Annotated in this window: 101 protein-coding genes, 6 tRNA genes, 1 other RNA gene and 2 pseudogenes (1 of these 110 only partly in view); 49 read left to right on the plus strand and 61 right to left on the minus strand. The window is 37.7% G+C overall.

Annotated elements, in window-relative coordinates; translation table 11 throughout:
* Positions 1 to 121: 121 nt before the first annotated feature.
* The 5 genes from J3U42_RS03735 to J3U42_RS03755 all read right to left on the minus strand — a co-directional run bounded on the left by J3U42_RS03735 (position 122) and on the right by J3U42_RS03755 (position 3,506).
* The gene (locus J3U42_RS03735; protein WP_267335583.1) at positions 122 to 283 is read right to left on the minus strand and encodes a hypothetical protein; all 162 of its coding nucleotides are present in this window, start codon (positions 281 to 283) and stop codon (positions 122 to 124) included.
* A gap of 43 nt (positions 284 to 326) precedes the next feature.
* On the minus strand, positions 327 to 1,181 hold the full coding sequence (locus J3U42_RS03740) for a hypothetical protein (protein ID WP_267335584.1): 855 nt from the start codon (positions 1,179 to 1,181) through the stop codon (positions 327 to 329).
* Positions 1,182 to 1,336: 155 nt separating this feature from the next.
* Positions 1,337 to 1,918, minus strand: a complete 582-nt coding sequence (locus J3U42_RS03745; RefSeq protein WP_267335585.1) for a hypothetical protein — start codon at positions 1,916 to 1,918, stop codon at positions 1,337 to 1,339.
* Positions 1,919 to 2,085: 167 nt separating this feature from the next.
* The gene (locus J3U42_RS03750; RefSeq protein ID WP_267335586.1) at positions 2,086 to 2,799 is read right to left on the minus strand and encodes a HEAT repeat domain-containing protein; all 714 of its coding nucleotides are present in this window, start codon (positions 2,797 to 2,799) and stop codon (positions 2,086 to 2,088) included.
* A gap of 146 nt (positions 2,800 to 2,945) precedes the next feature.
* On the minus strand, positions 2,946 to 3,506 hold the full coding sequence (locus J3U42_RS03755; protein WP_267335588.1) for a hypothetical protein: 561 nt from the start codon (positions 3,504 to 3,506) through the stop codon (positions 2,946 to 2,948).
* Between the two features lie 234 nt (positions 3,507 to 3,740).
* On the opposite strand from J3U42_RS03755, the gene J3U42_RS03760 reads away from it, so the two are divergent.
* The 8 genes from J3U42_RS03760 to J3U42_RS03795 all read left to right on the plus strand — a co-directional run bounded on the left by J3U42_RS03760 (position 3,741) and on the right by J3U42_RS03795 (position 10,233).
* Positions 3,741 to 4,124, plus strand: a complete 384-nt coding sequence (locus J3U42_RS03760; protein WP_267335590.1) for a hypothetical protein — start codon at positions 3,741 to 3,743, stop codon at positions 4,122 to 4,124.
* A gap of 109 nt (positions 4,125 to 4,233) precedes the next feature.
* Positions 4,234 to 4,956 (plus strand): hypothetical protein, encoded by a 723-nt coding sequence (locus J3U42_RS03765; protein WP_267335591.1) that lies wholly within the window; start codon positions 4,234 to 4,236, stop codon positions 4,954 to 4,956.
* 109 nt (positions 4,957 to 5,065) lie between these two features.
* On the plus strand, positions 5,066 to 6,040 hold the full coding sequence (locus tag J3U42_RS03770) for a hypothetical protein (protein ID WP_267335593.1): 975 nt from the start codon (positions 5,066 to 5,068) through the stop codon (positions 6,038 to 6,040).
* Between the two features lie 278 nt (positions 6,041 to 6,318).
* Complete coding sequence (locus J3U42_RS03775; protein ID WP_267335595.1) at positions 6,319 to 6,693, plus strand: hypothetical protein; 375 nt, start codon at positions 6,319 to 6,321, stop codon at positions 6,691 to 6,693.
* A gap of 795 nt (positions 6,694 to 7,488) precedes the next feature.
* A complete protein-coding gene (locus J3U42_RS03780; RefSeq protein WP_267335597.1) occupies positions 7,489 to 8,034 on the plus strand; it encodes a hypothetical protein in 546 nt (181 codons plus the stop codon).
* A gap of 357 nt (positions 8,035 to 8,391) precedes the next feature.
* Positions 8,392 to 8,850 (plus strand): N-acetylmuramoyl-L-alanine amidase, encoded by a 459-nt coding sequence (locus J3U42_RS03785; protein ID WP_220218895.1) that lies wholly within the window; start codon positions 8,392 to 8,394, stop codon positions 8,848 to 8,850.
* A 75-nt stretch (positions 8,851 to 8,925) separates the two neighbouring features.
* Positions 8,926 to 9,609: a toxin-antitoxin system YwqK family antitoxin gene (locus tag J3U42_RS03790; protein ID WP_220218894.1), complete on the plus strand. Its 684-nt coding sequence runs from the start codon at positions 8,926 to 8,928 to the stop codon at positions 9,607 to 9,609.
* Between the two features lie 273 nt (positions 9,610 to 9,882).
* On the plus strand, positions 9,883 to 10,233 hold the full coding sequence (locus J3U42_RS03795) for a hypothetical protein (protein ID WP_267335600.1): 351 nt from the start codon (positions 9,883 to 9,885) through the stop codon (positions 10,231 to 10,233).
* A gap of 96 nt (positions 10,234 to 10,329) precedes the next feature.
* On the opposite strand, the gene J3U42_RS03800 is transcribed toward J3U42_RS03795, so the two are convergent.
* The 4 genes from J3U42_RS03800 to J3U42_RS03815 form a co-directional block, all read right to left on the minus strand.
* On the minus strand, positions 10,330 to 10,503 hold the full coding sequence (locus J3U42_RS03800; RefSeq protein WP_255556190.1) for an AlpA family phage regulatory protein: 174 nt from the start codon (positions 10,501 to 10,503) through the stop codon (positions 10,330 to 10,332).
* An 81-nt stretch (positions 10,504 to 10,584) separates the two neighbouring features.
* On the minus strand, positions 10,585 to 11,436 hold the full coding sequence (locus J3U42_RS03805; RefSeq protein ID WP_267335604.1) for a tyrosine-type recombinase/integrase: 852 nt from the start codon (positions 11,434 to 11,436) through the stop codon (positions 10,585 to 10,587).
* Positions 11,433 to 11,912 (minus strand): tyrosine-type recombinase/integrase, encoded by a 480-nt coding sequence (locus tag J3U42_RS03810; RefSeq protein ID WP_267335606.1) that lies wholly within the window; start codon positions 11,910 to 11,912, stop codon positions 11,433 to 11,435. The genes J3U42_RS03805 and J3U42_RS03810 overlap by 4 nt, the downstream gene beginning before the upstream one ends.
* Positions 11,913 to 12,092: 180 nt before the next feature.
* Positions 12,093 to 12,168 (minus strand) — tRNA-Asn (locus J3U42_RS03815).
* A gap of 147 nt (positions 12,169 to 12,315) precedes the next feature.
* Here J3U42_RS03815 and J3U42_RS03820 point away from each other — a divergent pair.
* Positions 12,316 to 12,891, plus strand: a complete 576-nt coding sequence (locus J3U42_RS03820) for a TIGR00730 family Rossman fold protein (RefSeq protein WP_267335608.1) — start codon at positions 12,316 to 12,318, stop codon at positions 12,889 to 12,891.
* A gap of 62 nt (positions 12,892 to 12,953) precedes the next feature.
* Here the strand turns inward: J3U42_RS03820 and fruA are convergent, their stop codons facing one another.
* The 11 genes from fruA to glnA form a co-directional block, all read right to left on the minus strand.
* On the minus strand, positions 12,954 to 14,702 hold the full coding sequence (gene fruA, locus J3U42_RS03825) for a PTS fructose transporter subunit IIBC (RefSeq protein ID WP_267335610.1): 1,749 nt from the start codon (positions 14,700 to 14,702) through the stop codon (positions 12,954 to 12,956).
* Between the two features lie 8 nt (positions 14,703 to 14,710).
* Positions 14,711 to 15,646: a 1-phosphofructokinase gene (gene fruK, locus J3U42_RS03830; RefSeq protein WP_267329422.1), complete on the minus strand. Its 936-nt coding sequence runs from the start codon at positions 15,644 to 15,646 to the stop codon at positions 14,711 to 14,713.
* Between the two features lie 2 nt (positions 15,647 to 15,648).
* Positions 15,649 to 16,854: a fused PTS fructose transporter subunit IIA/HPr protein gene (gene fruB / locus J3U42_RS03835; RefSeq protein ID WP_267335612.1), complete on the minus strand. Its 1,206-nt coding sequence runs from the start codon at positions 16,852 to 16,854 to the stop codon at positions 15,649 to 15,651.
* Between the two features lie 189 nt (positions 16,855 to 17,043).
* Positions 17,044 to 18,066 (minus strand): catabolite repressor/activator, encoded by a 1,023-nt coding sequence (cra, locus tag J3U42_RS03840; protein WP_267335614.1) that lies wholly within the window; start codon positions 18,064 to 18,066, stop codon positions 17,044 to 17,046.
* A gap of 168 nt (positions 18,067 to 18,234) precedes the next feature.
* Complete coding sequence (locus tag J3U42_RS03845; RefSeq protein WP_267329419.1) at positions 18,235 to 18,990, minus strand: ABC transporter ATP-binding protein; 756 nt, start codon at positions 18,988 to 18,990, stop codon at positions 18,235 to 18,237.
* Positions 18,987 to 19,958 (minus strand): iron chelate uptake ABC transporter family permease subunit, encoded by a 972-nt coding sequence (locus tag J3U42_RS03850; protein WP_267329418.1) that lies wholly within the window; start codon positions 19,956 to 19,958, stop codon positions 18,987 to 18,989. The genes J3U42_RS03845 and J3U42_RS03850 overlap by 4 nt, the downstream gene beginning before the upstream one ends.
* Positions 19,948 to 20,904: an ABC transporter permease gene (locus J3U42_RS03855; RefSeq protein WP_366518707.1), complete on the minus strand. Its 957-nt coding sequence runs from the start codon at positions 20,902 to 20,904 to the stop codon at positions 19,948 to 19,950. The genes J3U42_RS03850 and J3U42_RS03855 overlap by 11 nt, the downstream gene beginning before the upstream one ends.
* A 6-nt stretch (positions 20,905 to 20,910) precedes the next feature.
* Complete coding sequence (locus J3U42_RS03860; RefSeq protein ID WP_267335616.1) at positions 20,911 to 21,891, minus strand: siderophore ABC transporter substrate-binding protein; 981 nt, start codon at positions 21,889 to 21,891, stop codon at positions 20,911 to 20,913.
* A gap of 182 nt (positions 21,892 to 22,073) precedes the next feature.
* Positions 22,074 to 23,522 (minus strand): nitrogen regulation protein NR(I), encoded by a 1,449-nt coding sequence (gene glnG / locus J3U42_RS03865; protein WP_267335618.1) that lies wholly within the window; start codon positions 23,520 to 23,522, stop codon positions 22,074 to 22,076.
* A gap of 11 nt (positions 23,523 to 23,533) precedes the next feature.
* Positions 23,534 to 24,583 carry a nitrogen regulation protein NR(II) gene (gene glnL, locus J3U42_RS03870; protein WP_220218880.1) on the minus strand — a complete coding sequence of 350 codons (1,050 nt, stop codon included), beginning with the start codon at positions 24,581 to 24,583 and terminating at the stop codon, positions 23,534 to 23,536.
* A gap of 96 nt (positions 24,584 to 24,679) precedes the next feature.
* Positions 24,680 to 26,089: a glutamate--ammonia ligase gene (gene glnA / locus J3U42_RS03875; protein ID WP_220218879.1), complete on the minus strand. Its 1,410-nt coding sequence runs from the start codon at positions 26,087 to 26,089 to the stop codon at positions 24,680 to 24,682.
* Positions 26,090 to 26,543: 454 nt separating this feature from the next.
* Here glnA and J3U42_RS03880 point away from each other — a divergent pair, with 454 nt between their 5' ends.
* Genes J3U42_RS03880 through gpsA form a run of 3 tightly spaced genes read left to right on the plus strand, consistent with a single transcriptional unit; the run spans position 26,544 to position 28,555 of the window.
* Entirely contained in the window at positions 26,544 to 26,984 is a 441-nt protein-coding gene (locus J3U42_RS03880) for a rhodanese-like domain-containing protein (protein WP_220218878.1), read from the plus strand.
* A 30-nt stretch (positions 26,985 to 27,014) separates the two neighbouring features.
* Positions 27,015 to 27,500: a protein-export chaperone SecB gene (gene secB, locus J3U42_RS03885; protein WP_267335620.1), complete on the plus strand. Its 486-nt coding sequence runs from the start codon at positions 27,015 to 27,017 to the stop codon at positions 27,498 to 27,500.
* A 41-nt stretch (positions 27,501 to 27,541) separates the two neighbouring features.
* Positions 27,542 to 28,555 (plus strand): NAD(P)H-dependent glycerol-3-phosphate dehydrogenase, encoded by a 1,014-nt coding sequence (gpsA, locus tag J3U42_RS03890; protein ID WP_267329414.1) that lies wholly within the window; start codon positions 27,542 to 27,544, stop codon positions 28,553 to 28,555.
* A 72-nt stretch (positions 28,556 to 28,627) separates the two neighbouring features.
* On the opposite strand, the gene J3U42_RS03895 is transcribed toward gpsA, so the two are convergent.
* Complete coding sequence (locus tag J3U42_RS03895) at positions 28,628 to 29,602, minus strand: hypothetical protein (RefSeq protein WP_267335622.1); 975 nt, start codon at positions 29,600 to 29,602, stop codon at positions 28,628 to 28,630.
* Between the two features lie 200 nt (positions 29,603 to 29,802).
* Here J3U42_RS03895 and aas point away from each other — a divergent pair, with 200 nt between their 5' ends.
* From aas to J3U42_RS03960, 14 genes and pseudogenes are all read left to right on the plus strand, one after another.
* Positions 29,803 to 31,944 (plus strand): bifunctional acyl-ACP--phospholipid O-acyltransferase/long-chain-fatty-acid--ACP ligase, encoded by a 2,142-nt coding sequence (aas, locus tag J3U42_RS03900; protein WP_220218874.1) that lies wholly within the window; start codon positions 29,803 to 29,805, stop codon positions 31,942 to 31,944.
* 15 nt (positions 31,945 to 31,959) lie between these two features.
* On the plus strand, positions 31,960 to 33,147 hold the full coding sequence (gene lplT / locus J3U42_RS03905; RefSeq protein ID WP_267335624.1) for a lysophospholipid transporter LplT: 1,188 nt from the start codon (positions 31,960 to 31,962) through the stop codon (positions 33,145 to 33,147).
* Positions 33,134 to 34,045, plus strand: coding sequence for an N-acetylmuramic acid 6-phosphate etherase (gene murQ / locus J3U42_RS03910; RefSeq protein WP_267335625.1), 912 nt, complete (start codon positions 33,134 to 33,136; stop codon positions 34,043 to 34,045). Before lplT ends, murQ begins: the two co-directional genes overlap by 14 nt.
* A 293-nt stretch (positions 34,046 to 34,338) precedes the next feature.
* Positions 34,339 to 36,072 (plus strand): carboxylesterase family protein, encoded by a 1,734-nt coding sequence (locus J3U42_RS03915; RefSeq protein WP_267335627.1) that lies wholly within the window; start codon positions 34,339 to 34,341, stop codon positions 36,070 to 36,072.
* Positions 36,073 to 36,400: 328 nt separating this feature from the next.
* Positions 36,401 to 36,776 (plus strand): annotated as a pseudogene (locus J3U42_RS12395) (PTS sugar transporter subunit IIA); the annotation flags it as partial.
* Positions 36,777 to 36,832: 56 nt separating this feature from the next.
* Positions 36,833 to 37,381: pseudogene (locus tag J3U42_RS12400) on the plus strand (PTS system mannose/fructose/N-acetylgalactosamine-transporter subunit IIB); the annotation flags it as partial.
* A 15-nt stretch (positions 37,382 to 37,396) separates the two neighbouring features.
* The gene (locus J3U42_RS03925) at positions 37,397 to 38,197 is read left to right on the plus strand and encodes a PTS mannose/fructose/sorbose transporter subunit IIC (protein ID WP_220218869.1); all 801 of its coding nucleotides are present in this window, start codon (positions 37,397 to 37,399) and stop codon (positions 38,195 to 38,197) included.
* A 16-nt stretch (positions 38,198 to 38,213) separates the two neighbouring features.
* Positions 38,214 to 39,125, plus strand: coding sequence for a PTS system mannose/fructose/sorbose family transporter subunit IID (locus J3U42_RS03930; RefSeq protein WP_220218868.1), 912 nt, complete (start codon positions 38,214 to 38,216; stop codon positions 39,123 to 39,125).
* Between the two features lie 180 nt (positions 39,126 to 39,305).
* The gene (locus J3U42_RS03935) at positions 39,306 to 39,680 is read left to right on the plus strand and encodes a DUF956 family protein (protein ID WP_220218867.1); all 375 of its coding nucleotides are present in this window, start codon (positions 39,306 to 39,308) and stop codon (positions 39,678 to 39,680) included.
* A 487-nt stretch (positions 39,681 to 40,167) separates the two neighbouring features.
* A complete protein-coding gene (gene rpsP / locus J3U42_RS03940) occupies positions 40,168 to 40,416 on the plus strand; it encodes a 30S ribosomal protein S16 (protein WP_220218866.1) in 249 nt (82 codons plus the stop codon).
* Positions 40,417 to 40,445: 29 nt separating this feature from the next.
* Positions 40,446 to 40,973, plus strand: coding sequence for a ribosome maturation factor RimM (gene rimM / locus J3U42_RS03945; protein ID WP_267335629.1), 528 nt, complete (start codon positions 40,446 to 40,448; stop codon positions 40,971 to 40,973).
* 16 nt (positions 40,974 to 40,989) lie between these two features.
* Positions 40,990 to 41,742 carry a tRNA (guanosine(37)-N1)-methyltransferase TrmD gene (gene trmD / locus J3U42_RS03950; protein ID WP_220218864.1) on the plus strand — a complete coding sequence of 251 codons (753 nt, stop codon included), beginning with the start codon at positions 40,990 to 40,992 and terminating at the stop codon, positions 41,740 to 41,742.
* A 31-nt stretch (positions 41,743 to 41,773) separates the two neighbouring features.
* Positions 41,774 to 42,124, plus strand: a complete 351-nt coding sequence (gene rplS, locus J3U42_RS03955) for a 50S ribosomal protein L19 (RefSeq protein WP_034900792.1) — start codon at positions 41,774 to 41,776, stop codon at positions 42,122 to 42,124.
* 159 nt (positions 42,125 to 42,283) lie between these two features.
* The gene (locus J3U42_RS03960) at positions 42,284 to 42,886 is read left to right on the plus strand and encodes a MarC family protein (RefSeq protein WP_220218863.1); all 603 of its coding nucleotides are present in this window, start codon (positions 42,284 to 42,286) and stop codon (positions 42,884 to 42,886) included.
* A gap of 123 nt (positions 42,887 to 43,009) precedes the next feature.
* On the opposite strand, the gene J3U42_RS03965 is transcribed toward J3U42_RS03960, so the two are convergent.
* From J3U42_RS03965 to lysA, 4 genes are read right to left on the minus strand one after another with little or no spacing between them, the layout of a single operon-like run.
* On the minus strand, positions 43,010 to 44,413 hold the full coding sequence (locus J3U42_RS03965; RefSeq protein ID WP_220218862.1) for an amino acid permease: 1,404 nt from the start codon (positions 44,411 to 44,413) through the stop codon (positions 43,010 to 43,012).
* A 54-nt stretch (positions 44,414 to 44,467) separates the two neighbouring features.
* Entirely contained in the window at positions 44,468 to 45,574 is a 1,107-nt protein-coding gene (locus J3U42_RS03970; RefSeq protein ID WP_220218861.1) for an alanine/ornithine racemase family PLP-dependent enzyme, read from the minus strand.
* A gap of 18 nt (positions 45,575 to 45,592) precedes the next feature.
* Positions 45,593 to 47,005, minus strand: coding sequence for an APC family permease (locus J3U42_RS03975; protein ID WP_220218860.1), 1,413 nt, complete (start codon positions 47,003 to 47,005; stop codon positions 45,593 to 45,595).
* A 53-nt stretch (positions 47,006 to 47,058) separates the two neighbouring features.
* Positions 47,059 to 48,456, minus strand: coding sequence for a diaminopimelate decarboxylase (gene lysA, locus J3U42_RS03980; protein ID WP_220218859.1), 1,398 nt, complete (start codon positions 48,454 to 48,456; stop codon positions 47,059 to 47,061).
* Positions 48,457 to 48,718: 262 nt separating this feature from the next.
* Here lysA and J3U42_RS03985 point away from each other — a divergent pair, with 262 nt between their 5' ends.
* Positions 48,719 to 50,158, plus strand: a complete 1,440-nt coding sequence (locus J3U42_RS03985) for a sigma-54 interaction domain-containing protein (RefSeq protein ID WP_416380438.1) — start codon at positions 48,719 to 48,721, stop codon at positions 50,156 to 50,158.
* Between the two features lie 19 nt (positions 50,159 to 50,177).
* Here the strand turns inward: J3U42_RS03985 and J3U42_RS03990 are convergent, their stop codons facing one another.
* The gene (locus J3U42_RS03990) at positions 50,178 to 51,359 is read right to left on the minus strand and encodes an NAD(P)/FAD-dependent oxidoreductase (RefSeq protein ID WP_267335633.1); all 1,182 of its coding nucleotides are present in this window, start codon (positions 51,357 to 51,359) and stop codon (positions 50,178 to 50,180) included.
* A 1,259-nt stretch (positions 51,360 to 52,618) separates the two neighbouring features.
* Here J3U42_RS03990 and gltB point away from each other — a divergent pair.
* Positions 52,619 to 57,076, plus strand: coding sequence for a glutamate synthase large subunit (gene gltB, locus J3U42_RS03995; RefSeq protein ID WP_267335635.1), 4,458 nt, complete (start codon positions 52,619 to 52,621; stop codon positions 57,074 to 57,076).
* Positions 57,077 to 57,089: 13 nt separating this feature from the next.
* Complete coding sequence (locus tag J3U42_RS04000; RefSeq protein WP_220218855.1) at positions 57,090 to 58,502, plus strand: FAD-dependent oxidoreductase; 1,413 nt, start codon at positions 57,090 to 57,092, stop codon at positions 58,500 to 58,502.
* Positions 58,503 to 58,580: 78 nt separating this feature from the next.
* Here J3U42_RS04000 and J3U42_RS04005 read toward each other — a convergent pair whose 3' ends face one another.
* The 3 genes from J3U42_RS04005 to mazG all read right to left on the minus strand — a co-directional run bounded on the left by J3U42_RS04005 (position 58,581) and on the right by mazG (position 60,192).
* On the minus strand, positions 58,581 to 58,790 hold the full coding sequence (locus tag J3U42_RS04005) for a hypothetical protein (RefSeq protein WP_267335637.1): 210 nt from the start codon (positions 58,788 to 58,790) through the stop codon (positions 58,581 to 58,583).
* 174 nt (positions 58,791 to 58,964) lie between these two features.
* Positions 58,965 to 59,402, minus strand: a complete 438-nt coding sequence (locus tag J3U42_RS04010) for a hypothetical protein (protein ID WP_267335639.1) — start codon at positions 59,400 to 59,402, stop codon at positions 58,965 to 58,967.
* Positions 59,395 to 60,192, minus strand: a complete 798-nt coding sequence (gene mazG, locus J3U42_RS04015) for a nucleoside triphosphate pyrophosphohydrolase (protein ID WP_267335640.1) — start codon at positions 60,190 to 60,192, stop codon at positions 59,395 to 59,397. The genes J3U42_RS04010 and mazG overlap by 8 nt, the downstream gene beginning before the upstream one ends.
* 229 nt (positions 60,193 to 60,421) lie before the next feature.
* Between mazG and J3U42_RS04020 the strand changes: the two genes are divergently transcribed.
* Complete coding sequence (locus J3U42_RS04020; protein ID WP_267335642.1) at positions 60,422 to 62,428, plus strand: OPT family oligopeptide transporter; 2,007 nt, start codon at positions 60,422 to 60,424, stop codon at positions 62,426 to 62,428.
* Positions 62,429 to 62,476: 48 nt separating this feature from the next.
* On the opposite strand, the gene J3U42_RS04025 is transcribed toward J3U42_RS04020, so the two are convergent.
* The 6 genes from J3U42_RS04025 to J3U42_RS04050 all read right to left on the minus strand — a co-directional run bounded on the left by J3U42_RS04025 (position 62,477) and on the right by J3U42_RS04050 (position 69,508).
* Positions 62,477 to 63,625, minus strand: coding sequence for a glycerate kinase (locus J3U42_RS04025; RefSeq protein WP_267335644.1), 1,149 nt, complete (start codon positions 63,623 to 63,625; stop codon positions 62,477 to 62,479).
* A gap of 63 nt (positions 63,626 to 63,688) precedes the next feature.
* On the minus strand, positions 63,689 to 64,570 hold the full coding sequence (gene garR / locus J3U42_RS04030; protein WP_220218850.1) for a 2-hydroxy-3-oxopropionate reductase: 882 nt from the start codon (positions 64,568 to 64,570) through the stop codon (positions 63,689 to 63,691).
* 35 nt (positions 64,571 to 64,605) lie between these two features.
* Entirely contained in the window at positions 64,606 to 65,376 is a 771-nt protein-coding gene (gene garL / locus J3U42_RS04035) for a 2-dehydro-3-deoxyglucarate aldolase (RefSeq protein WP_220218849.1), read from the minus strand.
* A gap of 43 nt (positions 65,377 to 65,419) precedes the next feature.
* On the minus strand, positions 65,420 to 66,754 hold the full coding sequence (gudD, locus tag J3U42_RS04040; protein ID WP_267329398.1) for a glucarate dehydratase: 1,335 nt from the start codon (positions 66,752 to 66,754) through the stop codon (positions 65,420 to 65,422).
* A gap of 41 nt (positions 66,755 to 66,795) precedes the next feature.
* Positions 66,796 to 68,133: an enolase C-terminal domain-like protein gene (locus tag J3U42_RS04045; RefSeq protein ID WP_267335646.1), complete on the minus strand. Its 1,338-nt coding sequence runs from the start codon at positions 68,131 to 68,133 to the stop codon at positions 66,796 to 66,798.
* Positions 68,134 to 68,176: 43 nt separating this feature from the next.
* The gene (locus tag J3U42_RS04050; protein WP_220218846.1) at positions 68,177 to 69,508 is read right to left on the minus strand and encodes an MFS transporter; all 1,332 of its coding nucleotides are present in this window, start codon (positions 69,506 to 69,508) and stop codon (positions 68,177 to 68,179) included.
* 422 nt (positions 69,509 to 69,930) lie between these two features.
* Between J3U42_RS04050 and garD the strand changes: the two genes are divergently transcribed.
* On the plus strand, positions 69,931 to 71,481 hold the full coding sequence (gene garD, locus J3U42_RS04055; RefSeq protein WP_267335648.1) for a galactarate dehydratase: 1,551 nt from the start codon (positions 69,931 to 69,933) through the stop codon (positions 71,479 to 71,481).
* 79 nt (positions 71,482 to 71,560) lie between these two features.
* Here garD and J3U42_RS04060 read toward each other — a convergent pair whose 3' ends face one another.
* Entirely contained in the window at positions 71,561 to 72,721 is a 1,161-nt protein-coding gene (locus J3U42_RS04060) for a sugar diacid recognition domain-containing protein (protein ID WP_267329425.1), read from the minus strand.
* A gap of 90 nt (positions 72,722 to 72,811) precedes the next feature.
* On the opposite strand from J3U42_RS04060, the gene J3U42_RS04065 reads away from it, so the two are divergent.
* Positions 72,812 to 74,731: an ABC transporter ATP-binding protein gene (locus tag J3U42_RS04065; protein WP_220218844.1), complete on the plus strand. Its 1,920-nt coding sequence runs from the start codon at positions 72,812 to 72,814 to the stop codon at positions 74,729 to 74,731.
* A 144-nt stretch (positions 74,732 to 74,875) separates the two neighbouring features.
* On the opposite strand, the gene nusG is transcribed toward J3U42_RS04065, so the two are convergent.
* From nusG to tcdA, 9 genes are all read right to left on the minus strand, one after another.
* Positions 74,876 to 75,421 (minus strand): transcription termination/antitermination protein NusG, encoded by a 546-nt coding sequence (nusG, locus tag J3U42_RS04070; RefSeq protein ID WP_220218843.1) that lies wholly within the window; start codon positions 75,419 to 75,421, stop codon positions 74,876 to 74,878.
* A 1-nt stretch (position 75,422) separates the two neighbouring features.
* Positions 75,423 to 75,824, minus strand: a complete 402-nt coding sequence (gene secE / locus J3U42_RS04075) for a preprotein translocase subunit SecE (RefSeq protein WP_220218842.1) — start codon at positions 75,822 to 75,824, stop codon at positions 75,423 to 75,425.
* 133 nt (positions 75,825 to 75,957) lie between these two features.
* The gene (gene tuf, locus J3U42_RS04080; protein WP_267335649.1) at positions 75,958 to 77,142 is read right to left on the minus strand and encodes an elongation factor Tu; all 1,185 of its coding nucleotides are present in this window, start codon (positions 77,140 to 77,142) and stop codon (positions 75,958 to 75,960) included.
* 183 nt (positions 77,143 to 77,325) lie between these two features.
* A tRNA-Thr gene (locus tag J3U42_RS04085) sits at positions 77,326 to 77,401 on the minus strand.
* Between the two features lie 3 nt (positions 77,402 to 77,404).
* Positions 77,405 to 77,479 (minus strand) — tRNA-Gly (locus J3U42_RS04090).
* A gap of 55 nt (positions 77,480 to 77,534) precedes the next feature.
* Positions 77,535 to 77,619, minus strand: a tRNA-Tyr gene (locus J3U42_RS04095).
* A 34-nt stretch (positions 77,620 to 77,653) separates the two neighbouring features.
* Positions 77,654 to 77,729: transfer RNA gene (locus tag J3U42_RS04100), tRNA-Thr, on the minus strand.
* A 153-nt stretch (positions 77,730 to 77,882) separates the two neighbouring features.
* The gene (adhE, locus tag J3U42_RS04105) at positions 77,883 to 80,579 is read right to left on the minus strand and encodes a bifunctional acetaldehyde-CoA/alcohol dehydrogenase (protein ID WP_220218840.1); all 2,697 of its coding nucleotides are present in this window, start codon (positions 80,577 to 80,579) and stop codon (positions 77,883 to 77,885) included.
* A 315-nt stretch (positions 80,580 to 80,894) separates the two neighbouring features.
* The gene (gene tcdA, locus J3U42_RS04110) at positions 80,895 to 81,698 is read right to left on the minus strand and encodes a tRNA cyclic N6-threonylcarbamoyladenosine(37) synthase TcdA (RefSeq protein ID WP_267335651.1); all 804 of its coding nucleotides are present in this window, start codon (positions 81,696 to 81,698) and stop codon (positions 80,895 to 80,897) included.
* A gap of 285 nt (positions 81,699 to 81,983) precedes the next feature.
* Here tcdA and J3U42_RS04115 point away from each other — a divergent pair, with 285 nt between their 5' ends.
* Both J3U42_RS04115 and dhaL read left to right on the plus strand, forming a co-directional pair.
* Positions 81,984 to 82,988: a dihydroxyacetone kinase subunit DhaK gene (locus J3U42_RS04115; RefSeq protein WP_267335653.1), complete on the plus strand. Its 1,005-nt coding sequence runs from the start codon at positions 81,984 to 81,986 to the stop codon at positions 82,986 to 82,988.
* A 1-nt stretch (position 82,989) separates the two neighbouring features.
* Positions 82,990 to 83,619, plus strand: coding sequence for a dihydroxyacetone kinase subunit DhaL (gene dhaL, locus J3U42_RS04120; protein WP_267330979.1), 630 nt, complete (start codon positions 82,990 to 82,992; stop codon positions 83,617 to 83,619).
* A gap of 95 nt (positions 83,620 to 83,714) precedes the next feature.
* On the opposite strand, the gene J3U42_RS04125 is transcribed toward dhaL, so the two are convergent.
* From J3U42_RS04125 to J3U42_RS04155, 7 genes are all read right to left on the minus strand, one after another.
* A complete protein-coding gene (locus tag J3U42_RS04125; protein WP_065562056.1) occupies positions 83,715 to 84,377 on the minus strand; it encodes a class II aldolase/adducin family protein in 663 nt (220 codons plus the stop codon).
* Between the two features lie 27 nt (positions 84,378 to 84,404).
* Complete coding sequence (locus J3U42_RS04130; protein ID WP_065562055.1) at positions 84,405 to 86,468, minus strand: BglG family transcription antiterminator; 2,064 nt, start codon at positions 86,466 to 86,468, stop codon at positions 84,405 to 84,407.
* A gap of 87 nt (positions 86,469 to 86,555) precedes the next feature.
* Positions 86,556 to 87,944, minus strand: a complete 1,389-nt coding sequence (locus J3U42_RS04135; protein WP_220218835.1) for a PTS galactitol transporter subunit IIC — start codon at positions 87,942 to 87,944, stop codon at positions 86,556 to 86,558.
* A 10-nt stretch (positions 87,945 to 87,954) separates the two neighbouring features.
* A complete protein-coding gene (locus tag J3U42_RS04140) occupies positions 87,955 to 88,233 on the minus strand; it encodes a PTS sugar transporter subunit IIB (protein WP_220218834.1) in 279 nt (92 codons plus the stop codon).
* A 9-nt stretch (positions 88,234 to 88,242) separates the two neighbouring features.
* Complete coding sequence (locus tag J3U42_RS04145) at positions 88,243 to 88,719, minus strand: PTS sugar transporter subunit IIA (protein WP_065562052.1); 477 nt, start codon at positions 88,717 to 88,719, stop codon at positions 88,243 to 88,245.
* Between the two features lie 322 nt (positions 88,720 to 89,041).
* Complete coding sequence (locus tag J3U42_RS04150; RefSeq protein WP_220218833.1) at positions 89,042 to 90,397, minus strand: PFL family protein; 1,356 nt, start codon at positions 90,395 to 90,397, stop codon at positions 89,042 to 89,044.
* Between the two features lie 42 nt (positions 90,398 to 90,439).
* Positions 90,440 to 90,709, minus strand: coding sequence for an ACT domain-containing protein (locus J3U42_RS04155; protein WP_267335656.1), 270 nt, complete (start codon positions 90,707 to 90,709; stop codon positions 90,440 to 90,442).
* Positions 90,710 to 90,855: 146 nt separating this feature from the next.
* On the opposite strand from J3U42_RS04155, the gene J3U42_RS04160 reads away from it, so the two are divergent.
* Positions 90,856 to 92,070, plus strand: a complete 1,215-nt coding sequence (locus tag J3U42_RS04160; RefSeq protein ID WP_220218832.1) for a pyridoxal phosphate-dependent aminotransferase — start codon at positions 90,856 to 90,858, stop codon at positions 92,068 to 92,070.
* A gap of 135 nt (positions 92,071 to 92,205) precedes the next feature.
* On the opposite strand, the gene J3U42_RS04165 is transcribed toward J3U42_RS04160, so the two are convergent.
* Positions 92,206 to 92,964, minus strand: a complete 759-nt coding sequence (locus tag J3U42_RS04165; protein ID WP_220218831.1) for a M48 family metallopeptidase — start codon at positions 92,962 to 92,964, stop codon at positions 92,206 to 92,208.
* 154 nt (positions 92,965 to 93,118) lie between these two features.
* Between J3U42_RS04165 and queA the strand changes: the two genes are divergently transcribed.
* A complete protein-coding gene (gene queA, locus J3U42_RS04170) occupies positions 93,119 to 94,159 on the plus strand; it encodes a tRNA preQ1(34) S-adenosylmethionine ribosyltransferase-isomerase QueA (protein WP_267335659.1) in 1,041 nt (346 codons plus the stop codon).
* Positions 94,160 to 94,237: 78 nt separating this feature from the next.
* Here queA and J3U42_RS04175 read toward each other — a convergent pair whose 3' ends face one another.
* A complete protein-coding gene (locus tag J3U42_RS04175; RefSeq protein WP_267335661.1) occupies positions 94,238 to 94,918 on the minus strand; it encodes a M48 family metalloprotease in 681 nt (226 codons plus the stop codon).
* A gap of 138 nt (positions 94,919 to 95,056) precedes the next feature.
* Between J3U42_RS04175 and tgt the strand changes: the two genes are divergently transcribed.
* The 3 genes from tgt to J3U42_RS04190 all read left to right on the plus strand — a co-directional run bounded on the left by tgt (position 95,057) and on the right by J3U42_RS04190 (position 96,508).
* A complete protein-coding gene (tgt, locus tag J3U42_RS04180; RefSeq protein ID WP_267335663.1) occupies positions 95,057 to 96,193 on the plus strand; it encodes a tRNA guanosine(34) transglycosylase Tgt in 1,137 nt (378 codons plus the stop codon).
* A gap of 72 nt (positions 96,194 to 96,265) precedes the next feature.
* Positions 96,266 to 96,342: transfer RNA gene (locus tag J3U42_RS04185), tRNA-Pro, on the plus strand.
* 41 nt (positions 96,343 to 96,383) lie between these two features.
* Positions 96,384 to 96,508, plus strand: a non-coding RNA gene (locus tag J3U42_RS04190) — RtT sRNA.
* A gap of 747 nt (positions 96,509 to 97,255) precedes the next feature.
* On the opposite strand, the gene J3U42_RS04195 is transcribed toward J3U42_RS04190, so the two are convergent.
* The 4 genes from J3U42_RS04195 to J3U42_RS04210 form a co-directional block, all read right to left on the minus strand.
* Positions 97,256 to 97,579 carry a hypothetical protein gene (locus tag J3U42_RS04195; protein WP_267335665.1) on the minus strand — a complete coding sequence of 108 codons (324 nt, stop codon included), beginning with the start codon at positions 97,577 to 97,579 and terminating at the stop codon, positions 97,256 to 97,258.
* A gap of 562 nt (positions 97,580 to 98,141) precedes the next feature.
* Positions 98,142 to 98,462 carry a hypothetical protein gene (locus tag J3U42_RS04200; RefSeq protein WP_267335667.1) on the minus strand — a complete coding sequence of 107 codons (321 nt, stop codon included), beginning with the start codon at positions 98,460 to 98,462 and terminating at the stop codon, positions 98,142 to 98,144.
* A gap of 14 nt (positions 98,463 to 98,476) precedes the next feature.
* Positions 98,477 to 99,778 (minus strand): PAAR domain-containing protein, encoded by a 1,302-nt coding sequence (locus tag J3U42_RS04205; RefSeq protein WP_267335668.1) that lies wholly within the window; start codon positions 99,776 to 99,778, stop codon positions 98,477 to 98,479.
* Between the two features lie 861 nt (positions 99,779 to 100,639).
* Complete coding sequence (locus J3U42_RS04210) at positions 100,640 to 101,668, minus strand: LacI family DNA-binding transcriptional regulator (RefSeq protein WP_267335670.1); 1,029 nt, start codon at positions 101,666 to 101,668, stop codon at positions 100,640 to 100,642.
* Positions 101,669 to 102,001: 333 nt separating this feature from the next.
* Here J3U42_RS04210 and J3U42_RS04215 point away from each other — a divergent pair, with 333 nt between their 5' ends.
* The 4 genes from J3U42_RS04215 (at position 102,002) to rimL (ending at position 104,907) form a co-directional block, all read left to right on the plus strand.
* Positions 102,002 to 102,445, plus strand: a complete 444-nt coding sequence (locus tag J3U42_RS04215) for a PTS sugar transporter subunit IIA (RefSeq protein ID WP_267335672.1) — start codon at positions 102,002 to 102,004, stop codon at positions 102,443 to 102,445.
* A gap of 31 nt (positions 102,446 to 102,476) precedes the next feature.
* A complete protein-coding gene (locus J3U42_RS04220) occupies positions 102,477 to 102,749 on the plus strand; it encodes a PTS sugar transporter subunit IIB (RefSeq protein ID WP_220218824.1) in 273 nt (90 codons plus the stop codon).
* Between the two features lie 20 nt (positions 102,750 to 102,769).
* On the plus strand, positions 102,770 to 104,137 hold the full coding sequence (locus tag J3U42_RS04225; RefSeq protein ID WP_220218823.1) for a PTS ascorbate transporter subunit IIC: 1,368 nt from the start codon (positions 102,770 to 102,772) through the stop codon (positions 104,135 to 104,137).
* 218 nt (positions 104,138 to 104,355) lie between these two features.
* Positions 104,356 to 104,907, plus strand: a complete 552-nt coding sequence (rimL, locus tag J3U42_RS04230; protein WP_267329297.1) for a 50S ribosomal protein L7/L12-serine acetyltransferase — start codon at positions 104,356 to 104,358, stop codon at positions 104,905 to 104,907.
* 139 nt (positions 104,908 to 105,046) lie between these two features.
* Here rimL and J3U42_RS04235 read toward each other — a convergent pair whose 3' ends face one another.
* Together J3U42_RS04235 and adhP are read right to left on the minus strand one after the other, a co-directional pair.
* On the minus strand, positions 105,047 to 106,495 hold the full coding sequence (locus tag J3U42_RS04235) for an APC family permease (RefSeq protein WP_267335674.1): 1,449 nt from the start codon (positions 106,493 to 106,495) through the stop codon (positions 105,047 to 105,049).
* 200 nt (positions 106,496 to 106,695) lie between these two features.
* The gene (adhP, locus tag J3U42_RS04240; protein ID WP_220218820.1) at positions 106,696 to 107,730 is read right to left on the minus strand and encodes an alcohol dehydrogenase AdhP; all 1,035 of its coding nucleotides are present in this window, start codon (positions 107,728 to 107,730) and stop codon (positions 106,696 to 106,698) included.
* 335 nt (positions 107,731 to 108,065) lie between these two features.
* On the opposite strand from adhP, the gene J3U42_RS04245 reads away from it, so the two are divergent.
* Genes J3U42_RS04245 through J3U42_RS04270 form a run of 6 tightly spaced genes read left to right on the plus strand, consistent with a single transcriptional unit; the run spans position 108,066 to position 114,806 of the window.
* Entirely contained in the window at positions 108,066 to 109,661 is a 1,596-nt protein-coding gene (locus J3U42_RS04245) for an ABC transporter substrate-binding protein (protein WP_267335676.1), read from the plus strand.
* 14 nt (positions 109,662 to 109,675) lie between these two features.
* Entirely contained in the window at positions 109,676 to 110,653 is a 978-nt protein-coding gene (locus J3U42_RS04250; protein ID WP_267329299.1) for an ABC transporter permease, read from the plus strand.
* Positions 110,654 to 110,655: 2 nt separating this feature from the next.
* A complete protein-coding gene (locus J3U42_RS04255) occupies positions 110,656 to 111,486 on the plus strand; it encodes an ABC transporter permease (protein WP_267335678.1) in 831 nt (276 codons plus the stop codon).
* Positions 111,483 to 113,123: an ABC transporter ATP-binding protein gene (locus J3U42_RS04260; RefSeq protein ID WP_267335680.1), complete on the plus strand. Its 1,641-nt coding sequence runs from the start codon at positions 111,483 to 111,485 to the stop codon at positions 113,121 to 113,123. The genes J3U42_RS04255 and J3U42_RS04260 overlap by 4 nt, the downstream gene beginning before the upstream one ends.
* Before the next feature lie 12 nt (positions 113,124 to 113,135).
* On the plus strand, positions 113,136 to 113,987 hold the full coding sequence (locus J3U42_RS04265; RefSeq protein ID WP_267335682.1) for a VOC family protein: 852 nt from the start codon (positions 113,136 to 113,138) through the stop codon (positions 113,985 to 113,987).
* Positions 113,988 to 114,002: 15 nt separating this feature from the next.
* The gene (locus tag J3U42_RS04270) at positions 114,003 to 114,806 is read left to right on the plus strand and encodes a pyrroline-5-carboxylate reductase family protein (protein WP_267335684.1); all 804 of its coding nucleotides are present in this window, start codon (positions 114,003 to 114,005) and stop codon (positions 114,804 to 114,806) included.
* Positions 114,807 to 114,868: 62 nt separating this feature from the next.
* On the opposite strand, the gene J3U42_RS04275 is transcribed toward J3U42_RS04270, so the two are convergent.
* Positions 114,869 to 115,343 carry the end of an MFS transporter gene (locus tag J3U42_RS04275; RefSeq protein WP_267335686.1) on the minus strand. 845 nt of this gene lie beyond the right edge of the window, so the window shows 475 of its 1,320 coding nt (coding positions 846-1,320); the start codon falls outside the window, past its right edge; the stop codon is at positions 114,869 to 114,871.

The raw sequence follows: 115,343 nt of genomic DNA on the forward strand, positions 1-115,343 counted from the left end.
AAAACAATAAGTTAAAAGAGAAACATATCCTCTAAACAACCACAAGAATGTTGACTGGATAATGTTGTTCTTATTCATTGCTATGCTTTTAAGTCTGAAAATATTTTACTTAAAAGCTGAACTAGCAAAAAATAATAGTCACGTTTTTCTTTTTGGCATAGTCTAATACTTTTTGGAAAACTCCTTTCATATTTTGAACTTGAAGTAAAATTTCTTCTGAAATTTCTGCTCCGTTTAGTTTTGCGTTGGAATATTTTGCAGTATTATCAATATAATTTTTCACGGTTTTCTCCATTACTTTCCCTAACGGTGGAATTTTCGGTTTATTACTTCTTTATTGGGTAATAATCTAGTCCTTTTATATTATTATTTTTTAAAAGTTGATATAGCTTTTGCGATACAAAGACTTCTTTATAATTGGCATGACCGGAACCAAAATTTTCTTGAGATACAAAAAAATCAAAATTTCCAGGATGATTTTCAAAAGACGGAAAAAATCCTTTATTGTTTAAATGAAACCTAGTAATTTCCCACTCTGGGATATGTGTTTTCTTATCTATATTATTATCATTTATATTTAATTTAGATGAGGATATTCCTTGTGGTAACAATTGAACTACTGTAACTAGAGGTTTTTGATTACCATACCCAATTACACTTTTGCTTTGTATATTTAGTGGTTTAAATATATTTTCATAAATTGAAGGTGTAGTAAAAAATGTATCTTCAAGCCAATATATTGTTCCTATACCTTTTTTATTCCATTTAGGTTCGCTTAATAATGAGATACTTCCAATTTGCTTTCCTCTAATAATTCCAAAATTTTCACTTTTTTTTGTTATTTCAAATACGTTCTTTAAATAAGGAAAAACATTAAAAGGAAATTTTTCCAATTCATCATTTCCATCTAAGACTTCTGGTTGAGGATATCCCAATATTTTACTAGATTTAATTGATAAATAATCGGCATTAATTCTTTCGTTTTCTGAAAATTCTGTTTTGGCAACAGTAACATAGTTTTTATAATTGCTTCCGAATATGGATTGAAGTTGCTCGTTCATTTCGTCATTTTCATAGAATGTAAAAGCATCACATCCCACATCGACATAAATATTTATATTTTTTAATTTACGAACTTCTTTTAAGGAAAAATTTTTAAAAAATCGATATTTTATTTTCATATTGATTAAATCCATGTATCAATTTTTTTAAACTTTTTCTATTATCCTTTCATAGGATAATAATTTAAACCTTAATATTGTTAATTTTTAATATGTTATAAAGTTTTTTTTAAGTTATTGTATTTCTTTCAGTTAATCCTCCTGTACCAAAATACTCAAAAATCAAATTCACCGGGTGAAGAATCAAAAGATGGATAATAAGAATCATCACTTAATACATATTTATCAATATCCCAATTTACAATATGTGTTTTTTCTTTGATTTGAGTTTTATTAATCATTAAATGAGATTTACTAATCCCTTGTTGAACTATTTGTACAACATTTTCTAATTTTGTTTGAGTTTTATAATTGATAACTGGCAAAGATTTAATATTTAAAGGTCTAAATATTTTTTCAAAAACTTCCGGTTTTACAAAAAAAGCATCTTCAATGTTATTTGCCGATGCAATTTCATTTCCTATCCAATTAGGTTCATCTTCTAAAGAATAATAGCCGTTTTGATTTCCTCTTAATATTCCAAATTGTTTGTCAGTATTAATTATTTCAAAGACACCTTTGTAATAAGGGTATATATCAAATGGATATTCGTATTCATCTACAATAGATTCGTCATCTGGTTTTGCATATCCCAACATTTTATTTGCATATATATTTAAATACGGGGCTAATGCTCTATCTTTTCCTGAAAAATAACCTTTCTTTTGAGCAACATTATCCCAATCCTTATACAACATATTTTTTATTGGTTCAAAATTTTGATTATTTTCCTCAATTTCAAATGAATCCCACCCTTCTCCTACATTAATTCCTAATTTTTCTAATTTACTTTGTTCTTCTTTATTAAAATTTTTAACAATTCTATATTTTATCTTTATGGTTCTAAACTTTTTAATATTTCTAGTTAATTTTTATCTAATTCTTTAATGCATTTTTCTTTTGCTTTGTTAACATCTCCCGATATATCACCATAATGACTTTCTTTAATTCCTAATTTCTTTCCATATAAATCTTGAATCGTGATAATCATTCCGCTTAAGGCATATGGATTGGTTTCATGTCTGATCGCTCCATTAATATACTGGGTAATTTTTAATTTCGTTGATTTATGTCGAAACCAAATTTGTCTCATTGCCGCAGCGCCACATTGACGTAATGTACCTTCCGGATCATTTAACATTCGTTCATTTAAATAGACTAAGTCTTTTGCAGTGCCAACCCAGCCCAATACAATGATACAGGCAAAGCGTAATTCATATTCAGGCGATTTTATTTCTTGGATGGCGAGTTTTTTGACTTTAGAATATCTTAAATGTCCTAATATTTTAATCAATTCAGCTTGCTTTTGAGGTGTTTTTTCTTGTTCAAATTTTTTTAATAGAAACTCCCCGACTTTAGTTTTATCTCTTTCATTAACGACTTCTGAGTAAAAGAAAGATTTTATTAAGTCTCTTTCACCACTATCCAAATTCTTATTATTCATTAATAAGTAATGATACTCTAAAAAATCATTGGAATCTGATGATAACAAATCTTTTTTTAATTCAAAAATATGATCCATAAACTCATCTGTTCCAATGTATTTTTCATATTTTGCTTTTAATTCTTCTATATTCATATTACTGGTGTCCTAAAAGGATTAAGAAAGTTAAAATTTGTCTTATCATTATTTATTATTATTGAAAGGTGATGATCTTTCTTCTCCAGAATTTTTCCGGCATTACGTTTGGTATTTTTAATAACTAAAAGAATGCACAATAAATATTATGGTAAATCTAAATATTCGGGCTTTAAAATATTCTGATAATCTAATAAATATTCATAATCTTTGTAATTCTGAGGTTTTCTTATCCAGTTATGGGATAAGTTTACTTTTGTCTCTTTTTCTTCATAATTCATACTAAATTCCGGCCTTTTTGTTTCTGTAATGGTCTCAACATTCATAATGCCATTATCTCTAAAAAGAACTTTGTTGGTTATTCTTTTATCTGCATCTTCATCATATAACTCAAACTGGCGTAAAAATATCCTACCATCAACGTCTTTATTATACGCCCCCTTTTCTTTATTATAAATCATATAAAGATAGACAAATAGTTCTCCATTATTATAAGTTAAAAAAGTTACACTTAGCTTTCTAAAATAATTATTTACGCATGCTATAGGTTCACCATCTTTAAAAAAAGTAACATAGTATTCTTTATCATTATCAAAAGCATATTTAGCCCAATCCTCAGCATTATTGAGATGTTTTTTGTCTTCTGCTGTGGGTTTATTCTCAAGACTAAGGGTTAATATATTGTCTAAAGTGCCTTCTTCAGACATAACCTCTTTCATAAGGTCATTGTGTTCTAAGAATTTTAATGTATACATATTGTTTAATTTTTATAAATTTTATAATCCCAGTAATTTAGAAATGTCATCTATTATAGTAACTTTTTTTCCATGTAATTCTCTCAAAGCACTATTCATTACCATATTAAAACTTCTCCCTCTCATGATATTTTGAAAGCATGTTTGGGATTCCCTTATCATTGTAGAAAAACAAGGCAGCGCATTATGCACCAGCCAAGCGAGTTTGCCGACAAAGTAGGTGTGCCAGCCTTCAACTTCAAAATTCTAAACTTCTTTCTTAGTATAAAGATAGTTTTACCCTTTTACACGATACCATTTTTTATTTTTGGTTTGTATGTGGTATTATTCGGTGAAGTCGGCGGCATCTTTCCAGCCTTCTTTGGTGTAAAAAGGGTGTTCGGCGGTAGTTTCAATGGTTTGGCCTTCCAGCTCTATTTGTACGGTAGTGTCTGTCTCTTAGCGGATAATGACGTTACTTTTTTAGGCTTATTTTGCCACTGGTTTGGTTTTGAGACAATCAGAGATCGCTTTCTCGTATTTGTTCTATTTTTTTTATGCCTTACTGCGTGTGAACAAGCGTTCCGATAGGTTTGGCAGAGTTTTCCGGTGTAAACTCAGGTGTTCAAAATCATTATGAGCATGAACATTGGGGATTTAATATAGATTTTATACATACTACTATTTAATTAGGAAAATAATGAAAACGATAGCTATACTTTTACTCATTAGCTTTTTGACTTCTTGTGCTTATGCGCATAAAGAGGAAAAAATAAGCATAAACTCTAGCAAAGTCATTATGTTAGACCATGATCCTGTTTTAATTCAGTTAGGCAGTAAAAAATTAGCATTAAAAGGATTAAACCCAGAAGACTTTTCACTGGTACAAAAAGGTAAGACGCTTTTTATCATTAAAAAGCTGTATCTGGGTATAGATGATCTCCAAATTGAATTTATAGATAACAAGGATCAAGATTTCCTATTAACTGGTGAAATAGAATATGCGGTTTCTCAAGACTTAATTGATAATATTGATAGGGGAAATGTATTTTTACCATTTTCTTTTAAAGAAGATATACTGCTACATAACAATAAAGGTAAATTTATTTTATCAACAGCGATTAAAACTACACCACAGCTAGAAGCCATTTGCCAAGAAAGATATTTTAATGAGATCAGGAAAGAGTCTTATTTGGTTCAAAAACAGTTCTATCAGAATGAAATAATCGATAACCCAGAAAAATATAAGGATTGTTGCCCTGAGTATATTGAATATGCAAAGAAGTTTTTATCTAAAAAAGAGCGTGATTTTCACTCATTACAAAGCCTGTTTGTTGAATTTACCTATAAAAAAATAACGTTAAACATGGGTGATGGTTATCATATCGTCTTTAATAATATTAGTGATTTTGTTCCTGAATAAAAATGAGTGATTATGCGGATTGTATTAGTTTAACTAAATAGAAATAAAATACATACCGTATATAATATTCATTTATCTATTTATAACTTTCGAGAAATCCCTAATATCTATGCATAAAATAATTATTTTACTTACATTGACTCTATGGTTGGGTTGTTCGTATGGGCAACCGATAATAACTTATACACCTGCCACTCCCGACACAGCAAAAGATTTGTCAGGTGCACTTATATCACCACCATTAGGGCAGCGGGCAATACTCCATAAAGCAAAAAACGAAGATTCAATTGCAGAGTTGTACAATAATTTTGTTCATAGATATGGAAGTAGGGATAGCTTTTGTTCCTTACTTGGTTGTGAGGAAACCGTAAATTATAATCCTAAACTTTTTAAAATAGAATATTCAGATTATGATGAGGTTTTTAGCAGATATAATTTATATAAAGAAGAAGCGATACCTTTTATTATTTCATTCAAATACCTCAAAAAAGGCGATAAAATCTTAAAATTAGCAATACAAAAATCAGAACCTAACAGTTATCTAAATCTATCTATATATCTGTTATCCTTAAAAAATGGAGAACAGGTTGATTCTAAAAAAATTTACTATAATCACTCGGGAGAAATGGGTTTTACAGATGGTAAAATTTTTTATATAGATGAAAACCTGATCATTTCCACCCGAGACTATTCCTTTACTGAGGACGGAATAACACAAACACCGTTTTATCAATATCAACTAAATGACGAAGGCAAATTTATCCGTTACTATCCTCAAAATGGTAAGTATAAAGATAATGAAGAGCAGGGGTTAGTCGAAAATCATACCCGTGAAGGTTTGTGGATTGAGAAGAAGCTGAATGGTTATTATACTTACCGTTATACTTACCTTGAAGCAAATTACCAAAAAGGGTTACCGATTGGAATTTGGAAGTTTTATGAATTAGATTACCAAGAGAAGCCAGATGGAAATGCTGATCTATCTTCCGCTGAAAAAGGCAAACTTTTGTACACAGAAACCTATAAAGACGGTGAGCTTGTCGAACGCAAATTTGTGGATAAAGAAATTGATGAATTGAAGTAACGATAGTATATTAAACACACAATTATTTTGCTTATCACCCTCATAATTATGAACGGTGATAAGTAAACCGATATAAATGAGTAAATTAAAAAGAATAATCATTCAAAACTAATCCTTATAATGGCTGTTGGTTTTATTTGAAACTTAATAACAAGAGTCCGTTAACAAAGGATATGTAACTAGAGTATTTTTTATGATGATATCTCTAAATAATAAATTCATTATCACTACCCTATTAAACCTTTTTTATTCAGCTGTAACCCCGTTAAAAAGGAAATATGAAATGGATAGCCAAATACGATTTTAATCAACTATACCAATTAACCGACCAAGCAACTGCCTTAGACCCAATGTCTGCTTTTCGTTTTGAACGTTTTAAAGCACCTAACGAGAACACCATTATTTTAATCGGAAATAAAGATCTTAACTCCTTTGATTCAAGCCAAATAGGAGATCAAACCGTAATACTTATATCGAAAGATCGGGGCAAAAGTTATCAAGAGTTAACGCTTCCCGAACAAGAGATGAGATGGATTGACACCAGCAATGATTATTCATTAGTAGAAGCTCAAAATAGATTACCCGATAACAGTAAAAAAATTTCCCAATATCTTTTAGATAATAATAATTTAAAATTGGTAAAAAATAGATGAATATGCTTCTGATGCTAAAATCAATTATGAAAATTTTAATGGTAAATATGTCATATATTCCAATCGAGGCAATTTAAAACTGATTAATTTATTGAATCGAGAAGAAGAATACCCCTTGCCAGAAGATTTAAACAATCAGCCATTTTATTTAACCTCGCAGGATAACATTCTAACTTTACACAAAAAATCAGATCATTAGTTATGACCCTAAAACCTAAAACCAACAAATCATCAAAAGTTTTAAAAACAACTACGATATCTTACTATATCAAGATGACACTTTTATTTTGGGTAAAGCTAACCTGTTAAAAACGTCTGCAACTTTTTATAATGAAGAGGAAAAAGAGTTATATACACTTGATTCAAAAAATGTGAACTTTTACCGATATAAAAATTTTGTATGCGACTATAAACCCTTATCATCTATTTATCCGTCGAACCGATACTCATATGACTATGGACAAACTTGCTATAAGTATGAGTTAAAAGGCATGTTTACTGCCTCTAGACCTGTCGGATTTTATAAGGATAAGTTTATCATTTTAGATGCCACATTTTATGATAAAATGAGACAGATGCAGAGGTGGAAGGCTTTTAATCGGTGAGTTTGAAAAATAGGACGATGTTAAACACGCTTAGTATAATATAATTTTTTTTGATTTAATTTATCTATTAATCATATATATTTTATTGGTATCATGAGCAATTAATGGAAATGTAAAAGTCCCCAATGGTTTCGAAGAAAGAAGTTTACAGAAATATTAAAAGGTATAATGAAATATAATGAGTGTATTAATGAAAAATAAAGGAATCTTTTTTATTCTAATAATGATATTAATTTTTCCTTGTCAAGGACAAGTTAAAAATGTTTATAGTAAACAAAAGATTCAAAATGAGAGCGAAGCTAATATTATTAAAAATAATATTGTTCATATTCAATTTGATAATGCAGGGGAAGTCCATAAAAATTTAGTATCGGATCAACCGTATGATCATTTTATAATTCAAATAGAACAAGGAAATATAAAATTTAAAGAAAACTATAAATTATTAATTAGTAACTATGGTGATAGAAATGATTTAACATTTACTTTGACAAAAGTAAGTAAAAAAGAATATACCTTAGAAATTATACAAGAAACCAGACATTTAACGGTTGATAAATTCATCTTTGAAAAGGATAAAAACAACTTATTAGAATTAATATCCATGGAACAAATCCAATCGGGAAATACTATTCAAATCTGTAAATATAGTATGTCAAGAAAGAAAGGAAATGAAATTAATTTAATCATAGATTCAATTAATGATCCTCAATGTTTCAACGTTAAAAATAAATAATATTAAAAGTTAGATACATAAACAAAAAATAAGTCTACAGCCCAAAATGAAAAAAGAAGCAACCTTGCCGGACAATAAACAATCACAACCAATCAACCCGGCAACAAGTTATTACAACCTCAAACCGATTCCTATTCAGCCAAGCCTAATCAAATTGTCTATGATTTGTTACATCAATCTGATTTTCAGATTAATGTAGCGGATACCATTTTGCAAAAAAAGTAAATGTCGCGAATAAACCTAATGAATATACCTATTTAAAATTAAATCAAGCCTCTTTGGATGACAAAATTTATCTGGTTGCCAAATGTTACGGTACTCCCCGAAAAGGTAAATTAGTGCTCAGTCTTAGGGAAATTGAAAATACCGATACTACCCAAAACCTGTATTCAAATAACCCAGTTCCTTTTTAGTCAATGGAGAAGAAAAAACAGAAATGGAATACACGGTAGAGGGCTCCATTACCTATACCAAGGAAATAGTAAAAACGCTGTTAAAGTTGACAATAATAAAGAAGCGATCTATTTTCGCTGTGATATAGCTAATAATAACAAAGCGGATTATTTTATTTCTATTCATGCAGATGGCTTAACCAATTTTACTTCCGGCGCGCATGTTATCTATTATGAAGGAGATAAAAAAGGGCTAGAATTAGCTAATGATATTTTTAGTTGTTATACTGTTGTCAATATAGGAAAGAAACACCCTGATGCTAGAAATAATGTAGGAGTTCTTGAGGTAAAAAATCAAACGAAATATAAAGTTTTAATTGAGTTTGGTTATATTACACCCCCAAAAGATGCAAAAAGTATTTAGGACAATATGGACTTAATAGCAGAGCAACTTGCTCAAGGGTTAGAAATCAACATTAAATAACGTTTTAGGAATAAAATGAAAAAATTACTAATGGTGTCTATTTTTTTTGGTGGCATTTTGGCATGTGTTCAACACATTGAAGCAAAAAAGATTTCGGAAGCTACCCCTTCACATTCAGTACAAATTAAAGAATCCAATACTCCGGAGGGTTTTCTACGGTATGAATATTATATCAATGGCAATAAAGCAGCGGATTATATAAAAACTTACTATACTAAAGGCGGTCAATTAGAATCTGTGTATTATATGTCATCATATAAACCAGACGGCATTTCTGCTCAAGGATTTTACCCAAATGGAAAACTAAAATTCATCCGCTATGTAAGAGATGAAGTCAAAAAAGGAGATGTATTATATGTTATTTATTATCCTAATGGACAAATAAATCTTATAGAAACAATAGTTACTGACTCTTTAGAATTACCCAAACTCACTACTATTTACTTTGAAAATGGCGTTAAGAAATATGAAGGGTTTATGGATATGTATAATGCTACCACAATACCTGTAGGATTATGGAAAACATACGATGAAAAAGGCGATTTAATCGAAACCACCTATTATCATCCTGATGAATTAGGCAAAGACTATAAAATCATAACTCAATATAAGAATGGAAAAGTTGTTTCAAAGAAAATTTACAATTTTGATGATTTATATGAGACTGAATTAAAAGAGCTTTCAACTATACCTAAATAATAATTCAATGCATGGATATTAGTCCAATCAATAGGTTAATCTTAATATAAAATGATAAAAAAATAACAATGTAGATTGGAAATAATGAATAAATTTTTAATACTTTTAATTAGGTTTCGTAACTTCTCCAAAAGAACTAATGGAAGTTATTTATTCCGTTTCCATATCCCCGAAGGCTCTGACGAGTTAGAAGTCATAAGATAGGTTAGTGATGAAAAAATTTTTAAACTAATTAATGTTACTATTAAAACTAAAACATAAAAATAAATTGTTATGAAAGATATATTTAGCTATATCTATTCTTCGGATGTGGAAATTATTATAGAAAAAAGATTTAGAGGGATTTCCACTACAAACGCATATTACCATGAGTTTTATATAGATGGTGAAGAAACATATGTTTTGAATGAGTTTAACATAGAAGAAAAAAAATACTTTTACAGCAAGAATAATTTTCAGGTAAATAATGTTGCAGACGTTGCGGATTATAAAAAAGGAGGCTATGTGTTGCAAAAAAATGAAATGTCTCCAATAGAAAATCTAACCCCTGAAGGTATTGAGAAGCTCGCCTATAATTATTTTAAACAATTTCAATTTATAGAAATAAGTTTTAGTTTGAATTAATTATAATTGATTTAAAATTTGTTAAAAAGGGAATTATAAAAATTCCCTTTTTGTTTAATAAATTAGTAATGATAAAATGGTAACATTTTTTTATAACTAATTATTGCTGTTACGTGTTAAAATGCGTGATTCAATCCATTCATCTATTTCGCTTTCAATCCATCCGACCGCTACAGATGTAAGCTTAACATTTTTTGGAAATCTGTTTTCTGCCATTTCTTTATAAATTGAAGCACGGCACATGCCTGTTTTATGTATAACGTCTGCCAATCTAATTATCCTTTTGTTCATTTTTTCCTTCATTTAATAATTGTTTAACTATGCAATGCAATACGTGAAAGAATGTATTAATTAAGCAGTAAGATTCATTGAGTAAGAAATTTTGCTCATATTGCTTGTGTTGCTATAGTTTGAAGTAAAGTTAACTGTAGGTTTAGGGTTGGTAGATTTTTGCTTATTAAACTGTAAGACTTTACCTATTTTAGCAAATCGCACAAACTCAGCCCAACAATTTAACATTTCGGTTCTTTGCTCAAGATATAGCGACCTGTTATACGCCCTACGAACTGTATTTTTATCAATATGTGAAAGTGCTATTTCAATGATTTCTTTATCAAAATTTTGCTCATTTAAATACGTTGATGCAACGGATCGTAAGCCATAAGAAACCAATTTACCACTATATCCCATACGTTTAATAGCTACATTAGCTGTTTGAGAACTCATATGTTTATTAAGGTGCTTCTTAACCTGTGAATTAAAAACATATTTTCTATTTCCATTAATTTTTTTCATCTCCAACAATATATCTATTGCTCGTTGACTTAGCGGTACAAGGTGTTCTCGATTTTTTTTAATTTTTTCTTCTGGAACTGTCCAAATACGCTTAACAAAGTCAATTTCGCTCCACTCCACTTGTACGGCTTCAATAGGACGAGCTAGGGTGAGTAGTTGAAACTCAATAAGCAATTTAGTACAAGGTTTAATTTGTGCTTTTGAAAGTGCTTTCATAAACTCAGGTAATTCTTCTGGACTAATAGATAACAGATGTTTTGTTTGTTGCGATTCAAAAATCATATGTACTTTATTTAACTTATTTATATCCATATATCCAACATTTATGGAATAGTTCATGATTTCATTAATCCGTTGTATTAATCTGTGTAATGTTTCGAATTTTTTTCCTGCTCCAACGGTTTTCACAGCTCAATAACCCTGCTTGGCGTGATCTCTTGAATCGGTACATTTCCAATAAACGGGACAATATGCTTTTCTAAGGATTGCCTTTTTTTCAATAGTGTTCTTGGTTTTAGTTTTTTACAATAACTGCTGTTATACCACTCGTTCATCACATATTTAAAAGTGGTGCGTTGTTTATCAAGTTGTTTTTGTTGCTCCGAATTTCTATAAATTTGAGGATCTATTTTTTGCTTAAGGAGTTTGATATATTCATCTCTTTCGGAACGTGCTTCATCTAAACTTACCAATGGATAGTTACCTAGTGTCATTGAAGTTTCACGATTTGTGATTGGGGATGTATATTTAAAAGCCCATTTTTTAATGTTGTTTTTGCAAACAATAAGAACTAAACCATTTCCGTCTCTTAAATACAAGTTTTTATCATTTGCTCGACTATTTTTAATTTGATTATCTGTTAATCTTTTAATTATTTTTGGCATAGAATTCTTTTCCTTGAGGAAAAAATGAGCATTTTTGTTCACCCTCATTTGAACCCGAAAAAATATTAAATTGATAGAAAAATTGATAGATGTATATGGATAAGAGGAATACTAAAAAAAATATAATATATTGATTTATAAATAAATAGAGATGTATAGATATGAGATGAAGTGGAAAGTTGGCTCCTCCAACTGGACTTGAACCAGTGACATACGGATTAACAGTCCGCCGTTCTACCGACTGAACTATGGAGGAACACTCAACGGGGAGAATATTAACCATCAAAGGCTGCTGTGTCAATCGTTAATACACTAAATACAACCAACTGCTCACCTTATAAACAAATCACGCGATTTATATGCTATTATTAGCACTCTTTAGCTTAATATTGTTGATAAATTAATGAAAAAAAATATATGTGTTTTTTGTGGTGCCAGTGAGGGCACGTCTCCGGAATATCGTTTAGCCGCTGAACAATTAGGCAAAACCATTGCCAATCAAAACAGACGTTTGATCTACGGCGGTGGCAATAAAGGTTTAATGGGAATTATTGCTAATGCGGTCTTAGCCAATGGTGGTGAAGTTATTGGCGTTATTCCCGAACGTTTAGTACAAGCTGAGACAGCGCACCACGGTATTACCCGTTTAGAAGTCGTCGAAAATATGCATCAACGTAAAGCCAGGCTTTCTGAGCTAGCTGACGGTTTTATCGCTATGCCGGGCGGAACAGGCACGCTCGAAGAAGTTTTTGAAGTTTGGACGGGTATGCAAATAGGTTATCACGAAAAGCCGGTTGCTTTGTTTAATGTGAGCGGATTTTGGCAATCATTATTAAACTTTCTGGAACATTCGGTTAATGAGGGCTTTATTCGGGAAAGTTTTTATCAAACATTAATTGTGAGCGATAATAACGAATTAATACTTAAACGTATGGATGAGTTTGTACCTAAAGATTTGCAGCGTTGGGTAAAAAAATAAAACCTAATAACCGGAATAAAAAAACGCCATCATTTGACGGCGTTTTTAGTATTTTACTTCTGTTAAGCAGCTTGAGGATTTTCATTCACCGATTCGGGTGCTTTAATTAATGCATAAGCAATACCTGCAATAAGTGAACCGACAACAATTGATAATAAATATCCAACAACTGGTTTCACAACCCCAGGTATTGCCAAAGCAAATAATCCACCATGTGGAGTCATTAGCGTTGAACCAAATGCTAATGCCATACCACCAGTGATTGCTCCACCAATAATACAACAAGGGATTACACGTAGCGGATCACGCGCTGCAAAAGGAATCGCCCCTTCAGAGATAAAGCATAAGCCTAAAACTAGAGACGCTTTACCACTTTCTTGTTCTGCTTTAGCAAATTTTTTGCGAGCGATTAAAGTAGCTAATCCCATCGCTAATGGAGGAACCATTCCACCCGCCATAACTGCAGCCATAGGTGCATAAGCTTGTTCAGAAATCATACCAGTACCAAAAGCATAAGCAACTTTATTAATTGGCCCCCCCATATCAGTACACATCATACCGCCTAATAATGCACCTAACATAACAGCATTAGCACCATTGATTGTATTTAGCCATAAAGTAATACTTTTCATTAACCATGCGATTGGCGTACCAACAATAAATTGCATAACTAGACCAGTAATTAAAGTTGCAAGTAAAGGCACGATTAATATTGGTTTCAATGCTTCCATACTTTTTGGTAATGGTAAATATCTAGTAATAGCTAATGCAAAATAACCAGCAAAATAGCCAATAATAATACCACCTAAGAATCCTGCACCAGTTGAAACTGCAAGCAAACCACCAACAAGCCCCGGAGCAAGACCCGGTCGGTCTGCGATCGAGTAAGAGATATAACCGGCAAGTAAAGGCACCATTAACGAGAAGGCTAAACCACCAATTTCAGATAAATGAGTCTCACCGACCAGCTCATTTACAAGAACTTGCTTAACAACTTCTACGCCATTTTCAATTACTTTAACTGTTTTTAATACTTCTTGGAACTGACCAAAGGCAAAAGAGAGTGCAATAATCAATCCGCCCGCAACTACCATTGGTAACATATAAGAAACACCGGTTAAAAGATGTTGATAGACACCTTTTTTCTCATTGCTTGATTTTCCGGATGAGGCACCCGCCGAAGGTTGATAAACCGTCGCTTCTTCAAATGCTTTATCTAACTCTTGAGCAGTCTTTTTAAGAGCTGGACCAGTCTTAGTTCGGTATAGTTTTTTACCGGCAAATTTACTGAGATCGACATCGATATCGCAAGCTGCAATCACAACATCAGCCGCAGCGATCTCTTCTGGCGTTAATTCATTACCGACACCCACAGAACCACGGGTTTCTACTTTACACCACCAACCACGTTTTTTGGCTTCTTCTTCGATCGCTTCAGCTGCCATAAAGGTATGAGCAACACCGGTTGGACAAGCTGTGACCGCAACAATACGTTTTACACCAGTATCTGACTTAGATGCTGGCGCTGCTGAAGTTGATTGTTGGTAAACGCTCGCTTTAGTCGGCGCATCATTTAAAATCTGTTTAGGGTTAGCAAAGATTTCATTTAAATCTTCCACCACATAAACTTTTTTGCCTATCACAGACTTATCACCGATATCACCACCACCAACAGCAACAATGACATCAGCAGATTGAGCATTTTCTGCGATTTTTAAATTTAATGAATTGGCAGCTAAAGCTAGTTCTGCTTTAGCCAAACGTCCGTTAACCGGACCAGAATGACTACCTTCAACTATATATATATTCATGAATACTCCTATCCCGCAATTATTTCAATTTTTGAAAGCATGTTAGTGACTGCTTGACGGTCAGATATACCAACTCCTGCTTGTCCAACTGATAAAGCGGCAACACTTGATGCAAATACTAAGGTGTCTTTAATGGATAGATTAGTCATCAGACCATACATTAAACCACCAACCATAGAATCACCAGCACCAACAGTGCTAACTACCTGACATTTAGGCGGTTTTGCCAACCATGCTTCGTGTTTTGTTACCCATAAAGCACCTTTACTTCCTAGTGAAATTACCACGTTCTCAACACCGCCATCAATAAGTTCCATGGCAGCTGTTTTGATTTCCGGTAGGGTGGTTAATTTCCGTCCTACCCACATTTCTAATTCTTTATCATTAGGTTTAATTAACCATGGTTTGGCTTTTAAACCGGCAACCAAAGCATCTCTTGAGCTATCAAACACAATTTTTGGACAAATGGCTTTGACTTGTTTCATCCAATCAGTGAACTTATCAAGCGAAACGCCCGCTGGCAAACTACCACTGATTGCCACCATATCGATATCTTTCAACCATTCAAGCGAGCTTTTCACAAACAGTTGCCAGTCATTTTCGCTGATAGTAAAGCCGGAAAAATTAAGATCCGTCACTTCACTATTTTCTTCGGTCAATTTAACATTGATACGAGTACGGCCTTCAATCGTTTGGAATTTGTCGACCACATTTAAGGATTTGAATAACAAATTAAAACCATCACGATTTTCTTTACCTAAAAAGCCACCAACAGTCAATTTAACATCTAAATCAGATAATACTTTAGCGACATTAATGCCTTTGCCAGCGGCAAGTAAAGCATTAGTTTGAACTAGGTTCACATCACCAAGTTCCACTTTGGGACAAAATCCCAAAAGATCATAAGCGGGATTTAAGGTAATAGTTGCAACACGATATGTCATCACTAAACGCCCTCGCCTAAACCACTTTCAATTGCTTGACCAATTGCATCAAGGGCTTGTTGGGCATCATCACCCACAGCGGTAAATCTTAATCGGCTACCTTTTTTAGCACCCAAAGCGACAATTTTCATAAGACTGGTTGCGCTAACCGCTTCACCTTTACCGTCGAGATTTGCCACTGTAACTTTGCTGTTAAACTCTTTGACAAGTTTAACCAGTACTGACGAAGGACGGGTATGTAAACCGTTTTCATTTGGTACAATAAAATCACGCGTTAAGGTTTCACCACTGGTTTCAGTCGTGGTTGATTGATTCTGACTAACGGCTGATTCTGCTTGAGTATTATCACAAGCAACCCCCTCACCACCTGCTACCAGAAGATGATTAAGCGTATCAATATTGGCCGACAATAATTGATCTAATTTTTGGTTAAAGGTCAACGTTGCAATATTAGCAATAATTTCACACACGCTATCATCAGTTGCTGACATTGTGATTAATAATTTTACAGGGTTACCGTCTTGACTCAGATCACTGACTGTGCGACTAATTGCAATCGCATTTTTTAAGTTACCTTCTTTGCTATCATTTAACCAAACACCACTGCCTAAATAATTAGGTTTATTATCAAGCACATTAGCAATAAAAGATGCGTTAACGGCATTTTGTTGTTTTAAGCGTGAAGCATTTAATGCTTGTAATGTCGCTAGGCTGTCGGCGGTAATATCTAATAAGACACAATCATGATTAATACTAATTTGGCTATCTTGTGAACTCTCTTTACCGGTCAAAATGGCAATCGCATCATCGGCAGATTGAATATTTTTAATTCGTTCTTCAACACCGTCAGCACCCAGAACATGAGTCAGTTGACGCAATAGTTCGAGATGTTCATCAGAACTTGCCGCAATACCAATAGCTAAGTAAGCCTTTTCACCATCATCGCCCCATACAACACCTTCAGGGAAACAAAACACTTGTACGCCTGTTTTTTTAACTAAATGGCGGGTTTTAGTTGTACCATGAGGAATAGCAATACCGATACCCAGATAAGTTGCAGCTTGCTCTTCCCGTTCAAGCATACCATTAACATACCCTTCTTCCACATAACCGGCGTTAGTTAAGGCTGCTGCAATTTGTTTTATTGCTTCTGTTTTATTGGGTGCTTGTTCATTTAAATGAATATTTTCTTTAACTAAATGAAACATATAATAAATACCTCGGGGTTAAAATGTTAGATCTACTAAAATAACTCAGTAATTCTAAATCCATAATTGAATCATATTGAATCGTTTCAGCAATAATGAATACAAACTTATTAATTATCAAATATTTTATTTCTATTAATAATTAATCTGTGATCTAGATCTGATTTTTGTTAAAAATTCAAACAGCTTTTAATTCTTAAAGCTACCATCCCGACTAAAGCTACCACGATAGATTAACCGTCTTGGTATAACAGTAGTACCCGGTTGGTACTGTTTTTTCTGTAAACTATTTAATAATAACTCAATAGTTACTTTGGATACTGCTTTATGATCTTGAGAAAGCGCTATCACTTTACAAGGTAAAAAATCCAGTAATTCATTATCGCCAAATGTTGCAATAGTTAAATTTTCTGGTAGATGACCTAACTTTTTCAATATCGCATCAATTGCGCCTTGCAGTAATGAAAAAGAGGTTGAAAAAATACCATCTGGTATCTTATTTGTTTCCAGCCAGCAACTAAATGTTAGCGCTGCATCGTGCCGACTATAATTATTTACGCATAAAAAATCAACCCTATTACAGTGGTCTTGCGTAATATCTTTAAAACCTGCCATACGAAGCTGGCTTACAGATAAATTTGGTGATGCGCCAATATAAACAATATTACCCTTCACAAATTGATTAAATGTTTGCGCTAACATCTTTGAATCTTCTTTATCAGCCCCAACAATGTTTCTAAAGTGGTCTGCCGATAATGTTCTATCGAGCGCAAATAATGGAATTTCATTATTTTGCCAGTCATCATAAAAAGTATAATCATCATCAGACACGAAAGCAGATGAGATTATTAAGGCATCAACACGGCGTTGTCTAAGGTGTTTAACACTCTCTTTTTCTATTTCAGGATTATCTTCCGAACATGAAAGCAGTAGCTGATAACCCTCTTTGCGAACAAGTTGCTCTAGATAATTTGCTATTCGGGTATAACTATTATTTTCTAAATCGGGAATAATGATACCAATTGTGCGTGTTTTACCTGCTCTTAATCCTGCCGCTACCGCATTAGGTTGATAGTTATGCTCTTTTACAACCGCCATAACTTTTTCAATGGTTTTATCACTTACCCGATACTTCTTTGCTTTTCCATTAATTACATAGCTGGCAGTTGTTCTTGATACACCTGCTAGCAAAGCAATTTGTTCTAATTTCATTAAACTTTCTCAATCAAAAAACTGTTAGTAATTTAACCTAAATCAACTTACATTGTAAACATCGACCGTATTGTTTATGCGATGATTGGCAATGTTAACAAACAAAAAATAGTGTCGATATTACAAATGGTTACTTTAACCAACACCTAAGATAATTGATCAAATTAACTAATAATAGATAGCAATATTTTGATCATGCACATTCTCAATTTTAACGGGAGTATCAAAGATCTCTTCTAATATCGCCGCATCCATAATCTGTTTTGGCTCGCCTTGATAAATCAATTTCCCATCTTTCATCGCTAAAATATAGTCTGAATAAACCGATGCAAAATTGATGTCATGAATAACAATCACAATGGTTTTACCCAGCTCATCAGCCGCTCGCCGTAACTGTTTCATCATCGAAACTGCGTGTTTCATATCAAGATTGTTTAGCGGTTCATCAAGCAAAACATACTCCGTATCTTGACAAAGCACCATAGCAACATAAGCACGTTGTCGTTGTCCGCCGGAGAGTTCATCTAAAAAACGATCTTTATATTCAGTCAGATTTAAAAACTCGAGAGCACGATGAATATGCTCATAGTCATTAGCATTTAAGCGCCCTTTAGAATAGGGATAACGGCCAAAACCGACAAGGTCAAAGACGGTCAGCCGACTGGTAAAGCGATTTTCTTGTCTTAATACAGATAAGTAAGTGGCAAGTTTATCACTAGGTGTATCAACCACATTCATATTTTGAATTTTTACTTCGCCTTCGTCAGCCAATAGCAGACGACTTATTATTGAAAGTAACGTCGATTTGCCTGCACCATTGGGGCCAATGATTGTCGTAATGCCGCCTTGGGTTATAGTGGCATTGACATTTTTTAATACTGAAATTGATTGGTAATTTTTACTGATATTGTTAATTTCAATCACTTTGGCACCTTTTTCAATAATAAGAAGATAAATAAAGTGCCTCCAATAAACTCAATAACAATCGATAGCGCACCGACCATATTTAGCACTCGCTCTAAAAACATTTGTCCTCCTACAAGAAAAATAATGCCTAATAAAAAGGCTGTTGGTAGTAAGTAACGATGTTGGCTAGATCCACTTACGCTATAGGCTAAATTTGCAATCAGCAGACCTAAAAAAGTAAATGGTCCAACCAGCGCAGTAGAGATTGCAACTAAGATTGATACAAGTAATAAGATTATCGAGACATTTTTTTGATAATCGAGGCCTAAACTAATGGCATTATCACGCCCTAATGCTAACACATCAAATCGATAGCGCATTTGCCACAAAACCAGCCCAATTATGGTTACAATAGCTAGCGAAAATAGAATTAACACAGGTTCCGCTCGAGTAAAGGTCGCAAAAATGCGGCTTTGCAATACAGCAAATTCTGTCGGCGTCATTAATCGCTGTAATAAATTGGAAAAACTACGAAATAGTGTGCCTAGAACAATACCAATTAATAGCACCAAATGAAGATTTTGCTTAAGTTTAGTTAATAAGCCTTGATATAAAAAGAGTGAAAAGAATATCAAGACTAAAGATTCAAATATAAATTTTCCTATTACGCCAATAAAAGGGATGCCTTGAATATCAATAAAAAATATGATTATAGTTTGAATTAAAACAAACAATGATTCAAACCCCATTATCGATGGCGTTAATATTCGATTATTGGTTAGGGTTTGGAATAGTAGCGTTGAGGTTGACGCTGAAAACGCAACTAAAATCATGGTTAACATAATCCATGTTCGATGCATGAGAATATAGTTGATGTTTCCTTTCAAATTAATGGTCATAAAGCAAGTAATGCAAACTAGAGCGAGAACTAACAGTATTATCACCCGTTTTGCGCTGGAAAACTGACGGTTTAGATTAACGGACATGACGTTTTTGACTCAATAAAACTAAAAAGATAACTGCACCTATAACACCAAGGATAACACTCACAGGAATTTCGAATGGATATCGGATAACACGCCCAATAATGTCACATATTAACACTAATCCACTGCCCAAAAGACAAATCCATGGAATCGTTTTACGGACATTGTCCCCCATTAATAAGCTTACAATATTGGGGACAATCAATCCTAAAAATGGCAATACGCCAACAACAACGACAACAATTCCCCCGATAAGTGCGATAACAATAAGGCCAATTAACATCACTCGGCGATAATTGAGACCAACATTAACCGAAAAATCACGCCCTAAACCGACCACCGTGAACTGATCGGCATTCCAACAAGCTAGCAACGTTAGTCCCCCAACTAACCATAAGAGTTCATATCGTCCTTGTAAAATTCCGGAAAAATCACCCGATTCCCACCCAGCAAGAGACTGCAATAAATCAAAATACATTGCGAAGAAAGTGGTAATTGCGCTAATCACAGCCCCAAGCATAATGCCGATAAGTGGTACCATAAGTGCAGATTTATACATAATTTTCCGGGAAATATACATAAAAATCAGCGTCCCGAACAAAGCAAATAGGCTTGCAACAACCATTTTGATCATGACGCTAGCAGCAGGCGCAAAGACCATCATTACCAGCAGCCCTAAACTTGCTGCTTGCGTCGTGCCTACAAGGGAGGGTTCAACAAATCGATTTTGAGTGAGCAACTGCATAATCAAGCCAGCCACACTCATTGCACTACCTGCTAATAATAATGCTAGTGTTCGAGGGAGTCGGCTAACAAAAAAGATTTCTCGCATGTTACTGTCAGTCCAGAGTTCTGATAATGTGACATTCCCTGCACCAATAAACAGACTTACGACAACCATTACCATTAAAAAGACAATGGCTGTCATAAAATAAAACGATTTAATCATACTTTAATTATTCGTTGATGTTTTTTGCAACGCTTCTTCTATTTGATCCATCAATCGACTATAAGTTTGAATACCACCAGCAATATACATTGATGTTGAATCCAGATAAACAATATGATTATTTTTCCATGCGGCAGTTTTTTGGATCAATTCATTATTTAAAACTTGTTGTGCGGATAACGCTTCTTTATTACCAATGGCACTATCACGGTCTATAACAAATATCCACTGCGGGTCAACACTCAAAACAAATTCACTGGTGATCGAATTACCATGACGGCCTGCTTCTTGGAAAACAGCTGCCGGCTTGAAACCTAAAACATCAAACACAAAGCCAAAACGAGATTTTGGACCATAAGCTGACATTTTGCCACCATTAACCATAATCATTAACGCCGAACCGGCTGTACTTGTTTTTGGTTTTAGTTGTTCTATTTTTTGATTAAAGTCTTCAATCAATTTAGATGCTTCTTTCTCTTTTTCAAAAATCCAACCTAATTGGCGAGTTCGCTCAGTTAAACTCGCTAAGAAATTATTGGAATCGATATCTAAGGAGATTGTTTTTGCTAATTTTTCTAATTTTGGATAGGCATCAGTTGCTCGTCCACCTGCTATAATTAAGTCAGGATTGATAGAGCTAAGTACTTCGTAATTAGGCTCAAACAAAGTCCCAATGTTAGTATAGGACTTATCACTATATTTAGATAAGAAATCAGGTAAATGGACATCTGATTGTGGCACAGCTGTGACTGGAATATTTAATGCATCAATAATATCAAGCGTTGCAATGTTAAAAACAGCGACTTTTTTGGGAGCATACTCAAACGATGTTTCGCCTTGAGCGTGTTTAATTATCAGAGCATCTTTCCAAATATTGGTATTGGAATAATCTGTCTTTTGGTTATTCTTATTATTATCGCACCCAACAACTAACAGCAATACAGCAAACAGCACTGTAATTTTAACTTTGATAAATGAATACATATGAACTCCTATTAACTTGTTTAGATAAAACAAAATAAATGATAAATAATAATCATTATCATTAAATTGTATCTAAAAACAACTCAGTGTTCAATAAACTTCAAAGAATATGTAAAATTAACGTTAAATAAGGAGAAATCATATCTATTGCAAAACATTATAATAAAAAATTTATATATTCATCAGTGTGCACCACGATCATTTTCATTGGATAACTCTTTTAATTTTCGGGTTAAAGTATTGCGCCCCCAACCTAATAAATTAGCAGCATCTTGTTTATGACCTCGGGTAAAATTTAGTGCGCAATTTAATAAGATACGCTCAACATCTGCAACAGCTTCGGTTAATATTCCTGTCTTACCTGCGACTAAAGCTTGTTTAGCCCAATTTTCTAACTCATGTTGCCAGTTCGAATTAGATACCGACATCACAGGGGGCGATATTTCATTTGGTTCGCTAATATTAGCTGTGCATGGATGAAGCAATTCAGCAGGTAAATCCTGAACCAGTATCTCTTTACTTGAAGACATAACAGTCACCCACCGGCAAACGTTTTCGAGCTGTCTTACATTACCTGGCCAATTAAACAGGCATAAAATTTCAAGTGCCTGCGGACTTAATACTTTACTTTCAACCCCTAATTCTTGAGCGGTGGTATGCAAAAAATGCTCGGCAAGTTTTGGAATATCTTGAGAGCGATCACGTAATGGTGGCAATAAAATACGAATTACATTGAGTCGATGAAACAGATCTTCCCGGAATTTACCTTCTCTAACTCGAGCTTGTAAGTCTTGATGCGTAGCAGCAATAATTCTCACATCAACTTTAATTGGTGAATAACCACCAATTCGATAAAATTGCCCGTCCGCAAGTACTCTTAATAATCGGGTTTGTACATCTAATGGCATATCGCCAATTTCATCTAAAAATAGCGTACCGCCATTGGCTTGTTCAAATCGCCCATGTCTGATTTGTGCCGCACCAGTAAAAGCGCCCTTTTCGTGCCCAAAAAGTTCAGATTCAATCAGATCTTTTGGAATGGCCGCCATATTAAGTGCAATAAATGGCGATTGCGCACGTGGGCTATGGGTATGTAACGCTTTAGCGACCAGCTCTTTACCTGTTCCTGATTCCCCATTAATAAGAACACTAATTGAGGATTTAGATAACCGCCCAATAATACGAAACACTTCCTGCATTGAAGGTGCTTCACCAATAATACCAGTCGATGCTTTTACCGTAGTGGTATGCGAGGAATTATTGCTCTGATTTTGTAAAATAGCTCGTTCAACCAATTGAATAACTTCATCAACATCAAAAGGTTTAGGGATATAATCATAAGCGCCACGTTGATAAGCATTAACAGCCGCATCTAAATCCGAATGTGCCGTCATAATAATCACCGGTAAATTAGGCATCTGCTCCTTTATGTGGTGCAGTAACGTTAGTCCGTCAATCCCAGGCATTTTTATATCGGATATTAAAACTGCTGGTTTTTGGGGATGATTGACTAAAGCATCGATGACTGCTTGCCCGCTGGAAAAGCTGACGCAATGAAAATGCGCATTAGTCAGCGCTTTTTCTAATACCCAACGAATCGAACTATCATCATCAACAATCCAAACATTCATTATCATTTACCTCATTGTTTGATTGGCAAATAAATTGAAAACTCTGTATGACCCGGCCAACTATTGAACTCAATTTTGCCATGATGTTGATCCACAATATTATGCGCAATTGAAAGCCCGATGCCGGTACCCCCTTCGTAACCACTTACCATAGGATAGAAAAGGGTATCTTGAATATGCATTGGCACTCCCGGTCCATTATCTTCAATATCAATGCGTGCACATAGCCGATAACGCTGGCCATGTATAGTCACTTGAAAAGCGGTTCTGGTTCTGATAGTAATTGTGCCGGTTTTTGCACCAATTGCTTGCAAAGCATTACGAACAATATTTAAAACAACCTGTTCTATCTGTTCGGAATCATGAATTAAATCCGGTAGGCTTGGATCGTAATCACGCAAAATTTGTACATTGTCCGGCTTTTCAAGGCACAATAGCGCATAGATTCGTTCAATAGCTTTATGAATATTTTGCTCTTGTTGTAGTAATCGTTGCTGAGGACCTAACAACCGATCGACGAGGTTTCTTAATCTATCCGCTTGTTCAATAATAATCTTAGTATAATCTTGTAGCTCGTTTTTCGGTAACTGGCGAGATAATAACTGGGCGGCGCCGCGTAGGCCACCTAAAGGATTTTTAATTTCATGAGCAAGCCCACGGATTAGATCACGAGCCGCACTCTGCTGCGCTTGCTGTAATTGCTCTTGACTCAATCGTTTATGATTATTTAATGGCGCCATTTCGAGCAAAATTTGCCCATTAGGTAGGAGTTGAGCGGTTAACGATAAAATATGTAATTCATCGTTAATCACTAAGTTGACTTCATTATCGGTAAAACCTTGATTTTGATCTAAAGCGTTTTGCATCAAATCAATATCCAACGAAAAGTAACCCAATAGATCGGGCAGATAGCTATCTAATAATTTTTTCGTGCTTTGCGCTAAAAGCTGCTGAGCTGCTGTATTGGCATAACGAATATGGAGTTGTTTATCAAGTAACAAAATACTTGTAATCATCGAATCGAGAACAAGATTAGCATCAGATTCATTATCAAATGTCATCGCAGGATTTCCGTCCTCATTTAAAACCACCGCCTGTAAGCGGTGGATTAATTTTTATCAAATAGCTGATAGACGATAATGTTATCAACATTAACGTTATAAACTATAGTAAAGCTCAAATTCGACAGGATGTGGAGTCATACGTACACGATCAACGTCTTGACGTTTTAAATCAATATAAGCATCAATCGTATCATTCGTAAATACATTACCACGTGTTAAAAATTCACGATCGGCATCTAATGCATTAAGCGCTTCTTCCAATGAACCTGCTACTTGAGGAATTAATTTAGATTCTTCCGGTGGTAAATCATATAAGTTTTTATCCATTGCATCGCCCGGATGAATTTTGTTAATGATACCGTCTAAACCAGCCATTAACTGAGCAGCGAATGATAAATATGGATTACCGGCTGGATCAGGGAAACGAACTTCAATACGGCGTGCTTTCGGGCTAGTCACAACCGGAATACGAATTGAAGCAGAACGGTTACGAGCAGAGTAGGCAAGCATAACGGGTGCTTCATAACCCGGTACTAAACGTTTATATGAGTTAGTCGCAGGGTTAGTAAACGCATTGATAGCCTTAGCATGTTTAATGATACCGCCGATATAGAATAATGCCATTTCTGAAAGGCCAGCATATTTATCACCTGCAAATAAGTTAACCCCATCTTTGGCTAAAGATTGGTGGCAGTGCATACCTGAACCATTATCGCCAAACATCGGTTTTGGCATAAATGTTGCGGTTTTACCATAAGCATGCGCAACATTTTGTACCACATATTTATAAATTTGTACTTCATCAGCTTTCTTAGTTAGCGTATTAAAGCGACAAGCAATTTCGTTTTGTCCGGCTGTTGCCACTTCATGGTGATGCGCTTCAACAACTAAGCCAAGTTGTTCCATAATTAAACACATTTCAGAACGAATATCTTGCGATGAATCAACTGGCGGAAGTGGGAAGTAACCACCTTTAACGCCCGGACGATGCCCTTTATTGCCTTCTTCGTATTTAGTCCCTGAGTTCCAAGCCGCCTCAATATCATCAATATGAACAAAACTACCCGACATTGGCGTTCCAAAACGAACGTCATCAAATAGGAAGAATTCCGGTTCTGGTCCAAAAATAACGGTGTCGGCAATGCCTGAAGATTTCAAAAACTCTTCAGCACGTTTAGCGATCGAACGTGGATCGCGATCATAACCTTGTAGCGTTGCTGGTTCTAATACGTCACAACGGAGATTTAATGTCACATCTTCAAAAAATGGATCGATAACGGCACTTGAAGCATCTGGCATTAATACCATGTCTGATTCATTAATACCTTTCCAACCTGCGATTGATGAGCCGTCAAACATCTTACCGTCTTCAAAGAAATCAGCATCAATTTGACTAACCGGTATTGTAACGTGTTGCTCTTTACCTTTTGTATCAGTAAAACGTAAATCGACAAATTTAACATCGTTTTCTTTAATTAGTGTTAATACTTTTTGTATAGACATGAATCTTCTCCATTAAGGACAAATAATTGTTCAGTTCGTAAGGCATTGTTGCCAAAGGTTTATAAGTTGCTAAACTATATGCAAATATAATGCCACTTTTTAAAATGCCTTATTTCGGTGAATTTAATGGATCGATGATAACACAAATGAAACTTACGCACCAAAATAAAGCAAAACAAGATTGATTACGCACCAAAATTGAGCGCAATTGTGCCATTTTGCTTATTTAATGGGTAGATTTTGCTTGAATCTTCACTCTTGGTTAAATTAAAGCTGAGCAATATTGAAAAAAAAGCACCAAAATAATAAATTGTTTTATTTGCGTTATCCGACTTTATAAATCTCAATAAATATTATTTTGTGTTTACAAGATTTTCTTATTGGTACTATATTTCAGTGCATAATATCGTTATAATCTCTTCTTATATTGAAAAATTCAGGTAAATATACAAGTATGGACTTTATTACTCTCGAAATTATACCTTTTATTAAAAATCACCTTTTACTATCTTTAGGTTGGATTGTCCTATTTATTGCAATCATCGTATTAACAGTTAAAAGTAAATTATCAAAAGTAAAAATCATTAATAACGCCCAAGCGATTAATATGATCAATAAGCTCGATGCGGTTATTATCGATATTCGTTCAGCTGATAGCTTTAAAAAAGGGCATATCACTCAATCACACAATATCTTACCGATTGATATCAAAAATGCGAATGCAAAAACAATTGATAAATTTAAAGAAAATCTCATAATTTTAGTTGACGAGAATGGTTTATCATCATCAAGTATTGGTGAACTCCTTGTCAAACAAGGTTTTTTAAACGTATTTACGTTAAAAGACGGCATTGCTGGGTGGAATGGCGAAAATCTACCATTAGTAAAAAAATAATATAATATCATTTCAAAATAAGGTTTTATCATGACAGAACAAAACAATACACAACAAGCTGAAACACAATTTGCTATTCAACGAATTTATACCAAAGATGTTTCTTTCGAAACAAATAACGTGCCAGAAATTTTTACTAAACAATGGCAACCAGAGATGAATTTAGAACTTAATTCATCTTCACAAACACTAAGTGATAGTGTTTTTGAAGTATCACTCAGAGTCACCATTACCGTAAAACAACAAGAAGAAGTTGTGTATATTTGTGAAGTCACTCAATCTGGGATATTTTCATTAATTGGCTTTGAAGAAGGTCAAATTCAACATTGTCTTGGTGCATATTGTCCAAATATTTTATTCCCATATGCACGTGAAGTGGTGGCAAGTTTAGTGAATAAAGGGACATTCCCACAACTTAACTTAGAACCAGTCAATTTTGAAGCATTGTATTTGAACTATCTTCAACAACAACAGCAACAACAAGCTGAAAATGAGTCTTCAGATACTTTACAATAATTATTGTTTTAAAGTTAACTAAATACTTAATTGGATCATTTATGAAAAAAGATGCTGCTGTGACAGTAATTGGTGCGGGTTCTTATGGCACTTCGCTGGCGATATTACTAGCACGAAATGGTCATCGAACATTATTATGGGGGCATAACCCTGATAAAATGGCCATTTTGCAGCATGACAGGCAAAATAATCAATTTTTGCCTGATATCCCTTTTCCTGACTTACTGTATATTGAAAGTGACCTTGGCACGGCAGTTGCTGCGTCCCCTATTTTACTTATCGTAGTACCTAGTCATGCATTTGGTAACATTCTTAAACAAATTAAACCATTTTTGCGAAAAGACAGTAAAATCGTTTGGGCAACCAAAGGACTTGAAGTTGATACCGGCAGGCTACTGCAAGATGTCGCAAGAGAGATTCTGGGTGATAAAATTCCCCTTGCTGTCATATCGGGGCCGACCTTTGCTAAAGAAGTTGCATCTGGCTTGCCAACGGCAGTGACAGTTGCTTCTACCGATGATCAGTTTTTAACTGAACTACAAAATCTATTCCACTGTAGTAAAAGTTTTCGGGTTTATAGCAGTAAAGACTTTATTGGTGTGCAACTTGGTGGCGCAATTAAGAACGTTATTGCTATCGGCGCAGGCTTATCTGACGGGCTAGGCTTTGGTGCAAATGCAAGAACGGCTTTGATCACTCGTGGACTGGCAGAAATGATGCGGCTAGGCGCAGCGCTCGGCGCAGATCCGGCAACTTTTATGGGGATGGCTGGTTTAGGCGATTTAGTTCTCACCTGCACAGATAACCAATCTCGTAATCGTCGTTTTGGGATTTTACTCGGGCAAAATAAAACGATTAAACAAGCGCAAGATATCATTGCTCAAGTTGTTGAAGGATGCAAAAACACCAAAGAAGTTTGGATGCTTGCACAAAAATATCATGTCGATATGCCTATCACCGAACAAATCTATAAAATTCTTTATGAAGGCAAAGATCCTAAACAAGCTGCCATGACCTTACTTGGACGTTCACAAAAACAAGAACTGCAAAGCTAAAGTTAAGCTTAAATGCACATTAAGTTTGATTGATTGCCTCAAATCTATTTTGGCTTAATGTGCTTGATACGCTTAAATTTGAGTACCGATTCCCTGTTGTTTAGCTTTTAGATAAATATCGTAACCGACATAAACATCTAATACTGCTGTGCCCACTGTTTTAAACAGGGTAATTTGCTGATCGTTTACACGACATTTTTGCGGATCGATAACTAAATCACCCAATTCAAAAAAGTCATCTTTTGTCACTAACTGTTGGTTAATCGGATCAATAATATCACCCGCCTCAGCAAACACGCCATCTTTAGTATCTAATACACGAATATCAGCTTGTTTAACAACGCTCTCCGGTATTTCATGCATCTTAGGCGTATAAGCACCAACACCATTAATGTGTGCACCGGATTTCACCTTTTCACCATTAAAAGTAGCAGTGTTGGAAGTGGTAACTGAAGTAATAATATCTGCACGGCTAATATCTGAATCAAGATCTTGTGAGAAATAGAGATGAGCCGGAAAGTGGGCAAATCGTTGTTTCATCTCTTCGGTAAATTGTTTAGCTTTATTGGTATCAATATCATAAATAGCCACATCAGTAAGTGGACGCACCGTTAACATGGCTTCTAACTGAGAAATCGCTTGCCCACCGGTACCTATTAACACCGCTCGCTTAGCCTCTTTTTTAGCTAGCAGATCTGTCGCCGCCCCTTGAACAGCGCCAGTACGTAATTGTGTCACATAAGTACCGTCTAACATTGCGCATACTTCGCCAGTTTTCGGATCGATCATAAGTACTTGTGCTGGCACCGACGGTTTACCCAATTTAGGGTTATTGGGAAAAACCGAAACAATTTTTATACCAACTACATCGTTATCTTTAATATGTGCAGGCATAAATAAACATTGACCATTTTGCATATCAAAATTTATACGTAATGGCACTTCACTGTTTCCTTGTGTATAAATTTTTAAAGCCTGTTTATCAGCCGCTATAGCCTCTTTCATGCTATAACATTGTTGTATATCTTTTGCGGTTAAAATTAACATGATGATTCCTTATATGTTGTTATCCGTTATTTTACTTTTTTGTTATCTGTTGTCTATGTTAATGAGTAACAATACTAAGCAAAACAGCGCAACGAATGATTTAATTATAAATAAAATCATAAAAATCAAAGTTCTTGTATATTGGATAGATTTTCACTATTATTACCTGGTACAATTTTGTACGGTAATTGAGAATTCAAATGGTTTTTAAAATATTAAAGTTTTTTTTAAAGATATTATTCCATGTCAAACTTAATGGTAATTTAAATAACTTAAAGCAAGAAAGACTCCTCATCACTCCTAACCATGTTTCCTTCCTAGACGGCATTTTAATCGGCGTATTTTTACCTGTAAGACCGGTGTTTGCAATTTATGCTGGGTATATTAATCATTGGTTAGTTCGTTTTGCCAAACGCTATGTTGATTTTGTCCCCATGGATCCCTTAAATCCTATGGCGATTAAACGATTAGTCCGTGAAATTGAAAAAGGCCGACCTATTGTTATTTTCCCTGAAGGTCGCATTACAATCACAGGCTCATTAATGAAAATTTACGACGGTGCCGCTTTTGTTGCTGCCCGTTCACAAGCGACCGTTGTACCGGTTTGGATTGAAGGTGCAGAATTTACCTTAACCAGTCGCTTAAAAGGGTTATTTAAGCGTCGCTTGTTTCCGAAAATAACCATACATGTACTCGAACCTACTACTATTCCAATGCCGGATGCCGCAACTGCCAGTGAACGCCGCTATATTGCCGGTGAAAAGCTACATCAAATTATGATGAATGCCCGAATGGCAAGTCGTCCTAAGTTAACCCTATTTGAAGCCCTGCTTGAAGCTCAAGTGCGTTATGGCGTTAAAACCCGTATGGTGCAAGATCCAACCACACATGAAGCCTCTTTCCGTCACTTATTTAAACAAATTATCGGTATCAGTCGCATCGTAGCAAAATTTACGGCTCCGCAAGAGCGGGTGGGGCTACTATTGCCTAACGCAACAATTACGGTGGCAACCTTTTTTGGTTTATCGGTAAAAAATCGTACGCCTGCAATGCTTAATTATACCGCGGGCACTAAAGGGTTAACCTGTGCTATCACAGCGGCAGAAATTAAAACGATTATTACATCACGTAAATTTATTAAAAAGGGCAAACTTGATTATCTACTCGATGAAATCAAAGGGGTTAAGTGGTGTTTTCTTGAAGATTTAAGCAAAAGCTTAACACTTTCGGATAAACTTTATACCTTTATTTTTCAATACATTCCACGCTTAGTGGCGCATCCTCAATCGAGTGACGATGAAGCGTTAGTACTGTTTACCTCCGGGTCTGAAGGCAATCCTAAAGGGGTTGTACACACTCATGGCAGTTTGCTCGCCAATGTTGAGCAAATTCGTACCGTCATCGATCCCACGCCGGCCGATAGATTTATGTCAGCTTTACCGCTGTTTCATGCTTTTGGCATCACAGCCGGACTATTTTTACCACTGTTTTCCGGTAGTCGAACGTTTTTATACCCTAACCCATTGCATTACCGAATGGTACCGGAAATCATTTACGACCAAAACTGTACCGTTTTATTTGGAACACCAACATTTTTGGCTAATTACGCTCGTTATGCGCACCCTTATGATTTTATGCGTTTGCGCTATGTGGTTGCTGGGGCAGAAAAACTACCGGAATCAGTACGTGAACAATGGAAAGATAAATACGGCATTCGTATTTTAGAAGGTTATGGCGTAACCGAATGTGCGCCGGTTGTTGCGTTAAATGTCCCTATGGCATTTAAAAATGGCACTGTTGGGCGCTTAATGCCGGGTATGGTTTCAAGATTGATTCCTGTGCCGGGCATCAATGACGGCGGTGAGTTACAAGTTAAAGGCCCGAATGTCATGAAAGGTTACTTACGGGTTGAAACTCCCGGTCAGTTAATCACACCTGCGGCGGCTGATCAAAATGGTCAATTAGAAGAAGGCTGGTATGATACTGGCGATATCGTCAACATTGACAATGAAGGATTCATTACTATCAAAGGAAGACTAAAAAGATTTGCCAAAATTGCCGGTGAAATGGTCTCATTAGAAAGCGTAGAAGCATTAGCGAAAAAAGTTGACCCCGATGCCATGCATGGTGCAACGGTCAAACCGGATTCAGCAAAAGGCGAAGCGATAGTCCTGTTTACCACTTCAAATAAGTTAAGTCGTGATCTGCTTAGTCAAGCAGCGCAACAATTGGGTATTCCGGCATTAGCCATTGCACGTGATATTCGTGTTGTTAAAGCGTTGCCGCTACTCGGGACGGGTAAAATTGATTTTATCACTCTTCGAAAAATGGCTGACGAATAACCGAAAGGATTACGCATGAATCACTATTCCTTATTAAGCAAAGGCATGGTCGCAACCATGCTGGCGCAGTTTTTTTCAGCTTTTGCCGATAATGCGATCTTTTTTGCCATTCTCGCTTATATTAAAAATCTTCATTATCCCGAATGGAGCCAATCAGCACTGCAAATTAGTTTTGTCGTCCCATTTATCATTCTTTCGCCTTTTGTCGGCCAGTTTGCCGACAGCATGTCCAAAGGCAGAGCAATGATGATTGCAAATTCGATCAAGTTAATTGGTGCCGGTTGTATCTGTTTAGATATTACCCCTTTTGTCGGCTATTTTTTAGTGGGAATTGGCGCCGCAACCTACTCCCCGGCAAAATATGGTATTTTGGGCGAGCTAACTACCGGCGATAATCTGGTGAAAGCCAATGGTTTGATTGAGTCATCGACAATTGCCGCAATTCTACTCGGTTCACTGGCTGGCGGGCATATTGCAGATATGAGTATTATTGCCTCCCTGCTCACTTGTGTTTTGATGTATGGACTGGCCGTGCTTGCCAATATTTTCATACCAAAACTTCCTGCCGCAAGAAAAAATATTGAATGGAAATTTATCAGCATATTGCAAGATTTTGTCAAATCAATTACTGTGGTTTTCACCAATAAACAAACCTTATACACACTATGTTGTACCAGTCTATTTTGGGGAGCCGGAATTACGCTACGTTTCCTGTTAATCGCTTGGGTACCAATCGTATTAGGTATTGAAGATAATGCCACGCCGACTAACCTTAATGCAGTTGTGGCTATCGGCATTGTTATTGGCGCCGGGCTGGCAAGTATGTGTATCTCGATGAAAAATACCCTGCGTTGTATTCCGGCAGGAATAGTAATGGGACTGACCGTTATAGCATTCACCTTACAAAGTAATATTATTTCATCGTATATTTTACTGATTCTAATTGGCGCTTTGGGCGGATTTTTTATCGTGCCACTTAATGCGTTAATTCAAAAAATGGGGAAAGAGTTAATTGGTGCCGGTAGTGTTGTTTCAATCCAAAACTTAAGTCAAAATAGTGCTATGATGATTATGCTAGGGCTTTATACTTTAGCGGTCGCCATGAAATTACCCGTTATTGCAATAGGTGTCGGCTTCGGCAGTTTAGTTGCCATTGTCATACTCTTTTTATGGATAGGATTAAAAAAGCATGCAAAACATTAATCTTGGCGATATGATGACCGAGAATCAAAACCCTAACAGTGAACACATCGATCAATGTTCCACGCTTGAAATTCTCAGCATCATTAATAATGAAGATAAGCAAGTTGCGCTAGCGGTTGAAAAGCAGCTTGCTAACATCGCAAATGCTGTCGATGCAATCAGTCATGCATTTTTAAATAATGGCAGACTTATCTATCTTGGTGCCGGCACTTCTGGCCGGCTTGGCATTTTAGACGCCAGTGAATGCCCACCAACTTATGGCACGCCACCTCAACAAGTCATAGGCTTAATTGCGGGCGGTAAACCAGCCATTTTTAAAGCAGTTGAAAACGCTGAAGACAAACCGGAGCTGGCAGTTACCGACTTAACCGATATTCAATTTTCGGCCAATGATATTTTAGTCGGGATTGCAGCTAGTGGGCGCACACCTTATGTCATCGGAGGAATGCAATACGCCAAATCACTAGGTGCAACTGTCATTAGCCTTTGCTGTAATGCCAAAGCGCCAATGATAGATTTAGCCGACATTGCCATTACCCCCATTGTTGGGCCTGAAGTGATTACTGGCTCATCAAGAATGAAAGCCGGCACAGCCCAAAAACTCGTCCTTAATATGCTCACCACCGCCAGCATGATTAAAATAGGTAAAGTTTATGGTAATTTAATGGTCGATGTTGAAGCAACTAATGCTAAACTTATCGAACGGCAAATAGCAATTGTTAGGCAAGCAACACAATGTGATCGCCAAACCGCCATTTTGGCTTTGCAACAAAGTGAACAGCATTGCAAAACAGCAATTTTAATGATTTTGGCCGATCTTGATGTGATTGAAGCCAAAAAACGGTTATCGGAAAATAAAGGATTTATCAGAAAAGCACTCAACACTATGATAAGCTAATTTGATGCAGTTAAAGCAGTTAGCAAAAGAGATTTTATGACTCAAGTCTAATTTTTCAATCATGATTGTTGACATTAATGCAAGTTATAGAAAAATATACCGAATACTATTACTACAATTATTAGATTTATAACCAAAATAGTATTAATTTCTATCACGTTTAGAAATATGAGCTTGTTAGATTAAGAGTAATTTCGTCATACTTTATTTCGTAATATGAATACACTTCTCTCTAATTTTTAACATTAACTATTTCACATTAATGGCTTTTTATTAATACACAAGGGAAATGTATGAAAACATCATTCTATAAGTTTAAAACTACTTTCGCTTTTCTGGGTCTAATTACGCTGGCAACACCAACGGTTGGCTTTAGTCAAGAAAACTCGCTTCCTAGCCATAATGAAAACATCACTACACCAACAACTGCTGATTCAACGCTTATCAAAACACAATATGGCTTAATCCAAGGTTATTACGACCAAATTAATAATGTCATTCAATGGACGGGCATACCTTATGCCAAATCCCCAACCGGCGAGTTAAGGTGGAAAAAACCGGTTGATGTTGAACCTTGGAACGGCGTATTTGATGCAACCAAAGCCGGTCAAGTTGCCATGCAACTTAAAAACAATAATATAATAGGTTCTGATGATAGTTTAAACCTTAATATCTATCGCCCTAATAATCATAAAAATAATTTACCTGTACTGGTTTATATACACGGCGGAAATAACCAAATCGGCACCGCCATGGAAATGACTGGCAACACGCTGGTAACCGATCTTGATGCCATTTTTGTGTCAATTAATTACCGTTTAGGACCATTGGGATTTAACCCGCTTCCAGCCTTACAAACCGGCGATAAATTAGAAGATTCAGGTAACTATGCGCTACTTGATATAGCAAAATCATTAGATTGGATAAAACAAAATATTGCGCAATTTGGCGGCGATCCGAATAATATTACCGTCTCAGGCTTTTCAGCAGGTGGACGAGATGTAATGGCAATGTTAATTTCTCCTATCTTTAAAGATAAATTTCAACAAGCTATTTCATTTAGTGGCGGGATGACGGTCGCAGATAAAGACGATAGTATCAAAGTTTTTGCCAAAGCTATCGCCCCACTGGTGGTTGAAGATAAAATTAAACCAACTGAAGAACAAGCTTATCAATGGTTGTTAACCAATCAATCTGAAGTCAAAAAATACCTCTATAGCATCTCATCCGATCGGCTTGTTGCGCTAATGGGAAATGCCGGTATAAGAATGAGTGTTTTTCCACATTTATACAATGACGGCTATGTGATCCCTAAAGACGGTTTTAATACTCAACACTACAATAGTGTCCCGTTAATTATGCTTACCGGTACTGGCGAGTTTTCACTATTTGCACAATCGTCCCCTTATTTTAGTCAAGAAGCCGGTTCATTGACCACCAAAGCGTCAGCTGAATTTCAATTTGCCAATAAATATGGCAGTCGTCTTTATGAACTATTTAATGTTACCGACTCAGCTAATAAAATGGCACCATTTTACCCAGCCAATATTTTTGGCGTGACAATAAAATATGGCGAGGATCAAAATACTGTTGGCTTGCCTATGGGAATATTTGGCGCTTTTCATGGTGTTTTCATCCCATTAATGGATCATTCTTCAGATAATTATGAAAAGATAATTGGCAATGCATTTGAGACTAAAGGCGCTAAGCAACTGAGCATGATATTTAAACAATATCTGCATAACTTTATTCATCACGGCAACCCTAACGGCGATGATCTAATTTATTGGGAAAATTGGACAGCTAAAAACCAATCGTTACTTTACCTTAACGCCGATAGACAGCAAGCCCAAATTTACATGGGTGAGCAAAAATGGAACTATCAAGATGTGCTTAATCAAATGGATAACGATCAGTCAATCGATGCAAAGGTTAAAAAGACTTTAATCGCTGAAGTATTAAATGGCAGATGGTTTAGTCATGAACTTGATCTGAAATATAAAAATAAATCATTATGGATTAAATAAATGCCATTTATCTTAAAGGGATTGGTTGAGATTGTCGAACATGACATATAGTTGAAATATTTTCATGTAACAGTGAATAACTTTATAAAATACAAATGATTAATTTATATAGCATCACAATTTTTTTCAATATTTGTATTTTATCAATTATAATCAGATAAAATACATAAATCGTAAAATAGTTGAATTGCAACAAGTAAGAAAATCGCTTTGTACTACGCAAAAAAATATATTTTATAATCAACTAATTATGTAGGATATATCATTTTTTTTGAAAAATTTATAACATTTATATTAGCGAATAATATAAAAATCAGGAGGTAGTTATATGGTAGGAATTATCCTGGCAACTCATGGTGAGTTTGCTGAAGGTATTCTACAATCAGGCTCTATGATATTTGGTGAACAAGAAAATGTTAAAGCCGTAACATTGCACCCAAGTGATAGCCCTGAAAGTCTAAAAGAACGAATGTTAGCCGCTATTGCCACATTTGATAATCAAGATGAAGTGTTATTTTTGGTCGATTTATGGGGCGGCACGCCATTTAATCAAGCAAATAATTTATGCGGAGCGCACCCTAATTGGGCAATTGTCGCTGGTCTAAACTTGCCCATGTTAATTGAAGCTTATTCATCACGTTTCTCCATGGAGTCAGCAAAAGAGATCGCCGGAGCAATTTTAGAATCGGCTAAAGACGGCATTCGTGCAACGGTAGATGCGCCAGCGAATCAAGCTCCGGCAAAACAAACATCAAATACCATTCCGGAAGGCACTGTGCTTGGTGACGGAAAAATGAAGATTGTGTTAGCTCGAGTCGACTCTCGTTTACTGCATGGACAAGTTGCCACATCCTGGACTAAATCGACCAATCCTAATCGTATTATTGTTGTTTCTGATTCAGTTGCTAAAGATGAGTTAAGAAAAAAACTCATTGAAGAAGCCGCTCCTCCTGGTGTTAAAGCCAACGTCGTACCAATCAAAAAAATCATCGAGGTTTCAAAAGATCCCCGTTTTGGGAATACCAAAGCACTATTACTCTTTGAAAACCCGGAAGATGTGGTGCGAGCTGTTGAAGGCGGCGTCGATATTGAGGTACTCAATATTGGTTCCATGGCTCACTCAGTGGGTAAAGTCATGGTAAATAAAGTGCTTTCAATGAATGAACAAGACGTTGAAGCCTTTGAAAAATTAAAAGCAAAAAATATTAAATTCGATGTTCGCAAAGTGCCTAATGATTCAAATAGCAATATGGATGAATTATTAACTAAAGCGAAAGAAGAGTTAGCCGAACAAAAGAATAAGTCTTAATTAAGGGGTTATATTATGACGTTATCAATCGTTGCTATCCTGTTAGTGATAGCTATCGCCTTTCTGGCAGGAATGGAAGGTATTTTAGATCAGTTCCAATTTCATCAACCGTTAGTGGCATGTTCATTAATTGGACTGGTAACCGGTAATCTAGAAGCTGGTGTAGTATTAGGTGGATCATTACAGATGATAGCACTAGGCTGGGCAAACATTGGCGCAGCAGTGGCACCGGATGCGGCACTAGCGTCTGTTGCCTCATCAATTATATTAGTGTTAGGCGGGCAAGGCGTTGAAGGTGTTTCAACAGCGATTGCGGTTGCAATTCCGTTAGCGGTTGCCGGACTGTTTTTAACAATGATCGTTCGAACACTGGCTGTGCCTTTGGTTCATATGATGGATAGCGCAGCGGAAGAAGGCAATATTAGACGTATTGAATTACTCCAAATATTGGGCATTTGCATGCAAGGTTTACGTATCGCTATCCCAGCTGCAGCATTACTATTTATTCCGGCTGAAACAGTTAAAGACGCATTAAATGCAATGCCAACATGGTTAACCACCGGTATGGCTATTGGTGGTGGCATGGTTGTGGCTGTTGGTTATGCAATGGTTATCAATATGATGGCTACCCGTGAAGTATGGCCGTTTTTCATTATCGGTTTTGTTGTTGCCGCTATTTCCCAATTAACCTTGATTGCCCTTGGTGCATTAGGTATTGCTTTAGCGTTAATTTACCTTAATCTTTCTGAACGTGGCAACAACTCAAATGGTGGTGATAAAGGTGATCCACTAGATGATATTTTGAATGATTACTAGGAACTTGGAGAAGAAAATGACTGATAAAATTCAATTAACTAAAAAAGATCGTTTAGCAGTTGCTTGGCGCTCAACTTTCCTTCAAGGTTCTTGGAACTACGAACGTATGCAAAATGGCGGCTGGGTCTATTCAATGATTCCGGCGATTAAAAAATTGTATACCACTAAAGAAGATCGTTCTGCTGCATTAAAACGCCATTTAGAGTTTTTTAATACTCACCCTTATTTAGCATCGCCTGTTTTAGGAGTAACCCTTGCTCTTGAAGAAGAGCGTGCCAATGGCGCACCGGTTGATGATGTGGCTATTCAAGGGGTAAAAGTGGGTATGATGGGACCTTTAGCCGGTGTCGGTGATCCGGTGTTCTGGTTTACTGTTCGACCAATGCTTGGTGCCCTAGGTGCATCGCTCGCACTAAGTGGCAATATTTTAGGACCGATTTTATTCTTTTTACTTTGGAATATTATTCGTTGGGGCTTTATGTGGTATACCCAAGAGTTTGGTTATCGTACCGGTTCAAAAATCACAGATAACCTATCAGGTGGTTTACTGCAAAAAATTACCAAAGGCGCCTCAATTTTAGGGATGTTTGTTCTGGCAGCTTTGGTGCAAAGGTGGGTATCGATCAATTTCCAACCTGTCGTTTCAAAAGTGAAATTGGCAGACGGTGCCTTTATTGATTGGAGCAAAATATCTAATGGTGCAACAGGTATTAAAGAAGCCTTAGAACAAATGCAAGCTGGATTATCTCTCACACAAACGAAGATAGTTACTTTACAAAATAACTTAGATCAGCTGATACCTGGACTGGTTCCATTACTTTTAACCTTTTTATGTATGTGGTTATTACGTAAAAAAGTATCACCAATCTTAATTATTCTTGCACTATTCCTAGTCGGCATTGGTGGACACGTGATTGGTCTTTTATAAGCAACCAATCTTGTAAAGAAGTTTCAGAAAAGCACTATGTTTGAGCATAAAAACATAGTGCTTTCTCTCTCTATTAGCGGCGTTTTTGACTGATACAATTATCACCCGGCTTGCTAATTACCGATATTGAACATGGCAGGCAAAATAGCATCGCTAAATTATCATCATACTTGGAGAAATATGGTTCAATCATTAAATACCAAAATCGATCTGACCACCAAAGGGACAACTTTTGTTGGCACCACTGAATACGGCAATATTATGATTGGCGATAAAGCCTTTGAATTTTATCATCAACGTGACCGCCGTAAGTATATACAAATCCCATGGCAAGAGATTGATTTTGTCAGCGCATCGGTCTTATTTGGCGGTAAGTGGATACCACGCTATCAAATACATACCAAACAAAATGGCACTTTTACCTTTTCCTCGAAAGATCCCAAAACAGTTTTACGAGCGATTCGAGTTTATATTGATAGCCAAAAAATGGTGAAATCATTAGGTTTCTTTGATGTCATAAAACGGGCATTTATTCGCAAAAAGCCCAACAAATAACCCTATTAATTTATTTCATTGTTTTGCTGAGTAAACACTTAAAATTTTTGCGTTGGTTTGGGCAATTGCCGCTGTTTTTCTTAATTAAATAAACCGCTCATTTAAAAGATATCTGCTTAAAAGACATAATGGCAATATTATTATGCTCAATTTGAAAAAGGATTAATCTAAAGTGTAAAGCAAACAGCAAAGTGGCGGTGTTAACCCCACACTTTAGCGCTCGATATGCATGCAAAAAGGCTAAATGCTGCACTTATAAATATAGATATTTTCTAATAGCAAATTATAAACAATTCAAACCATTACCGTTAACCCTCAATCCCGTAAATGATTAGGTAGGTCTATTTGCTTTATTATAAATAATCTCGCACTAACCCCAGCTGATAAACAGTCATTGCACTTTTTGCCAGAAAGAGTATAATTTCGGGGCTTTGATTTTGTCCATGTTGGGCAAAAGAAAGATTATTTTTTAATTTAAGAGGATGTTATGGTAACTATTCGTTTAGCTCGTGGTGGCTCTAAAAAGCGCCCTTTTTATCAAGTAGTTGTCACTGATAGCCGTAACCCACGTGATGGTCGTTTTATTGAGCGCGTTGGCTTTTTTAATCCAATTGCACAAGGTAAAGCAGAAGAATTACGTTTAGATCTTGATCGCGTAAATCATTGGGTTGGTTTAGGTGCAACCGTTTCTGATCGTGTTAACTCATTGATCAAACAAGCACAAAAAGCTGCTTAATTTAGTCGTTTATAGTCACTGTAATGATAATGAATACTGAGAATCTGATTGTTGTAGGTAAACTTGGTTCAAGCTACGGAATTCGTGGATGGCTCAGGATTTTTTCGTTTACAGAATTTCCGGATAGTATCTTTGATTACACCCCTTGGTATATCCAGCGTGCTGGACAATGGCAAGAAGTAATCGTAGAAAGCTTTAAACCGCATAATCAAGACATGATTGTCAAACTCAAAGGCGTTGATGATCGAGATCAAGCAAATGCATTAACGAATGCTGAAGTGTTTGTTGATGCTGATAAATTGCCTAAGCTCAATCAAGGCGATTTTTATTGGAAAGATCTTATCGGCTGTCGAGTGAAAACAGTTAACGGTTATGACTTAGGTCAAGTCACTGATTTAATGGAAACCGGTTCTAATGATGTGTTGGTCGTTAAAGCCAATCTAAAAGATGCATTTGGAGCAACAGAACGTTTAATCCCTTTTGTTGAAGAACAATTTATTAAACAGGTTGATTTAACAACAAAAATGATTATGGTCGATTGGGATCCTGCTTTTTAATTGGTAAGGTAAGATTATGTGGATTGGCGTAATAAGCCTTTTTCCCGAAATGTTTCAAGCTATTACTAGTTATGGCGTTACTGGTCGAGCAGTTAAAAACGGACTGTTAACAGTAGAATATTGGAACCCGCGCGATTTTGCGCATGATAAGCATAAGACTGTCGATGACAGACCTTATGGCGGTGGGCCCGGCATGTTAATGATGGTACAACCCCTTAGGGATGCCATTCATGCGGCAAAAGCAGTAGCAGGTGAAGATACAAAAGTAATCTATCTTTCCCCACAAGGGCGCAAACTTGACCAACAAGGTGTTTGCGAATTGTCACATAATCAAAAACTTATTTTGATTTGTGGACGTTACGAAGGTATAGATGAGCGCGTTATCCAAACCGAAATTGATGAAGAGTGGTCAATTGGGGATTACGTGTTAAGTGGCGGTGAATTACCGGCAATGACAATGATTGATGCATTAGCAAGGTTTATACCGGGCGTGTTAAATCACCAGTCATCGGCAGAAGAAGACTCTTTTGTTAACGGTTTACTTGATTGCCCGCACTATACTCGTCCAGAGGTGTTAGATGGAATGGCGGTGCCCGATGTGTTAATGTCCGGACACCATGAAGCGATTCGTCGCTGGCGATTGAAACAATCACTAGGACGAACTTGGTTGAGAAGAGAAGATCTTCTTGAAAATCTAGCTCTGACTGATGAAGAGCAACGTTTACTCACTGAATTCCAACGGGAATATCGTGATAAACATAGCGACTAAAATTTCAGTATAACTAGTAAGAGATAATATTATGAAAAATGCAATTATTCAGCAATTAGAACAAGAACAAATGAAAAAAGACATCCCGTCTTTTCGCCCGGGTGATACGGTTGAAGTAAAAGTATGGGTTGTTGAAGGTAACAAAAAACGTCTTCAAGCATATGAAGGTGTGGTTATTGCTATTCGCAATCGTGGTTTACATTCTGCATTTACAGTACGTAAAATTTCGAATGGCGAAGGTGTTGAACGAGTATTCCAAACTCACTCACCAATTGTTGATTCAATTACTGTGAAACGTCGTGGTCAAGTACGTCAAGCGAAACTTTACTACTTACGCGAACTTCGTGGTAAAGCGGCTCGTATTAAAGAGCGCCTTAACTAATATTGATTGGTTACAATTTAAAAACCAATTAAAATATATCAGATTAAATATGGTCACCTTTACGGTGGCCGTTTTTGTATCTATCATATTATCTTCCAGCCAACTGTCTGAAGTTGACAACTAAATCCAATTTACTGTTATTCTTTGAAAGGTAATACTATGAGTAACTATCTTGTTGATATTGTCTCAACAACCATAAAACTCTTTGCCCTTATGACGCCACCAGCGGTATTAAGCGCATTTTTAAGTGGTACTAAACAGTACGACGAATCATTACGCCGCAAAACCGCGCGTAAAACATCGTGCGCGGTATTTATTATTGGTATCATATTATTCTTTTTCGGTAATACCCTGTTTAGCGTTTTTGGTTTTACCTTAAATGCGTTTCGAATCGGCTCTGGTGCTTTACTGTTTATTACCGCAGTTTCATTAATGAATGACTCGCCGGAAAAAAACAAAATTAGTAGCGATGATGATATCAGCGTCGTTCCGCTTGCGGTACCGCTGTGTATGGGTCCTGCGTCTATCGGGACAATCATTGTTATGGGCACCAGTTCCGTCGGATTTGCTGCAAACATGGTAGGCGCCGTCTCTTTATTGATCGCCTCTTTAGGCATCTACGCCATGCTTTTATGCGCCAAAACGATTGCTAAAGTATTAAAAAATACCGGCATTGCGATATTATCAAAATTAACCGGACTGTTAGTATCCGCTATCGCAGCACAAGTTGTGTTTACCGGGGTTGCGGCATTTTTAAAATAGTCATCTAACGTTGCTGTGCAAACAAAGTCACGCTTTGAGCACACAGCCTTAAACGTTTTATCGATAAGATTTTGACATGTAATCATCATCCTAAGTGATGATGATTACATTGTTAGACACAAACTAAGTTGACTTAGTTGTGATAGCGGGATTACGTTTTTTATAAAAAAAGTAAGAAATTAAAATAATAGTAATTAATGCCAGTTCAGACAGTAAAATATAATGACCTGACTCGCCAAACCAAACGCCCAGTATAATCACAATATTGACCGTAATTGAAATCATGGCTAACCATGGAAACAGCGGTGATTTGAATTTAATCATCTCTTTCGGGTATTTACCACTATTCACCCCCTTACGGAATTGATATTGGCACCATGCAATGATAATCCAGGCAAAACAGCCGACCTGTCCGGTACCGGCGACTAAATAAAGATAAAGCTTATCAGCAGCAATATATTTCGAAAATAGCGAAACTAACGCAATGATAGCAATAAAGAGAATGCCTTTTGTTGGTACCCCTCGTTTATTTACTTTGGAAAACGATTTTGGAGCTAAATTATCTTGTGCCATAGACCACAACATTCTTGAACTGGCATAAACGGCAGAATTAGCAGCCGAAATAGCAGCACAGAAGATCACAAATAGCATCATATAAGAGGCGAACTGAATCCCGGCCTTGTTAAAGACCCAAACAAACGGGCTGATTTCATCGTGAGCAACGCCATAAGGATAGACAAGCGCCAATACCGCTATTGCTAATACATAAAATAGAATAATTCTAAAAGCAACGCCGGTAATAATTTTCGGTAAAACCGATTGTGGCGATTGTGCTTCGCCAGCCGCACTACCAATTAACTCTACCCCTTGAAATGAATAAGTGACAATTGTCATACAGACAAAAATCGACAAAAAGCCATTGGGAAACCAACCACTTTCTGTTTTAAATGTCGGCAGTAGATGCGTTTGCTCATATTGCTGATAAAGCAGATAAATGCCGGTGGCAATAAAGGCAATAATCGCCAACACTTTTATGGTAGAAAACCAGTATTCACTTTCACCAAAGGCACGAACCGAGGTTAAATGCACCGAGGTGATCACAACTAAAATAATTAAACTAAAAAGATAGATAGGAATGGAAGGAAAGACTTGATGAGCAATCATAGCAGCCGCTGTAAGATCTGCCGCCATTGACAATACCCAACTTAACCAATATAACCAACCAATGGTGTAACTCCATATTGGATTGGGAATAAACATTAATGCATAGTGTTGGAAAGAACCAGCATGCGGAAAAGCGCAAGAAAGCTCACCTAAACAAAGCATCGTAGAGAGCATAATACTGCCCGCCATTAAATAGGCAATAATTGTCCCTAACGGTCCAACCGTGCTAAGAGGTGCTGCAATACCAATAAATAATCCCGTACCAATTGATCCGCCTAATGAAATCATCAAAAGATGACGATTTTTAAGGTTTTTCTTTAAGTTACTGGGATAAGGACTTTCTTGAGTTTCTGATATAGCCATGTAAACCGCCTAGTAATCAATAAAAGCTGCCGGTGACCCGGCAGCTAGCACGAATTAATAAATAAAACGTTTTTCTACGCCATTTGTTTGACATGCCATGAGTAAGGCTGTGTAATCGAGTTCAAAACCGATCATATCGCCGACTTTCAATGTTTCAGTCACATCTTCAATATCAACAATAGTATGATCACTGGTTTGACCTAAAACAGTAATGTTATCGTCGATAGGAACACAGTTTTCGGCCGGAACGTCTTGACGTCCAAAAGCCAATAAAGCACGTTTACGTGTACCATTATCAACAAATGTTTTACTGTTTAAAAATGCATCAACCCCTAACTCACCAACAGGAACAGTAGGTTTACTATTGAGCTCGATGATTTGGGCATATAATTTATATAAATTACTGCATGCCTTCTCAACAGGTTTATTTGAGTGGTGGAATTCATCAAGATATTTCATATCCACATACTCAATACCAAACTCATGTAAACCACCGATTCTGATGTGGTTTAATCCTTCAGGCCAAATACCTTTATCAAGCAGATGATAGCTGGTGCAATTACCTGCTGACAGATATTTGATTTTGATATTACAAGCCTCTTCCACTTTACGTGCTATGTGTAAAAAATCCACGCCATTTTTAACGGTTGGCAGAACAGTACCATAGCAGTTAAAGTTGGTGCCAAGCCCATAAAGCTCAACACCTGGTAAAGATAATATGAGTTTAACGGTATCGATGATATCATCGAGGTGTTCAAACCAAATACCTTCACGTAAGTCACCCATATCCACCATTAATAATACTTGATGAATTTTTTGTTGCTTAACGGCTTCATCCGAAAGCGCTTGGATAACTTGTTTTTCACTGTTTAAGCTAATATCAGCATATTTAACAACATCGCTGATTTCGCTTAAACAAGGGCTACGTAATAAACAGGTCTTACAATTTAAGGCGTCTTTTAATTTTTTCAAATTGTAAGTTCTTGACTCAGCGATCACATCAATACCGCCGTCAAGCACGGCTTTGGCGGTTTCAACGCAACCATCAAAAACTTTATTGACGGCCATTACTTCAATGCCGTGTTTAGCTAACAGCTCTTTTTCAACACGAGCATTGTTTCTTAATTTACGTAAATCGATTTCCAATATAGGTTTGTACATACTTTACTCCTCTATATCTTATTGTTGTTGCAAGCGATTACGTTTTTGTGCTCTATGGTAGATCCATTCAGCTAACACAATAGCTAACACCGCACCACCAACAATTTTAGCGATATATTCAACATATCCACCCATATCGATTTGTGCAGGTGGGATAAACACTAAGATCACCGCAAATAGAGTCGATAAGAAACCTAACGCAGGTAACACAATCGGTAACACTTTACCCGGAATTTTAAAGCTACGTGGTACATCAGGTTGAGTAATACGTAAACGATAATAAGCAATAAACATCACTAAATATGGGATAAAGTAACAGATTGTTGTTAACGCCGTTAACATCCAATATGCTGCGGCAATACTCGGTGATACGAAAGTTGAGAAACAAAGTACGGTTACAATAATTGCTTGAACAATTAACGCAAAAGCTGGTGTTTTATACACAGGATGTAAACGACCAACACGTTCGCCAAGTAAATTATCTTCTTTTGATGCTTCTTGTAACATATAGATAGGGCCAACTAACCATGAGTTAATTTGTCCTAACGCACCAAAGAATAAACAGATTGCCATAACTGGTAATAACCAAGGCATATGTAACTCTTTTGCCGCTGCTTCCATTGCTTGCATTACACCTGCAACAATATCAGTATCTTCAGCTGGCAATAAAGTATTAATTGCCCAAGAACCAATCATGTAAATACCCACAATCACAATTGCTGATACCGCCATTGCTTTAGGGAAATCACGTTGTGGATCACGAGTACGACCAGCGATCATCGGCGCAACTTCAAGGCCAGCAAAAGCAAACATCATACTAGATAAAAACACAATCGTATCCCAGCTACTTAAATCAGGGATCCAATCGCTAAGATGACTATAGTCAGTTGCCATTGGATGACCAGTTAATAGCCAAACAATTGCTAATAGCACAATAATTGCAGCCGGAATAAATACTCCAAGCCATGCACTGACACTATTGATAACTTTAGTCCATTGCATACCTTTGATATTCATTAATGTCAAAATCCAAAATACCACCATGGAACCAACACCTATAAACACCTGATTTTGGGCAAGTTCAGGACTAAACATATAACCAATTGCAGTAAAACCAAACTGCAACATTAATGGGAAGAAAAGTACACATGAAAACAGGAAGCAAACAACCACTATCCAACCAACACGTTTACCAAATGCTTCTTTTACCCATACAAAGATCCCACCATCTTTTGGCCAGCCTGTTGAAAGCTCACCACATACCATGGCTAAAGGGAAGAAAAGACAGAATGCAGCAAGTAGCCAAAGTACCATTGCTGACGCCCCATAAGGCGCAACATTCGGAATTTGACGTAAACTTAATATTGCAATGACATTCATAAACACAATGTCTTTAATACCAAGTAAACTTGAATCTTTAGAATCACTCATAATAACCTCACATAATAACAACTGGGGCAGTTATTGCCCCAGCCAGTTCATGATTAATACACGTCGTATCCAACCATATCCTCGTAAGTGTCTTCACGGCGAATCAATCGATCTTTGCCATGTTTATCAATCATAACAACAGCAGTACGTGGGCGGTTGTTATAAACTGTTTGGCTTTCGATGGTATAAGCACCGGCATCAAGGAAAGCAATGATATCGCCAATTTGAGTGTCTTTTGGTAATAAGAACTCTTCACCTTTAACACCCACGTGGAAATAGTCACCACCGTCACATAATGGACCCGCTAATTTAATGTACTCATCATGTTGTTCAGTAATTCTTGATGCATCATAGACATAGAAGAACCAATCAAAGTGTTGGCTGTCAGATAACACGCTATAACCAGCATCAACAAATTTCCATTCAACATGTTCTTCGATGTTACCGTCTAAGTCATAGTTAGTTTTACGTTTTTCACAAGCAACTTCAGTTAAAAGTACACCTGCTGAACCGGTTACTTTACGACCTGGTTCAATACAGATTTCAACATCAGTACGCCATTTGTGAACTTCGCTAATGATTGCATCAGCAAAATCTTGTGCGGTAATACCTGCATACATATTGTCTTCTAATGGGTTACCATTTTCTTCGTCATATTTATATGGAACAGGAATACCACCACCAACGTTGATTAAATCAAATTTAATGCCAAGCACTTCTTCTAAACGGCGTGATTCATCAACTAATACTTTGGTCGCTTTGGCAAAAGGTTCTGCTTCCGGTACTTGATCCCCTACGTGCATATGTAAACCACGTAAATGAACATAAGGCATTTCAAGAATACGACGACAAGTCTCTTCAGCTTGTTCTAAGTCGATACCAGATTTAGCGTGATAAGCGGTGACTAATTCTGCGTGAGTTGCTGACGGTACATTTGGTTCAACACGCACACACACATTTGCCACTTTTTTCAAACGTCGTGAAATCTCATCAATAATATCAAGCTCATATAAGCTATCTACGTTGATGATGTAAAGATCGTTTTGGATAGCAAATTCTAAATCAACTGGTTTTTTAACCACACCGTTGAAAACAATTTGGCTTCCCGGGAAACCGATATCTAAACATTTACGCACTTCAAACATTGAGTTTGCTTCAGCATAGATACCTGCGTCTTTAATTGCTTTAAGTACGCCCATTACCGAACAGGTTTTAGAAGCATAGAAAATTTTTGTTTTTGGATGCGCTTTAAATGCTTCTTTGATTTCTTGAACGTTACGATCAATTTCCTTTTCAGAAAAAACATAAAAAGGCGTTGGGTATTTTCTGGCTAATTCTTCTAAATTAACCCCATCAAAACATAATTTGCCACTTTCAGCGCTAAAACGACGATCTTTTGTTATAAGATCTGTGCGTATTTTGTTATAATTTGACATAATTTTGTCGGACATATGACCTCCAGTTAATTAGTACATAAAAAAGTACATAATGAATAAGAAAAATGGCTTCTCACAAGTAATGCAATCAGCATGCCAACTTAAAAATTACTTATAAATCAAATTCTTAACTATATACTTACAAAAAAAATATTAGTCATTTAGTAAAAAATATGTTTTTATGACAAAAATTCGTCATTGTTGAGGTAATGGTTGAAAGGCTTTTAAAAATTAATATACCACTTAGTAAATGATCTCAATTTCAAAAGGTACTACTATCATGACAATCGATCCTGAATTATCACAAGCATTGGATGTATTTAAACATTTTTTCGATTTAATGCATCAGCCAATGGCCATTATCGATAAAGAAGGTAAATATATTTACTACAATAAAGAAAGTGCTGAGTTGGATGGCTTCCCGGAAGAACAAGCCATCGGTAAACCAATGCTTAAAGTTTATCCTAATTTGAAGAAAGAAGATAGCACTATGTTGCAAGCTTTACAACATGGTAAAGAGTATCAAAACAATTACCAAAGTTATTATAACCATGTTGGTAAAGTCGTTGACTACCTTCATACCACCGTTCCGCTTTATAATCACCAGAAAGAGATCATCGGTGCAGTTGAGATAGGCCGTAATTTATCCAACGTCAGACAATTACAAGACCAAGTATTTAAACTCAATAGCCGTTTATACCAAAATCAAGAACAACCCTTACCGGAAATTGTCTTTGCATCGCAAAAAATGCAGGACGTTATCGATCAAACCAATATTTTAGGTGCTAACGATGTGCCGGTATTAATTGTGGGTGAAACCGGCACCGGTAAAGAGCTGTTTGCCCGCTTAATTCACCAAACCAGTGACCGGCGTGATAAAGCGTTTATCTCGCTAAACTGTAGTGCCCTGCCAACTACGCTGATTGAAAGCACGCTATTTGGCACCGTTAAAGGCGCATTTACCGGCGCTGAAAACCGTCAAGGTTACTTAGAGCTTGCCAATGGCGGTACGCTGTTTTTGGATGAACTCAATGCAATGCCGTTAGAGATGCAAAGTAAATTATTACGCTTTTTGCAAGAAAAAACCTACTGGCAATTAGGCGGTAATAAAGAAATTCACTCAGATGTCCGTATTGTGGCCGCCATGAACCAATCGCCGGCAGAGCTGTTAAAAACTGGTAAAATGCGCAGCGATCTTTTTTATCGGTTGAATGTCGGTTTAATCAAACTGCCAGCCTTAAGGGAACGTACCGAAGACATTCCGGTATTAGCCCGGTACTTTATCGATAAACACCAGCATGACGTTAAAGTGACCATTAGTGGTATTAGCGAACCCGCGTTAAAGCAATTAATGTCAGCGCCGTGGCCGGGCAATGTCCGTATGTTAGAAAACGCCATAGTCCGCAGCATGGTGCTGCAAAATGAACCCGGCGAACTGCAACATATCACCCTTGATGATGAGCTGTTTGATATTCAAGCGCCACTTACTCAACAACAGCAGGTAAGCCAGCCGGAAAAACCGGTCAACGTTACACCGCCAAGCAGTGATAACTTAATCGAACAAGTTGAAAACTACGAAAGACAGCTCATTGTTGATGCCTTAAATCAAGCTAATGGCAAAATCATCACGGCGGCCAAATTGTTAAACATTTCCCGCACGACATTACAATATAAGGTCAAAAAGTATCATATTCAAATGGGCGTTATCGACAATTAATGGCAAACATAAAAGCCCGTTAATCAAAAGCCTTCGCACATGCAAAGGCACTACTCCAAGCCCATTGAAAATTATACCCACCTAAAGCGCCGGTTACATCCATAACCTCACCAATAAAATACAGGTTAGGATGTGACTTTGCGGCCATCGTTTTTGACGATAAAGCATCAGTACTCACCCCGCCTAATGTCACTTCGGCTGTGCGATACCCTTCTGTACCATTAGGCATAATTTGCCATTGCGTTAAGGCAGTATAAAGCTGCTTTTGCTCATTAGGATTGAGTTGTTTAACCAGCTTATCGGCAATCATATTCAATTGCATTAATGCCTCAACAACCCTTTTAGGTAAAATTTGTGCCAGACAATTTTTTAAAGACTGATTACGATTCTTCTCAAGCAGAGGTTTAAATGCCGATTCAAACGGGAGATCGGGCAACAAATTAATGGTAATAAATTCGCCTGCCTGCCAGTAACTTGATAGCTGTAAAATAGCGGGACCAGAAAGTCCACGGTGGGTAAAGAGTAAATTCTCTTTAAAACTGATTTTATCATTAGCCACTTCAACCGGCAGCGCAATCCCGGCTAGAGGAGATAACACATCTAACAATGGTTTATGTAAGGTAAATGGCACCAGACCGGCTCTAACCGGTACAACCGGAATGGCAAATTTTTCAGCGATTTTGTAACCAATTGATGTCATGCCTAATGCCGGCATGGATAAGCCACCGGTTGCAATAATCAAACTATGACTTTCAATAATGCCTTGTGAAGTGTGCAATTGAAAGCCGTCAGCCACGATCTTCACATCATCGAGCTGCGTTTGCATCATCCACTTAACACCGCCTTTTTGGCATTCGCTAACCAACATATCGACAATCTCTTTAGCGGAATTGTCACAAAACAGCTGACCATGATCTTTTTCATGGTAAGCGATGTTATATTGATTGACTAATTGGATAAAATCCCATTGATTATAACGGCTAAGCGCCGATTTACAAAAGTGCGGATTTTGTGAAATATAGTGCTTGGCATCGATATCCAAATTCGTGAAATTACACTTCCCGCCACCGGACATCAAAATCTTTCGCCCGGGCTTTTTACCGTTATCAATCACAGTCACATCAAAGCCCTTTTGCCCGAGTAACCCCGCACAAAAAAGCCCCGCTGCACCAGCGCCTACAATGGTGATTTTAGTTTGCATAGTTGAGATATTAAAAATAAATAATAGCTGATTATAACAGTATAAAATTATCCGTCATCATTAAGGGATATTTCAACCGATTTTTTGCTAAAATACCTATATTTTCTGAAACTTCTTGACAAGACTTGCCCGCTTTCTTATAGCATTAAATGCAATCTTTTATTTTTTCTTTTGAGATTTTGAGTGGCTTTTGTGTATGGTTTTTTCCTAATAGCGGTCTCAATATTTACTATTTTCTAAAATGAGAGTTAAAAATTTTTTATACTTAAACATAGGTATTTTCTGAAACTTCTTGACAAAACTTGCCCGCTTTTTTCATCGCAATAAATCCAATCTTTATTTTTCTGTCTTTGAGATTTTGAGCGGCTTTTATGTATGTTTTTTCCTAAAAACGGTTTCAATATTTAATATTTTCTAAAATGAGAATCAAAAATTTTTATACTTAAACATAGGTATTTTCTGAAACTTCTTGACAAGACTTACCCGCTCTTTTATCGCAATAAATCCAATTTGTATTTTTCGCCTTTAAGATTTTGAGTCGCTTTTGAGTATGTTTTTTCCTAATAATAATCTCCACATTTACTATTTTCAAAATTGAAAATTAAAGATTTTTATACTTAAACATGGGTATTTTCTGAAACTTTTTGACAAGACTTGCCCGCTTTTTTATCGCAATAAATCCAATCTTTTATTTTTTGCCTTTAAGATTTTGAACCGCTTTTTTGTATGGTTTTTTCCTAAAACGGTTTCAGTATTTAATATTTACTAAAATGAAAACTACGAATTTTTATACTTAAACATGGGTATTTTCTGAAACTTCCTGACAAGACTTACCCGCTTTTTTATCGCATTAAATGTAATCTTTTATTCTTTTCCTTTAAGGTTTTGAGCCGTTTTTGTATATCCATTTTGTCTAATAACGGTTTCAATATTTAATATTCTCTAAAATGAGAATTAAAGATTTTATACTAAAACACCTATATTTTCTGAAACTTCTTGTCAAAAAAGAAAAACAACTTATGATGATTATAAAAATTATTTAAAAAATAATGCCCTTATATTCTATTTAAATTTTAATAATCAATAAGCTACATTTTATTATTAGCTTCATTAATAAGTCTCATATCAGTTATTAGAAGATTGACTTATAAGTAATATTTATTTGACCAAAATTGCATTTTTCTTTAATTTCTTAGCCAATATGGGATTAATGCCTATACCTTCACAAAATATAAAAGCGATGAATTAGAGGCAATGATATGTTATATAACCAGAATCTTGAAAAAGATAACTGTGGATTTGGTTTAATTGCACATATTGAAGGGCAACCAAGTCATAAAGTAGTACGCACTGCAATTCATGGATTAGCAAGAATGCAACATCGTGGCGCAATTTTATCTGACGGTAAAACGGGCGATGGCTGTGGGCTTTTACTACAAAAGCCGGATAGATTTTTTCGATTAGTTGCGCAAGATGCCGGTTGGCGCTTAGCGACAAATTATGCGGTAGGCATGTTATTTCTCAGTCAGGATGAGCAAGAAGCGCAAGCCAGCCGGGAAATTGTAGAACAAGAGTTAGCCGATGAAACCTTATCCATTTTAGGTTGGCGAGAAGTGCCAATCGATAAAAGTGTGTTAGGTGAAATTGCCTTATCTTCACTTCCTAGAATTGAACAAGTCTTTGTTAATGCGCCGGCAGGCTGGACTAAGATTGATCTAGAACGTCGACTGTATATGGTACGTCGTCGTATTGAAAAACGTGTACAAGACGACACCTTTTACGTTTGTAGCTTTTCCAATCAAGTCAATATCTATAAAGGCTTATGTATGCCTAAAGATTTGCCTCGTTTCTATCTGGATTTAGCAGATATTCGTATGGAAACGGCGATTTGTTTATTCCACCAACGGTTTTCCACCAATACTGTGCCACGTTGGCCATTAGCCCAACCATTTAGACATCTGGCACATAATGGCGAAATTAATACCATTGAAGGCAACCGCCAGTGGGCTAAAGCACGTTCTTACAAATTTAAAACTCCGCTGATCCCCGATTTACAAAATGCCGCACCATTTGTCAATGTGACCGGTTCTGACTCAAGCTCACTTGATAATATGTTAGAGCTGTTTTTAGTTGGGGGAATGGATATTGTTAGAGCGATGCGTTTATTGGTACCGCCGGCATGGCAGAATAATCCCGATATGAATGAAGATCTTCGTGCCTTTTTTGATTTCAATTCCATGCATATGGAGCCGTGGGACGGGCCGGCAGGTATTGTGATGTCAGACGGTCGTTATGCAGCGTGTAATTTAGACCGTAACGGACTGCGCCCCGCTCGTTATGTTATCACCACCGATAAACTCATTACCTGCGCTTCTGAAATTGGCATTTGGGATTATCAGCCCGATGAAGTAGTGAGTAAAGGACGAGTTGGACCCGGTGAATTACTGGTTATCGATACTGAAGAAGGCCGCATTTTACAATCTTCTGAAACCGATAACGATTTACAAAAACGACATCCTTATAAAGAGTGGATGGCAAAAAATGTTAAGCAGCTTATCCCTTTTGAAAATTTACCGGATGAGAATATCGGTTCTCGCAGTTACGATGATACGCTCCTAGCCACTTATCAAAAACAGTTTGGTTATAGTGCTGAAGAGATCGACCAATGTATCCGTGTGCTCGGTGAAAATGGGCAAGAAGCAACCGGTTCAATGGGCGACGATACCCCGTTCGCCGTTTTATCGAGTAAACCACGTTTGATCTACGATTACTTCCGACAAAAATTTGCTCAAGTCACCAATCCACCGATTGACCCACTGCGTGAAGCGCACGTAATGTCGCTCTCTACCAGCATCGGTCGAGAGATGAATGTTTTTGCTGAAGCGGAAGGACAAGCACATCGGGTGGCGTTTAAATATCCGGTATTGGTCTACTCCGATTTTCAACAATTAACGGCTTTAGAATCTCGCTACTATAAATCCGAAACACTTGATATCACCTACGAAATTGACGGTAGTTTGCGTGATGCCATTGAGCAGTTATGTGGCGATGCCGAAGCCAAAGTCCGTAACGGTACCGTTTTATTAATCTTATCAGATAAAAATATTGCAGCTGACAGATTACCGATTCCGGCACCAATGGCCGTGGGCGCTGTTCAACAACGATTAGTTGAAAAAAACTTACGCTGTGATGCAAATATTATTGTGGAAACGGCAAGTTGTCGTGATCCGCATCAATTTGCTGTGCTCCTCGGTTTTGGTGCAACGGCAATCTACCCTTACTTAGCTTATGAAACCTTAGCTCATCTGGTCGACAATGGCACTATCAATAAATCTTACCGTGAAGCGATCGTCAATTATCGCAACGGCATTAATAAAGGTTTATATAAAATTATGTCGAAAATGGGCATCTCAACCGTTGCCTCTTATCGCTGTTCCAAACTGTTTGAAGCAGTGGGACTACATCAAGATGTGGTTGAACTGTGTTTTCAAGGGGTAAGTAGCCGTATTAGTGGTGCAAACTTCGATGATTTTGCGCAAGATCAGTTTGAACTATCGAAAAAAGCATGGTTACGCCGTAAACCATTGGAACAAGGTGGCTTGCTTAAATATGTCAATGGTGGCGAGTATCATGCTTATAATCCTGATGTGATCCAATCGCTACAAAAAGCGGTCAACAATGGTAACTATGAAGATTATAAAATTTATGCCGATATCGTCAATAATCGCCCACCGGCAACACTACGGGATTTATTAAAACTCAATCCACCGCAAAATGGTGCAATTGCGCTTGATGAAGTCGAGCCGGAAACGTCACTGTTTCAACGCTTTGACTCAGCAGCAATGTCAATTGGGGCACTAAGTCCGGAAGCGCACGAATCACTTGCCCAGGCAATGAATACCTTAGGCGGATACTCTAATTCCGGCGAAGGGGGCGAAGATCCGGCTCGCTATAACAGCATAAAAGTATCACGCATAAAACAAGTCGCTTCTGGTCGATTTGGTGTCACGCCGGGTTATTTGATGAGTGCCGATGTGATTCAAATCAAAGTCGCACAAGGGGCGAAACCCGGTGAAGGTGGTCAATTACCGGGCGATAAAGTCACGCCTTATATTGCTAAATTACGTTTTTCAGTACCGGGCGTTACGTTGATTTCGCCACCGCCACATCACGACATTTATTCAATCGAAGATTTGGCACAGCTGATATTCGATCTTAAACAGATCAATCCTCAAGCGATGATATCAGTAAAATTAGTCTCAGAGCCGGGCGTTGGCACAATTGCCACCGGTGTTGCTAAAGCTTATGCCGATTTGATTACCATTTCCGGCTACGACGGCGGTACCGGCGCCAGCCCTTTAACATCGGTAAAATATGCCGGTTCACCATGGGAGCTTGGTTTAGTTGAAACCCAACAATCACTTGTTGCCAATGGTTTACGCCACAAAATACGATTACAAGTTGACGGCGGATTAAAAACCGGTACCGACATTGTTAAAGCGGCGATTTTAGGTGCGGAAAGCTTCGGTTTTGGTACCGGCCCAATGGTGGCATTAGGCTGTAAATATCTGCGCATTTGCCACTTAAATAACTGCGCTACCGGCGTTGCCACACAAGATGAAAAATTGCGTCAAGACCACTACCATGGACTACCGGAAAAAGCCATGAACTATTTCCGCTTTCTTGCTCGTAATACAAGGGAAGTCATGGCTGAGCTTGGCGTAAGTCGCATTGTCGATTTAATCGGACGTACAGACTTACTGTTAGAGCTTGACGGCATTACCGCTAAACAACAAAAACTTGATTTATCCGGACTACTTGAAACCGCCACACCACTTGAAGGTAAACCGGTGTACTGTATTGAAGACAACAAACCGTTTGATAAAGGTGTTTTAAATAACGAGATCATCACGCAAGCACAACAGTTTGTTGATAATCGTCAAAGTAAAAACTTCTACTTTGATATTCAAAATACTGACCGTTCTGTCGGCACAAGCCTATCTGGCTATATTGCTAAAAAGTATGGCGATCAAGGTTTAGTTGCCGATCCGATTTCACTGCACTTTAACGGTACCGCCGGACAAAGCTTTGGTGTATGGAATGCCGGCGGGGTCGATTTAACCCTAACCGGTGATGCCAATGACTATGTAGGCAAAGGTATGGCAGGCGGGCGCATTGTTATTCGTCCACCGCAAGGCTCAGCGTTTTTAAGCCACGAAGCGACCATTGCCGGTAATACCTGCTTGTATGGCGCAACCGGCGGTAAATTATTTGCTGCCGGCCGTGCCGGTGAGCGCTTTGCGGTGCGTAACTCAGGCGCAATTAGTGTGGTTGAAGGCATTGGCGATAATGGCTGTGAATATATGACCGGTGGGATTGTTTGCGTACTGGGTAAAACTGGCGTTAACTTCGGTGCCGGTATGACTGGCGGTTTTGCTTATATTTTAGATACCAACGGCGATTTTCATAAACGTATCAACAAAGAGTTGGTTGAAATGTTAAATGTGGCTGATTATTCGATTCATGAAGAGCATCTACGTGGCTTAATAATGGAGCATGCACAATTAACCCACTCTTCACGTGCGGAAGAAATTTTAGCCAACTGGGAAAAGTTTGCTAAACAGTTTGTTTTAGTCAAGCCGAAATCCAGCGATGTAAAAGCCCTGCTCGGTCATCGTAGCCGATCATCTGCTGAACTACGCATTCAAGCACAGTAAGGAGAGCACGAAAATGAGTCAAAATGTTTATCAGTTTATCGATTTACAACGTGTTGATCCGCCAAAAAAATCGTTGAACATTCGTAAAATAGAATTTGTTGAGATTTATGAAGGATTTTCCCCTGCCCAGTCGCAAGCGCAAGCCGATCGTTGCTTAGCTTGTGGTAACCCTTATTGTGAATGGCGTTGTCCGGTACATAACTATATTCCTAACTGGTTAAAGCTGGTTAACGAAGGGAAAATTTTAGAAGCTGTCGAGCTTTCTCACCAAACGAACAGCTTACCGGAAGTTTGCGGTAGGGTTTGCCCGCAAGATCGTTTATGTGAAGGCTCTTGTACATTAAATGCCGAATTTGGCGCCGTGACCATTGGAAGTATCGAACGCTATATTACCGATGAAGCATTTAAAATGGGCTGGAAACCAAACTTATCCAATGTTGAAAAAACCGGCTTAAAAGTGGCGATTATTGGGGCGGGGCCTGCCGGGCTTGCTTGCGCTGATGTGTTAGTCCGTAATGGCATAACGCCGGTGGTGTTTGATCGTCATCCCGAAATTGGAGGCCTGCTAACCTTTGGTATTCCGGCGTTTAAACTCGACAAAGAGGTATTGATTAATCGTCGCCATATTTTCACCGAAATGGGCGTTGAATTCCGTCTTAACACCGAAGTGGGCAAAACGGTGCAACTTGCTGATCTTATCAATGAATTTGATGCGGTGTTTGTTGGTGCCGGGACTTATCAGTCTATGCGAGCTGGGCTAGAAAATGAAGATGCCCATGGCGTATATGATGCCTTACCATTTTTGATCGCTAACACCAAACACATTATGCAGCATCAACAAAGTGATGATACGCCTTATGTTGATATGAAAAATAAACGTGTTGTAGTACTCGGTGGCGGGGATACCGCTATGGACTGCGTTCGCACCTCTATTCGTCAAGGCGCAACTGAAGTCACATGTGCTTATCGTCGGGATGAAGCCAATATGCCCGGCTCTAAACGAGAAGTGAAAAATGCTAAAGAAGAAGGTGTACAGTTCCAATTTAATGTGCAACCGCTTAGCATTGAAATCGACAGTAAAGGGCAAGTGACCGGAGTAAAAATGGTCAGAACGCAATTAGGCGAAGCGGATGCTAAAGGCAGACGATCACCTGTGATAATTGAAGGCTCCGAATTTGTGTTGCCGGCTGATGCGGTGATTATGGCGTTTGGTTTTAAACCGCATGCCATGCCGTGGTTAGCTGAGCACGGGGTCGAGTTCGATGCGCAAGGTCGTGTGATTGCACCGGAAATTAAAGGCTTTCAAACAACTAATCCTAAAATCTTTGCCGGCGGTGATGCGGTAAGAGGATCGGATTTAGTGGTAACCGCTATTAGCGAAGGTCGCAAAGCGGCAGAAGGTATTTTAGATTATTTAGAAGTGTAACTGCGGTTTTAGATTAAATCCAAAAAATAACCCCACTTTCGCAATGTTAGCGGGGTTATTTTCTAGCAAAATCTTTAATTATCTGTGTAAACGATAAGGCTTACCCATCGCAACAAAACTGCGTGCTTTCAACCCATCATTTATCCACGCTTTGATACCTTTAGGATGACAAATCGTTTCAATGTAATAAGCTAAAATTGAGCTTGTCTGTCTATGATAATTTTTTAATCTTAAGCATAAAGGCGCATAAAATGCATCTGCCAATTTTTCAGTAAATGGAATAATCAAAGTATTTTATCACCACTCAAGGTCGCATAGACCAGGTAGCGTCGTTTTTATTGCCGAGATAAAGTGTGTCATTCATTTTCAACTACCCGGCAATAAATACCCATTTTGAAATTTTTAAGTGCTAATCTCACTGAATAGTTTCGTTAAAAACCTTCACTATCACAGTCTACAACGTTATAAATAAACCACATGTGTGCCTTTTTCTGGTTGAAAAGTCGCTTGACCAAATTCATCAAGGAAATAAGCAATATGATCGGTTTTATCACCTAATAAACGTCCTTTAACTTTATTCCACGTTAATAGTGCAATAGTCGAATCAGGCTCACAGCAGATTAACATCGGTTGTTCGAATTCTTGATTCCAATAAAACTGACCGCCATATAATTTATGAGCAGTTAATAATAAATAACAGCCATATTCTTGCGATATCATATCAATTTGTTCTTCTGGTAAGCCAAAGCTTTTATCGGCCATTTCGGCAATAATCATCTCAACAACGGTAATACTTTTTTCGGAATAATCGAGCTGGTTAATACTCCACGTTGGACTATTTAAAACGGCATTTTGTGCCCATGCTTCGATCTCTTGATACAATTCATTTTTTTCAGTCATTTTTATTCACTTCGCTAGATAATTGTTCAGATTGTTTGACAATTTGCCATGCATCTTCCATTTCTTCAAGTGTTGCATCGGCTAAATTGTCCTTTTTATGTTTCAGTAATGCTTCAACTTGTTTAAAACGCCGAATAAATTTGTTATTGGCATTTTGTAAGCATAACTCAGATTTAACTTTTAAATGTCTGGCTAAATTAACGGTGGCAAAAAATAGGTCGCCAAGCTCTTCTTCAATTTTGGATTGATCTTGTGTGGTTTTATTCAATTCCTCTTCCACTTCACAAAGCTCTTCTTTCACTTTATCGATAACTGGTTTTAACTCAACCCAATCAAATCCAACTGATGCACAGCGTTTTTGTATTTTTTCAGCTTTCATTAGCGCCGGAATGGCGTTGGGGATATCATCTAATAGTGAATATTGCGCCCTTTGATCACGTTCTTTTTGCTTTAACTGCTCCCAGTTCGGCTTTTCAGCGGTTTTATCAGCAAAAACATGTGGATGACGGCTGACGAGTTTATCGGCCACTGACGAACAAATATCGTCAAAATTGAACTCGCCTTGATCGCTGGCAAGATCAGCATAAAACACAATTTGAAATAAGAGATCGCCCAGCTCTTTTTTTAGTTCGTCCATGTCTTTTCTATCAATCGCATCTAAAACTTCATAAGTCTCTTCGAGAGTATAAGACTTTAATGAATCAAAAGTTTGCTTGCTATCCCATGAACACCCTTTAATCGGGTCACGTAACTGTTTGGTAATCGCCTGTAAGCGCTTAAGTTGGTTCACTGGTTTTCTCTTAATAGTTTAGATTGGTCATTGAAAAATAAGTGTAACACAACTTGACCATTTTTACTGTCTACTGGCACTTTCAGCTTTAATTTTGTTTTTTAAAGCCTGTTTTTGTTAAAAAACAAGCATAAAAACGGTTAAAAACTGTTAAAAAATATAACTTGTAGCAGATAAACACCAATTAAGTATATAATGTTCACATAACAAATTAACTTAATTACATTTAATGAATAATTTACGCGAACTGACATTGAGAGGTACAATTCTTGGTGCCCTTATTACAATTATATTTACCGCATCAAATGTTTACCTTGGCTTAAAAGTGGGGTTAACTTTTTCTTCCGCTATCCCAGCCGCGGTGATTTCCATGGCGGTATTAAGGCTATTTTCCGGCTCAACCATATTAGAAAACAATATGGTACAGACTCAAGCATCGGCAGCCGGTACACTTTCCTCGATTATTTTTGTTTTACCCGGATTGTTAATGATCGGCTATTGGCAAGATTTCCCGTTTTGGCTCACTTTTGCTATCTGTGCCGCCGGGGGGATGCTTGGAGTACTATTTTCAATTCCACTACGCCATATTATGGTGGTAAAAAGCACCTTACCTTATCCGGAAGGGGTTGCCGCTGCGGAGATATTAAAAGCAGGCTCAAAAACTGAGGGTGATGATTCCAATGCCGGATTGAAAGATATTTTAGTTGGTGGCGTTATTGCCTCTGGTGTAAGTCTGTTTACTAACGGTTTTCGGGTTTTGTCAGAAAGCGCCTCTTATTGGTTTACTGGCGGTAAATCAATCTTCCAATTACCGATGGGCTTTTCATTAGCTTTACTCAGTGCCGGTTATTTGATTGGTATTATTTCTGGTATTGCCGTGTTAATCGGCACCATTATCGGCTGGGTGTTTGGCATTCCTATTTTAAGCGCAATTACCGACTATGACACCAGCGAATCATTAGCTAATGTGGCTATGGGGCTTTGGGCTAAAGATATTCGTTTTATCGGCGCCGGCACCATTGCAATTGCTGCAATTTGGACACTACTGACGTTAATCAAACCCGTGATTGAAGGATTAAAAATCTCATTTAGAACATTACGTGCCGATGTTTCGGTTGATGATATTGCACCAACCGAACGTGACTTATCACCAAAAGCGATTTTTTCGATTATGGCTGGTATGGTTGTTATCTTAGTCGCCACTTTTTATGCGTTTATTTCCGACAGTGGCTTATCCGCTGGTGTTGCTTGGATGTTAGTTATTTGCGCTGTGTTATTTGCATTTATTATGGGCTTTCTTGTTGCGGCGGCGTGTGGCTATATGGCAGGTTTAGTCGGCTCTTCAGCAAGCCCAATGTCCGGCATTGCCATTGTTGCTGCAATTGCCATATCACTTATTTTATTGGTAATTGGGCAAGCCAATGATTTGTTATCTACCCCTGAAGGGACTAATTTTGCAACCGCATTAGCGCTATTTACTACCAGCACAGTTTTAGCCGTTGCCTGCATCTCAAACGATAATTTGCAAGATTTAAAAACCGGTTATTTAGTCAATGCAACACCATGGAAACAACAAGTCGCACTTTTAATTGGTTGTGTTGTTGGTGCCATTGTTATCGCACCTATTCTTGAAATTTTATATAACGCTTATGGATTCACCGGCGCCTTACCTAGGGCAGATATGGATCAATCTCAAGTATTAGCGGCGCCTCAAGCGACACTAATGACCACCATTGCCAAAGGGATATTTTCTCATCAGCTTGATTGGACAATGATTTTAATTGGCTTAGCGGTTGGATCAATCATTATTATTATCGATTTAATTTTAGCTAAGAACCAATCTAAGTTTCGCTTGCCGGCATTGGCTGTTGGTTTAGGGATCTACTTACCACCAACCATTACCACTCCGATTTTTATTGGTACACTACTTTCGTGGATAATTAAGCGTAAAGCTTATGCTAAAGCCAAAAAAGCGAACCTAGATCCGGAAGAACAATTTAAAAACGTCGATCGCAAAGCGGCATTAATTGCATCGGGGTTAATTGTCGGTGAAAGTTTAGTTGGGGTATTGCTAGCTATCGTTATCGTGATTAGCATTACCAGTGGCGGTAGTGATGCGCCGCTTGCAATATCAGCCGATCTAGGGCTATTACCACAATACTTAGGCTTAGCGGTGTTTGTGATTATCTGTTTATATTTTATTCGTCGGGCACTGACTGCGATTAAAAAATCCTAATACTGCGTAAGCAAAAAATGAAGCCCTTTAACTTAAAGGGCTTTTTTATTAGCACAATGTTTTACCGATTTTTAAGGTTAATGCAATATTTTTCGAGGTGTGATAAAGATTAGCTTCGGCGACTTTTCGATCCAGTGCTTGAGATAAACTCGACACTTGACTAAGAATACTAAACATAGCAGTTATGCCATAAGGATAGACCGCCTCAGCCTTATCGCCTAAACTGCCAACAATAGCAATAACCGGTTTATTATACTTTTTGGCGATATTTGCCACCCCAACCGGGACTTTACCGTTGACACTCTGATAATCTAATCGGCCTTCACCGGTCACCACTAAATCGGCTTGTTCAATTAAGCTATCTAAATTAAGTAATTCGGTAATAATTTCAATGCCCGGCCTCAATTTTGCTTGCATAAATGCCAATAATGCCGCGCCCATTCCGCCCGCCGCTCCGGTACCGGGAACGGTCTCTATGTCGATATTAAAGCAACCTTTAATCAGACTGGCAAAGTGTTTAAGATTTGCATCAAGTAATTGAATATCTTGCGGTGTTGCCCCTTTTTGTGGACCAAAAATAGCCGATGCGCCATTTTCACCGGTAAGTGGATTGGTGACATCACAAGCGACTTCAAATTCACATTGCTTTATTCTCTCATCCATTTGGCTGATATCGATACTATCAAGAGCACTGAGCGAAACGCCACCAAAACCAATTTGGTGACCAAATTTATCTAACAGTTTGACACCTAATGCTTGTAGCATCCCTGCCCCACCGTCATTGGTTGCACTGCCGCCAATACCGATGATAAATTTTTTACAACCCCGATCTAAGGCATCTTTGATAAGTTCGCCTGTACCATACGAGGTGGTAATTTTAGCATCTCGCCGTTCAAACGGAACACGTTCAAGCCCGCTGGCGGTCGCCATTTCGATAATGGCAGTTTGTCCGTCTTGTGATATGCCATAAAAAGCATGTCCCGGCTCGCCTAACGGGTCAGTTACTGTGACTGTCACTTTATGTCCTTTTAATGCATCAACCATTGCATTAACGGTACCTTCTCCGCCGTCAGCGACAGGTAATAACGAGTATGTTGCATCAGGGTAAACCTGTAAAAATCCCGCTTTTATTGTCTTAGCAACATCTATGGCACTCAGACTTTCTTTAAAAGTATCAGGCGCAATGACAATGTTCATAAATATCCTTTTGGAATTGGTCAAGGTGATTGAGTATGTTGCCATACTCAATATTGACATAAATTACTTAATTTCGATTTTCGCTAAAGCTTCATAATAACGAGCAAGGGCACTATGGTCACTTTCGCCCATACCGTCGGTTTTCAGTGCTTGCATCATCTCCATAACAATTGCTGTTAACGGTAATGAAGTCCCCACCCCATGAGAGGTATCTAAAGCATTTTGCAGATCTTTGATATGGAGATCGATTTTAAAGCCCGGTTTAAAATTGCGTTCTAACACCATTGGCGCTTTGGCATCTAACACCGTACTACCGGCAAGTCCGCCCCGTATTGCTTGATATACGAGTTGCGGGTTAACCCCAGCTTTCGTGGCTAAAACCAATGCTTCTGACATGGCAGCAATGTTGAGTGCTACGATGACTTGATTAGCAAGCTTAGTCACATTACCTGCGCCAATTTCACCGGTATAAACCACTGAGCCAGCCATAGCTTTCATTAAATCATAATGTTTATCAAATACCGCTTTATCCCCACCAACCATGACAGATAAGGTGCCGTCTATCGCTTTAGGCTCGCCACCGCTCACTGGCGCATCTAACATCACTAAGCCTTTTTTAACGACTTCATCATGAATTTCCCGGCTGGCTAATGGCGCAATCGAGCTCATATCAATAATGGTTGTGCCGGCTTTGGCGCCTTCAACAATCCCATTTTCACCTAAGACAACCTCTTTCACATGCGGTGAATTAGGTAACATAGTAATAATCACATCACATTGTTGAGCAACCTGTTTTGCGTTGGTGGCACTTTGTGCACCCGCTTTGATAAGTTCATCAACTGAAGCTTGATTTTTATCGCAAACGACCAGTGAATAACCTGCTTTTAGCAAGTTTTTGCTCATCGGTTTACCCATTATTCCTAAACCAATAAAACCAATTTTCATTTTACTCTCCTTTATTACGCTTATAGTAATGGCTGTTATTTTAGAAATTTATCGGCTAATGATTGCGTTGCCATTCTTAGCAAGCCCAGATCATTGCCGACGGCAACAAACGTTGCCCCCATTTCGATATAATGATGTGCGTCAGCTTCTATCGGGGCTAATATGCCACAAGCTTTCCCTTGTTTTTTTGCTTCATCAAATACCTGTTTGATCGCCGCTTGCACCTGTGGATGTTTTGGATTGCCAAAATGCCCTAACGAGGCAGAAAGATCGCTCGGGCCAACAAAAATACCGTCGACGCCGTCAACTGCGGTAATTTGAGCAACGTTATCCACCGCTTGTTGGGTTTCAACTTGAACGATCACACAAATATTTTGATTAATCTTTTCAAAGTAATCCGGTATTGTGCCAAACGCATTACTACGATGTGAAACCGACACTCCCCTTAAACCTTCAGGAGGATAGCGGGTATAAGAGACCGCTTGTTTTGCTTGCAAAGCCGTCTCGACATACGGAATTAAGAAGTTATAAAAACCAACATCAAGCAGGCGTTTAATCAGTACTTGATCATTCCAGGCCGGTCGTACAATTGGCACGCTCGGGCTATCTTTTAAGGCCATTAATTGCGGGACAAACGACACCACATCATTAATGGCATGCTCGCCGTCCAGCAGTAACCAATCAAAACCGGCTAAGCCCAATATTTCTGTTGAGATCGGACTACCTAATGCAGCCCAACAACCAATCAATTTTTTTCTTGCCAACATGTCTTGTTTAAATTGATTGTGACAAGTGAGTTTTTTCATGCAATTACCTCAATTTTTATCTATTTTTAATCATCCATGCCAACTATCTGACCAAACAGGGTTTCTTATTGTCGAATTGCCAGTTAGGGATGAGATATTGCATAGCTACGGCATCATTACGATTGCCCAGCCCCATGCTTTTAAATAGCTCGTGGGCTTTGAGAACTTGATCGATATCAACCTCAATACCTAAACCCGGTTTTTCCGGTACTTTGATTTTTCCATTGACAATTTGTAATGGCTCTTTGGTTAAACGCTGATTACCTTCTTGCCAGATCCAATGTGTATCTAACGCAGTTGGTTCACCCGGCGCCGCTGCACCAACATGGGTAAACATGGCAAGCGAAATATCAAAATGATTATTGGAGTGTGAGCCCCACGTTAAGCCAAACTCATGGCACAGTTGCGCAACCCTTACTGAGCCGTTCATTGTCCAAAAATGCGGATCTGCAAGTGGGATATCGACCGATTGTAACGATAAAGTGTGTCCCATTTGACGCCAGTCAGTTGCAATCATGTTGGTTGCTGTTGGCAAACCTGTCGCACGGCGAAATTCAGCCATAATTTCTCGCCCAGAGTAGCCTTGTTCTGCGCCACACGGATCTTCTGCATAGGTCAAGGTATCTTTTAAGTATTTGCCGATTTGTATCGCTTCATCTAATAACCACCCGCCATTTGGGTCGAGTGTTACGCGTGCTTCAGGGAATTTTTGCTTAATGGCAATCACGGCTTCGGCTTCATCTTGCGCAGATAGCACACCGCCTTTTAATTTAAAATCACAAAAGCCATATTTTTCATAAGTTGCCTGCGCTAAACGGGCAATTTTGTCTGGGGTTAAGGCTTCTTCATGTCGCAGGCGATACCAATCGCACTGCTCATTGGGTTGGCTTTGATAAGGTAAATCGGTTTTTTGCCTATCGCCGATATAAAACAGATAGCCAAGCATTTTCACTTCATCACGTTGCTGTCCTTCGCCTAAAAGCGAAGCAACGGTAACGCCTAGATGCTTGCCTAGCAGGTCTAACATTGCCGCTTCAATCGCTGTCACCACATGAATGGTTGAGCGCTGGTCGAATGTTTGATTACCTCGCCCACCGACATCACGGTCAGCAAATGCCGTTCGGACACGATTCATAACATTTTTATATTGGGCAATCGATTGTCCCACAACCAGCGGTTTGGCATCTTCAAGGGTTTGAGTAACTCGGCCTACGCAAGGAACTTCCCCGACGCCAATGTTACCGGAATTATCTTTAAGAATAACGATATTACGGGTGAAGTAAGGGGCGTGTGCTCCACTTAAATTCAGTAACATGCTGTCATAACCGGCCACCGGATAGACATGCATTTGCGTAATAATCGGCGTTGATGAACTCATAGTTTTTACCTCTTTTATTTCTCAATTTCTTTAAATCTGTTTTAACGAACCATGCATGGGCGCTTGCGGTCAAATTGCCAATTTTCAATGAGATATTGCATGGCAATGGCATCATTACGTGCCCCATTTGGTAATTTTTTATAAAGCTCATGTGCGCAATTGACTTGCTCCATATCCAATTCAATCCCAAGACCGGGCTTGTCGTGTAATTTGATCTTGCCATGGCGAATTTGCAGCGGGTCTTGCGTTAAACGGGCTTGACCTTCTTGCCATATCCAATGGGTATCAAGTGCAGTTGGATTACCGGGCGCAGAGGCACCGACATGGCTAAACATTGCCAGTGAAATATCAAAATGGTTATTCGAATGGCACCCCCAAGTCAGCCCCCATTCATGACAAAGTTGTGCGACACGACTGGCGCCGGTTAATGTCCAAAAATGGGGATCGGCTAGCGGTATATCGACCGCTTGCAACATAATGGAATGGCACAGTTCACGCCAGTTGGTTGCAACCATATTGGTGGCAGTTGGTATACCGGTTGCCCGACGAAATTCAGCCATAACTTCACGCCCGCAATAGCCATGTTCAGCGCCACAAGGGTCTTCGGCATAAGTCAGCACATTATTAAGCCCTTTACAAAGTTTAATGGCATCATCTAACCACCAACCACCGTTTGGATCTAAGGTAATGCGTGCATCGGGAAACTGCTTTTTAAGTTCTATGACTGTTTCAATTTCTTGTTCACCCGCTAACACTCCACCTTTCATTTTGAAGTCTTTAAAGCCGTAGCGATCTTGTGCCGCTTGCGCCAGCTCAACCACTGACTCAGTTGTCATAGCTTGCCGCCGGCGAATGTTGTACCATGGATGGCCTTTCGTTGCGGGTTGGTCATAATCGAGATCGGTCTTGTTGGCATCACCGATATAAAACAGGTAGCCAAGCACGGTAACTTCATCTCGCTGTTTACCTGCTCCAAGTAATTCAGCAACCGGTACATTTAAAAATTGCCCCATTAAATCGAGTAATGCCGATTCGAGTGCCGCTACGGCATTGACCCGTAATTCAAATGTCCATGCACCTTTACCAAAAGAGTCATAATCATCATCAAGGTAGCCTTGATGCATATCATTAACAATTCGATTAAGGATAGAAATAGGTTGCCCTTCGACATGTGCAATAGCTTGTTTCAGAGCGTTTTCAATCGTCACTCCGCCGGGTGCTTCCCCTAAACCGATATGGCCGCTATTGTCCTTCAAAATAACGATATTTCGGGTAAAATAGGGGCTATGTGCACCACCAATATTCATCAGCATGCTGTCATACCCAGCCACCGGAATAACTTGCATGGAGGTAATCACTGGCACTGATTGCGTATTCATATTCGATCTCTCCTAGGTAGTTAATTCAATAAGCACGTTGTCGTTAAGGTTTTTTCTTCAGTTCCATACGTTTAATCGGGCCAACAAGCACCAAATAACTAAACGCTGCAACAAAAGCATGACCGGCGACAAACACTAGCGCCCATTCAAATCGACCTGTCCATGCCACGATATAACCGATAATAATTGGTGAGATGATGCTTGATGCATTACCGAACATGTTAAATAATCCGCCAGCCAGTCCACTCATCTCTTTTGGTGCGGTATCGGCCATTACTGCCCAACCGAGTGCACCGACGCCTTTACCAAAGAAAGCCATGGACATAAATAAAATGACTAATCCAATTGAATCGACGTAGTTACATAAAATCATGGTCATTGAAAACAACATACCTAAAATGATTGGTGTTTTACGGGCAATAGAGAGCGATCCGGTTTTTCGCATCAGAAAATCGGAGAACACGCCACCACTGATACCACCAATAAATCCACAAATAGCCGGAATCGCAGCGGCAAAACCAACTTCTTTAATATTCATTCCTCGTTGGGTGGCAAGATAGATAGGAAACCAAGTAATAAAGAAAAACGTTAAACAGTTAATACAATACTGACCAAGGTAGACGCCTAATAACATTCGATTCGTTAAAAGTTGGGTAAGATAAGCTAATTTTGGTCCCTCTTTTTTCGTCTGGCTTTTTTTCTGATCCATATCGACCAATGCCCCGCCATCGACGATATAATCAACTTCGGCTTGATTTGCCCATGGATGATCTTTAGGGTTGTGAATTACAAAGAGTGTCACCACGCTAATTAGTACACCTAAGCCACCCATAAAGAAAAACACCGATTGCCAACCATATTCATGGGTTAACCAGCCCATAATGGGCGCAAATATTACCGTAGCAAAATATTGTGCAGAATTGAAAATAGCGACCGCAGTGGCTCTTTCTTTAGCCGGAAACCAAGCGGCGGTAATTCGGCTATTGCCGGGGAATGACGGCGCTTCAGCAAGTCCCATTAAGAAACGGAACGTAAAGAGCATAATTAACGCCCAAGCCCCGATAAAAAAATGTACGGTGCCTTGTAATAAAGTAAAAATAGACCAAAATAAAATACTGCAAAAATAGACACGTTTTGAACCAAATCTATCTAATAACCAGCCTCCCGGTAACTGCCCGATGACATAGGCGATACCGAACGACGACATAACCCAGCCCATGGCTGCGGCATCAAAACCCAATTCGCCTGACATTGCTTTGCCGGCAATACCTAAGGTCGCCCTGTCACCATAATTGATAGCAGTGACAATGAATAAAAAAATGACTGTTAACCACCGAGTATTAGTCCTTTTTTGTTTTGCTGTGTTTATTTCCATGTTTAGCCCCTACACTGATAATGAAATGTTGATCTTGAATTTTTTACAGATGTTGCTGAGTAGAAAATAAATAGATTTTGAGTCTGTCTAAGTAATCCACTATTAGCGTTAAGTATGGATAGTTAAGATGAAAATTTCATTGGCAAAACCAACAAAATAACAGGCGGAAATTGATTTATTTATGTGCAGATGAACAAACAAATGTTATGTCCTTCACAAAATTTTTGGCAGTAGGGGAATTTTTGTGACCTATCACACATTTTTATGTTGATAGTGACAAATTTAAACGGAATTAAGCACGAAAAATTGTGAACATTCACAATGCTATTTGTCTATTTCAGATTTAAGATATGTCTAATCAGATAAGAAACTGTGACTGATAATAATAAATTAAAAGATAGGCGTTGAATGGGAGTTAAGCAATGGAGCATCACAATAACAAGCCGCTTTATATCAAAATCAAAGAATCGGACAATGTCGCTATTATCGTTAATGATAATGGATTGCCAAAAGGTACGGTATTTGCTGACGGGTTAACATTGATTGAGGATATTCCTCAAGGTCATAAAGTGGCGTTGAATGATATCAATCAAGGGCAAGCGATTATTCGCTACGGTGAAGTGATTGGCTATGCAAAGGTGGAGATTAAAAAAGGAGCTTGGATCAATGAATCTGTCACGCAAATGCCAACTGCCCCCATGCTACACGAGCTTCCCATTGCCACTAAAAAAGCGCCGGTATTGCCCCCCTTAGACGGTTACACTTTTGAAGGCTATCGCAATAAAGATGGATCGGTCGGCACCCGCAATATATTAGGGATCACAATGAGTGTGAATTGTGTTTCTGGCGTTGTGGAGTACGTTTGTAAAATTATCGAACGTGACCTGTTACCTAAATATCCAAATGTCGATGGCGTTGTGGCGTTAACGCATCTTTATGGTTGCGGTGTGGCAATTGATGCGCCGGCGGCTATCGTGCCGATTCGTTCGATTCATAATCTAGCCAAAAATCCTAATTTTGGTGGTGAAATTATGGTTGTCAGTTTAGGTTGTGAAAAACTGCAACCGGCAAGGTTATTAAAAGGCACCGAAGATACTATCCCGATCAGAATCGAAGATGATGATCTGGTTACACTGCAAGACGAGCATGGATTTAAAGCCATGGTTGACCATATTTTAATGGTGGCTGAAAAACATCTGCAAAAATTAAATCTTCGAAAAAGAGAGACCGTGCCGGCATCTGAATTAGTGGTCGGTATGCAGTGTGGCGGCAGTGATGCTTTTTCCGGGGTAACCTCGAATCCGTCAGTCGGTTATGCTTCTGATCTATTAGTCAGATGTGGGGCGACGGTGATGTTTTCGGAAGTAACCGAAGTGCGTGACGGTATTCACTTACTTACGCCTAGAGCGGCTGATGAGGCGGTTGGTAAAGCGCTGATTCGTGAAATGCAGTGGTATGATCAATATTTAGCCGCAGGAAAAGTTGACCGCAGTGCCAACACCACACCGGGCAATAAAAAAGGCGGATTAAATAATATTGTCGAAAAAGCAATGGGATCGATTGCTAAGTCGGGCACCAGCCCTATTGTGGAAGTGTTATCGCCCGGACAACGCCCAACCAAAAAAGGATTAATTTTTGCTGCAACGCCAGCAAGTGATTTTGTTTGTGGTTCGCAACAAGTTGCCTCCGGCATCACGTTACAAGTTTTTACTACTGGTCGAGGAACGCCTTACGGTTTGGCTATGGTACCAGTGATAAAAATGTCCAGCCGTAATATTGTTGCCGAACAGTGGTTTGATTTAATTGATATTAGTGCCGGCGATATTGCGCTTGGTAAAGCAACGATTGAAGATATTGGCTGGCGTTTATTTCATTTAATTTTAGATGTGGCAAGTGGGCGAAAGAAACCATGGTCAGATCATTGGAAATTATACAACCCATTAGCCATTTTTAATCCGGCACCTATCACGTAATAGTTCGATAATCCCGTTAATTAATCGCTTAAATGTTATATTGTTCTTATTGAATATCGGTAAGAACAATAAGCCACTCTTAGGCATGTTTGTCTAATTGTAAGCCAATATACAAAAGCAATCGGTCATCAAATTTTGCTAAATTTAATTGGGTAAGCTTAGCAATTTTATTTAGCCGATACTCTAATGTATTACGATGAATAAACAGCTCTTTGGCGGTGTCGCTATTTTGAACGTTGTTTTTAAACCACGTCTGTAACGTTTTTTGTAATACCCCATTATTATCGCCCATTTTGAGTTTTTTCAGCGGTAGTAATAACTCCTCAGCTTGCCAATCGTAACTTAATCCATGTAAAAGTACCGGTAAAATTAGCTCTTGATAGTAGTAGTTACGCACATTAGGCATTCTTTGTTTACCTATCAGCATGGTGGTTTTTGCTGTTTGATAAGATTTTACCAGAGGGCAAAGATGCTGTTCAAAGTAATTACCCAGCGAAATTCGAATATCTAATTGAGTTATGTTTTTAATGGTAATAATGAGTTGCTCAAGTTTTTTCTTGTGTTCGGATAAATCCCAACGACCATATCGATTCAGTGCCGGAATTAAAATCACTAATTCAGTAATCGATTTAATCGCTACTAAGTTATTATTACTTAATAGCTGTATTTGGGTTTGCAGATTCTGTAATTCACTCATCGCCGTATCAATACCCAATTGTCCACTATCCACTTCAATCATACCGACAACTCTGGGTAGATTGAGATCAATATCGAGCCGTTTGACCCATTGAATCATACTATCGGGTAAGATCTCTTTTTCAATAAGGGTAAGAATCAGCTCTTCTTTTAAGCGATTATCATAGGAAAGTTCTTGCAGTAATTGAGTTTGCTCCATCATCATTTCAGCAGACATACAAACAAGTTCACCAAATTGGCGTATATCGGACGGCTCACCGGTTAGCCCTATCACGCCAACGATTCGATCGTTGAGTTTCAACGGTAAGTTAATACCCGGTTTAACACCTTGTAAGCTTTTAACTGTGTTACTGTCAATTGATACGGTGCGTTTTTGCGATATCGCTAACATCGCTCCTTCATGTAGTTCGCCAATACGCTCTAAATCCCCACTACCAATAATACATCCGTTAGCATCCATAACATTGATATTACAATCAATAATCTTCATGGTTCTATCAACAATCTGTTGAGCAATTTTTGGGGTGAGGCTATAAGGACTCATCGCCATTTTAGATATCCTATTTTGATTTTGCATAACTCTCAATTTTTGTTAGGATAGCATATTTTATTTTGAATAATAGACAACAATATCATGATAGTATTTGATTCCATTCAAGTTCGTCGGGGCGTTAATCTACTTTTAGATAATGCTTCTGCCACGATTAATCCTAAACAAAAAGTCGGTTTAGTTGGCAAAAATGGTTGCGGAAAGTCTACGCTATTTTCATTAATAAAAGGCGAAATTCAAGCTGACGCCGGCACGGTGAGTTTTCCCTCTCAATGGCAACTTGCATGGGTAAATCAAGAAACCCCGGCATTAGACACACCAGCAATTGAATACGCCATTGACGGCGACCGAGAGTATCGCCAATTAGAACAAAAGTTAGCCATTGCCAATCAAGAAAATAATGGTGAACAAATCGCTATTATCCATGAAAAACTCGACAATATCGATGCGTGGACTATTCAAGCTCGAGCGGCAACCCTGTTACACGGTTTAGGCTTTTCCAACGAGCAGTTGCAATTACCGGTTAAATCCTATTCCGGTGGGTGGCGTATGCGTTTAAATTTAGCGCAGGCTCTGATGTGTCGTTCCGATCTGCTCCTACTAGATGAGCCAACTAACCATTTAGATTTAGATGCGGTTATTTGGCTGGAAAAGTGGTTAAGCAATTATCAAGGCACACTAATTTTAATTTCCCATGACCGGGACTTTTTAGATCCATTAGTTAATAAAATTATCCATATTGAGCAAAAAAATCTATTTGAATATACCGGCAACTACTCTTCTTTTGAAATTCAGCGTACAGCGAAGTTAGCTCAGCAACAATCGCTTTATGAAAGCCAACAACAAAAAGTGGCGCATTTGCAAAGCTATATTGATCGCTTTCGAGCAAAAGCGACCAAAGCTAAGCAGGCACAAAGCCGAATTAAAATGTTAGAAAAAATGGAGCTTATTGCACCGGCACATGTGGATAATCCGTTTCATTTTAGTTTCAAACCGTCTGAGTTTTTACCTAGCCCATTATTGATGATGGACAAAGTGGTCGCCGGTTATGAAGATAAAATTGTGCTGGAAAAAATTAAGCTAAACTTAGTGCCTGGCTCACGAATCGGCTTATTAGGGCGTAACGGCGCAGGTAAATCAACATTAATTAAATTATTAGCGGGCGAACTGGCACCAAAAGAGGGGCATATTAACTTAGCTAAAGGCGTACAATTAGGTTATTTTGCGCAACACCAATTGGAATATCTACGAGGTGAAGAGTCTCCGCTATGGCATTTAACCAAACTTGCCGATCCCAATATTACTGAACAAGAGCTACGTAATTACTTAGGCGGATTTGATTTTCATGGCGATAAAGTTAGCGAGCCAGTCAATACCTTTTCTGGCGGTGAGAAAGCCCGATTAGTTTTAGCGCTGATTGTATGGCAAAAACCCAATCTGCTGTTGCTCGATGAGCCAACCAACCATTTAGATTTAGATATGCGTCAAGCATTAACTGAAGCGCTTATTGATTTCGAAGGGGCGTTAGTGGTGGTATCGCATGATCGCCATTTATTACGCTCAACTACTGACGAGTTTTATTTAGTTCACGATCATAAAGTTGAACCATTTAATGGTGATCTCGATGATTATCAAAAATGGCTTGCCGACGAGCAGAAAGCGGAAAAACAACCAACGCAACAAGATGATAGTCAAAATGACAATAGCAAAAATCTTTCAGCGCAAGATCGTAAAGAACAAAAACGTAAAGAAGCTGAGCGACGTGCACAAATGCAACCGCTGAAAAAACAGTTACAAAAAGAGGAGCAGACCCTTGAACGGTTAAGTAAGCAGTTAAAATTGATTGAAGAGCAATTAGCCGATCCCTCTATTTATGAAGCGGATAAAAAGAGTGAGTTAACACAATTATTGTTACAACAAAGTCAATTAAAAGGCGAGCAAGAGGAGTCAGAATTGACATGGTTGGATTTACAACAACAAATTGAAGAGTTTGAATCGGCTTAAATTAAAATGATTGGTCACAATTGACTCGTACCATGGGGTATAAGTCAATTCAGATATCACACTATAAAATACCGTTCTACGTTAATAAGGCAAAAAAAATCACAGAATTGATTCTGTGATTTTTTATATGGGTATATTGCGATATTAGCTTTTTTCGACTTGGCTAAAATCAAGTTCAACCGGTGTTGAACGACCAAAAATGGATACCGATACTTTTAAGCGGCTCTTCTCATAATCCACTTCTTCAACCACGCCATTAAAGTCAGCAAATGGACCGTCATTAACACGTACAAGTTCGCCCGGTTCAAATAAGGTTTTAGGACGTGGCTTATCGCCAACTTGTTGTAAACGATTCATGATAGCATCAACTTCACGTTGGCTGATTGGTGCAGGTCGATCTGATGTACCACCAATAAAGCCCATTGTTCTTGGCACACTTTTTACTAAGTGCCATGTTGCATCATTCATCACCATTTCAACTAAAACATAACCCGGGAAGAATTTACGTTCACTTTTACGGCGTTGACCACTTTTCATTTCAACAACTTCTTCGGTCGGTACTAATACTTCACCGAAAAAATCTTCCATGTTATGTAATTTGATATATTCACGTAATGATTGTGCAACACGTGCTTCATAGCCAGAATAAGCTTGAATAACATACCAGCGTTTTTGTTGTGTTTCACTCATATTAGCGTCCTAATGATGTTAGATAAAAGACAATTGAACGGAATACCGAATCCATTCCCCAAAGAGCTAATCCAACAATAACAGTTACAGCAGCAACGAGCAAAGTTGTTTGCACTGTTTCTTTACGTGTCGGCCATACAACTTTTCGAAGCTCTTTTCTCGATTCTTGTAAAAATACAAAAAATGCTTTGCCTTTATTTGTTGTGTACGCAATGAATAAAGTAAATAGCGAAATCGCAACAACAGCAACAATGCGGACGATCGTATTAGGTTGATATATATCATTAGGACCAGAAAAATAAGAATTTCCCCAGACAATAAACGCAATCAATACTAGAACTAAACCCCATTTGAATTTGTCTAGAATCGTGTTTGTAGCTTGACTCTCGTTACTTACTAGCATATAAAACCTATGATTATGTTATTTAATAATATCTATTTTCCAAAATGCTCTCACAATAAAAAACATTTTGCTAAACAGACGAGATAAGAAAGGGCATCTAGCGATACCCTTTCTATGGTTATTCTTACTTTAATTATTTGATAACCTTAGCAACCACACCAGCACCAACAGTACGACCACCTTCACGAATCGCAAAACGTAAACCTTCTTCCATTGCGATTGGGTGAATTAATGATACTGTCATTTTGATGTTATCACCTGGCATTACCATTTCTACGCCTTCCGGTAATTCAATAGTACCCGTTACGTCAGTTGTACGGAAGTAGAACTGTGGACGGTAGCCTTTGAAGAATGGAGTATGACGACCACCTTCATCTTTGCTTAGGATATACACTTCTGATTCAAAATCAGTATGTGGTGTGATTGAACCTGGTTTTGCTAATACTTGACCACGTTCGATTTCTTCACGTTTTGTACCACGAAGTAATACACCTACGTTCTCACCAGCACGACCTTCGTCTAGTAATCTACGGAACATTTCAACGCCGGTACAAGTTGTTTTTGTAGTTGGTTTGATACCAACGATTTCAACTTCTTCACCAACTTTGATTACACCACGCTCTACACGACCTGTTACCACTGTACCACGTCCTGAAATTGAGAACACGTCTTCAATTGGAAGTAGGAATGGTTTATCGATATCACGCTCTGGTTCCGGAATGTAGCTGTCTAAAGCTTCAGCTAATTCAACAATTTTATCTTCCCATGCTGCATCGCCTTCTAACGCTTTTAACGCTGAACCACGAATTACTGGTGTATCATCACCCGGGAAGTCGTATTGAGATAGAAGTTCACGTACTTCCATTTCAACTAATTCTAATAACTCTTCATCATCAACCATATCACATTTGTTTAAAAATACGATGATGTAAGGAACACCTACTTGACGTCCTAAAAGGATGTGCTCACGAGTTTGTGGCATTGGGCCGTCAGTTGCTGCTACTACTAGGATAGCGCCGTCCATTTGAGCCGCACCAGTGATCATGTTTTTAACATAGTCAGCATGTCCCGGACAGTCAACGTGTGCATAGTGACGACTTGGTGTGTCGTATTCAACATGTGAAGTGTTGATGGTGATACCACGTGCTTTTTCTTCAGGTGCGTTATCGATTTGATCGAATGCACGAGCTTGACCGCCGAATTTTTTAGCAAGTACAGAAGTAATTGCAGCAGTTAAAGTTGTTTTACCGTGGTCAACGTGGCCGATTGTACCAACGTTAACGTGGGGTTTTGTACGTTCAAATTTTTCTTTAGACATTGATAGTCCCTCAAATGTAATACAAATCGGTGGCAATTCACCACATTAACCAAGTATTATATTTAATATCAATATAATACTAACTTAAAATTAGCTCTGAATGATAACAGATAAAGCTATCGAGTGACAAGCTTTAAAGCAGCCAAATTCGATATTTTTAGAAGTTTAGGAGATTAACAAGAATGGTGCTGATAGGCAGATTTGAACTGCCGACCTCACCCTTACCAAGGGTGCGCTCTACCAACTGAGCTATATCAGCAATTGGAGCGGGCAGCGGGAATCGAACCCGCATCATCAGCTTGGAAGGCTGAGGTAATAGCCATTATACGATGCCCGCATGTTCAAACTCGGCTACCTAAATGCTTCAATTAGCAATTGCTAATGTTAGATGATGGTGGTGGGGGAAGGATTCGAACCTTCGAAGTGTGACACGGCAGATTTACAGTCTGCTCCCTTTGGCCGCTCGGGAACCCCACCCCGAATCTTTTTTAAATTTGTCTACTTAGGAAAATGGTGCCGGCTGCCGGAATCGAACTGGCGACCTACTGATTACAAGTCAGTTGCTCTACCTACTGAGCTAAGCCGGCCTAAGTGCTGCGCATTATGTACTAGAACATTTAAGCTTGCAAGCAAAAAAAACAAATTTTATTTTGTTTGATTAAAAAAAAATCAAAAATATAAAAAAAACCTGAAATATAGACTATTTCAGGTTTTTATTTAATCACATTAATGATTTTAGATTATTTTTTCTTAGTGGCTTTTTTCTTCGGTGCCGCTACACCTTTAGCCGCAGTGTGAATAGCAACATCTTCACTGATATCACCATGGTCTTTATAAGCACGACCATAATAAGTATCGAGAAGAATTTGTTTTAACTCTGCAATTAATGGATAACGAGGATTTGCCCCAGTACATTGGTCATCGAAAGCATCTACTGCAAGTTGGTCTACTTGTGCTAAGAAAGCTTTCTCATCAATACCAAACTCTTTAATAGAGAATGGAATTTCAAGATCTTTTCTAAGTTGATCTAACCAACCAATTAATTTTTCAACTTTCTTCTCGTCGTTATCCGTTGCGGCAGTTAAACATAGATGATCAGCAATTTCGGCATAACGTCTAACCGCTTGTGGGTAACCATATTGGCTGAAGGTACCTTGTTTAGTCGGTTTATCTGTTGCATTAAAGCGAACAACGTTACTAATTAACATTGCATTAGCCACACCATGCGGAATATGGAAAGCCGCACCAATTTTATGCGCCATTGAGTGACATACACCTAAGAATGATTGAGCAAATGCCACACCCGCTAATGTTGCTGCACTATGGACTTTTTCACGAGCGAGAGGGTTTTTAGCGCCATCTCGATAACTCGCCGGTAAATAGGCTTTTAATAAGCTTAATGCTTGTAACGCTTGACCGTCAGAAAACTCGCTTGCCATGATTGATACATAGGCTTCTAATGCATGGGTAACAGCATCATAACCACCTGCTGCACAAAGCGATTTTGGCATATTCATCACTAAATTAGCATCTACAATTGCCATATTAGGCGTAATAGCATAATCAGCTAATGGATATTTTTGACCAGTTGCATCGTCGGTTACCACCGCAAATGGTGTTACTTCAGAGCCGGTACCAGATGTCGTTGTCACACAGATTAATTTAGCTTTTTTACCCATGTTAGGGAAATGACAAGTACGTTTACGAATATCCATAAAACGCAATGCTAATTCATCAAATTTAGTTTCCGGATGCTCATAAAGTACCCACATAATTTTAGCCGCATCCATTGGCGAACCACCACCTAAAGCAATAACCGTATCCGGTTGGAAAGCAGTCATTGATTCGGTACCTTTACGCACAACACTTAACGTTGGGTCTGCTTCAACATCAAAGAATGTTTCACAAATTACACCATGTTCTTCAAGTTGGTCGGTAATTTGTTTAGAGTAACCATTGTTAAATAAGAATTTATCAGTGACTAAAAAGACGCGTTTAGCACCTTGCTCAATCACTTCATTTAAAGCAACTGGAAGTGATCCACGTTTAAAATAGATAGAACTTGGTAATTTATGCCATAACATGTTTTCTGCTCTCTTAGCGATTGTTTTCTTGTTGATTAAGTGTTTCGGACCGACATTCTCAGATACCGAGTTACCTCCCCAAGAACCACATCCTAGCGTTAAAGATGGCGCTAAATCAAAGTTATATAAATCACCAATACCACCATGAGCCGCAGGTTGATTGATCAAAATACGACATGTTTTCATTTTGCTGCCGAAGTAAGCAACACGATCACGATTGCTGTCTTGGTCAGTATAAAGCACAGAGGTGTGACCCATACCGCCCATTTCAACTAATTTTTCGGCCTTTTCAACCGCTTCAGTAAAGTCTTTTGCTCTAAACATTGCTAACGTTGGCGATAGTTTTTCATGCGCAAATGGTTCAGATAGATCAACTTTGCTCACTTCACCAACCAGTACTTTGGAGCCAGCAGGAACTTTGATTCCAGCCATTTCAGCAATTTTTGTTGCTGGCTGACCAACGATATTGGCATTTAATGCTCCTTTATCATTTAAGATAATGCCTTGTACCGCTTTTGTTTCTTTAGCATTTAAAACATAAGCACCATACTGAGTTAATAAATCACGGACTTGATCATATACTGAATCAACAACAACGATTGCTTGTTCAGAAGCACAAATCATACCGTTATCAAACGTTTTAGACATTAATACAGACGCTACCGCACGTTTTAAATCAGCAGTTTCATCAATAATTACTGGTGTATTACCGGCACCCACACCTAAAGCAGGTTTTCCTGAGCTGTAGGCAGCTTTAACCATACCCGGACCACCTGTGGCCAAAATGGCTGCAACATCGTCATGATGCATAAGAGCATTAGATAATTCGATAGAAGGCTCATCAATCCAACCGATAATATCTTTTGGCGCACCAGCTTTAATTGCTGCATTTAATACAATTCGAGCTGCTTCAATGGTTGATTTTTTTGCGCGAGGGTGAGGGGAAAAGACAATTGCATTACGGGTTTTTAAACTAATTAATGATTTAAAAATTGCCGTTGAAGTTGGGTTAGTCGTTGGTACAATACCACAAATTATCCCTAAAGGTTCGGCTAAAGTGATTGTTCCATACGGTTCATTTTCAGCCACAACACCACAAGTCTTGTCATGTCGATATTTATTTAGAATGTACTCAGCAGCAAATAAGTTTTTGATGACTTTATCTTCTACAATCCCCATGCCTGATTCTTCAACTGCTTGTTGGGCTAAAGGGATTCGAGCTGCGGCTGCGGCTGTCGCTGCGGCGACGAAGATTTTGTCCACTTGCTCTTGAGTATAAGTTGAATAAGTTTCTTGTGCTTTTTTCACACGTACCATTAACTCATTTAACTCATTCATGTTGGTTACTGCCATAGATTTCTCCTTGAAATTAAAAAAATAAATCTGGATCGTTTGGCGTCTTCCTTGAATTTAATGCCTAAGCATAACAACAAAACGAAATTGACGTTATCGTAAATCAGTTTATTACTTTATACAATAAGATAATGCACAAAAAACGAATGTTTTTAGCCGAAAAATCATAGCTATTATTAAGTAACCCTATCGAGAAAATAAACTGACACTTTATACCGACGATATTCAAATACTAATTATATTAATCATGGACTTATCGTTTTCACGCAACACCGGCTAACCACTATCAAAAAAGCGCCACTCACATTATGCAAACTAAGATGACTTAGGCTTGCATAACTTATCTAATACATAACTTACTGCCACAAAACCAAAAGTCGCTGTCACGGTAGTAATAGCGCCAAATCCGGACTGACAATCCATTTTTTTGCTACCTTCAGCTTGGCTTTTAGTGGAACAAACCTGACCATTTTGAGCTGGATAAGTTAACTGCTCAGTCGAAAAGACGCACGCAATGGCATACTTACCTTTGCTATCTTTATTGAGTTTATAATCATTTTTTAAGCGCTCACGCAATTTAGCCGCTAACGGGTCTTGAACGGTTTTGGCTAAATCAGCAATTTTAATTTTGGTCGGATCTTTTTGCCCGCCTGCGCCACCAATGGTGATAACTTTTAATTTATTTCGCTTGCAGTGTGCTAAAAGCGCAGCTTTATCACGCACGCTATCAATGGCATCAATAATAAAGTTGAAGCGAGGGTTTTGTTTCGACCCTAAATAGTTTGCAACATTATCCGGACTGATAAAATCATCGATGACATTGACGATGCATTGCGGATTGATCTGTAAAATTCGTTCAGCCATAACAGCAGTTTTAGCTTTACCAATATTGATATTTAACGCATGAATTTGTCGATTAGTATTTGTGATACACACATCATCCATATCAATTAAGGTAATTTGCCCAATACCACTACGCGCAAGGGATTCGGCCACCCATGACCCAACACCACCAATACCAATGACACAAATATGAGCTTGTGAAAATTGCGTTAATGCTGCTTCACCATAGAGCCTTGCAATACCGCTAAAACGTTGAAAGTAGGATTCTGATTTCATAATTGATTATCGAAGGTGCTTATCGTCAAACACCCAACACTCCAAAAACTTGTTTACCAATAATAAAGATAATTTGCTTTGCTAACTAATTTATATATAAATAATGTCGATATATTCGTTTTCAAGGACTCAAGTTGCAATATATGCTTTGCAATGCACTTTAAATGTACATCCCGATGATGCGCAACCAATGGGATATTATTTGTCATTAATTGTATTCGTTTCAATTATTTGTTTTTCCTAAAATATAGCTGGTTAATTATGCTTAATAAAGAGGAAAAGCAAATGCGCAAACCTAAAAAATTACTCAACGATCCTAACAATGTCAGGCAAGAAGTGATGCAAGGCTTAGTATATGGATATAATGGCAAACTCACTGCAATTCCAAACTACTTTGCCGTTTATGGTAATCACATCACAGATGATCAAGTTGTGGTTATTTCCGGTGGCGGTAGCGGTCACGAGCCAACTTTTGCCGGCTTTATCGGTGAAGGTAGCATTGACGGCTGTGCACTTGGCGAAGTGTTTACCTCGCCCTCACCTGATCAAATAATTGAAGTGACCAAAGCCACACATCAAGGTCATGGCGCACTATTTTTATATGGTAACTATTCCGGGGACGGGATGAATTTTGATATTGCTGCCGAAATTTTAGTCGAAGAAAATATTACCACCAAAACCATTCGCGCAACCGATGATATTGCTTCTGCTCCGCTTTCTAAAATCTCAGATCGTCGGGGCGTTGCCGGTATTATGTTTCTTTATAAAATAGCCGGCGCAGCAGCGCAATTGGAAAAATATGATCTTGACCAGCTTTATCAAGTCGTAGCAAAAGCCAATAATAACGTACGCACTATCGGTGTAGCGCTCAATGGTTGCGCTTTGCCTCAGTCGAATAACTTTAACTTTGAACTGGCAGATAACGAAATTGAAATTGGTATCGGTATTCATGGTGAAGCCGGTTTACGCCGTCAAACAATGACCTCCACCGACGATGTGGTTAAAGAGATGATAGATAGATTGTGTGACGATCTACCTTTTGTGCGTGCCGATCGGGTATGCGTACTGATTAATAACTTAGGTGCGATGAGTAATACCGAACTTTTAATCATTGCCAGAAAAGTCGGTATTGAACTCGATTCACGAGGCATAATCAGCCATGATATTGCCATTGGCCATTTTTGTACCTCATTGGAAATGTCCGGCTTTTCGATCACCTTAATGAAATTAGATCAGCAGTTACAACACCTTTATGACCTACCTTGCCAAACCTTAGGATGGAGAAAATAGAATGAACTTGTCACAACTACGTAAAATGATGTTATTTGTCGCCGAAAAAATGGTGGAAAGTGAGCCAACATTAACCGCTTTAGATCAAATTGTTGGCGACGGCGATCATGGTATTGGTATGAAGCGAGGATTTGCGACATTAATAGTACTGTTACAAGACAATCAGTTTAAGCCAAATGATATTGGTGATTTTTTCAATCAAGTTGGTACAAAATTAATGACCAGTATGGGCGGGGCTTCCGGTGCAATATTTGGCACTTTATTTAGAGCTGGTGGTAAAAGTATTATTGGTGAGGCAGAATTTAATACCAGCACATTAGCAACACTACTTAATCAAGGTTGGCAAGCTGTCTATCAACGAGGCAATGCTAAACCGGGTGATAAGACCATGGTTGATGCTTTAGCAGCTGCGGCAACCAGCGCAAATGAATTATGCCAATTACCCTTGAAAGAGGCGTTACCTAAAATTGCCCAATCAGCAATGGAAGGCGCAGAGCAAACCAAACAGATGATAGCGGTATTTGGTCGAGCTAAAAACTTAGGTGAACGTGCTATTGGTCATATGGATCCGGGCGCTGTTTCAATGGCTTATATTTTAAAATATATGAATGAATATATTCAGATGTCTTAAAAAAATAAATCCGCTAACAGTGTTGGCGGATTTATTAACTTGTTTGTTTCTGTCATTTAAGCGTGACTTTTCCTCTCTTTCATTATCCACCTACCCTATTGTTTAAATTTTATTTGGGAAGGATATGCCCAACTTTGTAACTCTTGCGGCGGGAATCCACCCGGATCTTTACCGCCATTAATCAACAATGCGTGGTAATAAATCTCTGCCATTTCTTCAATGTAGGCCGCTTTTAATACCGCTTCATAAGGATCTTTATCCACCGCAATGGCGCCATGTTTTTCCATTAAAATGGCATCGGCTCGCTTAATTGGCTCAATGACACTAGTTGACAGTTCCGGTGTACCAGGGCGACCATATGGCGCAACCGGAATCACGCCGTCTTTTAAATTCAAAATAGCACACTCATAAACAACTGCCGGAATGGGCTTTGCTAATACCGCAAATGCCGTTGCAAAAATTGAGTGGGTGTGTGAAACGGCAAACACATCCGGACGAGCCTTATAAATTTCCAAATGCATCAAACATTCACTAGTCGGTCTTAATCCGGATTGCGCTTCAATCACATTAGCATCTAGATCCATAACCACAATATCACGTGCGGTTAATAGCTGTTTATCAATGGTTGTTGGGGTAACTAGCACATAGCCGGTCTGTTTGTCCCGAACACTTGAATTACCTGCTTTATGTTTACAAAGTCCCCATTCACTGGATTTCTTAGCCATATCGACAACATATTGTTTTTGAATCTCTAACATTTTAACACTCCTTTTTAGGCAAAATATTCATTGATAGCGGGCAAATAATTCCCAAATTTCTTGATTATTTTTGGCTTGGCGTAAATGGGTTGAACCGTCATGAAGTTCTAATAGCTCATTTAATTGCGCCAATGCTTTAAGATGTTTTTGTGGATTGTTGGTCGCTAGCACTACAATTAAATCGGCTTGCATATAGCCACCAATATCGATTTTGTCGGGTAACCTAAGTAGCGACATGGCAACTTGATTGACACCATCATCAATACCGGCATGCGCAATAATTAACCCTTCAACCAGCATAATGTAGGGCTGTTCAAATTGGATTTTATTGATCATTCGTTCCAGATAATAACGTTCAATAAATTGTCCGTTTAATAGTGGTTTAGCCGCTAATTCCAGTGCCTGTTGCCATGAAATATCGGCTGTTTGGGCAAGGTAGATATGCTCTTTTTGCATTAAATCCGCTAGTGAAGGGATCTCTTGTTGATTGATTCGTAGCGGATTGTCATTGAGTTCATCATTATACAGGTAGGCGGTAAGCTCTTTTTGTAGCGCCTTTCTGTCTTTTATATGGGTGAACTTTTCAACAATTAACATCAGTTCTTCAACTTGGATAATGCTTGGGTCAATCCCTTGTAATGTGCCAATAACTTGGTTACGTAATGCATTTTTATGCAAATTATTCAACGAAGGGTTAACAATAAAGAGCAGTTTATCGGTGGATAAATGTGAGGTTGAAAAAACAATGTCATAATAGTGTTTATACTTTTCAAACTCTCGTTTAGACATGGCATCAGAAAAGTGAAGTTCCGGAAGCAATACCTGTAAAGTCAAATATAAGTAAGTAGAGACTGTGGCGCTATTTTCACAAACAACTATGGCAATTTTCTTTGTTTTAATTTGGTTAATTAGCCCTTCTCGTGTTAACCAGCCGCCTAATAAAACGGTAATAAACGCCACTTCCTCATCCGGCATATTACAATGCAGTATTTTTTCAAATGGCGCTATGGCTTTACGTACCATTTCATGTAAATGCCCGAACTCTTGCAAAACAATATCGTAAACACTGTTGATGTTGGTGATATGGTAACGGATGCGATAATAGGCCGGTTTCCAGTGTTGATAAATACGTTCAATTAATTCACTTTTGTCCTGAAAGGTAATACAGCTGATCTGTTCAAAATTATCGATAACTTCAACTGCACTCTCTAATAACACGGCATCGAGATGAAAATATTTGTCTGATAATGTTTGGATATTGGAACTTTGTACCAATACCGTTAAAAAAATCTGCTCATTCAGATCGGTAATGCCAAAGCGTTCAATTAATTTTTTCATTAATTGAAAATCACGACTGTTTGCTACATCGGTATAGTTTTCCGGCAATAACTCTATTTTTTTGTTGGTTTCAATTCGGTGTAGCATAAAACCAATAAAATAGGTTAATTCTTGCAGTTGTTCATCGGTAAAAACAATTTTTAATTTTCGTTCAATTTCACTAAACACTTGTCCGACTTGTTCTAATCGGCCTTGAGTAATAATCTTATTGTGCCGAAAAATTTTATCGGCTATTGGCATATTAATGATGCGATGAATTAACTTTAATAATAAATAGCGCTTATTAATTTCTGTGCCAACAATGCGATAACCATTTTCACGATCATAAGTTACCTGCATATGGTATTGATCGAGCAGGGTTTGCACTTTTTTAATGTCATTAATCACCGTATTTTGGCTAACGGTCAGCGCTGAGGAGAGATGAATTAATGACAAGCGCTCAGTTCTGGTTAATAAAAAAAATAGCAGTAGATGCACTCTTTCATCTTCTGAATAGATATATCGACCAATAGAAAGCGAGACGGGTTCGTCTCTAAAGGTTTCAATCACGACTTTAGGAATGCTAAATTTTCCGGTTTTAAATCGTTTAATTAATTCAAGATTTGATGATTCAAGAAAATCATTAATCTTTTTTAAGGTATAACTAAGCTGTTTACGGGTTAACCCAAATTTATTTTGCAGCTCTACGCCACTGACACTTGGATTTTGAATTAATGCATTTAAAACAGCATGAATTCTTTTATCAACAACCATATAATTATTAGCCTCTTGCTCGTTATCTGATGATAACGAGCATTACCATCAGTTTGTACTAATTACCTGTTTACAAATAGTCCAGTTTTACTCATCTATTTTCAGATCAACACTATCTTGTTGTGCCTCTTTTTTCAGTTCACGTGCATAAAAGAAATAGCCAGTGCACCAATAAATAGCCAATATCAATGGAACAAAATAGCCTTGTAAACATTGCCAAATAAATGAAAATGCATAAGTAAAGACAGGTGCATCAATAGAGCTGTTAGAAATAAGTTGGTTGTTTGGAATATCAATCGCCTTAGTGGCTAAGCCTAAATCGGTAATAATTGGCGCAAATTGCGTTCCGACAAACAGAAAAAATGGCACACCGATGATAGCTAAAATCACCATTCTTAATGTATTGCCTTTGGTTAAAATATAAGCTGGCACAACCAGTGCGATATTAATAATGCCGGCAAATGGTAAGATTTTATTACCGGGTAAAATTACTGCCCAAATTAAGGTGATAGGAATGGCGACAATTAAAGTAAACCAGATTTCACTTGCTCCACCCATAAACGGCCAATCAAGACCAACAAATAGTTTACGACCGGCAAAGCGTTTATTCATATAATCGCTGATTGCTTCGGAAATCGGGGATAGTGCCTGCATAAATAATTTTGAGATCATCGGGAACAGCATTAAAGCGGTCGCCGCTTGTACTCCTAGCATTAAAATGGCCGCCACATCATAACCAGCAATAATCCCAAAAATGACACCTAATAAAAATCCGATGACGTGATTTTCAGCAAATACCCCTAGTTTAGAACGCAAGGTTGCTGCATCCATTGGCTTATTCAAAGCGGGGATTTTGCGTAATAGAAGATCAAAAGGATAATAAATGGCACTGAAAAATAGCATTCGGTGCGTACAAGTTACGCCCGGAATACCGGTTAACTTTTCGATTCGATGCTGATTAATATCACCGGAATTGAGCTCTAAAATAATTTGCAACGTTGCAACAACAAAAGCCAATATCAGCGCAATTATTCCGCCCACAAGTGGCGTTGCTACGGCAACAACAATAAAGGCAGTAAAAATTTTACCCCATACATTCCATAAATCAGCATTAAACGTATCGGTCTTTTTCAATACCAACATTAAGATATTGACGCCAACTTGCAGTGGAAACATTAAAAAAGCATATGGCCAAGCCCACGAAACATTTGCCATTGTTGTCCAACCACCGTCAACAATACTAAGCTCAATACCAGTTCGCTCCATCATGGTTTGTGCAGCAGCGCCTATTGCGCCAACCATAAAACCAATCAGCATACTCATTCCAACAAACGCAACACCTAGCGTAATGGCAGCCGATGCCCCGTCTCGAAATTTCATACGTACAATTAAGCCCGCAATGAGCATTATGATAGGCACAAATACCGGTGCACCTAAATTCAAAATATAATTTATAACTGTTCCAAGAAAGTCCATAATTACACTCCTATTTGCAGGCATCGATAATTTTTTGTAGTTCTGCATCCATATTTATTCCGGTTAAAAAAGCAATGCCATTAATAACCGGGATAGGATATGTTTTCTCAATTTTGGTAATGGCAATGTATGCCGCACTGTTTTTAATGTGAGAATCTACCGACTTAAGATCGACAACTTCCACTTTAATATCATTAAGATTTCTCTCTTTTAATAAGCGTGTCACCTTACTTGCAACCGTTTGTGATGTGGCCACTCCACTCCCACATGCAACAATAACCTTTTTCATAATGCCTCCTTATAACTGGATATTTGACGTCAATAAGTTAAAAACTTCATGTTCTGTTTTTGCCTGATATAGCGCCTCTAAAAAACATGAATTTACCAAGCAGGACATCAATTTTTGTAATAAATCAATATGTCCATCTTTTTGGTTAAATCCCAATAGAAAGATAAAATTAGCATCTAAAACATGATCATTATTTGCCATTTCACACCAAGGGATTGTTCCTTTCACTCGAGTAAAGAAAATGAATGGTCTAATAACATGTTCGATATCGGTATGTGGCATTGCCACCACATAAGGTTTGGTCGGTAAAGCGGTCGGAAATAAAGACTCTCGGTGTTTAATCGCTTCTAAGAATGTTGGATTAACATAACCACCACGTTGTAGAATTGAAAAAGTAAAATCAAAAAATTGATTTGAATTTTGGAAGTCTCTATCTAACACAATCAGATCGTTACAAAACAGCTGGTTATTAGATTCATTTTCCATTTCATCCTCCATCATTATGTCGTTAGTCATTTTTAAATCGGGCTGATTTTGATGACTAACTCATACAGTAATTATTTGATGTCATTGATTTTAGGAAATTAAAACAGCGCAGACTATTGGATTTGATACCAAAAAATATCCATAAAATTGCACATCATAGGGATAAAAGTTATCGCTAAAAAAATGCGGGAAATATCTGAAAATAGTTATACCAAGTTAGATAGTTAGATAGTTAGATAGTTAGATAGTTAGATAGTTAGGCAATTGTGATTCTGCTATTAGCAATTTAATAGACAGAATCACAATAAGTATTGAAGGTTATTTAATTTTTGAAAGAGTGAATTGGTGCCGGAATTCGTCCGCCACGATGAATGAAATCAAATGAACTGAATTTACTCACCGGCATCACAGGAGCATGACCGAGTAATCCACCAAACTCAATATTATCACCCACCTTTAATCCCGCAGCCGGAATAATCCGCACGGCAGTGGTTTTGTGGTTAATGACACCGATTGCCGCTTCATCAGCAATAATAGCAGAAATCGTTTCAGCGGAGGTATCACCCGGTATGGCTATCATATCAAGACCAACTGAACACACACAGGTCATGGCTTCGAGTTTTTCCAGATTAAGTGCCCCGCAATTAACCGCATCAATCATGCCGGCATCTTCGGAAACGGGTATAAAGGCGCCACTTAAACCACCAACATGACCACACGCCATTACGCCGCCTTTTTTAACGGCATCATTTAACATTGCCAAAGCTGCCGTTGTGCCATGTGTGCCGACAACTTCCAGTCCCATTTCTTCTAAAATATGCGCAACCGAATCACCAATTGCCGGCGTCGGTGCGAGCGATAAATCTACGATACCAAATTTCACACCTAAGCGCTCTGATGCTTCTTTTCCAACTAATTGCCCCATACGGGTAATTTTAAAAGCAGTTTTTTTAATCGTTTCGGCAACCACATCAAAAGGTTGACCTTTTACTTTCTCAAGCGCACGTTTAACAACGCCCGGTCCACTAACGCCGACATTGATCACACAATCGGCTTCACCAACACCATGAAATGCGCCAGCCATAAAAGGGTTGTCTTCAACGGCATTGGCAAATACAACTAATTTTGCACATGCCATACTGCTATTATCAGCGGTTAATTCCGCCGCTTGTTTGATAATTTGCCCCATTTGCTTAACCGCATCCATATTGATACCGGTTTGAGTTGAGCCAACATTGACCGATGCACACACTCGCTCAGTTTCAGCCAGCGCTTGCGGAATGGATTTAATTAAAATCTCATCCCCTTTGTGATAGCCTTTTTGTACTAAGGCAGAAAACCCACCAATAAAATTAACACCAACGGCTTTCGCTGCACTATCAAGGGTTTTAGCAAAGGCAACATAATCTTTATCATCACTGGCGCCGGCAATTAAAGATATTGGCGTGACGGAAATACGTTTATTGATAATAGGGATGCCAAATTCGGAAGTGATTTGATCCCCAACTTTGACAAGATCTTTAGCTAATGTCGTTATTTTGTCATAAATTTTTTGGCGAGCTTTCTCACCATTACTATCGATACAATCAAGGAGAGAAATACCCATGGTTATTGTGCGGATATCAAGTTTTTCTTCCTCAATCATTTTAATTGTTTCGAGGATCTGTTTTGTTTCCATTAGTCCTATCCTTAAGTAAGAAATGTAGAATTAGAATTGAAATTACAAACGATGCATAGCATCGAAAATCTCTTCTAGCTGAATATTTACTTTTACCTTGAGTCTGTCGCCTGTTTGCGTTAGCGAAGTTTTAACTTCATCAAACGAGACTTTTATTTTGGATAAATCAAGCAACATAATCATGGTAAAATATTCATCCATAATCGTTTGGCTCACATCTAAGATATTGATATCTAATTCAAACAGTTTTTGACTAATTCCCGCAATTATTCCGGTTTGGTCTTTTCCAATGACAGTTAAGATCGTTTTCATCACATACTCCGCACAAAATTCACACAATTAAAAGATATTTATTGAGTTGATTATAATAACATCTTCAAAAATTATCGAAATAGGAGTAGATTGTTTTTTTCAACAAAAATAAAAATATCATTAGAATAAACTGAAAGGGCGAAGTTATGATAAATTTCCAAAAATCCAATAAATTGGATCATGTCTGTTACGACATTCGTGGACCTATCTTAGATCATGCAAAACGACTTGAAGAAGAAGGTCAAACTATCCTTAAACTCAATATTGGAAATCCCGCCCCTTTTGGTTTTGCCGCCCCAGATGAATTATTGGTTGATGTCATTCGTAATTTACCTTCTGCGCAAGGATATTGCGATTCAAAAGGGCTTTACTCAGCTCGTAAAGCCATTATGCAACACTATCAAGCCAGAGGAATTACCAATTTAGATATTGAAGATATCTATATCGGCAATGGTGTGTCGGAACTGATTGTGCAATCGATGCAAGCACTACTTAATAGCGGAGATGAAGTTTTAGTGCCTATGCCTGATTACCCATTATGGACAGCGGCAATTAGTTTATCCGGTGGCAATGCCGTTCACTATTTATGTGACGAAGAAGCCAACTGGTCACCGGATTTAGAGGATATAAAACGAAAAATCACCCCCAAAACCAAAGGGATTGTGATCATTAATCCTAATAATCCAACCGGCGCAGTTTATAGCAAAGAAGTGTTACTTGAGATTGCCGAAATTGCTCGCCAACATAATTTGCTTATTTTTGCAGACGAGATTTACGATAAGATTTTATACGATGATGCCGTTCATCATTCGATTGCTGCCCTTGCTCCTGACTTATTTGTTGTTACCATGAGCGGCTTATCAAAAACTTATCGTGTAGCAGGCTTCAGACAAGGTTGGATGGCACTTTGTGGACCTAAACAGCATGTAAAAGGCTATATTGAAGGGTTAAATATGCTCGCCTCGATGCGTTTATGCGCCAATGTGCCATTACAGCATGCTATTCAAGGTGCATTAGGCGGATATCAAAGCATAAATGAATTTATTGTGCCGGGTGGCCGTTTATATGATCAATGTATGTTAGCTTGGCGGTTGTTAAATGAGATTCCGGGCGTTTCATGCACCAGACCACAAGGCGCGTTATACCTGTTTCCAAAGCTGGATCAACAAAAGTTTAATATTCACAATGACCAAAAATTAGTATTAGACTTTTTATTACAAGAAAAAGTATTGTTAGTGCAAGGCAGTGGCTTTAATTGGCACAAACCCGATCATGTAAGAATTGTTGCACTGCCACATACCGGTGATCTTGAAGATGCCATTAACCGCTTTGGTAACTTTTTATCTCGCTATAAACAATAAAAAGGTTGCTATGAGTTCCCCCCGCCTAATGCTGGGGATATTTACTTGACTAAATTATAATTTATAAAACGATATCTGTATCTTCTTTACAAAAAAGCGCCAAATATGGCGCTTTTATACATTCCTAAAAAAGAATTATTTTTTCGATTTAGCAATTCTATTACGGATGTTATCAATACGATCTTGATTAGACGGATGGGTACTTAAAATCGAAGCGTTACCACCACCTAATTTTTCAAACGCAGTTGCTAGACCAATTGGGTTAATTTTTCTTTCAGTTAAATAATCAAATGAAAAATTATCAGCATCTTTCTCTTGTTTTTGTGAGAATTGTGAATTAACTACAGCTGCAGCTAAAGCACCAATTTCTGATTGAGAGATTGCTGCTACAGTTGAATTTCCTGAAGCTGATGCTGCTTCAAGAGCAATTTCTGTTGCATAAGCAACTTGTAATGCTTTTTTACTATGACCTAAAGCAACGTGACCTAATTCGTGACCTAATACGCCTTGAATTTCGTTATCAGTCATTTTATCCATTAAACCACTGTATACACGCACACAACCGTTAGCCATTGCCCATGCATTTACATCTTTAGTGATATAAACTTTATAGTTGATTGGCGTACCGTTTACGTTGTTACCTAGTGCTTTAACAATTTTATTTAAACGTTTGGTATAAGCGCTTTTAGCTGGTGCGATTTTAGCTTTCGCATCCATTTGGGCGCAACCTTTTTGGCTCAATGTTCTGACATCATCATCACTAAGTGTTGCTGCGCTTAAACCTTTCATGCCGAGACTAGCGATACTGTCAGCACTCATAGACTTACAGCCAACTAGTGACATTGCTGCTACTAAAGGAAGTGCTACAAGCAATGTTTTTTGATGTGTTTTCATAACCTTATCCTTATATTGTTGTAAATTACATTTGTCTAACTTTAAGTTAGATTTGCAGAATTTTAACGTAATTGTCATAATAATCAACAAATAATTACTTGAATAGTCACAATTTGAGATTTAGACTAATGCCTCTTTTTTTGAGGTACCGACAATGCAACTATCCGATTTTGATTTCACCCTGCCCAAAGAGCTGATTGCCAAACACCCTGCAACAACCAGAAGTGCGTGTCGCCTTTTATCGCTTGATAGTTATACTGGTCAAATTGAAGATAAGGTATTTACGGATATCACGGATATGATTAATGCCGGTGATTTACTTATTTTTAATAACACAAAAGTGATTCCTGCACGCATATATGGCAAAAAGGCATCTGGCGGAAAAATCGAAATATTGATAGAAAGAATTTTAGATGATAACCGTGCGCTCGCCCATGTTAAAGCATCAAAATCGCCTAAAGCGGGAGCACAATTAATCTTAGGAGAAGATGAATCTGTCAACGTCACCATGCTTGCAAGACATGATGCTCTATTTGAATTGCAATTTCCTGATGATGTTCTATCAATTTTAAACAAAATTGGACATATTCCTTTACCGCCGTATATTGATCGTCCTGATGAAGAACAAGATCGCACAGTTTATCAAACGGTTTACAACAAAGTGCCCGGAGCCGTTGCAGCACCAACCGCTGGACTGCACTTTGATGAGCCATTGCTTGAAAAGTTAAAGCAAAAAGGCATAGAGATGCAATTTGTCACTTTACATGTCGGTGCTGGCACCTTCCAACCGGTAAGAGTTGAAAATATTGAAACTCATGTTATGCATTCAGAGTATGCCGAAGTGCCTGAATCGGTTGTTAATGCGGTATTGGCTTGTAAAGCAAGAGGCAATAAAGTGATTGCAGTCGGTACAACATCTGTTCGAGCCTTAGAAAGCGCAGCGCTAAAAACCGGTCAAATCGCCCCATTTTTTGCTGACACCCAAATCTTTATTTATCCGGGCTATAAGTTTAATGTCATCGATTCACTTATTACTAACTTTCATCTACCCGAATCGACTTTAATTATGCTTGTTTCAGCATTTGCCGGATACCAAAATACCATGCACGCCTATCAACACGCCGTTGACCAGCAGTACCGTTTCTTTAGTTATGGCGATGCTATGTTCATCCATGCAAGCAATAATAAATCGTGATGCGCAGCACTAAGTAAATAGCCAATAGTCTCAATTCGAATAAGACACGTTGGCTATTTAGATAACTATTCTATCAGCTTATTTAGCGTTTAACTTATTGACAATATTACTTATCCGTTTTGATCTTGAAGGATGAGTCGTTGATCCGGTTACTGAATGAAACGGGATCTTTAAAAGCATATTCACTAAACCTTGCGGATCTATATTTTCATTTATTAATAGCTGTAAAGCATAATTATCCGCTTCGATCTCGTGCTGTTGAGCCGTCTCTTCTTTTGTGAGAATGACCAGCTCATTGGCTTTATTGGTAAACTCAATATAGGGCGCCTGACGAATTAAACTAATGGTATGCTTAAGGGCAACATGCGCTTGTTCATGCGCCAAAACAGCCTGCAACTCGTTATCATCTAACAATTTCATTAACCCACTGTTCACCCGGATGCAACCATTAGCCGTTGACCATGCATTGGGCTGAGTGTCGATATAAACCTTGTAATTTAATGCAATATTGTTGGCTTTTTGCGGTAAGGTCTTAGCCACTGCGTTTAATCGTTTAGTTAACTTGTGATTATCTGCCGCTATAATAGCGCGGTCATCTATCTCAATACACGCTAGTGTAGTTATCGCAAACAGATCATTTTCAGATAATGCCTTAATTTGTTCGGCAGTAATAATCTTAGGCAATTTAGTTTGATCAGTTTGGCATCCAAACAAAAAAAACGTCAATAAAGATAAAAATAGTAAAATTATTGGTTTCAAAAGTGTCTAATTCCTTTCAAATATTGTTTATTCAACCTAAGCACGATAAACTACGCACCGCAAAATAATACGATAACGTATTATATCAATAATTAGCGCCAAACTGTTTATTTGGTCGCAAGAGGTTAACACAAAAAAATGAAATTTGAACTCGATAATACTGACGGCTTAGCTCGCCGTGGACGAATGAAGTTCGATCGCCGTGGCGTCGAATATACTGTTGAAACACCCGCATTTATGCCTGTTGGTACCTATGGCACCGTTAAAGGGATGACGCCTGAAGAAGTTGCTGCAACCGGCGCACAAATCCTACTGGGTAATACTTTCCATTTATGGCTAAGACCCGGACAAGAGATTATGCGTAAACATGGTGACTTGCATGATTTTATGCAATGGCATGGTCCAATTTTAACCGATTCGGGCGGATTCCAAGTGTTTAGCCTTGGTGATATTCGCAAAATTAAAGAAGAAGGGGTCTATTTCCGCAACCCAATTAATGGTGATTCAATCTTCTTATCGCCTGAAATTTCAATGGAAATTCAATATGATCTAGGTTCTGATATCGTCATGATTTTTGATGAATGTGCGCCGTTTCCTGCCGAGTGGGACTATGTTAAAAAATCAATGGAAATGTCTCTACGCTGGGCAAAACGTAGTCGCCAACGTTTCGACGAATTAGGCAATAAAAATGCCTTATTTGGTATAGTACAAGGCGGTATACATCAAGAATTACGTGATATCTCGATTAAAGGATTAACCGAAATTGGTTTTGACGGCTATGCCGTTGGTGGATTAGCAGTTGGCGAACCTAAAGCCGATATGCATCGTATCTTAGAAGGTACCTGTCCACAGTTACCTGCTGATAAACCACGTTATTTAATGGGTGTAGGCAAGCCCGAAGATTTAGTTGAAGGCGTTCGTCGTGGTATTGATATGTTTGATTGCGTGATGCCAACTCGTAATGCACGTAACGGGCATCTGTTTGTCACTAATGGGGTCATTAAAATTCGTAATGCCAAATATAAAGATGACACAACCCCACTCGATCCTGAGTGTGATTGTTACACCTGTAAAAATTACACGAAATCGTATCTTCATCATTTAGATAAATGTGGAGAAATATTAGGGGCACGGCTCAATACCATTCATAATTTACGTTATTATCAACGCTTAATGGCTGAAATTCGTGAAGCTGTTGCTAATCAACGTTACGAAGAATTTGTTGCTGAGTTTTACCAAAGAATCGGCAAAACCCCCGCCCCTTTCACAAAATAAAAAATTATCATCATAATTTTTAGGGGTAACTATTGACACATCGAGGTTAGCGCAGTATTATGCGCATCCTAACGGCGAGTAGCGCAGCTTGGTAGCGCAACTGGTTTGGGACCAGTGGGTCGGAGGTTCGAATCCTCTCTCGCCGACCAATTTTATATAAAAAAGCCTGCTCATTGAGTAGGCTTTTTTGCTATCCGCTTCAGTTTAGAGGATGAGAACCGACGGAGGTTCGAGCGGAGCGCAGCGAGACAACGTTGCTTTAGCAACGGCCCGAAGGGCGAGCATGAAATGCGAGTAATCCTCTCTCGCCGACCAATTTTAAATAAAAAAGCCTGCTCATTGAGTAGGCTTTTTTATTTCTGGGGTTTGATAATAAAATTTATCCCATTAATTCTCTTTTTTATTTAACATATATTTTAAATAGCGATAAACTTCACTCTAGCTTGAATCATCAGCTCTAATTGGAGTAATGTAGGTTCGATCAAATCCGTTTTGTTATTTAATTTATGTAATATTAAAGTCTCCATATATCCTCCAATTTGTTTGAAAATAATGTGACAGTCGTTAATGGCGAAAAGCCCACTTCACTAAATTAATTGTTATTTCCATTTTTTCTTTTTTAAATACTCTTTTGGACTTTCTAACCAGGATATTGAAAAAAAATTATAAATAATTAGAAATATAAATCCCGATAATAAAAGAGGATAATAATCTTGATTAGAACGAACTAAAATTTTAAGTTTACATACAATTATAATTTGAACAGCTAAAGCAATATAATGTAAAACCAACATAATGCGCCTTTGCCATTTCAAACGTTTATTATAGTGATAATCACTTATTGTATATTTTCTAAATCGATAAGTAATAATAATAGGCAAAATTGAAAAAAAGTAATACGCAATGTAAATCAATATAATCATCTGTGTTATTCCTTTTACTTAATAGATCCGTCTTGAATATTGGCAACAAAATATTGTCGATATGTCCCCCCTAGTGCGTGCACTATGAATAATTAGGTGGGTCATTTACATTATTTAACATACTTCACTAAATTTATTCTTATTTCCATTTTTTCTTTTTTAAATACTCTTTTGGGCTTTCTAACCAGGATATTGAAAAAAAATTATAAATAATTATAAATATACATGCTGATAATAAAAGAGGACGATAATCTTGATTATAAGGAACGATACGTTCAAGTTCACATCCAATTATAATTTGGATAACCAGAGCAATATAATGTAAAACCAACATAATGCGCCTTTGCCATTTCAACTTTTTATTATAGTAATAATCACTTATTGTATATTTTCTAAAGCGATAAGAAATCATAATAGGCAAAATTGAGAAAAAGTAATACGTAATGTAAATCAATATAATCATTTGTGTTATTCCTTTTACTTAATAGATCCGTCTTGAATATTGGCAACAAAACATTGTCAATATGTCCCCCCCTAGTGCGTGCACTATGAATAATTAGGTGGGTCATCTACATCAGATTTTTAACCTGTAATCCTTTTACTATTGCACAGCTATCTACAATATTCTCTATATTATCAATCTCTTCTGGATTTTAAGTATATAGATTCACCTCATCAAGCTCATTATTTTAAAAAAATATTTTTGCTTTGTTCATAAATTTTACTTAAATACATAACATCACTTAATATTTCACAACTTAACAACTATTTATCTTTATATGAAAAAAGCCTGCTCATTGAGTAGGCTTTTATATTTCTGGGGTTTGATAATAAAATTTATCCCATTAATTCTCTTTTTTATTTAACATATATTTTAAATAGCGATAAACCTCACTCTATGTTCAATGCAAACTATTTTGTTATTTAATCTATGTAACATTAAAGTCGGCGTATATTCTCCAATTTGTTTGGAAAGTAATGCAATCGTTGTTAATAGTGGAAAGCTAACTTCACTAAATTCATTATTATTTCCATTTTTTCTTTTTTAAATATTCTTTTGGGCTTTCTAACCACCCTATGCTAAAAATGTAAATACACATAAATATTCCTGATGAGAAAATTAAAAGGTCATAGTCAGAACTATAGTTATGGATTGTTTTTCTATGCCCGGCAATAAACGCCTCGATAAAAGCAACGATATAATTTAAAACCAACATGATGCGCCTTTGCCATTTCAACTTTTTATTATATTGATAATCACTTATTGTGTATTTTCTAAAGCGATAAGAAATAATAATCGGCATAATTGTGAAAAAGTAATACGTAATGTAAATCAAGATAATCATCTGTGTAATTCCTTTTACTCCATAGAATCTTCTTCAATATGACCATCAAAATATTGCCGATATGTAGTACCATCCAAGCGCGTACACAATGAATAATTAGGTGTGTCATCTACATCAGATTTTTGACCTGTAATCCGTATTACTATTGCACAACTATCTACAATTTTCTCTATATTATCAATCTGTTCGGGATTTGAAATATATAAATTTGTTTCATTAAGCTCATTGTTTTTAAATAAAATATTTTTGCTTTTTTCATAAATTTCACTTAAAGAAAAAACATCACTTACTATTTCAGAACCTAATAGCCATTTATTCATCTGTCTATATGCTCGTGTCAAATCCTTTCTACCATAATGAAATAATTTGAATTTCGCTGAATTAGCACGATTGTATTGATTAATTGCAAAACTTTTATCAATTTTAGGAACTAATTTAAGTTTACCATGTACGGAGAGACCTATATCAACTAAATCATACGCCAAAGAACCTACCTCTCTAGACATTCCCAATCCTACCGCCGCATCTTGATACACTGATTTTAAAAAACCATCCTCATCGGTTATCCCTTCAATAAGACTATTAGCTCCATGCGCTGCTACATATAAGCCAAGTATACAACCCATACCAGTTGAGCACATTGCAATCCCCGTAGCCATCAAGCCTACACCACCTAAAACACTTAGTCCCCTAGCAGCCCATTGAATACTTTGATCCAATAAACTCTTTTCTTCAGATTTTATCGCTTCCGAGCCTTGTTCATAACTCATAGCTCCGCTTTCTACTTGATTTACAATATGCATGGCGAAATTATCAATATCATCAATAAAATCTTGTTTTATATCATCATGGTAAAGGTGTTTTTCACAAACTTCATGCGCACAATTAAGTAAATTTTGAGCGTCAAGACGAATCTTTGTTTTATCTTCATTTGCTGCTACTAATGATTTAATTTGTGTGTGAATATCATTTTGCGCAGTTGTTGAAAATGCATTATTAATAAGATTTGACTTATTTGTATAATAGGAGGCTGTTACATCAACAAATATCAGACTTTTGGTTGCAATAATTCGATTAACACCGATAGGACGACATCCACATGCAATAATACACCCATCATAAGCAGCTGGTTTGCCTTCAACGATTAGTTTATCCGTCGCCTCAATAATTTTTCCAGAACCTTTACACTTAGGGCATGAAGCATAATCCCCTAAACATGCTATAGCGTCGATATGGTTAAAACCTAGAACTGATGACGAAATAACTTTACCACCGGTTGTTGTATCATCACCTATTACAGCAATTTTTTTACTCATTATAATATTTTCATTTAACAAACTTCGAACAAATAATACTATATCAAATGAATTAAAAAACAAACTAAAAAACTTTATTTATGCGATTTTATAGCAGAATAAATTATTATAACTGATTGAAAGATTAGGCAATATCTTATTTGCAACACCTCTTTATACATAATTTTACACCTTGGTATGAAGAAAAAGTTTTAATCTGTAAAATAAAATACTTATTGTTTAATAGTTTGATTTATGTCACGTATAGTAATTAGTAACGTTAACCTTATTATCTACTAGTAATTTATTCAAAAACAGTGAAATGAATTTAAGTATGGTTAGTAATCAAGAGCCGATTGTTTAAGCTGTTTTTTAATCATTATTATCGATATAATATTTGTACTTTAAAAAAATATTTTTTATCCATTTACTAAAAATGTTATCTGTATCACAAAACAGATAAATTTTATATTAACTTTGATAGCGCTATCACATTTCTATTATTTTTTCATTTCTATTATTATGCAGATTGTGCAATATGTTGATTAGAACGTACTATAGTTTTAAGTTTACCTACAACTATAATTTGGATAACCAGAGCAATATAATTGAAAACCAACATAATGCGCCTTTGCCATTTCAAACGTTTATTATAGTGATAATCACTTATTGTGTATTTTCTAAAGCGATAAGAAATCATAATAGGCATAATTGAGAAAAAGTAATACGTAATGTAAATCAATATAATCATGTGTGTTATTCCTTTTACTTAATAGATCCGTCTTGGATATGGACATCAAAATATTGCTGATAATTTATCTTTATATAAAAAAAGCCTGCTCATTGAGTAGGCTTTTTTATTATCTCTTTTATTATTTTTTATTACAAACTGGCTCGTGATTTTATAATCGGTAAAAACTCCGTGCTTTCTGATTTAATTCGCTCCCCATTTTTTAATTTATTTAGCAATAACGCCACTGTGTATTCGCCAATTTGTTTAGACGGTAACGCAACAGTGGTTAACGGCGGAAAGCAGACTTCACTAAACTCATTATCACCAAAACCGCTGACTGCCAATTGATAAGGAACTCGAATATGTCGCCGTTGACACTCATATAGCACACCGCAAGCTAATTCATCGGTGGTACAAATTAACGCATCAACCTCAGACCAGTTTAACAAAATATCGGCAAGCAACTGTGCGCCGGTACTAAAGTTCGCTGGTTTGGCGGCATGAATGATGCGATGAGTCGGCAAGTGATAATTGAGCATCGCTTTATGCCAACCATGTAAACGCTGTTGAAATAGATGATATTGCTGATTTGCACAAAGTAAGGCAATATTTCGATACCCTTTATTAATCACATGCTCTGTTAATTTATACATCGCTAAACTATCATCATAGCCAACATCGACATCGATTGATTCATCATATTTTTTACCGATATTCATTACGGTGATTGTTTTATTTTGAACAATTTTTTTTATCAGATCATCATTTTCAACATAAAACAGCAAGACAGCTTCAAGATTATGGCTATAAAGCGTCTCTAATAATTGGGACTCTTGTTTATGATAATGATAAGATTCAATGATAAGCGTGGTATACCCCTCTTTAGCTAACTGTGTCTGTAGCGAATCAAGCAATATTCTTACGGAATAATCATAAATTCGAGTGGTAATAACGGCAATCACTCGATTGGCGCTGGCTGAAGCTAATAAACTGGCGGCGACATTCGGCTTGTAGCCCAATGTCTCAACAGCTAATTGAATTTTATGTCGAAGCTTATCTGATACCCTTTCCGGCGTGCGTAAAGCCCGAGAGACCGTCATTGTTCCCACGCCAGCATATTTAGCAACATCAAATAAAGTAATCTGCCCTGTATTTCGACGTTTTTTAGTATCCTGCATCTTTCATCCCGATTGAATTTGATTTATATATTCATTTACGCATACAATTTTTGCTGTAAAGATAGTAAAAAACAGAAGATTACTCAATAATCATCTACAATGCATCAAGCAGTTTATAGCTAAATTATGACTTTTTTCTAATTCTAGTATGTCAAAGCGGAATAGTTTAGAATTAATACATTAAAAATGTTATCTATGTCACACAATCGAAAAAAAATTTTCTAACTTTGATAGCGCTATCACATTTCTGACAATTTTTGATTTCTATTATTACTTAATATGATAATTTTCTAACCGATTATCAAAATGATTAACGGTCTTAATGGAGGTAAAATGTTAGGTACATGGTTAAATAATGAAACAGTCAATGTGGTTGATTCAGTCGAAGATTGGCAAGAAGCGATAACACTTTGTGCTGAGCCATTATTAAAGAATAAAACAATTACATCAGATTATATTAAGGCTATTTTTGAACTACACAAATCAATAGGTCCTTATTATGTTTTGGCACCCGGAATTGCAATGCCTCATGCAAGGCCAGAACAAGGCGTAAACCAATTAAGCCTATCGATGTTATTGGTTAAACAAGGCGTTAAATTTAATTCAGAAGAAAACGATCCAGTCTATTTAATCACTCTATTAGCCGCTAACGATAGTACCAGCCATATCGAAATGTTAACTCAATTGGCGGCACTGTTTGGCGAATCTGACGATATCCAGAAAATTTTCAATGCACAAAATCGTGATGAAATTTTGGCGGTTATCAAACAATATTAATTTCCAACGTATAAGTAAAAGGATAAACAATATGAAAATTATGGCAGTTTGTGGCTCAGGCCTTGGTAGTAGTTTTATGGTTGAAATGAATATCAAAAAAGTCCTCAAAAAACTTAATATTGATGCAGAAGTGACCCATGCAGATCTTGCTTCGGCAACGCCAGATCAAGCAGACCTGTTTGTGATGACAAAAGATCTTGCCGCCAGCTCCGGTATTCCAGCCGATAAATTAGTTGTACTAAATAATATTATTGATATCAACGATTTGGAAGCAAAACTCGTTGAACATTTCGCTAAGCAATGATCAAATCATGAGGTGTTGCTATGATTCAAGAAATAATAAAATTTATCGTCGATATTTTAAAAGTGCCCGCAGTATTGGTGGGGCTGATTGCTATGGTGGGGCTGCTTGCTCAACGCAAATCATTTGCCGATACGGTTAAAGGAACGATTAAAACTATTTTAGGTTTTTTGGTTTTAGGTGGCGGTGCAACGGTACTTATCAGCGCAATTACGCCATTAGGCATCATGTTTGAACAAGCGTTTAAACTACAAGGAATCGTTCCAAATAATGAAGCCATTGTTTCTATGGCATTAAATGAGTATGGTACGGCAACAGCCCTAATTATGGCGTTTGGCATGATTGCAAACATTATTGTGGCACGCTTTACTCGCTTAAAATTCATCTTTCTAACCGGTCACCATACTTTTTATATGGCTTGTATGATCAGTATTATTTTAACTGTCTCTGGGTTTAAAGATTGGCAATTAATCTTGACAGGTGCATTAGTGTTAGGATTGATTATGGCGTTTTTCCCCGCTTTAGCGCAACCGCAAATGCGTAAAATTACCGGAAATGATGATGTCGCATTTGGTCACTTTGGTACACTAGGTTATGTTTTAGCTGGCTGGCTTGGCATGGCGGTAGGAAAAGGGTCACGTTCAACCGAAGAGATGAACTTACCGAAAAACTTAAGTTTTCTACGAGACAGTTCCATTTCAATTTCATTAACGATGATGATTATCTACCTTATTTTGGCAGTATTTGCCGGTTCGGACTATATTGAAGCCAATCTAAGTAATGGTGATAATTATTTAGTTTATGCCATTATTGAGGCAATTACGTTTGCCGCAGGCGTCTTTATTATATTGCAAGGTGTGCGCTTAATACTTGCTGAAATTGTCCCGGCATTTACAGGGTTTTCGGAAAAGTTAGTCCCAAATGCAAAACCAGCTTTAGATTGTCCTGTCGTCTTCCCTTATGCCCCTAATGCCGTATTAATTGGCTTTTTATTCAGCTTTTTAGGTGGATTAGTCGGATTATTTGTTCTAGGTCAACTTAACGCTGTGCTCATTTTACCGGGCGTGGTTCCACATTTCTTCTGTGGTGCAACTGCTGGCGTATTTGGTAATGCAATGGGTGGGCGTCGAGGCGCAATGCTTGGCGCATTTGCCAATGGTTTATTAGTGACATTTTTACCGGTGGTATTATTACCGGTATTAGGATCACTTGGTTTTGCCAATACCACGTTTTCTGATGTCGATTTTTGTGGCGTCGGCATTATTTTAGGTAATATGGCAAAATGGTTTAATAAAGATGTCATTATGTGGATTATTATTGCTATCTTTGCTTTATTAGTCGTTTACAACTACACTGTCAAAACTAAGACAGATGAGAATGAAAACCAATAATAGTCAATAACCCTAAACCCTATAAAATGCCGGACAAAGATGTCTGGCATTTTATTATTGACTAAACTGTAATGAATAATCGATGATAACCGCTTAGCGTGATAGTATACTGACTTTAACGCTCATTTATCGCAATTTTTGCCCTAAAATTAGCCGAAGTGCAATAAACAAATATAGTTACGCTATGGTTAGCCCGAACGCATTTAATGGAATAAATCATGACAACCCCAAACACCGATACTATCTATGTCAATCAAAATGTATATTTAACAGCGCCAAATACAATTTATGCAACAGCGCTATACTCAGTCATCGATGCCAATCGTGATAATTTTAGCCAATTTATGGCCTGGCCTAAGTGGGTAAAAAATCGTTCTGACACTGAAAAATTTTTGAGCGACAGTTTAATTACGCATCAACAAGATATCAGTAAAACCTACATTATTCTATTTGAAGATAAGCCGGTAGGTATCATTGCTTTTAACCAAATTGATAAAGCAAACAAAACGGCTTATATTGGCTATTGGCTTGATAATCAAGCACAAGGTAAAGGGATTATCACGCAATCAACGCTGGCATTAACCGAATATTACGCTGTGAATAAAATGATTAAACGTTTTGTTATCAAATGTTCAGTAGCCAATGATAAAAGTAATCGGGTAGCTAAACGTTGTGGCTTTGAGCACGAGGGAGTACTTAAGCAAGCAGAATATTTAAACGGTACTTTTTATGACCAAAATCTGTATGCACTAATTTCATCTTATCTCTAAAATTGGGCACAAAAAACCGACAGACTGAAGTGACTCCATAAAGTTGGACTCTTTTGTTAAGCGGCTTGTAAGGCCTGATTTCGATATTCTACCGGAGTCAGGCCTTTTAATCATCGTTTTATCAGATTATTGCGGTTCATCAATGACTAAACAGGCAGCCATAAAAGACTAAACCGGCAATAATAAACATCAACATGACAACAATCATATATTTGGTTTTCGCTTGATAGTTTTTCATCTCACCGAGTGAAAGATCTTTATCTTTATTTTTTCGGTGATAATAGTAGTACAACGGTAAGCCAATTAACGTCAAAATAATTGAAGCAATGCCGTTTGTTGTTTGATAAACCAACATACCGTAAATCACATAACCGGCACCTAAAATTGCAATAATCGGAATAATTGGATAGCCGATAACTTTATAACTTCTTGGTACATCAGGATATTTTTTGCGAGCAATAATCACCCCGACAAATGTTAATAGATAAAATACCCATATTGAAAACATCGAAATTTCCGATAAGCGATCGGCATCGAGCAAGGTGGAATATAAGAAAGAGAAGATCACCAGCACAATAATGGCATTAATTGGCGAGCGACTATTTTCATCAAGGGTACTTAAATAACGCGCACCGACGATCGTTCCCCGCTCTGCCATACTAAAAATAGTGCGGGATAATGTCATAATATAACCATTAATACCGCCTAAAATTGAGATCATAATTCCCACAGCAACTAAGTTTCCACCTAAATGCCCGAACATACGTTGCGATGCCACCGCAGATGCATCATGACCGAGCGAAACCATCTCTTGCACCGGGAAAATTTTAAATAAAGCAATATTGATACAGGCATAAACCACCACCAAAAAGATAATGCCTAAAATAATCGCCTTAGGTAACACTTTTGCAGGATTATGAATCTCACCGGCAACCGATGCCACTTGCGCCCAACCGTCATAAGCAAACAAGGTCGCTAAAATCGCCACCGCAAACGGTGCATAGGTTTCGATACCTTGTCCGCTGGCACTAAACAACGCAACTTGACCGTTACCTTTCAGTAAGCCAAATACAGCTAACAGTAATATCGGAATAAGTTTGCAAACGGTGGCAATAGTTTGCAGATAGCCCGCTTGTTTAACACCAATTGAATTGATTATAGCAATAAAGCCTAACACACCGGCACTTACAGCCATTCGGTAGGCATCATTAATACTGAATAAAAGGCAAAAAACCGAACTGAAATAGCCGACTAATGCCCCCACTAATGACGGTGCAAATAATACGGTTATCATCCAACCATAAAGGTGGGAAACTTTATCGCCGTAAATTTTTTCTAAGTAAACCAGCATGCCACCGGTTTTCGGAAACATGACACCCAATTCACAAAGGGTTAATCCGCCACAAATTGAAAAAACGCCACCAATGATCCACGCCAATAGCGCAAGGTTATAATCGCCCGCAACTTCCAACACCGCAGGAGGTTTCATAAATGCACCGGCACCTAAAACCATACCGACAACCAGTGATAACGCAGAGACTAACCCCAGATCTTTGCGCAATTTATTTTCTAAATTGTGTTCAGACATAACTATCCCCTAAACAGATAAATATACTAGCAAAATTCGCCTATAATAGGGCTTTATAGATAAAATACAAGAAAGATTGATGATATTTGACAAAATAAGATGACAATGCAAGCAAAATAAAGGTTGAATTGTTTAAAAGCAACAAAGCCAGCAATAAGCTAGCTTTGTTTTATTTTAGCTGAAATTAAAAGATTATTGCCCTATTTTTGCTTTTTCATCTTCATATCAATAACCATACGACCCCGAATTTTACCGGCTTTCATCTCTTCAATCATTTCGTTGATATCTTCTAATGGGCGTTTTTCAACAATAGGCACCACTTTTCCTTCGGCGCTGAATCGGAATGCTTCAGCCAGATCTTCACGTGTACCCACCAGTGAACCTAAAACTTGAATACCGTCTAACACCGTTTTCGGGATACTTAAGTCCATGGTTTCTGAAGGCAAGCCTAACGCCACCACACGCCCTAACGGACGCACAGACTCAATTGCCTGATTGAATGCAGTTTTAGTAACTGAGGTTACAACGGCACCATGTACGCCACCGCCAGTATGCTCTTTAATATAAGCACCCACATCCGGTACTTTTTTCGGATTGACAACTAAATCAGCGCCCAGCTTTTTGCACAGCTCTAATTGACTGTCACTATTACTGATCGCAACAACTTTATTATTGAAAACATTCTTACCATACTCAATAGCCAGCGTACCAAGCCCACCAATACCAAAAACGGCAAGCCATTGGCCCGGTTTGGTGTCCGCCACTTTAATGCCTTTATAAGTTGTCACACCAGCACAAGTAACGCTGGTTGCTTGCGCCGGATCTAAATTGTCCGGGACTTTCACAGCATAATCCGCTTTCACAATGCACTGCTCTGCCATTCCACCGTCAACGCTGTATCCTGAATTTAAGGCGCTACGACAAAATGTTTCATTACCTGATATACAATACTCGCAAGTCCCACAGCCGGCATGGAACCAAGCGATACTGACCCGATCTCCAACTTTTAAGCTTTTTACATCTGGCGCTATTTTGGTCACAATCCCTACACCTTCATGACCAATCACCCGACCAGGTTTTTTACCAAAATCGCCGGATGCGACATGGATGTCTGTATGACAAAGACCACAATATTCAACCTCAACTAAAGCTTCACCCGCTTCTAAAGGACGAACCGGAATATCTTTAATCTCAACTTGACCATCGCACTCTTGTCTAATTACAGCTGCTTTCATTTCTTTCTCCTAAATATTTAAAAATTCAAAACCAAATTGGTTGTATTTTAGACTATTTATTAAAAAAAAATATGCGCTATTTCACAAATATTAATAAAAATAAGAATTATTTTTAACGTTATACCGATAAGCGATATTTACATTAAACATCTAAAAATAATGATGATAATGAAAATTCTACAACTTAGCCTCGCGAGTAAATATATAACTAAAAGTAATATAAATATGCGATATCGGCATTTCTCAACGTTACTAAAAATTTTTATAGTGAAATCCTAAAAATTTCATAGTGATAAATACCGAAAATATGGTGACAACAATTGTAAGGAGCATACATGAAATTATTCAATATCAAACAAACATTTATTATAGGACTACTCTCAATTTTGTTACCATTTTATTCAATGGCGGATGAAAAAACACCGCAACGAGGTGGAACACTAGTTGTCCATTATTCAGGAGAACAAAGAGTTCTCAACCCAGCTTTACGCGCGTCAACGGGGGTATATGAAGTATCAGGAAAAGTAGTTGAATCATTAGTCGATCTCGATGCAGATGGTCAAATTGTTCCTGTTCTTGCTACATCATGGACTTCCTCACCGGATGGAAAAACAATAACATTTAAATTACGCGAAGGCGTCAAATGGCACGACGGTAAACCATTTACATCACAAGATGTGAAATATAATGCACTAGAGTTTTGGAAAAAAAGATTAAATTTCTCAACTACATTACAACTTAATTTAACCTCTGTCGATACACCTGATGACCATACAGTGGTATTCAATTATTCTCGTCCAATGCCATTAGATTTACTATTAAGAGCTTTAGTTGATCTTGGCTATGTTGTTCCCAAACATTTGTACGAAGGCACCGATGTATTAAATAATCCTTATAACACAGCACCTGTAGGGACTGGGCCATTCAAGTTCGTTGAATATCAACGAGGACAACATATTATTGTTGAACGCAATGCTGATTATTGGCGAAAAGGATATCCTTATTTAGATAAAATAATCTGGCGCATTATTAACGATAACTCTTCAGCATCAGCTGCACTTGAAAGTGGACAAATTGATTTAAGTGCCTACTCAAAATTAAGCCTTGCTGATATTAATCGATTCAAACAAAACTCAAAATTTGAGGTTTTAACAAAAGGTTCTCAAGCAAATATTTTCAATAATACTTTAGAATTTAACTTCCGCAATCCGATCATTGCTAACCTAAATGTTCGCAAAGCAATTGTTCAATCACTCGATATTCCTTTCTTCATCGATGACTTTTTATACGGATTTGGTAAGCCTGCAACCGGTATTATTCCATCATCAAACGTTTTTTACCCTAAAGACAGTAAAATTGTTTACCCTTTTGATAGAGAAAAAGCTGAACAATTATTAGATGAAGCAGGTTATCCACGAAAAGCTGACGGCACTCGTTTTACCTTAAAATTAGTTCATATTAATAATGGTGAAGATGTTCCACTTTTTGCAACATTTATCCAACAATCTTTAGCTGAAATCGGCATTAATGTGGTTATCGTTAATCTCGACACTGCTGGCGCTTTAAATGCCGTTTATAAACTCCACGATTTTGATATTGCAACAGGGTGGCACCAATATAGAGGCGATCCGGCAGTTTCGACAACTGTTTGGTTACGTTCTGGCAGTCCTCAAGGAGCGCCTTGGACAAATCAATATGGCTGGAAATCAGATGCTGTCGACCAATTAATCGATAGTGCCGCAACTGAAATAGATCCAGTCAAACGTAAAGCACTTTATGGTCAACTAGTTGATGTCGTGAATACTGAACTACCACTCTGGTTCGCAACAGAACGTGAATTCATCTCAGTGATTAATAACAAAGTACACAATCATCATAATACAGCACGTTGGCCATCAAGTAGTTGGTTTGATGTATGGATAGAACACTAAGTTAAGGTGAAATGATGACGCATATACTGACTTTAGCACTTAGACGATTATTAACCACGATTCCAGCACTGGTTATCATACTAATTGCGCTATTTTTATTATTACAATTGGCGCCTGGCGATACAGTGGATGCTTTACTTGCCCAAATTGGTGGTGCCGAGTCAAGCGTTATTGATGAAATGCGTCATCATTATGAACTTGACCAATCAACAAGTTCAAGATTAATCAATTATTTATGGCGATTAGTTCATTTAGATTTGGGGCAATCTGCAATATATAATAAGCCAGTTAGCCATATGATCTTAGAACGTTTACCGGCTACATTACTATTGATGGTTTGCGCAATGTTCTTAGCGTTTACCTTCGGTACAATCCTTGGCATTTTATCTGCTCAAAAAGTGAATCGTTGGCCAGATACACTCATTTCAGTACTGGGACTAATTTTTTATTCAACACCTTCATTTTGGTTAGCTCTCATGGGAATTGTCTTCTTCTCAATTTATTTGAATTGGTTACCACCTAGTGGGTTTGGCAGTATCGGCGAATCATTAACGGGTATTTCAGCATTTTTTGATATTGCATGGTATTTAATCTTGCCAACTACCACCCTAGCTTTAGTTTATCTAGCAATCTATTTACGCATTATGCGCGCTTCATTACTTGAAGTATCGACCTTAGACTTTGTAAAAACAGCTAAAGCGAAAGGATTAAGTAGCCGCCAGATACTGGTTAATCACATACTACGTAACGCCATGTTACCAATGATAACGCTAATCGGTCTACAAGCAGGCACCATGTTAGGCGGTTCGGTGGTTATTGAAACCATTTTTGCTATTCCAGGATTAGGACGACTTGCCTATGATTCTGTGGTACAAAGAGATCTAAACACTTTACTTGGCGTAGTATTTGTTTCAGCAATACTCGTTATCATTATTAATTTTATTGTCGATATGCTTTACGCAAAGCTCGATCCACGCATTACAGGACATTAATGATGGCGATATTAAAAGACTATTTCCGTAGCCCAATTGCTAGAATTGGTACAATTTTACTGTTATTAATTATCATAATTGCATTAAGCGCAGATTGGTTTTTTCCTGGCAATCCGCTTCGCTTAGCTGGCCGCCCCTTACAATGGCCTTTTACAAATCCTAAATTTATTCTTGGAACAGATCAGGCAGGAAGAAATATCGCTGCACAGCTTTTTCATGGTGCAAAAGTATCACTGATTATCGGACTTATCTCAACATTCATAGCAATTATTAATGGTGTGGTTATTGGTGCCATCTCAGGATTCTACGGAAGATGGGTTGACGACATACTGATGCGCCTTACGGAAGCATTCCAGATTTTACCTAACTTTTTACTATTACTCGTTGCTGTTGCGGTATTTGGTTCAACAATCAATATTGTGGTGATTGCAATTGGTGTTGTTTCTTGGCCGCCCGTTGCAAGGTTAACTCGAGCAGAATTTTTATCATTACGCAATCGTGAATTTGTACAGGCGGGAAAAACCATAGGCATGAGCTCAACTAGACTCATGTTTAAAGAGATTTTACCAAACGCATTACCGCCAGTAATTATGTATGCCAGTGTTATTTTATCAACCGCGATATTAATGGAAAGTGCGCTAGCTTTTTTGAGCCTTTCCGATCCCAATATTTCATCATGGGGGAATCTGGTCGGTAATGGACGACTAGTATTACGTCAACAATGGTATGTTTCAGCTATTCCTGGCATTGCAATATTGCTAACCGTTTTATCTGCATCATTAGTTGGACAAGGAATAAATGATGCACTCAATCCAAGGTTAAAAAAACGATGAATCAAAAAAGACTATCAATTAAAAATTTAACCCTAGATTTGCCTCATGGTTCGGATCGGAAATACGCGGTTAATGATGTATCACTAAATCTTTATGCTAACGAAATCCTATGTATTGTTGGTGAAAGTGGTTCGGGTAAATCTTTATTATCCAATGCAATCATGGGATTATTACCTGACGGTATTATTGCTTCTCAAGGTGAGATTGATTTCGACGGAAACAACCTACTCACTTACCATGATGAACAAATGCGTAAAATTCGTGGTGCGCATATTGGTATGGTTTTCCAAGACCCGATGACTGCGCTAAATCCATTAAAAACCATCGCTAATCAAATTAGTGAAATGTTCACTATCCACACTAAGTTAACTAAACAAGAGATTAATCAGAAAGTTATCCAATTATTAACGGATGTGCAGATGCCCAATCCGCAGTCTGTTGCTAAAGCTTATCCACATCAACTTTCTGGTGGCCAGCGTCAACGAGCCATGATTGCTATGGCATTAGCATTAGAACCCGCTATTTTGATTGCTGATGAACCAACAACAGCTTTAGATGTCACAACTCAAGCATGCATATTGAAATTGATACGTGAACTACAATCACGTAAAGGTACCGCTGTATTATTCATTACTCATGATTTTGGTGTAGTTGCTGATATTGCAACTCGTATTGCGGTTATGCAGAAAGGACAACTCGTTGAGCAAGGCTTAGCGAGTGACCTATTAAATTCACCAACACATCCTTATACACAAGCGTTAATAGCAGCTGTCCCTCCCCTTACTCCTGGAGATGTTCAACGTATTAATAAAGAGCTTATTCTTGAAGTGAACAACCTATCAAAAACGTATCACAACCATAGCTTTTTTAAGCAAAACCGACGTACAACCTATGCGGTTAATAATGTTAGCTTTAAGTTACATAAAGGGAGTACTTTAGGCGTTGTGGGAGAAAGCGGCTCAGGTAAATCAACGTTAGCCAGATGCATTATTAAATTATTAGAAATAGACAGCGGTCAAATCAACTTTGAAGATGTAGATATTGCCAATTTAAAAGGGAAAAAACTTAAACAATATTCGCGCCATATTCAGATGGTCTTTCAAGATCCCTATGCCTCATTAAATCCACGTCGAAAAGTCGGCGATCAAGTTACGATTGGACCAATACTTCACGGAACAAACAAACACGAAGCAATCAAAAGAGCAAAAGCGTTATTCAACATGGTGGGATTGGAAAGCGAGGCATTAAACCGTTATCCTCATGAATTTTCAGGAGGACAAAGGCAACGAATAGGCCTTGCTCGAGCATTAGCATTAGAGCCGAAAATATTGATTGCTGATGAACCGGTATCGGCGCTTGATGTTTCAGTTCAGGCACAAGTTCTTGAACTATTAACGCAATTACAAAAAAAGCTGGATTTAACGGTTCTATTTATCACCCATGACCTGCGAGTTGCTGCACAAATTTGTGATCATATTATTGTAATGAAATCAGGAAAAATCGTCGAGCAAGGTATCGCATCACAAGTCTTTCTAAATCCGACAGCATCTTATACCAAAGATCTACTTGATGCGGTTCCTGGTAAAGGATGGAATCCACATCGATTAATTGATATGTCTCCCGCTATTCATATTTAAGGAGTGAATATAATGACAACACTTAGTCCACAAATTGATCATGTTGTAATCACCGTATCAGATCAGCTCGATCAAGCAAATTATCAATATCAAAAACTGGGATTCACAACAACCCCTAGAGGACACCATTCACTAGGAACAAGTAACAATTTAGCGATATTTACGACCACATATCTTGAGCTTTTAGGTTTTGAACCTCAAAATGCGGGTAAAGTAGATAAAAGTTGGTGTTTTGATGACGGGCTAACTGGGTTGGTTTTCAAAACCAAAGATGCCAACAAACTTTATCAACAACTTGTTAGCCAAGGTATAAAAGTTGAGGGTGACGGTCCAAAATCCTTTTTTAGACCTGTCGAATTAAATGATGGCACTAAACCAGAGGCGCGTTTTAAAACCGTCAGATTAGACCCTTCCTATACACCAAATGGACAGATCTTTTTTTGCGACCAACTGACCCCGGAACTCGTTTGGCGTAAAGAGTGGCAAACGCACCCAAATGGTGTAATAAATATTAATCAAGTCATTATTGAAGCTCAAAAACCCCGTTCCTCAATTAACTTGCTTGAAAAAACTTTCCCTTCAGCAAACATTATCGAAATTGACGGAGGCGTACGTCTAAAAGCTGAAGATAAATTTATTGATTACCTTACACCAAATGCAATACAGCATCTTTTTGGCTCGTCAGTAAGTAAAGCGAATAACGACCAAGATCGTAAAGTTGCTTTAGGCTTCACAACAAAATCATTAGCGCAAACCCAACAAGCACTAGAAAAAGGAAAAATTAAATACAATTTACAAAATGATACGATTATCGTACCTGCCAGTGAAACATATGGTGTAGTTATGATTTTTAGCCAATTATAAATAGGAACGATAAGTATGAGTACAATTTTATTTATAGGTAGTGGCCATATGTCTGAAGCGATTATTAGCGCTTTAATAAATAATAAAACATATGAGCCCCAAAATATATTAGTGAACGATATTGTTAAATCTCGCTTAGACTATTTACATTCAACTTATGGTGTTACCCCAACTGGCAAAATCGTCAATGCAGATATTATTGTATTGGGGGTTCGACCTCAAGATGCATGGCGTAACATTGTTCAACAATTGGATGTTAAAGAGACTATTATCATTTCAATCATTGCTGGAGTAACAATTGCCCAAATAAAACAATCCTTAAAAGTTGATCTTCCTGTTATTAGAACAATTCCAAATACACTTACCGATACAGGTTTTGGTTATTCAGGTATTGCTACCGACGAGAATGATCAGGCTGTTGCAAAACAAAAATCCGTCACCCAATTCTTCAAAAGTTTTGGTAAACTTGAATATATTGACGAATCACTGCTTGATATTTTTACTGGCTATGCCGTTGCAGGACCGAATTATATTTATTATTTTTATGAATCGTTAGTTGATGCTGGAGTTTTAGTTGGATTGCCCCGAGATATGGCCAAACGCATTGCAATTGAAAATTTACACGGCGCAGCCTCAATGCTTCAATTAAGTCAAAAACATCCAAGGCAATTGCTTGATATTAATAACTCGCCAGCCGGAGTTGGAATGCATAGTTTGTATGAACTAAATAATAGTGATTTTGCCGCAGGGTTACAACGAAGCGTGAAAGCTGGAGTCATTCGAACTATTGAGCTGGGAAAAAGCAGTAAAATTGAGTAAAAGCAATAGTTGAGGAACGTAAAAAAACCTCGTTCCTCAAACTTTTTATTGCCTATTGAGTTTTATGAGATGTCTTTTGCTATATATTTTTGAGTATTATTATTAATTAATAAAAATAGCCCAACTAATGTACCCAGTAAAAATAGTCCTACAACATAAATTGCCGGCGCCATTTTACTCACAAAATCACTAAAAAATGAGATTAGTAATGGCGTTAAACCACCCGCAATGGCATACGCCATATTAAAGGAGAACGACACACCGCTATAACGAACCGAAGTTGGAAAAACTTTCACCATAAAATAAGCAAACGATCCAACAATACCGACGCTAAAGCCCGCTAGCGGATAGGTAATAAATAGTAGCTGAGCATTATCTAATGAGCCAAAAAAGATCGCTATCATCACTGCGGCAATAATACAACCAATTAAAAGCACTTTAGCCAGCGCAAATTTGTCCATCATCATGCCATAAAAAGTACAACTAATAATCAACCCGATAATGGCTAATATATTACCTTGTAACGCTTCTATAGCC

The organism is Gilliamella sp. B2923 (assembly GCF_026536565.1).
Classification (GTDB): Bacteria; Pseudomonadota; Gammaproteobacteria; order Enterobacterales; family Orbaceae; genus Gilliamella.

Coding starts and splice junctions, on each gene's coding strand:
- J3U42_RS03740 (WP_267335584.1), bottom strand. CDS start 1,181: ATGAAAATAAAATATCGATTTTTTAAAAATTTTTCCTTAAAAGAAGTT.
- J3U42_RS03745 (WP_267335585.1), bottom strand. CDS start 1,918: ATGTTGTATAAGGATTGGGATAATGTTGCTCAAAAGAAAGGTTATTTT.
- J3U42_RS03750 (WP_267335586.1), bottom strand. CDS start 2,799: ATGAATATAGAAGAATTAAAAGCAAAATATGAAAAATACATTGGAACA.
- J3U42_RS03755 (WP_267335588.1), bottom strand. CDS start 3,506: ATGTCTGAAGAAGGCACTTTAGACAATATATTAACCCTTAGTCTTGAG.
- J3U42_RS03760 (WP_267335590.1), top strand. CDS start 3,741: ATGCACCAGCCAAGCGAGTTTGCCGACAAAGTAGGTGTGCCAGCCTTC.
- J3U42_RS03765 (WP_267335591.1), top strand. CDS start 4,234: ATGAAAACGATAGCTATACTTTTACTCATTAGCTTTTTGACTTCTTGT.
- J3U42_RS03770 (WP_267335593.1), top strand. CDS start 5,066: ATGCATAAAATAATTATTTTACTTACATTGACTCTATGGTTGGGTTGT.
- J3U42_RS03775 (WP_267335595.1), top strand. CDS start 6,319: ATGAAATGGATAGCCAAATACGATTTTAATCAACTATACCAATTAACC.
- J3U42_RS03780 (WP_267335597.1), top strand. CDS start 7,489: ATGAAAAATAAAGGAATCTTTTTTATTCTAATAATGATATTAATTTTT.
- J3U42_RS03790 (WP_220218894.1), top strand. CDS start 8,926: ATGAAAAAATTACTAATGGTGTCTATTTTTTTTGGTGGCATTTTGGCA.
- J3U42_RS03795 (WP_267335600.1), top strand. CDS start 9,883: ATGAAAGATATATTTAGCTATATCTATTCTTCGGATGTGGAAATTATT.
- J3U42_RS03810 (WP_267335606.1), bottom strand. CDS start 11,912: ATGCCAAAAATAATTAAAAGATTAACAGATAATCAAATTAAAAATAGT.
- J3U42_RS03820 (WP_267335608.1), top strand. CDS start 12,316: ATGAAAAAAAATATATGTGTTTTTTGTGGTGCCAGTGAGGGCACGTCT.
- fruA (WP_267335610.1), bottom strand. CDS start 14,702: ATGAATATATATATAGTTGAAGGTAGTCATTCTGGTCCGGTTAACGGA.
- fruK (WP_267329422.1), bottom strand. CDS start 15,646: ATGACATATCGTGTTGCAACTATTACCTTAAATCCCGCTTATGATCTT.
- fruB (WP_267335612.1), bottom strand. CDS start 16,854: ATGTTTCATTTAGTTAAAGAAAATATTCATTTAAATGAACAAGCACCC.
- cra (WP_267335614.1), bottom strand. CDS start 18,066: ATGAAATTAGAACAAATTGCTTTGCTAGCAGGTGTATCAAGAACAACT.
- J3U42_RS03850 (WP_267329418.1), bottom strand. CDS start 19,958: ATGTCCGTTAATCTAAACCGTCAGTTTTCCAGCGCAAAACGGGTGATA.
- J3U42_RS03860 (WP_267335616.1), bottom strand. CDS start 21,891: ATGTATTCATTTATCAAAGTTAAAATTACAGTGCTGTTTGCTGTATTG.
- glnG (WP_267335618.1), bottom strand. CDS start 23,522: ATGAATGTTTGGATTGTTGATGATGATAGTTCGATTCGTTGGGTATTA.
- glnL (WP_220218880.1), bottom strand. CDS start 24,583: ATGACATTTGATAATGAATCTGATGCTAATCTTGTTCTCGATTCGATG.
- glnA (WP_220218879.1), bottom strand. CDS start 26,089: ATGTCTATACAAAAAGTATTAACACTAATTAAAGAAAACGATGTTAAA.
- J3U42_RS03880 (WP_220218878.1), top strand. CDS start 26,544: ATGGACTTTATTACTCTCGAAATTATACCTTTTATTAAAAATCACCTT.
- secB (WP_267335620.1), top strand. CDS start 27,015: ATGACAGAACAAAACAATACACAACAAGCTGAAACACAATTTGCTATT.
- gpsA (WP_267329414.1), top strand. CDS start 27,542: ATGAAAAAAGATGCTGCTGTGACAGTAATTGGTGCGGGTTCTTATGGC.
- J3U42_RS03895 (WP_267335622.1), bottom strand. CDS start 29,602: ATGTTAATTTTAACCGCAAAAGATATACAACAATGTTATAGCATGAAA.
- aas (WP_220218874.1), top strand. CDS start 29,803: ATGGTTTTTAAAATATTAAAGTTTTTTTTAAAGATATTATTCCATGTC.
- lplT (WP_267335624.1), top strand. CDS start 31,960: ATGAATCACTATTCCTTATTAAGCAAAGGCATGGTCGCAACCATGCTG.
- murQ (WP_267335625.1), top strand. CDS start 33,134: ATGCAAAACATTAATCTTGGCGATATGATGACCGAGAATCAAAACCCT.
- J3U42_RS03915 (WP_267335627.1), top strand. CDS start 34,339: ATGAAAACATCATTCTATAAGTTTAAAACTACTTTCGCTTTTCTGGGT.
- J3U42_RS03925 (WP_220218869.1), top strand. CDS start 37,397: ATGACGTTATCAATCGTTGCTATCCTGTTAGTGATAGCTATCGCCTTT.
- J3U42_RS03930 (WP_220218868.1), top strand. CDS start 38,214: ATGACTGATAAAATTCAATTAACTAAAAAAGATCGTTTAGCAGTTGCT.
- J3U42_RS03935 (WP_220218867.1), top strand. CDS start 39,306: ATGGTTCAATCATTAAATACCAAAATCGATCTGACCACCAAAGGGACA.
- rpsP (WP_220218866.1), top strand. CDS start 40,168: ATGGTAACTATTCGTTTAGCTCGTGGTGGCTCTAAAAAGCGCCCTTTT.
- rimM (WP_267335629.1), top strand. CDS start 40,446: ATGAATACTGAGAATCTGATTGTTGTAGGTAAACTTGGTTCAAGCTAC.
- trmD (WP_220218864.1), top strand. CDS start 40,990: ATGTGGATTGGCGTAATAAGCCTTTTTCCCGAAATGTTTCAAGCTATT.
- rplS (WP_034900792.1), top strand. CDS start 41,774: ATGAAAAATGCAATTATTCAGCAATTAGAACAAGAACAAATGAAAAAA.
- J3U42_RS03960 (WP_220218863.1), top strand. CDS start 42,284: ATGAGTAACTATCTTGTTGATATTGTCTCAACAACCATAAAACTCTTT.
- J3U42_RS03965 (WP_220218862.1), bottom strand. CDS start 44,413: ATGGCTATATCAGAAACTCAAGAAAGTCCTTATCCCAGTAACTTAAAG.
- J3U42_RS03970 (WP_220218861.1), bottom strand. CDS start 45,574: ATGTACAAACCTATATTGGAAATCGATTTACGTAAATTAAGAAACAAT.
- J3U42_RS03975 (WP_220218860.1), bottom strand. CDS start 47,005: ATGAGTGATTCTAAAGATTCAAGTTTACTTGGTATTAAAGACATTGTG.
- lysA (WP_220218859.1), bottom strand. CDS start 48,456: ATGTCCGACAAAATTATGTCAAATTATAACAAAATACGCACAGATCTT.
- J3U42_RS03990 (WP_267335633.1), bottom strand. CDS start 51,359: ATGCAAACTAAAATCACCATTGTAGGCGCTGGTGCAGCGGGGCTTTTT.
- gltB (WP_267335635.1), top strand. CDS start 52,619: ATGTTATATAACCAGAATCTTGAAAAAGATAACTGTGGATTTGGTTTA.
- J3U42_RS04000 (WP_220218855.1), top strand. CDS start 57,090: ATGAGTCAAAATGTTTATCAGTTTATCGATTTACAACGTGTTGATCCG.
- J3U42_RS04010 (WP_267335639.1), bottom strand. CDS start 59,402: ATGACTGAAAAAAATGAATTGTATCAAGAGATCGAAGCATGGGCACAA.
- J3U42_RS04020 (WP_267335642.1), top strand. CDS start 60,422: ATGAATAATTTACGCGAACTGACATTGAGAGGTACAATTCTTGGTGCC.
- J3U42_RS04025 (WP_267335644.1), bottom strand. CDS start 63,625: ATGAACATTGTCATTGCGCCTGATACTTTTAAAGAAAGTCTGAGTGCC.
- garR (WP_220218850.1), bottom strand. CDS start 64,570: ATGAAAATTGGTTTTATTGGTTTAGGAATAATGGGTAAACCGATGAGC.
- garL (WP_220218849.1), bottom strand. CDS start 65,376: ATGAAAAAACTCACTTGTCACAATCAATTTAAACAAGACATGTTGGCA.
- gudD (WP_267329398.1), bottom strand. CDS start 66,754: ATGAGTTCATCAACGCCGATTATTACGCAAATGCATGTCTATCCGGTG.
- J3U42_RS04045 (WP_267335646.1), bottom strand. CDS start 68,133: ATGAATACGCAATCAGTGCCAGTGATTACCTCCATGCAAGTTATTCCG.
- J3U42_RS04050 (WP_220218846.1), bottom strand. CDS start 69,508: ATGGAAATAAACACAGCAAAACAAAAAAGGACTAATACTCGGTGGTTA.
- garD (WP_267335648.1), top strand. CDS start 69,931: ATGGAGCATCACAATAACAAGCCGCTTTATATCAAAATCAAAGAATCG.
- J3U42_RS04060 (WP_267329425.1), bottom strand. CDS start 72,721: ATGAGTCCTTATAGCCTCACCCCAAAAATTGCTCAACAGATTGTTGAT.
- J3U42_RS04065 (WP_220218844.1), top strand. CDS start 72,812: ATGATAGTATTTGATTCCATTCAAGTTCGTCGGGGCGTTAATCTACTT.
- nusG (WP_220218843.1), bottom strand. CDS start 75,421: ATGAGTGAAACACAACAAAAACGCTGGTATGTTATTCAAGCTTATTCT.
- secE (WP_220218842.1), bottom strand. CDS start 75,824: ATGCTAGTAAGTAACGAGAGTCAAGCTACAAACACGATTCTAGACAAA.
- tuf (WP_267335649.1), bottom strand. CDS start 77,142: ATGTCTAAAGAAAAATTTGAACGTACAAAACCCCACGTTAACGTTGGT.
- adhE (WP_220218840.1), bottom strand. CDS start 80,579: ATGGCAGTAACCAACATGAATGAGTTAAATGAGTTAATGGTACGTGTG.
- tcdA (WP_267335651.1), bottom strand. CDS start 81,698: ATGAAATCAGAATCCTACTTTCAACGTTTTAGCGGTATTGCAAGGCTC.
- J3U42_RS04115 (WP_267335653.1), top strand. CDS start 81,984: ATGCGCAAACCTAAAAAATTACTCAACGATCCTAACAATGTCAGGCAA.
- dhaL (WP_267330979.1), top strand. CDS start 82,990: ATGAACTTGTCACAACTACGTAAAATGATGTTATTTGTCGCCGAAAAA.
- J3U42_RS04125 (WP_065562056.1), bottom strand. CDS start 84,377: ATGTTAGAGATTCAAAAACAATATGTTGTCGATATGGCTAAGAAATCC.
- J3U42_RS04130 (WP_065562055.1), bottom strand. CDS start 86,468: ATGGTTGTTGATAAAAGAATTCATGCTGTTTTAAATGCATTAATTCAA.
- J3U42_RS04135 (WP_220218835.1), bottom strand. CDS start 87,944: ATGGACTTTCTTGGAACAGTTATAAATTATATTTTGAATTTAGGTGCA.
- J3U42_RS04140 (WP_220218834.1), bottom strand. CDS start 88,233: ATGAAAAAGGTTATTGTTGCATGTGGGAGTGGAGTGGCCACATCACAA.
- J3U42_RS04145 (WP_065562052.1), bottom strand. CDS start 88,719: ATGGAAAATGAATCTAATAACCAGCTGTTTTGTAACGATCTGATTGTG.
- J3U42_RS04150 (WP_220218833.1), bottom strand. CDS start 90,397: ATGGAAACAAAACAGATCCTCGAAACAATTAAAATGATTGAGGAAGAA.
- J3U42_RS04155 (WP_267335656.1), bottom strand. CDS start 90,709: ATGAAAACGATCTTAACTGTCATTGGAAAAGACCAAACCGGAATAATT.
- J3U42_RS04160 (WP_220218832.1), top strand. CDS start 90,856: ATGATAAATTTCCAAAAATCCAATAAATTGGATCATGTCTGTTACGAC.
- J3U42_RS04165 (WP_220218831.1), bottom strand. CDS start 92,964: ATGAAAACACATCAAAAAACATTGCTTGTAGCACTTCCTTTAGTAGCA.
- queA (WP_267335659.1), top strand. CDS start 93,119: ATGCAACTATCCGATTTTGATTTCACCCTGCCCAAAGAGCTGATTGCC.
- tgt (WP_267335663.1), top strand. CDS start 95,057: ATGAAATTTGAACTCGATAATACTGACGGCTTAGCTCGCCGTGGACGA.
- J3U42_RS04195 (WP_267335665.1), bottom strand. CDS start 97,579: ATGATTATATTGATTTACATTACGTATTACTTTTTCTCAATTTTGCCT.
- J3U42_RS04200 (WP_267335667.1), bottom strand. CDS start 98,462: ATGATTATCTTGATTTACATTACGTATTACTTTTTCACAATTATGCCG.
- J3U42_RS04205 (WP_267335668.1), bottom strand. CDS start 99,778: ATGAGTAAAAAAATTGCTGTAATAGGTGATGATACAACAACCGGTGGT.
- J3U42_RS04210 (WP_267335670.1), bottom strand. CDS start 101,668: ATGCAGGATACTAAAAAACGTCGAAATACAGGGCAGATTACTTTATTT.
- J3U42_RS04215 (WP_267335672.1), top strand. CDS start 102,002: ATGTTAGGTACATGGTTAAATAATGAAACAGTCAATGTGGTTGATTCA.
- J3U42_RS04220 (WP_220218824.1), top strand. CDS start 102,477: ATGAAAATTATGGCAGTTTGTGGCTCAGGCCTTGGTAGTAGTTTTATG.
- J3U42_RS04225 (WP_220218823.1), top strand. CDS start 102,770: ATGATTCAAGAAATAATAAAATTTATCGTCGATATTTTAAAAGTGCCC.
- rimL (WP_267329297.1), top strand. CDS start 104,356: ATGACAACCCCAAACACCGATACTATCTATGTCAATCAAAATGTATAT.
- J3U42_RS04235 (WP_267335674.1), bottom strand. CDS start 106,495: ATGTCTGAACACAATTTAGAAAATAAATTGCGCAAAGATCTGGGGTTA.
- adhP (WP_220218820.1), bottom strand. CDS start 107,730: ATGAAAGCAGCTGTAATTAGACAAGAGTGCGATGGTCAAGTTGAGATT.
- J3U42_RS04245 (WP_267335676.1), top strand. CDS start 108,066: ATGAAATTATTCAATATCAAACAAACATTTATTATAGGACTACTCTCA.
- J3U42_RS04250 (WP_267329299.1), top strand. CDS start 109,676: ATGACGCATATACTGACTTTAGCACTTAGACGATTATTAACCACGATT.
- J3U42_RS04255 (WP_267335678.1), top strand. CDS start 110,656: ATGGCGATATTAAAAGACTATTTCCGTAGCCCAATTGCTAGAATTGGT.
- J3U42_RS04260 (WP_267335680.1), top strand. CDS start 111,483: ATGAATCAAAAAAGACTATCAATTAAAAATTTAACCCTAGATTTGCCT.
- J3U42_RS04265 (WP_267335682.1), top strand. CDS start 113,136: ATGACAACACTTAGTCCACAAATTGATCATGTTGTAATCACCGTATCA.
- J3U42_RS04270 (WP_267335684.1), top strand. CDS start 114,003: ATGAGTACAATTTTATTTATAGGTAGTGGCCATATGTCTGAAGCGATT.